This window comes from Variovorax sp. LARHSF232 (genome assembly GCF_052871435.1).
On the sequence record NZ_JBIXJS010000014.1, the window covers coordinates 1 to 111,096 of the forward strand.

The window sequence follows — 111,096 nt, forward strand, 5'->3', positions numbered from 1 at the left end:
CACGACGCCGCGTGTGCGCCGGCACCCGCACGGCGTGCAACGCGGCGTTGGCCGCTTTGGCATGCCTTCCCTCCGGGTTGGCCCGCATTGGGGCCGTCTGCGGCGTTGCCCGCGCTTGCAATGCTTCAGCATTGCTGCGCGCGAGCGCCTTGCATCCAGCCCCAATGCGGGCCAACGCGATCTCCGTATGTAGTGTGAACAGGCCCAAATGCGCGCCCTGCTTCGCCTAGTCGCGTGCCTGCTGCTCGCAGGCTTGTCGCTGCAGCTGTTCTTCATCCTGCGCATCGCCGCGATGGCGGTGATCGATCCGCAGTCCACCGCCTTCCAGCGCTCCGAAGCCTGGCAGATCGCCACCCGCGGGCGCGCCAATGGCGGCAAGGAATGGGCGCAGCGCTGGGTCCCTTACGGGCAGATTTCGGACAACCTCAAGCGCGCCGTGATCGCCAGCGAAGACGGCGAATTCATCCACCACAACGGCGTCGAGTGGGAAGCCGTCGAGAACGCGCGCCGGCGCAATGCCCGCGCAGAAGAAATCGCCGCGCGCCGTGCCGCGCAGGCGGCGCGCACGGGCAAGCCGGTGCGCGCACCCAAGCTGCGCGGCGGCTCCACCATCACCCAGCAACTGGCCAAGAACCTCTTGCTGTCTGGCGAGCGCACCCTGCTGCGCAAAGGCCAGGAGCTGGTGCTGGCCACCGCGCTGGAGTTGCTGCTGGACAAGCGCCGCATCCTGGAGATCTACCTGAACAACGTGGAATGGGGCGAAGGCGTGTTTGGCGCCGAAGCGGCGGCGCAGCACTACTTCAAGAAGCCTGCGTCGCGCCTCGGCGCCTACGAGGCGGCGCGCCTCGCGGTGATGCTGCCCAGCCCCAAGTTCTTCGAAGACCGGCAGGGCTCGGGCTATCTGGCCAGCCGCACCTCGACCATCGCAGCACGCATGAGCGCAGCCGACCTGCCTTGATCGGCCCTGACCCGACAAGTTCGCCCCGTATCATCGCCGCCATGCTTCTTGCCAAGTTCACCGGATGGACCTTGCTGGCTCTGGTCCGCCTGCTGACCGGAGCGCAGGCCCGCTGGTGGGGTTGTCCGCCCAAGGCCGAACAGCGCATCTACTTCGCCAACCATCAAAGTCACATCGACCTGGTGATGATCTGGGCCGCACTGCCGGAAGAACTGCGCTCCATCACCCGCCCGATTGCAGCGCGCGACTACTGGACCAGCTCGCCGCTCAAGCGCTGGATCACCACCGAGGTGTTCAATGCCATCTACGTGGAGCGCGGCGGCAGCGCACCGCTTCCGGCCGATTTCCCGGTGCCTGCCGCGGCGCCAGCGCGTGCGGCACCCTGGGAGCGCGTGGAGCCTTCACTGGATGCCATGCCCGCGCCCGACGCTGCCGCAGTCGTCGTCGATGGCGCCGGCGGCCTGCAGTCCGAGTTGCCCTCGACTGCAGCAGCGACAGCCGATGAAGCGCGCCTGACACCCGGCACGCCGGAAGCACTGCTGCCGCTGCAGCCGCTGATCGATGCGCTGCAAAGCGGCGATTCGATCATCATCTTTCCCGAAGGCACGCGCGGCCACACCGGCGAGCCGCAGAAATTCAAGTCGGGGCTGTACACCCTGGCGCAGATGTTCCCCGAGGTGGTGCTGGTGCCGGCCTGGATCGACAACGTGCAGCGCGTCATGCCCAAGGGCGAAGTGGTGCCGGTGCCGATCCTTTGCTCGGTGACTTTCGGCGCACCGATTAAGGTGGAAGACGGCGAGGAGCGCCGTCCCTTCCTCGACCGCGCACGCGCCGCCGTATTGGCCTTGCGGGACGTTTGATCGCGATGAACCAGTTCCTGCGCCAGCTCACGTCAACGCAACAAGTCGCCGCGCTGTTCCTTTTCGTCTTCGGCGTGCTGACCTTGATCAGCGTCACGACCTTGCTCTTGTCCCTGCGCGAGCGCCGCCATCCCGTGCATGACGAACACTGGCAGCGCGAGCTGGACCATTCGCGCAGTCTCCTGCGCACCACCTGGTTCATGGTGGTGGTGTTCTGGATCGGCTGGGCGCTGGGCGAGACGGTGGCCACCGTGCTCTTTGCCATCCTGTCCTTCTTTGCGCTGCGCGAGTTCATCACCCTGTCGCCGACGCGGCGCGGCGATCATCGCAGCCTGCTGCTGGCTTTCTTCGTGGTGCTGCCGATCCAGTTCTGGCTGGTGGCCACTGCCAAGTTCAACCTCTTCACCGTGTTCATCCCGGTCTATGTGTTCCTCGCCATTCCGGTGGCGAGCGCGCTGGCGGATGACCCGAACCATTTTCTGGAGCGCAACGCCAAGCTGCAGTGGGGCATCATGGTCTGCGTCTACGGCCTGAGCCATGTGCCGGCACTGCTGCTGCTGGAATTTCCGAACTACGAAGGCAAGAGCGCCTTCCTGGTGTTCTTCCTGGTGGGCGTGGTGCAGACCTGCATGGTGGTGCAGCACCTGCTGTCGCGCCGCAGCGAGCGCCAGCCCTTTGCGCCCAACGTCAGCCGCAGCTTCAACTGGACCACCTGGGGCATCGGCCTGGCGGTGGCGGTGGTGCTCGGCGGCCTCTTCACCTTCATCACGCCCTTCAAGTTCGGCCAGTCGCTGGCCATGGCACTGATCGCCTGCGTCGCCGGCTCCATGGGGCACCTGGTGATGAAGGCGCTCAAGCGCGACCGCGGCATTCCCAACTGGGGCCAGCGCGGCGTGGGCGTGACCGGGGCCAACGGCTTGTTGGACCGCATCGATGCGCTGTGCTTCGCGGCGCCGATCTTCTTCCATTCGGTGCGCTGGTATTTCGGGGTCTAGGGCCTGTTAACGCTATGCAAGGGGTCGCGAAGCTCATCACAGCCCGCTCATCAAGGCGCGCGACGCCGCGTGTGCGCGTGCACACGCAAGGAGCGCAACGCCGAGGGGCGGGCTGTGATGAGCTTCCCTCCGGGTTGCCCCGGCAAGGGGCCGTCTGCGGCGTTGCCCGCGCTTGCAAGGCGCTAGCCTTGCTGCGCACGGGCGCCTTGCATCCAGCCCCTTGCCGGGGCAACGCGATCCCCTTGCATAGCGTTAACAGGCCCTAGCATGCGAATTCTCGGCATCGACCCCGGCCTGCAGACCACCGGCTTCGGCGTGATCGACGTCGACGGCCAGCAACTGCGCTATGTGGCCAGCGGCACCATCAGCACCAAGCACATGGTGGGCGAGCCACTGGCGCTGCGGCTGAAGGTGCTGTTCGACGGCATCGGCGAGATCAGCGAGCGCTACCAGCCGGACGCGGCCGCGGTGGAAATCATCTTTGTCAACGTCAACCCGCAGTCCACCCTGATGCTGGGCCAGGCGCGCGGCGCCTGCCTGACGGCGCTGGTGATCAACCGGCTGAGCGTGGCCGAGTACACCGCCCTGCAGATGAAGCAGGCCGTGGCCGGCCATGGCAATGCAGCCAAGGCGCAGGTGCAGGAAATGGTCAAGCGCCTGTTGCACCTGCCCGGCCTGCCGGGCGCTGACGCGGCGGACGCGTTGGGCATTGCCATCACCCACGCGCATGTGGGGCGCTCGCTGGCGCGGCTGGGGGATGCGGTGAAGCGTGGGGCGGGGGCGAGCTATCGGCAGGGACGGACGCGCTGACTGCTGTTTTCTTGCGTTGCGAAAGATCAGCCCACCCGCTCCGCGATCAGCACCGCAAAGAAGCCCAGCGCCGCCAGCAAGGTCCACTTGAGGATGATCCAGCCGACGCGGCGGTACTTGAGCTGGCCGGTGCCGGCATAGAAGGCGAAGCACACGCCGGCCACCAGCAGGAGCAGCAGGAGGGCCCAGCGGAAAACCAGCATGAATGGATTACCAGGCGCGCGCCACTTCGGCGAAGCCGCGCGGCGCGTCGGCCTCGTTGTCGAAGGTCACGATCTCGTACGCGTCGCGCTGGGCCAGAAGTTCGCGCAGCAGCTTGTTGTTGAGCGCGTGTCCGGAACGGAATGCCGTGTAGGCCGCCAGCAAAGGCTTGCCGATGATGTAGAGGTCGCCGATCGCGTCCAGGATCTTGTGCTTGACGAACTCGTCGTCGTAGCGCAGCCCCTCGGTGTTGAGCACCTTGGTGTCGTCCATCACGATGGCATTGTCCAGACCACCGCCCAGGGCCAGGCCCTTGGAGCGCATGTATTCGACTTCCTTGGTGAAGCCGAAGGTACGGGCCCGCGCGATGTCCTTGCTGTAGGAGCCGCTGCCCATGTCGAACTCCACCCGCTGCCCGGTGGAGTTCACCACCCGGTGGTCGAAGTCGATCTCGAAGGCCAGCTTGAAGCCGTGATAAGGCTCCAGGCGCGCCCACTTCTCGTTGGCGCCCTCGCCTTCGCGCACCTCGACCGGCTTGATGACCTTGATGAAGCGGCGCGGCGCCTTTTGCAGCGCGATGCCGGCGCTTTGCAGCAGGAACACGAAGGAGGACGCCGAGCCGTCGAGGATCGGCACCTCGTCGGCCGTGATGTCGATGTACAGGTTGTCCAGCCCGAGGCCGCAACAGGCCGACATGATGTGCTCCACCGTCTGCACCTTGGCACCGCCGCGCGAGATGGTGGACGCGAGGCGCGTGTCGGTGACGAACTCGGCCTCCATCGGGATCTCGACCGGCTCGGGCAGGTCGACTCGCCGGAAGACGATGCCGGTGTCCGGCGGTGCGGGACGCAGGGTGAGTTCCACCCGTTGCCCGCTGTGAAGCCCCACGCCCACGGCGCGGCTGATGGATTTGAGGGTTCGCTGTTGCAGCACAGCATCAATTTTAGTTGGCTGCGCCGCCCATCGCGTCGCGCGCCTCGCTATCAACCCGATAGACGACACGTTGCTCCCCTTTGAAGTCTTTGACTGGCAACGGGGATTGATGGGGCAGAAGGCGTAGCGAGCGGCCCGAGGTCGCATCGAGGACCGGAGCCGTACTCTCGTACGGCGAGGACCGCAGGTGCGAGATCGGGTCGCGCAGTAGCCTTATGCCCCATCAATCAGCTTGGCGGCGGAGGAAAGCGGGGATCTCGAAGTCGTCCATGCCGCCCGACGACAGCGCATCCACCTTGGCCGCGGCCATGGTGCGGTTGGTGCGCCAGACGCTGGGCACCGACATGCCGTCGTAGTTGGGCTGCTGCGCGCCGTGGTGGCCGCTGGCGTTGGCGCCGCCACCCAGGGTGGGCACGTTGAAGGGCACGTTGTCGGTGCCGGTGCGGATCACTTCGAGCTGCGGCTGGCGCACGGCGGCGCGCGACAGGCCGGTGGCCACCACCGTCACGCGCATCTCGTCGCCCAGGCGCTCGTCGTAAGCAGCGCCGTAGATGACGTGTGCGTCCGGCGAGGCATAGGCACGGATGGTGTTCATCGCCAGCTTCGATTCGGACAGCTTCAGCGAAGCCTTCGAAGCGGTGACCAGCACCAGCACGCCCTTGGCGCCCGACAGGTCGATGCCTTCCAGCAGCGGGCAGGCCACGGCCTGCTCGGCCGCGATGCGGGCGCGGTCCGGGCCGCTGGCGGCTGCCGTGCCCATCATGGCCTTGCCGGGCTCCCCCATCACGGTGCGCACGTCTTCGAAGTCGACGTTGACCCCGCCGTACTCGTTGATGATTTCCGAGATGCCGCCCACCGCGTTCTTCAGCACGTCGTTGGCGTGGGCAAAGGCTTCCTCCTGGGTAACTTCCTCGCCCAGCACGTCGAGCAGCTTTTCGTTCAGCACCACGATCAGCGAATCGACATTCGCTTCCAGTTCGGCCAGGCCCTGCTCGGCATTGGTCATGCGGCGTCCGCCTTCCCAGTCGAAGGGCTTGGTCACCACGCCCACGGTGAGGATGCCCATTTCCTTGGCCACGCGCGCGATCACCGGCGCCGCGCCGGTGCCGGTGCCGCCGCCCATGCCGGCGGTGATGAAGAGCATGTGCGCGCCGTCGATGGCCGTGCGAATCTCGTCCACCGCGGCCTCGGCGGCCTCGCGGCCCTTGGGCGGCTTGCTGCCGGCGCCCAGGCCGCTGGTACCCAGCTGGATCACCTTGTGGGCGGGGCTGCGCGTGAGTGCCTGCGCATCGGTGTTGGCGCAGACGAACTGAACGCCCTGCACGCCGTGCTCCATCATGTGCGCCACGGCGTTGCCGCCGCCACCGCCGACCCCGATCACCTTGATCTGCGTGCCTTGGTTGAATTCTTCGACTTCGATCATTTCGATGCTCATGTCTAACTCCTTGAAATTTGCAGTTGCCGTGTGTTTCTTGAGAACAGTTTTTTTCTTGGTTCAGCGCTAGTGCTAGTGCGAGTCAGGAAGGCGGTCCGGTGCGCCGCCATCGCTCGTTGAAGTGGCGCGGCGGGCTGCCGCGCGCGAGCCAGAGTCGGTGAGTGGTGTGGAACATGGGCTAGAAGTTCCCCACGATGAAATCCTTGAAGCGGCCGAAGGCGGTTTTCACCGAGCCGCTTTTCTGCGCCACCTTGTAGCCGCGCATGCGCGCAAAGCGTGCTTCTTCCAGCAAGCCCATCACGGTGGCGGCGCGTGGCTGCGCCACCATGTCCGACAGGGCGCTCGAGTACTTCGGGATGCCGCGGCGCACGGGCTTCAAAAAGATGTCTTCGCCCAGCTCGATCATCCCGGGCATCACCGCGCTGCCGCCGGTCAGCACCACGCCGGAGGACAGCACCTCCTCGTAGCCCGACTCGCGCACCACCTGCTGCACCAGCGAGAAGATTTCCTCGACGCGCGGCTCGATCACGCCGGCCAGCGCCTGCTTGCTTAGCAGGCGCGGTCCGCGGTCACCCAGGCCCGGCACCTCGACCTGCGTGTCGGGATCGGCCAGCAGCTGCTTGGCATAGCCGTTCTCGACCTTGATGTCCTCGGCATCCTTGGTCGGCGTGCGCAGCGCCATCGCGATGTCGCTGGTGATCAGGTCGCCGGCGATCGGGATCACGGCCGTATGGCGAATGGCGCCGTTGGTGAAGATGGCCACGTCGGTGGTGCCCGCGCCGATGTCCACCAGCACCACGCCCAGCTCGCGCTCGTCTTCGGTCAGCACCGCCTGGCTGGAGGCCAGCGGGTTGAGCATCAGCTGGTCCACTTCCAGGCCGCAGCGGCGCACGCACTTGATGATGTTCTCGGCCGCGCTCTGGGCGCCGGTCACGATGTGCACCTTGGCCTCCAGCCGCATGCCGCTCATGCCGATCGGCTCCTTCACGTCCTGGCCGTCGATGACGAACTCCTGCGGCTCCACCAGCAGGAGGCGCTGGTCGCTCGAGATATTGATGGCGCGCGCCGTCTCCACCACGCGGGCGACGTCGGCCGGCGTCACCTCCTTGTCTTTCACCGCCACCATGCCGCTGGAGTTGATGCCGCGGATGTGGCTGCCGGTGATGCCGGTGTAGACACGGCTGATCTTGCAGTCGGCCATCAGCTCGGCCTCTTTCAGCGCCTGCTGGATGCTCTGCACGGTGGCGTCGATGTTCACCACCACCCCGCGCTTGAGGCCGTTGCTGGGCGCGACGCCCAGCCCGGCGAGCTTGAGCTCGCCGCTGGGCAGCACCTCGGCCACCACCGCCATCACTTTTGCGGTGCCGATGTCGAGGCCGACGACCAGGTCTTTGTAGTCTTTGGGCATATGAATGAGGCTTTCTCGTTTCTTCGCTTCGCTATTTCTTCTTGGGATCGCTGGCAACGACCGTGGTGACGCCGCGCAGGCGCAGTGCGTACGCATCCTTGTGGCGCAGGTCCGCACCCTCGAGCGATTCGAGCGTGCGGCCGTACTGGCCGGCCACCTGCCGCACCGATGCCAGGAAGCGCCGCGTGCGCACCGCCATTTCCTCGGCCTGGCCGCGGCCCAGCTCGATCACGGCACCGGTGTCCAGCTTGGCCTCCCAGCTGCCGCGCGCCGAAAGCACCAGCTCGTCGATCGCCAGGTCGTAGGGCGTGAACAGCGGCGCCAGGACCTGGTACATGCCCAGCACCTGGCCGGCCTGGGCAAGCGGACCGGACAGGCGCGGCAGCGGCTGGTCGACCTCTGCGACGTTGGCCTCGAACACCTCGCCATAACCATTGATCAGGCGCGACTCGTCGTCCTCGCCCCAGAAGGCCACCGGCACCTGCTCGGTCAGCGTGGCGCGCAGCTTGTTGGGGAACTCGCGTCGCACCACCGCCTTGCGCACCCAGGGCACCGACTCGAAGGCGCTGCGCGCCTTGGCCAGGTCCACGGTGAAAAAATTGCCCGCCAGCTGCGGCGTGACGTTGGCGCGCAGGGTCACGGCATTGGTGTGCGTGAGCTCGCCGTCGACCTTGATGCCGGCCAGCGGGAAAAAGGGTTGGCGCAGCACCCACCAGGCGCCCGCCGCCAGCAGCATGACGCCGCACAACGCAAAGAGCAGCGTTGCCACGATGTTCATGAGCCTGACGTCGAGGGGGACGGGGATGCTGTCGGCCATATCAATACGCGCCTTCTCCCGGATCGCCGGGCTTGGCCGCATCCAGGGTGGCCGAGGCCAGCACCGTCAGGCACAGGTCCTCGTAGCTGATGCCCGCCGCGCGCGCCGACATCGGCACCAGCGAATGGCTGGTCATGCCCGGCGAGGTGTTCATCTCCAAAAGGAAGGGCTTGTTGTCGCTGGCGCGGATCATCAGATCGGCCCGGCCCCAGCCGCGGCAGCCCAGCGTGCGGTAGGCCGCCAGCGACAGGTGCTGGATCTCGCTTTCCAGTGCGGGCGGCAGCCCGCTCGGGCAGTGATACTTCACGTCGTCAGTGAAGTACTTGTTCTGGTAGTCGTAGGCGCCATCGGGCGCGGCGATGCGCACCACCGGCAGCGCCTGCGCGTACTGGCCGCTGCCCAGCACGGCGCAGGTGACTTCCTGGCCTTCGATGAATTCCTCGCACAGCACGTCGGCGTCGTAGCGGGCGGCCAATTGGACGGCCTCCTGCATTTCCGAGTAGCCCTTGACCTTGGTCACGCCGATGGAGGAACCCTCGCGCGGCGGCTTCACGATGAGCGGCAGGCCCAGCACGTCGGGCACGGCGCGCACCTGCTCCAGGCTTTGCTGGTCGAATGCCAGGCGCGCGTAGCGCGGGGTCGACAGGCCGTCGGCCACCCAGATGCGCTTGGTCATGACCTTGTCCATCGCGACGGCCGAGGCCATTACGCCGGAGCCGGTGTAGGGAATGCCCAAGAGCTCCAGCGCGCCTTGCACCGTGCCGTCTTCGCCGTGCCGTCCGTGCAGGGCAATGAAGCAGCGCGCGAAGCCCTCGCGCTTGAGCTCCTCCAGCGCCCGCTCGCTGGGGTCGAAGGCATGGGCATCGACGCCGCGCGAACGCAGTGCGCCCAGCACACCGTTGCCCGACATGAGCGACACGTCGCGCTCGGCCGAGCTGCCGCCCAGAAGGACAGCGACCTTGCCGAATTCAATGGGGAGGGGGGTGCTCACTGCTTGCTTTCCTTTGTTCCTGCGGTGGCGGCCGGCGTTGCGGCCAGTTCCACCACCTTGGCAGGCACGGCGCCGATCGAGCCGGCGCCCATGCAGATCACGACGTCACCGTCCCTCCCGTTGTCCACAATGGCCTGCGGCATGTCGGCGATGTCGTCGACGAAGACCGGCTCGACCTTGCCCGCCACGCGCAGTGCGCGTGCCAGCGAGCGGCCGTCTGCCGCCACGATGGGCGCCTCGCCGGCGGCATAGACCTCGCCGAGCAGCACCGCATCGGCCTGGCCGATCACCTTGACGAAATCCTCGAAGCAGTCGCGCGTACGGCTGTAGCGGTGCGGCTGGAAGGCCAGCACCAGCCGGCGCCCGGGGAAGGCGCCGCGCGCCGCCGCGATGGTGGCCGCCATCTCCACCGGGTGGTGGCCGTAGTCGTCGATCAGGGTCAACGCGCCGCCGGTCGGCAGGGCCACCTCGCCATAACGCTGGAAGCGCCGCCCCACGCCCTTGAAGTCGGCCAGGCCGCGCTGCACCGCTTCGTCCGGGATGCTCAGCTCCACCGCCATGGCAATCACCGACAGCGCATTGCGCACGTTGTGCTCGCCCGGCAGGTTCAGCGTGATGGATAGGTCCGGCAGGGTGATGCCGTTGCGCCGCTGCACCGTGAAGTGCATCTGTCCGCCAACGGCCTTCACGTCCACCGCGCGCACCTGCGCCTCTTCGTCGAAGCCGTAGCTGGTGACCGGGCAGGACACCTGCGGCACGATCTCGCGCACCGCCGGGTCGTCGATGCACAGGATCGCCACGCCATAGAAGGGCATGCGATGCAGGAAGTCGACGAAGGCGCCCTTGAGCCGCGCGAAATCGTGGCCGTAGGTCTCCATGTGGTCGGCATCGATGTTCGTCACCACCGCCATCACGGGCAGCAGGTTGAGAAAGGATGCGTCCGACTCGTCCGCTTCCACCACGATGTAGTCGCCGCTGCCCAGCCGTGCGTTGGTGCCGGCGCTGTTCAGGCGCCCGCCGATGACGAAGGTCGGGTCCAGCCCCGCGGCCGCGAGCACGCTGGCCGCCAGGCTGGTGGTGGTGGTCTTGCCATGCGTGCCGGCGATCGCGATGCCCTGCTTCAGGCGCATCAGCTCGGCCAGCATCAGGGCACGCGGCACCACCGGGATCTTCTTCTCTCGGGCGGCCAGCACCTCGGGGTTGTCGGCCTTCACCGCGGTCGAGGTGACGACCGCATCCGCCCCCGCGATGTTGGCCGCGTCATGGCCCACGCAGGTGACGATGCCCAGCCCTGCCAGCCGGCGCAAGGTGGCGCTGTCGGCCAGGTCGGAGCCGGAGATCTGGTAGCCCAGGTTGAGCAGCACTTCGGCAATGCCGCTCATGCCGGAGCCGCCCAGGCCGACGAAATGAATATGTCTGACAGCGTGCTTCATGAGCAGACCCCCTTCGCAAGCGAAGTGAAATCCACTCGGGAAACACCGCGGAACCGGCTTTGCCGGGCCGCTGGTGTTGCCCCCTTGAGGGGGGATCCGAAGCGACACGAAGTGCGCGGAGATTCGGGGGTGGGCGTCATTTCACGAGCTCCTCGCAGGCACGGACGACTTCGATGACCGCTTCGGTCTTTTGCAGGCTCTTGGCCCTTGTGGCGCGCTCGAGCAGCGCGGCGCGTGATGTCTTTTGCAGCAAATCGGAAAGCAATTCAGGAGTGAGCTCGGACTGTTGAACGAGCCAGCCGCCGCCCGCGTCGACCAGGAAGCGCGCGTTGGTGGTCTGGTGGTCGTCCACCGCCGATGGAAAGGGAACGAACAGCGCGGCCGCACCTACCGCCGCGATCTCGGTCACGGTGCTGGCGCCGGCGCGCGCGATGACGAGATCGGCTTGTGCAAAAGCCTCGGCCGTCTCATCGATGAAAGGGGTGAGCTCGGCTTCGACGCCGGCGGCCGCGTAGTTGGCGCGCAGCTCGTCGATCTGCTTGGCGCCGCTCTGATGCAGCACGATCGGGCGGTCTTGCTCGGCAATGCGCGCCAGTGCCTGCGGCACGATGGTGTTCAGCGCCTTGGCACCCAGGCTGCCGCCCACCACCAGGAGCTTGAGCGGCCCGCTGCGCCCGGCAAAGCGCGTGGCAGGATCGGGCTGCGAGAGAAAGGCCTCGCGCAGCGGATTGCCCACCCATCGCGCCTTCTTCAGCACGTTGGGAAAAGCGCTGAAGATGCGGTCGGCCACGCCGGCCAACACCTTGTTGGCCATGCCGGCCACCGAGTTCTGCTCGTGCAGCACCAGCGGCTTGCCCAGGAGCACGCTCATCATGCCGCCTGGAAAGGTGATGTAGCCGCCCAGGCCCACCACCACGTCGGGCTTGACCCGGCGCACCACGCCGATGCTCTGCCAGAAGGCACGCAAGAGCTTGAGCGGCAGCAGCGCGAGGGTGATCAAGCCCTTGCCGCGCACGCCGCCGAACGCGACCGGCTCGAAGGCGAAGCCGCGCGGCGGCACCAGTTGCTGCTCCATGCCGGTGGGTGCGCCCAGCCAGTGCACGCGCCAGCCGCGCGCGCGCAGGGCCTCGGCCACTGCCAGGCCGGGGAAGATGTGGCCGCCCGTACCGCCCGCCATGATCAGGGCCGTCTTCATACGCGGCCTCCCCTCATGAGGACTCTGTTCTCGTAATCGATCCGCAGAACGATCGCGAGCGCGATGAGATTCATGATGATGGCCGAGCCGCCATAGCTCATGAGCGGCAAGGTCAGGCCCTTGGTCGGCAGCGCGCCCAGGTTCACGCCCATGTTGATGAAGGTCTGGAAGCCGATCCAGACGCCGATGCCCTGCGCCACCAGGCCCGAGAACACGCGGTCCAGGGCGATCGCCTGGCGGCCGATGTGCATGATGCGGCGCGTCATCCACAGGAACAGCACGATGGCGGCGAGCACGCCCACCAGGCCGAATTCCTCGCCGATCACGGCCAGGAGAAAGTCGGTGTGCGCCTCGGGCAGCCAGTGCAGCTTCTCGACGCTGCCGCCCAGGCCGACGCCGAAGATCTCGCCGCGGCCGATGGCGATCAGCGAGTGCGAGAGCTGATAGCCCTTGCCCAGCGCATTGGTCTCGCTCCAGGGGTCGAGGTAGGCAAAGATGCGCTCGCGCCGCCAGGGCGAGGACGCCACGATCATGCCGAAGGCCACCACCACCAAGGTGGCGATGACGAAGAACATGCGTGCGTTGACGCCGCCCAGGAACAGGATGCCCATCGCGATCACCGCGATCACCATGAAGGCGCCCATGTCCGGCTCGGCCAAGCACAGCATGCCCACCACCACCACCGCGATGCCCATCGGCAGCACGGCGCGAAAGAAGCGCTCCTTGATCTCCATCTTGCGCACCATGTAGCTGGCCGCATACAAGACCATGGCCAGCTTGGCGAGCTCGGAGGGCTGGAAGTTGGTGATGCCCAGCGGGATCCAGCGGCGGGCGCCGTTCACGCTCTTGCCAATGTGCGGAATCAGCACCGCCACCAGCAGCAGCAAGGAAATGATGAAGAGCCAGGGCGCGGCGCGCTCCCAGTTGCGCATCGGCACCTGGAAGGCCAGCAAGGCCGCAATGAACGCCACCGTCAGCGAGATCGCGTGGCGGGTGAGGAAATAGGTTTCCTGGAAATTGGCGCGGGCAAAGCGCGGGTTGTCGCCGATCGCGATGGAGGCCGAATAGACCATCACCAGGCCCCAGGCCAGCAAGGCGACCGTGACCCACAGCAGCGCCTGGTCGAAGCCCAGCACGCGCACCGGCGCAGCGCGCGTCTGCGTGACGCCGGCGCCGCCCAGATGCACCGGCAGGTGCATGGGCAAGGCGTCCACGCCGCTCCGGGCGTGGCCGGTCAAGCGGCGCCACAGGCCGCCCAGGCGGCTGGCCTCGTTGCTGCTGGCGGCGATCGCGGCGCTGTTCACGCGATGTCTCCTTCATCGGCCGCCAGTTGCTGCACGGCCTCGCAGAACACGGCAGCGCGATGCGCGTAGTCCTTGAACATGTCGAAGCTGGCGCAGGCCGGCGACAGCAGCACCGCGTCGCCCGGATTGGCGCGCTGCGCCGCGGCTTGCACCGCCTCCTGCATGGAGGCCGCATGCCGCGGGCTGACGCCGCTGCCGGCCAGGGCCTGCTCGATCAGCGGCGCATCGCGCCCGATCAGGATCACGGCGCGCGCGTAGCGGGACACCGGCTCGGCCAGTGGCGAGAAATCCTGCCCCTTGCCTTCGCCGCCCAGGATCAGCACCACGCGGCGGTCCACGCCCAGGCCGATCAGCGCGGCCACGGTGGCGCCGACGTTGGTGCCTTTGCTGTCGTCGAAGTACTCGACCTCGTCGATGATGGCCACCGGCTCTACCCGGTGTGGCTCGCCGCGGTATTCGCGCAGGCCGAACAGCATGGGCGCCAGCGCACAGCCGGCGGACACGGCCAGGGCCAGCGCCGCCAGCGCGTTGAGCGCGTTGTGCTGGCCGCGGATGCGCAGGGCATCGGCCGGCATCAGGCGCTGCAGGTGGATCTCTTCTTCCTGCAGGGCGGCGCCGCGCTTGCGCTTGATCGTTTCATCCGCTTCATGGGCGCGCACCAGCCAGGCCATGCCGTTGATGCGCTCGATGCCGTAGTCGCCCGGCCGCTGCGGCAGGGCGGCACCAAAGGTGACATGGGCGCGCACTTGCGGACGCTGCAACTTCACTTTCACGGGCGGCGGCAGCATGGCCATCACGGCCGGGTCATCGCGGTTGAGCACCATCAGGCCCTTGCTGCCGAAGATGTGCGCCTTAGCCTGGGCGTAGGCGTCCATGTCGCCATGCCAGTCCAGATGGTCCTGCGTCACGTTGAGCACGGTGGCGGCGGTGGGCTCGAAGCCCTGCACCGAATCGAGCTGGAAGCTGGACAGCTCCAGCACCCAGACCTCGGGCAGGTCCTGGCCGTCGATGCGCGCGGCCAGCGTGTCGAGCAGGGTCGGGCCGATATTGCCGGCCACCGCCACGCGCTTGCCGGCCCGCTCCACCAGCTGGCCGGTGAGCGAAGTGACCGTGGTCTTGCCATTGGTGCCGGTGATGGCGAGCACTGCGGGCGTGTAGCCGCGCGGTTTGGGTGGCTCGACCACAGGCGCGGGCAGCTCGGCCTCGTCGTCCAGGGGTGCAGGCGCGGGCGCTTGCTCATCGTCGTCGGTGTCGGTGTCGGCGTCCGCAAGCTCGACGCTCGGTTCGACTGCGGTCGGCGTCGGCTCCTCCGGCGCGGCGGCTTCCTGATCCTCGGCCGGGGCCGCATCGATCGGCGCCTCGGCCTCGCTCGGCGGCACCGCCAGGTCGGCCAGCGCCAGCGCGAAAAGATCGAGCTCCCCGCCCACCGGCAGCCCGGTGGCGCGCGCGGCCGTCACCACCGGCGCCAGCGCCTGCGGCGACAGCCCGGGGGAGCAGTAGACGGCGCGAATCGGCGTGCCTTCGATCAGCGCCGCACTGAAGGGCCCGCCGGCGAAGACGGCTTGCGGAAGCTCCTGCCGCAGCTGCGCCAGTTGCGGCGGCGCCTCGCGCGTGTCGGCCACGGTCACCACGGCGCCATGGCGGGCGCACCAGCGCGCCATGGCCAGACCCGAGGCGCCCAGGCCCAGGATCAGCACGTGGAGTTGGTTCAGATGCTTCACTGCCTTTGACCCGCTATCTCAACTTGAGCGTCGACAGACCCACGAGGCACAGCAGCATCGTGATGATCCAGAAGCGCACAACCACCTGGGTCTCGCGCCATCCGCTCTTTTCGTAGTGGTGATGCAGCGGCGCCATCTTCAGCACGCGCCGCCCTTCGCCGTAGCGGCGCTTGGTGTATTTGAAGTAGCTGACCTGGGCCATCACCGAGATCGCCTCGACCACGAAGATGCCGCCCATCACGAAGAAGACGATCTCCTGGCGCACGATCACCGCGATGGTGCCCAGCGCGCCGCCCAGCGCCAGTGCGCCGACGTCGCCCATGAAGACCTGCGCCGGATGCGTGTTGAACCACAGAAAAGCCAGGCCCGCGCCAGCCATCGCCGAGCAGAACACCAGCAGCTCGCCCGAGCCGGGGATGTGCGGGAACAAGAGGTATTTGGAATAGACGGCGCTGCCGGTGACGTAGGCGAACACGCCCAGCGCCGAGCCGACCATCACCACCGGCATGATGGCCAGGCCGTCCAATCCGTCGGTGAGGTTCACGGCGTTGCTCGCGCCCACGATCACCAGATAGGTCAGCACGACGAATCCGACGCCGCCCAGCGGGTAGCTCACTTCCTTGAAGAAGGGCACCAGGAGGTCGGTCTTGGGCGGAAAGCTCAGGTCGAAGCCGGAACGCACCCAGGCATAGAACAGCTCCAGCACGCGCCAGTTCGACACCTCGGAAATGCTGAACAAAAGGTAGAAGGCGGCCAGGAGGCCGATCAGCGACTGCCAGAAATACTTCTCGCGCGAGCGCATGCCCTCGGGGTCCTTCTTGACCACCTTGCGCCAGTCGTCCACCCAGCCGATGGCACCAAAGCCCAGGGTCACCCACAGCACGATCCAGACGAAGCGGTTGCTCAGGTCGAACCACAGCAAGGTGGCCAGCGCGATGGAGAACAGCACCAGCACGCCGCCCATGGTGGGCGTGCCGCTCTTCACCAGATGCGTTTCCATCGCGTAGCCGCGCACCGGCTGGCCGATCTTCAATGCCGTCAGGCGCCGGATCACCGCCGGGCCGGCGATGAGGCCGACCAGGAGGGCCGTGAGCGCGGCCATCAGCGCGCGGAAAGTCAGGTACTGGAAAACGCGCAGGAACCCGAACTCGGGTGACAGCGTCTGCAGCCATTGGGCCAGGCTCATGAGCATGGGGACTTGCCTGGAACACTACGCATGCCCGGCCTCCTCTTGATTGTTGTTCTGGATGTGCTGGGCGATCGCCTGCACCACGCGCTCCATCTTCATGAAGCGCGATCCTTTGACGAGCACGCTCGACACGCGCGGCAGCTTGGCTCGCACGGCGTCGTTGAGCGCCTCGATCTGGTCGTTGTCGAAATGCCGGCACTCGCCGGCGCCCATGGCTTCGGCCTCGAAGGCGCCCACGCTGTGTGCCGCCTGCGTGCCCAGCGCGTAGACGCATTCGATGCCGCGGGCGGCCGCCCAGGCGCCGATCTCGGCGTGGAACTGCGGCCCCTGGTCGCCCACCTCGCCCATGTCGCCCAGCACCAGCAGGTGCGGCGCCGGCAGGGCGGCCAGCACGTCGATGGCAGCGCGCATGGAATCGGGGTTGGCGTTGTAGGTGTCGTCCACCACGGTGAGCGCCTGGCCGTTGGCGCGCATCAACACGCGCGCGTTGGAGCGGCCGCTCACGGGCTGGAAGGCACCCAGGCCCTGCGAGATCTTTTCCAGCGAGACGCCGGCAGCCAGCGCGCAGGCGGTGGCCGCCATCGCGTTGACCACGTTGTGCCGGCCCGCGATGTGCAGCTTGCAGTGCACGCTGCCCAGCGGCGTACGCAGCGCCGCATCCCAATAGTCGCCGCGCCACGTCGCCTCGGCCAGCGAAATGTCGGCATCCGCCTGCTCGCCGAAAGTGAGGCAGCGCCGCGGCGCGCCCTGGTGCGCCAGTTCGGTCCACAGTGCCGTGAAGGCATCGCCATGCGGAAACACCGCGGTGCCGTCGGCGGGCAGGGCTTCGAAGACCTGGCCGTTCTCGCGCGCCACCGCTTCCACCGTGGCCATGAACTCCTGGTGCTCGCGCTGCGCATTGTTGACCAGCGCGATGGTGGGCTGGGCAATGGCGGCCAGGCGGGCGATCTCGCCCGGGTGGTTCATGCCCAGTTCGACCACCGCCAGCTGGTGCTGGGCGGCAAGGCGCAGCACGGTGAGCGGCAGGCCGATCTCGTTGTTGAAGTTGCCGCGCGTGGCCAGCGAACGCTCGGGCCCGGCGCCAGCCGCCAGGATGGCGGCGATCATCTGCGTGACCGTGGTCTTGCCGTTGCTGCCGGTGACGGCCACCAGCGGCAGATCGAATTGCACACGCCAGCCGCTGGCCAGGGCGCCGAGCGCGGCCAGGGTGTCGGGCACTTCCAGGCCCGGCAGGCCGGCGGCTTCCAGGCCGCCGTGCGCGATGGCCGCGACGGCACCGGCCGCCTTGGCTTCGGGAAGAAAGTTGTTGGCGTCGAAGTGCTCGCCCTTGAGTGCGACGAACAGGTCGCCGGCGACCAGGCTGCGGGTGTCGGTGTGCACACGCGCCACCGGCGTCGCGCCGCTGCCCACCAGGCGGGCGCCCGGGAGCCATGCCAGGGCCTGCTCCAGCGTCATCATCGTCATGCTGCGCTCCTTCGGGCCGCCAGGGCGTCGGCGGCGTGAACGCGATCGGAAAAGGCGATGCGCTCGCCACCGGCCACTTCCTGCCAGGCCTCGTGGCCGCGGCCGGCCAGGAGCACCACGTCGTGCGGTGCGGCCTGGGCAATGGCCTGGGCGATGGCGCGGGCGCGGTCGGGCTCGACCTGCACGTGCTCCGGACTGGCCAGGCCCAGCAGGATCTGGCTGATGATGGCGTCGGGCTTCTCGCTGCGCGGGTTGTCACTGGTGACAACCACGCGGTCGGCCTGCGCCTCGGCCACCGCGGCCATCATGGGCCTCTTGATCGGATCGCGGTCGCCGCCGCAACCGAACAGGCACCAAAGCCGGCCGCCACGCTGCTGCGTCAAGGGCTTGAGACCGGCCAGGGCCTTGTCCAGCGCGTCCGGCGTGTGGGCGTAGTCGACCACCACCATCGGCGCGTCGGCGCAACCGGCCACGCGCTCCATGCGCCCGGGCACGGGGCTGAGCTGCGCGCAGGCTGCCACGGCCTGCGAAAGGTTGAGGCCCAGCGCACGCAAGGTGCCCAGCACGCCCAGCAGGTTCGCCACGTTGTACTGGCCGATCAGGCCGGTGGCCATCTGCTCGGATGGCACGCCGGCCTCCTGCACGGTGAAGCGCAGGCCCTTGGCGTCGTAGCCAATGTCGCGCGCTTGCAGGCGCGCCGCCGCGCCGGCGGCAGAAACAGTCCAGATGTCCAGGGTCCGGGCCCGGCTGCGGCCGCCCAGGCTGGCCACCAGGCTTGCGCCCTGCACGTCGTCGACGTTCACCACCGCGGCGCGCAACCCGGGCCAGGCAAAGAGCTCAGCCTTGGCCTCCCAGTAGGCGTCCATGCTGCCGTGGTAGTCCAGGTGGTCCTGCGTGAAATTGGTGAACACCGCCACGGAGATGCGGCTGCCGTCCAGGCGCCGTTCGGCGATGCCGATGGAAGAGGCTTCGATGGCGCAGGCCGAATAGCCCTGGCTGACGAAGTCGCGCAAGCACCCTTGCAGCATCACCGGGTCGGGCGTGGTGAGGCCGGTGTAGGTGAGTTCCGGCGGCCGGCCGATGCCCAGCGTGCCGACCAGCGCGCAGGGGCCGCGCCCCGGCAGGCCGGAGATGGCTTCCGACAGCCACCAGGCGGTGGACGTCTTGCCGTTGGTGCCGGTCACTGCCAGCAGATCGAGCTGATCGGATGGTTGGCCGTAGTAGTGCGCCGCGATCGGGCCGGTGGCGGCCTTCAGGCCGGCGTAGCTGGCCACCGCCTCGCCCGCGAAGCCGAAGGCCTCGACGCCCTCGTGCTCCACCAGGCAAGCGGCGGCACCCTGCGCCAGTGCGGCCGCCACATGGCGGCGGCCGTCGGCGGCCGCACCGGGCCAGGCAACGAAGCCGTCGCCCGCGCCGATGCGCCGGCTGTCCGCATGCAACGCGCCGCGCACACGCGCGCGCAGCCACTGTGCGGCTTCCTGGGGGGTGTGCAGTACGGTCACCATGATCAGAAGCTCTCGTCCACGCCGGTGGTCACCACCAGCGGTTTGACTGCCAGATCGGGCGCTACGTTCATCATGCGCAGGGTCTGCTGCACCACCTCGCTGAACACCGGCGCCGCCACCAGGCCGCCGAAGTACTGGCCGTTGCTCGGCTCGTCGATCATCACCGCGACGATGATCCGCGGCTTGTCGATGGGCGCCATGCCGGTGAACCAGGAGCGGTACTTGTTGTGCGCGTAGCCGCGCCCCACCTGCTTGTGCGCCGTGCCCGACTTGCCGCCCACCGAGTAGCCGATGGTCTGCGCGCGCGTGCCGGTGCCGCCCGGTCCGGCGGCCATCTGCAGCATGGTGCGGATCGAGCGCGCGGTCTGGGGCGAGAACACCTTGACGCCGACCGCTGGTTCGCTGTTCTTGAGGATGGTGGCGGGAATGAGCTGGCCGTCGTGTGCCAGCGCGGTGTAGGAATGCGCCATCTGGAACAGCGAGGCCGACAGGCCGTAGCCGTAGGCCATGGTGGCCTGCTCCACCGGCTTCCAGCTCTTCCAGGGGCGCAAGCGGCCGGTGACGGCGCCGGGGAATTGCACCTGGGGCTTTTGCCCGTAGCCCAGCGCCGTGTAGACGGTCCACATCTCCTGGGGCGTCATGCGCTGCGCGATCTTGAGCGCACCGATGTTGCTGGACTTCTGGATCACGCCCTCCACCGTCAGCGCGCCGTAGTTGTGGGTGTCGCTGATGGTGAAGCCGCCCATGCTCATGCGGCCCGGGCTGGTGTCGATCACCGTCTTGGGCGAGATGCGGCCGGCCTCCAGCGCCATCGCCGCGGTGATGGGCTTCATGGTGGAGCCGGGCTCGAAGGTGTCGGTGAGCGCGCGGTTGCGCAGCTGCTCGCCCGACAGGTTGGTGCGCTTGTCGGGCACGTAGCTCGGGTAGTTGGCCAGCGCCAGGATCTCGCCGGTGACGGCGTCCAGCACCACCACGCTGCCGGCCCTTGCCTTGTGGGCGGTCACGGCGTCGCGCAGCTTCTGGTAGGCGAAGAACTGCACCTTGCTGTCGATCGACAGCTGGATGTCCTTGCCGTCCAGCGGCGGCACCGTCTCGCCCACGCCCTCGACCACACGGCCCAGTCGGTCCTTGATGACGCGGCGCGAGCCGGCCTTGCCGGCCAGCGCCTTGTCGAAGGCCAGCTCGATGCCCTCCTGGCCGTTGTCCTCGACATTGGTGAAGCCCACCACGTGCGCGGCCGATTCGCCTTCGGGGTACTCGCGCTTGTATTCGCGGCGCTGGTAGATGCCCTTGACGTCGAGATCGGCGATCTGCTTGGCGATGGGTTCGTCGACCTGCCGCTTGATCCAGACGAAGGTCTTGTCCTCGTCCTGCAGCTTCTTGTCGAAGTCTTTCTGCGGCATCTCCAGGAGCTTGGCCACCTGCCGGAGCTTGGCGCGCACCTGCGGGTCGTCGCGCTCCACGTCCTCGGGAATGGCCCAGATGCTGGGCGCCACCACACTGGAGGCCAGCAAGAGGCCGTTGCGGTCCAGGATGCGGCCGCGGTTGGCCGGCAGCTCCAGGGTGCGCGCATAGCGCACCTCGCCCTGGCGCTGGAAGAAGGAATTGCCGATCACCTGCACGTAGGCGGCCCGCCCCGCCAGCACGATGAAGCCCAGCGCAATGCCCGCCACGATGAGCTTGCTGCGCCAGACCGGCGTCTTGCTCGCCAGCAGCGGGCTGGTGGTGTAGCGGACGCTGCGCCGGCTCACGGGGCGCTCCTCTTCGACGCGGGCGCGGCGGTGCGTGCGCCCGCTGCGGCAGCCGTGGCGGGCGTCGTCGGTGGCGGCGGCGGCGCCACGGCCGGGATCACGCTGCCGTCGGGCCGCACGTACTGCGTGATGGCCGGCGTGGCGGTGCGCATCTTGAGCTGCTCGCGCGCCAGTTTCTCCACCCGCAAGGGCGTGGCCTGGGCGCGCTTTTCCAGCTGCAGGCGCTCGAAGTCGAGCTCGATGCGGCGCGTCTCCTGCTCGGCGCGGTGCATCTGCGTGTACAGCTGGCGCGCCGTGTATTGCACGTGCACCAGGTACAGCGCGGAGCCGATCACGGCCATCAGCAAGAGCAGGTTGAAGCGGGTGATCATGCAGCCCCCGTGCGCTCGGCCACGCGCAGGATGGCGCTGCGTGCGCGCGGATTGCCCTGCACCTCGGCCTCGGAGGGCTTGATGCGGCCGATGGAGCGCAGCTTCATTTCCCGGGGCTCGGCAAAGGGCGCGCGGCGGTCGAACACCTCGCGCGAATGCTTGGCGATGAACTGCTTGACGATGCGGTCTTCCAGCGAGTGGAAGCTGATCACCGCCAACCGACCCTGGGGCTTGAGCACGGACAGGCTGGCTTCTAGCGCCTGTTGCAGCTCTTCAAGCTCGGCATTGATGAAAATCCGAAGAGCCTGAAATGTGCGCGTTGCAGGGTTCTGGCCCGGCTCGCGGGTTTTGACCGTGCCAGCCACGAGCTCGGCCAGCTCGGCGGTGGTTGAAATTGGGCCCCGTTCCTGTCGGCGAGCTGCAATCGCCTTTGCAATCTGAACAGCAAACCGTTCTTCGCCATAGTCACGGATGACCTCCGCAATTTGTTGGGGTTCGGCCGTTGCCAGCCAATCGGCGACGCTCTCCCCGCGCGTGGTGTCCATGCGCATGTCGAGCGGGCCGTCGAAACGAAAAGAAAAACCCCGTGCGGGGTTGTCGATCTGGGGAGAGCTGATGCCGAGGTCCATCAACAGGCCACCGACACTGGCCGGCGCCAACTCTCCCAGATGCCTGAATCCCTGGTGCCGGATGGAAAAACGCGCATCCTCGATGCGCGCTGCTTCGGCCACCGCTTCCGCATCCTTGTCGTAGGCGATGAGCCGGCCCTCCGGCGCCAGCCGCGAAAGGATGGCCCGGGAATGGCCGCCGCGCCCGAAGGTCGCGTCGACGAAGGTGTCGCGCGAGCCTTCCGCCTGGAGCGCGTCGACCGCTTCTTCCAGGAGCACGGTGGTGTGGGTCCATGGGGTTTCCAACGCCGTCTCTCTCGTGATCAGAAGGCCAGGTCCTGCAAGGCTTCGGACGCCAGGCCGGCCGCAATGGCCTCGGCCTCCTTGGCGTCGTGCGTTGCCTTGTCCCACAACTCGAAGTGGCTGCCCATGCCCAGGAGCAGCGTCTCGCGCGAGATGCTGGTGGCAGCGCGCAACTCGGGCGAGATGAGGATACGACCGGTGGAATCCATTTCGACGTCCATGGCATTGCCCAGAAACAGGCGCTTGAGCCATTGGTCCTTGAGCGGCATGGCGGCGATACGCTCGCGGAACTGCTCCCAGGCGGGACGCGGGAAGATCATCAGGCAGCCGTGCGGGTGGCGCGTCACGGTCAGCGCGCCGGCCGCGGTGGCGACCAGGACGTCACGATGCCGGGTCGGCACCGATAGCCGCCCCTTGGCATCCAGACTCAACGATGACGCGCCTTGAAACACGACTTACGAAACCCTTTTACGGCATCGGTACGCACCCAATAGAGGCATGTACGGACACTTTTTCCCACTTAAATGCACTTTTTTGCACTGTAGCAGGAAACAACTAACGCGCAACGGGTGCGAGCTGTATTTTTTGTAATGGAATCAAGGACTTAGCGGTGTTTTCAAGAAACGAAACGGCCGAAAAAGTCCTTTAGAAGTAAGTACTTAGCAAGGGCACTGAATGTTGTTTGTGAAACATTGCGGCGCTTAACAATGAAGCGGCTTGCGCCGAGAAGGTGAAAAGTACCGCTGCAAAGCGCGCAAAAAGCACGCGGCGCCCGAAGGCGCCGCGCACGAGGTCCAAAGCGCCTGGCGCGCTACAGGATGAAGCGCGACAGGTCCTCGTCGTGGCTCAGCGCCTTGAGCCGTTCGTCCACGTAGGCGGCATCGATGTGGATGGTCTGGCCGGAAAAGCGGGTGGCGTCGAAGCTGGCCTCATCCAGCAGCCGCTCCATCACCGTGGACAAACGGCGCGCGCCGATATTCTCGGTGCGCTCGTTGACCTCGAAGGCGATGCTGGCCAGGCGGGTGATGCCGTCGGGGGTGAACTCGAGGGTGACGCCCTCGGTCGCCAGCAGCGCCTGGTACTGCTTGACCAGCGAGGCGCGGGTCTGGGTCAGGATGCTCTCGAAATCCGCCACCGAGAGCGATTGCAGCTCGACCCGGATCGGAAAGCGCCCCTGCAGCTCGGGAATCAGGTCGCTGGGCTTGCTCAGGTGGAAGGCACCGCTGGCCACGAACAGGATGTGATCGGTGCGCACCATGCCGTACTTGGTGCTGACCGAGGTGCCTTCCACCAGCGGCAGCAGGTCGCGCTGCACGCCCTGGCGCGACACGTCGGCGCCCTGCGCATCGCTGCGCGTGGCGACCTTGTCGATCTCGTCGATGAAGACGATGCCGTTCTGCTCGGCATTGGTGATGGCCTGGGCGCGGATCTCGTCCTCGTTGACCAGCTTGGCGGCCTCCTCGTCGATCAAGAGGCCCATGGCCTCCCCGATCTTGAGCTTGCGCGTCTTGCGCTTGGTCTGGCCGAGCTGACCGAACATGCCGCGCAGCTGCTCGGCCATTTCTTCCATGCCGGCCGGGCCCATGATCTCGAAGGGCGCGCGCGCCTCGGCCAAGTCGATCTCGATCTCCTTGTCGTCCAGCTGCTTCTCGCGCAGCTTCTTGCGAAAGGCCTGGCGCGTGGTGCTGCCGCTGTCGGTGAGCAAGGTGCCGTCGGCGCCGCGCGCGGGCGGCAACAGCACGTCGAGGATGCGCTGCTCGGCGGCGTCCTCGGCGCGCATGCGCACCTTGGCGCTTTCGGCTTCGCGAGTCTGCTTGACAGCCACTTCGGCCAGGTCGCGGATGATGGAATCGACGTCCTTGCCCACATAGCCCACCTCGGTGAACTTGGTGGCTTCGACCTTGATGAAGGGCGCATCCGCCAGCCGCGCCAGGCGGCGCGCGATCTCGGTCTTGCCGACACCCGTGGGACCGATCATGAGGATGTTCTTGGGCGTGATTTCGGCGCGCAGCTTGGCGTCCACCTGCTGGCGGCGCCAGCGGTTGCGCAGGGCAATGGCCACCGCGCGCTTGGCATCGACCTGGCCGACGATGTGGTTGTCGAGTTCGGAGACGATCTCTTGGGGGGTCATCGTCATGTTCAGAGCGTCTCTACCGTGTGGTTCATGTTGGTGTAGATGCAAAGCTCGCCGGCAATCGCCAGCGATTTGCGCACGATCTCTTCGGCGCTGAGCTCAGTGTTCTGCAGGAGCGCGATGGCCGCGGACTGCGCGTAGACGCCGCCGGATCCGATCGCCACGATGCCCTGCTCGGGCTCCAGCACGTCGCCGTTGCCGGTGATGATGAGCGAGGTGCTCGCGTCGGCCACCGCCAGCATGGCCTCCAGGCGGCGCAGCACGCGGTCGGTGCGCCAGTCCTTGGTCAGCTCGATGGCCGCGCGGGCCAGTTGGCCCTGGTGCTTCTCGAGCTTGGCTTCGAAGCGCTCGAACAGCGTGAAGGCATCGGCCGTGGCGCCGGCAAAGCCGGCCAGCACCTTGCCGTTGTAGAGGCGCCGCACCTTGCGAGCCGTGCCCTTGATGACGACGTTGCCCAGGGTGACCTGGCCGTCGCCGCCGATGGCGACCTGGTCACCGGCGGGCGTCTTGCGGCGCACGCTGACGATGGTGGTTCCGTGAAATTGTTCCATCGCAGCAATTTGGGGCCGGCCTTGCGGAAATGCAAGGCTGCTTGCTTGATGAAACTATTTGCTGCGAACGATGACGTTGGCGTGGTCGGTGATGCCCACCACGTGGAAGAAGGTAGCCACCAGGCGGTGCACGTCGACGAATTCGACGCGCAGTCCCCGCTCCTCGTGCGCGGCCACCCAGTCGATCAGCGCGCGCGCCGCTTCCAGGTCGACCCGCAGCAGCGCCGCGCAGGAGACGGCGGGCATCAGTGCCTGCGTCAGTTCGGCATCCAGGCGCTGCAGCAGCGGCCGGCAATCGCCGCTGAGCTGGCCCACCAGCGCCGCGCGGCTCGGTGCCGCCGGCGCAACTTCCGCAGCCGCCGCGACGCCATCGTCCAGTTGGGCGTAGCTGCCGCGCGGATCCACCCAGGGCGGCGGCGACACCTCGTAGGTGATGCAGTAGTTGAGCGCAGCCAGCTCATACATATCGGGCTCGTGCACCGCGCGCAGCACCGCCATGCGCAGCTGCCACCAGGCCACGTCGACGTCGCGGTCGCCGGTGGGCGCGGCCTGGCTCAGCACCGCCAGCAGCTGGTCGGTGCCGCCGAAGCGCAGTTGCACCGGCGAATCGGCCCAGTGATTGAAGAGCGCCCGCAGCGGCGGCGCGGCATCGGGCTCGATGGCCGCCAGCGCGCTCCAGTCCATTTCCCAGACCGGGCCGGCTGCCGCCAGGGCGCGGGTGAGTTCACCCAGGCTGGCACGGCTGAGCACTTCGGGGCAGTGCCAGTCGGCTTGTGGCTGCGGCGGCGCAGACACCTCCGGGGCAGCACTGGCCGGCAAAGCGTCGAAGCCGGCCTGTGCGTCGCGCGCCAGGCTGCGCAGCGACACCCATTCCGGACCCGGCCGCTTGAGCCGCTGCGCATAGCGGGTGCTGGCGGCGCCGAACTTCTCGGCGTCGCCGGTGACGCGGTAGAAGTCGAGCAGTGCGCGCCAGACGTCGTTGTGATCGGCCTGCGGACTGGCCGGCGCCGTCATCTGCAGCAGCAGGCCCTCGGTGGCGGCATCGTCGCCCTGGGCGAAGCGGATGGCGGCATCTTCCAGGCCACTGGGCTCGCGCGCTGTCACGGCGGCCATCGGCACCGCGTCAGAAGCAGGCTGCTGCGCCGGCGGCGCCACGCCGGGCTCGGTATCTGCATAGGCGCGGGCGCGGTGCTCGGCCAATGCTTCATCGCTCGGCGCGCCTTCCTGCCCCGGCGCGGCGGTAGGCGCCTCGCCGTTCGGGCCGCGCCCCTTCCACCATTGCTGCGACATCTGCTCTTCGATCTCGTCGATCTTCTTGAGCGTGAGCGCGCGCCCTTCGGACTTGCCCGAAGTGCTCATGTTGAAAGAGGAAATGGCAGCCGCGCCTTCGGGCGCGCCGCCAGCGGCCTCGCGCTGGCGCAGCTTGCGCAGCATGTCGAACTCGCGCCGGCGCACGAAGTCGTTGCGCTGGCGCCGCTCGATCATCTCCTTGAGCATTTCGCGGCTGTAGCCGTTGTCCGACGACACCGACTCCTGCGCGTCCAGCTCGGACCAGTCTTTCAGCGGATTGCGGACGAACTTCGCCACCTTGGACAGGAGGCGGCCCGTATCTTCCTTGCCCATGGAGTGGTGGACCTAGCGCTGCGGAGAACCGGAGCCGGTTCTAGTCGCCGAACATCTTCTGCTTGAGCTCGCGGCGCTGCTGCGCCTCGAGCGAGAGGGTGGCCGTGGGACGGGCCAGCAGGCGGCCGACGCCGATCGGCTCGCCGGTCTCGTCGCAGTAGCCATAGTCGCCGGCATCGATGCGCTGGATCGACTGCTCGATCTTCTTGAGCAGCTTGCGCTCGCGGTCGCGCGTGCGCAGCTCCAGGGCGTGCTCTTCCTCGATGGTGGCGCGGTCGGCCGGGTCGGGCACGACCACGGTGTCTTCGCGCAGGTGCTCGGTGGTCTCGCCGGCGTTCTCCAGGATGCCCTTCTTGAGCTGAACGAGCTTATGGCGGAAGAACGCCATCTGCTTGTCGTTCATGTATTCCGAGTCGGGCATGGCGATGACTTCGTCATCGGAAAGCTCCTCGGCCGACTTGGTCTTCCAGTTGTTGGCGAGCTTCGGATCCTTCTTGATCGCGAGCGGCGGAGGGGGAACGAGGACTGTGGACATGGTCTGCGTAAAACTGGACTTGGCGGCCGTGGAGGCCACCGTGGGGGGCATGGATGGAACCGTCAGCGAGGACAGTCGCGCCGAGACGCGGCCGCTGCGCACCGGCATGCCGGGATCGACAGCCGCGGCGGGCACGGGAACCTCTTTCTTGGCGGCCACCGGCTCGGGGGCCTTGGCGGGGCTCTTGGCTGCCGTCGCCTTCTTCGCGGCCGGCGCAGCCTGCTTCGCTACCGGGGTCTTCTTGACGTCCGGCTTGACAGCAGGCTTGGCCTTAGCGACAGCTTTATTCACGGTGACGGGCTCCTTCATTGAACTCAAGACGCGCTCTCCAGGGGTGACACCACCCGTGGGTTCCGCAACGCTTTTGGTGGCAGGGCGGACCCCACGTTTATAGGGTGCTCGCCGGTGGCAATCCGTGGGGTTATACCCCCGAATGCGGGCCGCAAACGCGCCTTCGTGTGTGCCGAAAGTCACACCCAGCCTCGGCAGAGACAGGGTTCGGCCCCCGAACAGGGGCGCGATTGTATAGAGAACTGAGCCGCCCGGGCGGCAACTTCAGCGCAGGTTTACACCAAGCACTGATCCAGTCCCTGTTCCAGGATGTCACGCGGCAGGTCGATGCCGATGAAGACCATGCGGCTCAGGCGCTCTTCGCCCTCGGCCCAGGCCGGGCCCAGGTCGCTTCCCATCAGCTGGTGCACGCCCTGGAAGATCACCTTGCGCTCGGTGCCCTGCATGTTCAGCACGCCCTTGTAGCGCAGCATGCGCGGGCCATAGATATTGACGATGGCGCCCAGGAAGTCTTCCAGCCGGGCCGGGTCGAACGGCCGCTCGGCCCTGTAGACGAAGCTCTTGACGTCGTCGTCATGGTGGTGATGGTGGCCATGCCCTTCGTGCGCATGCGAGGGGTGGTCGCAGTGCTCGCCATGTTCGTGGTCATGGTCATGTGCGTCTTCCTCTTTCAGGAAGTCCGGGTCGATGTCCAGCTTGGCGTTGAGGTTGAAGCCGCGCAGGTCGAACACCTGGGTGAGCGGCACCTCGCCGAAGTGCACCTTCTGCTGGGGCGCGCGCGGGTTCATGTGCTTCAGGCGATGCATCAGCGCCTCGGTCTCCTCGGCCGCCACCAGGTCGCTCTTGCTGATGAAGATCTGGTCGGCAAAGCCCACCTGGCGGCGCGCTTCCTGGCGATCGTTGAGCTGCTGCGGCGCATGCTTGGCATCGACCAGCGTCAGGATCGAGTCGAGCAGGTAGCTCTCGGCAATCTCGTCGTCCATGAAGAAGGTCTGGGCCACCGGGCCGGGGTCGGCCAGGCCGGTGGTCTCGATCACCACGCGGTCGAAGTCCAACAGGCCCTTGCGCTTCTTGGCGGCCAGCAGCTGCAAGGTCTCGCGCAGGTCTTCGCGGATGGTGCAGCAGATGCAGCCGTTGCTCATCTGCACGATCTGCTCCTTGGATTCGGTCACCAGGATGTCGCTGTCGATGTTCTCCTCGCCGAACTCGTTCTCGATGACGGCGATCTTCTGGCCGTGCGCCTCGGTCAGCACCCGCTTCAGGAGCGTCGTCTTGCCCGAGCCGAGGAAGCCGGTGAGGATGGTGGCGGGGATAAGGGCCATGGAGTGCTCCGGGTGTGTCCGATTTGAAGAAGGGAGAAATCGGGAAAACCCGAAAGTTTAGCCAGCGGGCCATTCACCCGCTGGCGCAGGGAATCAGGGGCTTCAGGACGGCTTGCGCACCACCACCAGCCCCTTGAGGTATTCGCCCTCGGGAAACTCGATGGTCATCGGATGGTCCGGCGCCGCACCCAGGCGCTCGCTGATGTAGCCGTCCACCCCGGCGTCGATGCCGGCCGAGGCCACGATCTTGTGGAACAGCTCGGCGCCGATGCCGCCCGAGCACGAGAAGGTCAGCAGCACCCCGCCCGGCGCCAGCAGCTTGAAGGCAAGCCGGTTGATGTCCTTGTAGGCGCGCGCGGCGCGCTCGGCGTGGGCGATGGTGGGCGCAAACTTCGGCGGGTCGAGCACGATGGCGTCAAAGCTCTGGCCTTCCTCGATGAAGCGGCGCAAGGTGGCGTTGACGTCGGCGTCCAGGTACTGGCACTTGGCGTCGTCGAAGCCGTTGAGTGCCACGTGGGCGCGGGCGCGCTGCAGCGCCGGCAGCGAGGAATCGACCGACACCAGCTCGGCCCCGTCCACCGCGCCGGCCGCGCGCAAGCCCCACAGCGCCGCCACCGTGAAGCCGCCGGTGTAGCAGTAGCAATTGAGCACGCGCCGAAAGCGCCGCTGCTGCGCCAACTCGGCAAAGCGGCGCCGGCTGTCGCGCTGGTCCAGGTAGAAGCCGGTCTTGTGGCCGGTGGCCACGTCCAGGGTCAGGCGCCAGCCGTGCTCCTGGATGCTGAGCTCGGTGCTCCGACCCTCGCCGCCGGCCAGCCAGCCGGTGACGGGCGGCAGGCCTTCGCGCTCGCGCCCGCTGGCGTCGGAGCGCTCGTAGAAATGGACGAGCCCGGTTTCGGCCAGCAGGGCGTCGACCAGCGCCGCCTTCCAGCGCTCCACGCCGGCCGACAGGAACTGCGCCACCAGCACGTCGCCATAGCGGTCGACGATCAGACCTGGCAGGCCGTCGGCTTCGCCGTGCACCAGCCGCACGCCCTCGCTCGGCAGGGCAAAGAGCTGGCGCGCCTGCAGGGCCGTGGCCACGCGCCGGCGAAAGAAGGCGGCGTCGATGCGCTCGTCCTCGCGAAAGCTCCAGGCGCGCGCCCGGATCTTGGAAACCGGGCTGAAGGCAGCCCAGGCCAGAAAGCGGCCGTCGTCGGCCTCGACACGCACCGTCTCGCCGGCATCGCCGCCGCCCTTGGCAATGGCCGAATCGAATATCCAGGGGTGGCGGCGCAGCAGGGAGCGCTCCTTGCCGGCGCGCAGGCGTAAGGTCTTCATTCCTTGATTTTCGCCGCGGGCGCCGCTGATTCCCGGACGCCCGGCTCGGACTTGAGCTTGGCGCGCGGATGGGCCGCGTCGTAGGCGCGGGCCAGGTGCTGGAAATCGAGGCGGGTATAGACCTGGGTGGTGGCGATGCTGGCGTGCCCCAGCAGTTCCTGCACCGCGCGCAGGTCGCTGCTGGACTGCAGCAGGTGGCTGGCAAAGGAATGGCGCAGCATGTGCGGATGCACCGGCGCCACCAGGCCGGCCTTGATCCCGCGCTGGCGCAGCTGCTTCCACACGGCCTGGGCCGTCATGCGCTTGCCGGTGTGGCCGATGAAGAGGGCCGCGGCCGAAGCCGGATCGTTCACGCGCGCCGAGGCCAGCGCAGCGCACTCGTCGCGCAGCGCCAGCCAGGTGCGCAGCGCCTCCATCGCCTTGCTGCCCACCGGCACGCTGCGCCGCTTGCCACCCTTGCCCAGCACATGGGCTTCGGCGCCGTCCAGGTCGACCCAGCCGCGCGATTCCTTGCCGGCGTGTACATCCAGCCCGATCAGCTCGCTCACGCGCAGGCCGCAGCCGTAGAGCAGCTCGACCACGGCGCGGTCGCGCGCCTCGGTCCAGGGGTCGGCCTCGCCGTCATGCCACTCGGCCAGGCGCACCGCGTCGTCTACCGCCAGCGCCTTGGGCAGGGGGCGGCCGGCTTTCGGCGCGTGCACGTCCTGCACCGGGTTGGCGACGATCTGCCCCTGCTGCCCGAGCCAGCGGTAGAAACTGCGCCAGCAGGACAGCACCAGCGCGATGCCGCGCGGCTCGCGGCCGGCGCCATGCAGCTGCGCCATCCAGCGGCGGATATGGGCGCTCTGCACCCGCTCCAGCGCCAGCCCGGCGGCGGCGGCGTTGTCGGCCAGGCTGGCCAGGTGGGTGGCGTACAGCTCGACCGTGCGTGCTGCCAGGCGGCGCTCGACGCGCACATGCTCCAGATACTTGTCGATCCAGGGCGAGGTGGCCGGGCTAGAGGAATCCATTCAACGCATTGTTCACGATGGCCAGAGGCTCGCGCAATGCACTGCGCACGGTCTGCCAGGCGGGGCGGCCGCAGTCGGGCGCGGCGGCAGCGTACTGCACGTCGAAGGCGCCGTCGAAGCCGCTGGCCTTGGCCAGGCGCTCGACCCGCCACAGGTGATAGGCATCCGACACCACGATCACCCGCCGCACGCCGGCGGCTTGCAGCACCGGCCAGGCCATGGCCAGGTTCTCGCGGGTCGTGGAAGACAGGGCCTCCTTCAGCAGCACGCCCTGGTAGCCGATCTGGCGTGCATGGCCGGCCATCACCTCGGCCTCGATGCGCCCATCCTCGCGGTCGACGCCGCCGGAGAGAGCCAGCAGCCGGACCTGGCCGGCGCGCCACAGGTCGACGCCACGGTCGACGCGATGCGTCAGGCAGGGATTGGGACGGCCATCGAGGTAGGCGCGATTGCCCAGCACCAGCGCGGCATCGGCGACCAGCGCGGGCGGGTGGGCGATGCGTTCGAGCGCATGGCGCCAGACCCAGAGCGCCAACACCGCGACCAGGGCCACAAGCGCCAGAAGCGCGAGCGGAAGGCCGCGCGCAAGCAGGTGCTGTTTCAAGGACGCAGGCGCGAGAGAGCCGCGGAGGCCAGGTCGGCGATGCGTTCCAGAAAGTCGGTGCCCATGTCGGCATGGAAGCGCTGGGCGTCCGGCGAGGCCAGGATCAGGAGGCCGAAAGCCGGCTCTTCCGGATCGTTGCGCAAGGGGATCATGGCAACCGACACCGCGGCGCGCGCGTCGCTCAGCCAGTTGACCGAATCGAAGCCCGCGTTCAGGCCGCAATAAGGCGTGGTGAGCGAAGTGGCCAGCGCCCGGACGTCGTCGGCCACGCCCTGCGCATAGCCCTCGTTCGCGTATTCCAGGCTCACGCCCCAGACCTTGATGGCAACCTGCGGCACCAGGAACAGGGTCTGCAGGTCGGCCGCGATCTGCCAGGGCAGGCCGCGCGGCTCGCGCGTGGTCAAGAGGCCGCGCGTCCACCGTTGCAGGCGGTCGGCCGTGATCACGTTCTCGGTGCCGTGGCGCACCATGTCCATCAACCGGTGCTCCAGCGCCTTGATCTTCTCGCGCAGCATCTCGGCCTGGCGCTCCTGCAGGCTGACGGCGCGGTTGCCGTGCGGGCTGGTGAGCTGCACCTGCGCCAGCAGCTGGGCATGGCGCTCGAAGAAGTCCGGCGTGTTCGCCAGGTAGTTGGCGATGTCGTCTTCGGTGATGGGGTTCATGGCGTGTTGTTTTGGAGGAATTGAATTCATAGCACTTCGATCTCGCCTTCGAAGACGGTGACGGCGGGGCCGGTCATCAGCACCGGCTGGCCCAGTCCCTGCCATTCGATGGTGAGCATGCCGCCGCGCGTCTGCACGTCGACCCGCGCATCGAGCAGACCCAGGCGGATACCGGCGACCACGGCCGCGCAGGCGCCGGTGCCGCAAGCCAGGGTTTCGCCGGCGCCGCGCTCGAACACGCGCAGCCGCACATGGCTGCGGTCCTGCACCTGCATGAAACCGGCGTTGACGCGCTGGGCAAAGCGCGGATGGTTTTCGATCAGCGGGCCCTGCTCGCCCACGGGCGCCGTGTCGACGTTGTCGACCAGCTGCACCGCATGCGGATTGCCCATGGACAGCACCGCCACCGACACGATCGCGCTGTCGGCATGGGTGCCCAGCGCCAGGTGCCACTGGTGCCAGCCGCCCATCGACACTGGGCGGAGGCCCGCGGCGTCGAAAGGCACGCGCTCGTTCTCGAAAATGGGGGCGCCCATGTCGACCGTGATCCGGCCGTCAGCGCCCATGCGCGGCTCGATCACGCCCGACAGCGTCTGCACTCGCACCGCGTCCTTGGCGGTGAGGCCATGTTCGCGCACGTAGCGCATGAAGCAGCGCGCGCCGTTGCCGCACTGCTCGACCTCGCCGCCATCGGCGTTGTGGATCACGTACTGGAAGTCGACGCCGATGGCCGGCGAGGGGCGCACGCTCAGGATCTGGTCGGCACCGACGCCGAAATGGCGATTGGCCAGAAAACGGTACTGCTCGGCGGAAAGCCCGAGCGGGGCGGCCGTTTCGTCCAGCACGACGAAATCGTTGCCGGCGCCCTGCATCTTGGTGAAGTGGACACGCATGGAGCCGATTATCCGTGCCCGAGCGTGCGCCCTGCCCTCACAGGCCCTTTTCCACCATCTCCAGCAAGCGCCGGCCCAGCGCCTCGGTTTCCTTGCGCGGCATGCCGGCCAGCGGCCCGTCGATCACCAGCAACGCCAGGCCATGCACCGCCGACCAGGCCAGGTATTCGGCGCCGGCCCGATGGGCGGGGGCCAGCACACCGGCTTCGACCATGCGGTCCAGCGCCGTCCCCAGCATCTGGAAGGGATGGAGACCGGCGGGGCCGGCCTTGGCCGAATCCGCTTGCTCGGTGATTTCCACGGCTTCGGGCGGCGCAAAGCCGGCGCGAAAGAGGCCGGTTTCTTCCTGGGCAAAGCGCAGGTAGGCGGCACCGACCGCGCGCAGGCAGTCGCGCGCATAGGCGGCCGAGTTGCGCGCGCGGCGCACGCCGGCCACTTCGCGCTCCATCGCCTGGGCGAGGGCCGACAGCGCGGCCATGCGCACCGCGTCGAGCAGCGCCTGCCGGCTGGCGAAGTGCCGGTAGGCCGCATTGGGCGCCACGCCGGCACGCCGCGTGGCCTCGCGCAACACCACCGCCTGCGGGCCGCCGGCGCGCGCCAGTTCGATGCCCGCCTCGAGCAAGGCGCGGCGCAGGTCGCCATGCCTGTAGGTGGCGCGCGCGGGCACGCCTTGGTCTTCTGATGGAACTCTCACAAATTTTTCTCCCCGCATGTGGACAGTGTCCATTATTGCTGCTATTGTTTGTGGACGGTGTACACAAATACCCGTGGATTCCAACTTTCATCGTTCATCGTTCATCGTTCATCGTTCATCGTTCATCGTTCATCGTTCATCGTTCATCGTTCATCGTTCATCGTTCATCGTTCATCGTTCATCGTTCATCGTTCATCGTTCATCGTTCATCCAAGGAGTTTTTCATGCTGGTTCAGCCCTATCTGTTCTTCGAAGGCCGCTGCGAGGAAGCGCTCGAGTTCTACAAGAAGGCGCTCGGCGCGCAAGTGACCATGCTCATGCGCAACAAGGACAACCCCGAACCCGAGGGCAACAAGATGCAGATGCCGCCGGGCACCGAGAACAAGGTGATGCACTGCGAGTTCAAGATCGGCGAGACGACCTTGATGTGCTCCGATGGCTTCTGCCGCGGCGCCAGCGCTTTTCAGGGCTTTTCCCTGGCGATCTCGGTGGCCGACGCAGCCCAGGCGCGCAAGGCGTTCGACGCCCTGAGTGAAGGCGGCAAGGTGGACATGCCGCTGGCGAAGACCTTCTTCTCGGAGAGCTTCGGCATGCTGACCGACAAGTTCGGCATCGGCTGGATGCTGCAGACGACGCCCAAGTAACGCGCCTTCCCGGCCGCCGGGCATTGCAAATTCCGGTACGGCGGGGCTCGCACGCGAACCATCGTTTGCGTCCGCCCCCGCCCGCGTTGGGCAATTGCGACGCCTGTGCGCCAAAGCTTTGGGCGCGCGGCCCGGGCGGTATAACCTCCCGCGGTTCGATAATCAACGCATGGTCCGCCCCTCCCAACAGCTTTACCCCGCACGCGAGCCGGTGCCCACGCGCGCTGCAGCCACCGTGCTGCTGCTGCGCGACGGGCCCGAGGGCCTCGAGGTGCTGATGACGCGGCGCTCCGAGAATGCGAACTTCGCCCCTGGCGCCTATGTGTTTCCCGGCGGCACCATCGATGAGGCGGACGCGCACGCGCGCGCCATCTCCACCCGCCGCCGCACCCAGAGCCGGGTGCAGCTCACCCAGGCCATCACCGCGGTGCGCGAAACTTTCGAAGAGCTGGGCGTGCTGCTGGCGCACCGTGCCGACGGCACCCCGGTGAGCGCCGCCGAGGTGGCTGCCATGGACCGCTTCAGCGGCAACGCCTTCTCCTTTGTCGAGCAATGCGCCGCCCGTGGCCTGCGCCTGGCGACGGACCAGGTCTACACCCTGGCGCACTGGATCACCGACCGCGACCTGCCCAAGCGCTTCGACGTGCCTTTCCTGGTGGCGCGCATGCCGGCCGACCAGGTGCCGGCGTCGGACGACGCCGAGCAGTTCGAGCCCTGCTGGGTGCGCCCGGCCGACGCCCTGGCGCGTCATGCAAAGGGGCGCTTCTTCATGATCTTTCCGACCTTGCGCACGCTCAAGCGGCTCACCGTCTTCTCCAGCGTGGAGTCGGTGCTGCAGCTGTGCGCGCAAGAAAAGCCGCTGTGGACCAGCTGTCCGCGCGGCGGCCAGCTGGACGGCCAGGAAGTGCGCTACATGGAGCATGAAGCGCCCTACGGCGAGCTGGCCCTGGTCTGCCCGGACGGCCAGCTCGTGCACGCGCTCGACTGGCAGCACACCGAGCCGGTGCCGCTCTTGAAGAACGTGCAGCGGCTCACCGCAGGCAACCCTTCGGCCATGACCGGCCCGGGCACCAACAGCTACGTGGTGGGCGATGCCAGCACCGGCTACATCGTGATCGATCCCGGCCCGGCCGATTTCGACCATGTGGGGCGCCTGTGGCGTGCGACGAACGGCGACATCCGCATGATCGTGTGCACGCATTCGCATTCCGATCATTCGCCCGGCGCGCAGCCGCTGCAGGCGCTGTGCCCGCACAAGCCGCCGATCCTGGGCCTGCCCTCGGCGCCCACGGCGCGCCCGCCCGCCCGCTTCGTGCCGAATCGCGCCCTGCAGGACGGTGAAAGGCTGGTGCTGAGCGGCATCGATGCGGCGAGCGGCGAGCCCATCATCCACACCCTGCGTGTGATCCACACGCCGGGCCATGCGGCCAACCACCTGTGCCTGCTGCTGGAAGAAGATTCGCTGCTGTTCTCGGGCGACCATGTGCTCAATGGCAGCACCACGGTGGTCGATCCGCCGGACGGCAACATGACCGAGTACCTGGATTCGCTCGACCTGCTGGACGAGACCTGCGCCGAAGCCGGCATCGAATTCATCCTGCCCGCGCACGGCTACGTGCTGGGCGACGCGCGCGGCGCCATCGCCAAGCTCAAGGCGCATCGGCTGCAACGCGAATCCAAGATCGCCCGCGCCATGCGCAAGCTCCCCTCCGGCACGCCGGAAGACTGGCTGGCGATCGCCTACGACGACGTGCCGCAGCAGCTGTGGCCCGTCGCGGCACGCTCGCTGGCGGCGCATGTCGAGCGCATCCTCGAGCTCGCCTCGAGGCCGGGCGCCCTGCCCTCCGCACTGTCGACGCTATGAACGCCGGTGAGACAGAAGGGGTACGCCTCGCCAAGCGCGTGGCGGCCCTGGCGGGATGTTCGCGGCGCGAAGCCGAGCTGCTGATCGAGAACGGTGCGGTGCGCGTGGACGGCGCCGTCACCCTGCTGCCGCAGTCGCGCGTGCTGCCGGCCCAGGAAGTCAGCATCGAACGGGGCGCGCGGCCGGTGGCGGTGCCGCCCGTCACCCTGCTGCTGCACAAGCCGGCCGGCCTGCGCCTGGAAGATGCGGCGGCGCTGCTGGTGCCGGCCAACTTTCGCGCCACCGGCCACGGCGCCGAGAAAACGCCGCTGCCGCGCCACCTGAGCGGCCAGCGCTGCATGACGCCGCTGGATCGCGAAGCCAGCGGCCTGCTGATCTTCACGCAGGAGTGGCGGGTCGAGCGCAAGCTGCAGGAAGACGCCGCCTACATCGAGCACGAGGTGATGGTGGACGTGTCCGGCCCAGTCACGCCGCAGCAGCTGGCGCAGCTCGACCGCACGCCGGCGCGCGTCAGCATCGGCCGGCAAAGCGCGGCCAGCACCGGCCTGCGCTTTGCCATCAAGGGCCTGGTGCCGGGCCAGATCGCGAAGATGTGCGAGCGCGCCGGCCTGGTCATCGAGGCGATGAAGCGCATCCGCGTCGGGCGCGTGCCGCTGGCCGGCTTGCCGGCCGGGCATTGGCGCTACCTGCGCCCCGACGAACGCGTCTAGAAAAAATGTGTGAAGCGCGCCTGTACGCCGGATTCTGTGCACCGGGGTTGCCCCCGGCGTGACCGCCATTACTCTGGGCCGCCGGTCGCCCGGACGGCTCGATGCCACCTACCCGCCAGCTCAGCGGAACCACCTCGAAACTGGCCTACTTGGTGTTGCTGCGCGCAGAGATTGCCCGTTTCACCCGACGGCAGGTTGCCCCGCCGCCGACTCGTCTCTGTTGCTCTGATCCTCACCTCGCGATGGAGAGCCGTTAGCTCCTGCGCCGTCCTGTGCAGTCCGGACGTTCCTCCAGTGCGGCCTTTCGGCCCGACGCAAGCGTCGGCTTTTCAGCTTGCACCAGCGGCGGTCCGGCGTGCTTCACGCTTCGATTATCGCCACAATGCACGCTCTTTGACGGAGAACGCATGAAAGCCCAGAGCATCCTCGAGACCATTGGCGCCACGCCGCACATCCGCTATCAGCGCCTGTTCAAGGGCGCGAGCCAGCAGGTCTGGATCAAGTCCGAGCGCGCCAATCCGGGCGGCTCGATCAAGGACCGCATCGCCCTGTCGATGGTGGAAGATGCCGAGAAGTCCGGCGCGCTGCAGCCCGGCGGCACCATCGTCGAGCCCACCTCGGGCAACACCGGCGTGGGCCTGGCGATGGTGGCGGCCGTCAAGGGCTACAAGCTGGTGCTGGTGATGCCCGACTCGATGTCGGTGGAGCGCCGCCGCCTGATGCTGGCCTATGGCGCCACTTTCGAGCTGACGCCGCGCGAGAAGGGCATGAAGGCATCGATCGCCCGCGCCGAGGAAATCGTGGCCACCACGCCCGGCGCCTGGATGCCCCAGCAGTTCAACAATCCGGCCAATGTCGAGGTGCATGTGCGCACCACGGCCGAGGAAATCGCCGCCGACTTCCCCGAAGGTGTCGACGTGCTGATCACCGGCGTGGGCACCGGCGGCCACATCACCGGTTGCGCCCAGGTGCTGAAGAAGAAGTGGCCCCAACTGCGGGTGTTCGCGGTCGAGCCCACCGCCTCGCCCGTGATTTCCGGCGGCCAGCCCTCGCCGCACCCGATCCAGGGCATCGGCGCCGGCTTCATTCCAAAAAACCTGGACACCCAACTGCTCGACGGCGTGATCCAGGTCGAGGCCGAGGCCGCCCGCGAGATGGCGCGCCGCTGCGCCCGCGAGGAAGGCGTGCTGGTCGGCATCTCCTCCGGCGCCACCCTGCAGGCCATCGCGCAGAAGCTGCCGGAACTGGCGCCCGATGCGGTGGTGCTGGGCTTCAATTACGACACTGGCGAGCGCTACCTCTCGGTCGACGGCTTCCTCCCCACCTGACCCCGGCCAAGTAAAATCGCGGGCTCCTTCCCGAACTGCCCGATAAATACGGGCCGCTTCGCCATGATCCGCGTCTCCGAACTCAAGCTTCCGCTCGACCACCCGCCCGAGGCCCTCACACAGGCCATCGTGGGCGTGCTGCGTCTTTCTTCGCCCTCCGACATCGCCAGCCACAAGGTCTACAAGCGCAGCTTCGATGCTCGCAAGGCCGAGCTGCAGCAGGTTTACATCGTCGATGTACAGCTCGCCGACCCGTCGCGCGAGGCGGGCGTGCTCGAGGCCCTGGCCGGCAAGCCGCATGTGCAGCCCGCGCCCGACATGAGCTACCGGCTGCCCGTGCAGACCGACGACGCGCAGCACCCGCGCCCGGTGGTCGTCGGCTTCGGCCCCTGCGGCATCTTTGCCGCGCTGCTGCTGGCGCAGATGGGCCTGAGGCCCATCGTGCTGGAGCGCGGCAAGACGGTGCGCGAGCGCACCCGGGACACCTGGGGCCTGTGGCGCAAGGGCGTGCTCAACCCCGAGTCGAACGTGCAGTTTGGCGAAGGCGGCGCCGGCACCTTCTCGGACGGCAAGCTCTACAGCCAGATCAAGGACCCGCGCTTCCTCGGCCGCAAGGTGATGGAAGAGTTCGTCAAGGCCGGCGCACCGCCGGAGATTCTGTACGTGGCCCATCCGCACATCGGCACCTTCAAGCTGGTGAAGGTGGTGGAGAACATGCGCGAGCAGATCGAGGCGATGGGCGGCGAGATCCGCTTCCAGCAGCGCGTGACCGACGTGCACATCGACCACGGCCATCTGCGCGGCCTGACCGTGCTCGACCACCGCACTGGCCAGTCGAGCGAGCTGCGCGCCGACCACGTGGTGATGGCGCTGGGCCACAGCTCGCGCGACACCTTCGAGATGCTGCATGCGCGCGGCGTGAGCATCGAGGCCAAGCCCTTTTCCATCGGCTTTCGGGTCGAGCATCCGCAGGGCCTGATCGACCGCGCCCGCTGGGGCCGCCATGCCGGCCACCCGCTGCTGGGCGCGGCCGACTACAAGCTGGTGCACCATGCGAGCAACGGGCGCTCGGTCTACAGCTTCTGCATGTGCCCGGGCGGCACGGTGGTGGCCGCCACCAGCGAGCCGAACCGCGTGGTCACCAACGGCATGAGCCAGTATTCGCGCAACGAGCGCAACGCCAATGCGGGCATCGTGGTGGGCATCGATCCGCGCGACTATCCGGAAGGCCCGCTGGCCGGCATCGCCTTCCAGCGCCAGCTGGAATCCAATGCCTTCGTGCTGGGCGGCGGCGACTATCGCGCGCCGGGGCAACTGGTGGGCGACTTCGTTGCCGGCAAGCCCTCCACCGAATTCGGCGAGGTCCTGCCTTCCTACAAGCCGGGCGTGAAGCTGGGCAACCTGCACGAGGCGCTGCCGGCCTATGCCATCGAGGCGATGCGCGAGGCCTTTCCGGCCTTCGGCCGCAAGGTCAAGGGCTTTGACTGGCACGACGCGGTGCTGACCGGCGTGGAAACGCGCACCTCATCGCCGATCCGCATCGGGCGCGACGAGAGCCTGCAAAGCCTCAACGTGCGCGGCCTCTATCCGGCTGGCGAAGGCGCCAGCTATGCCGGTGGCATCCTGTCGGCCGGCGTGGACGGCATCAAGGTCGCCGAATCGGTGGCGCGCCAGATGATGGGCGCTCGCAGCGCGGAGGTTGCCGAATGAGCAGCCGCGCGATGCATTTCCCACGCCCTACTGCCACGCAGTTCGCGCTGGGCATCGCCGCCATGGTGGTGGTGGTCCTGGCCTCCAACTACCTGGTGCAGTTCCCCATCAACGACTGGCTGACCTGGGGCGCCTTCACCTACCCTGTGGCCTACCTGGTGAGCGACCTGATCAACCGCCGCTTCGGCCCCGGCCTGGCACGCCGCGTGGCCTGGCTGGGCTTCGCGGTGGCGGTGGCGGGCTCGCTGGCGCTGGCGCCGGTGCGCATTGCCGCCGCTTCCGGCCTGGCCTTCATCGCTTCGCAGCGCTTGGACATCGGCATCTTCCATCGCCTGCGCCGCGGCAATTGGTGGCGCGCGCCGCTGGTGGCCACGGTGATCGCCGCCGTGCTCGACAGCATCGTGTTCTGGGGCATCGCCTTTGCCGGCACCGAGCGGCCCTGGCTCACCTGGGCGCTGGGCGACCTGGCCGTGAAGCTGGCCGTCGGCGTGTTCATGCTGCTGCCCTTCCGGCTGCTGATCGGGCGCACGGCGGCCGATCGCAGCAACCCCGCCCAACCCGGCACCGCCTGAGCGGCCCGGCCTTCTCAACAACAAGACATTCCTCACCTCGACTCCCGATGACCGACGTTACCGACACCGCCGCCGAGGCAATCCCCGCTCCCACAACGGACGCTTCGTCCCCGCAGCAACCCGAGCAGGCATCGCGCCGTTCGCGCGGCCGCGGCGGTCGCGGCGGTCGTGGCAAGAGCCGCCCCGAAGACCAGCCAGCCCAAGCCCCGATGGCCGACGCGAAAGCCGACGCCAAGGGCAAGGCGCCCCGCAAGCCGCACCCGGCGCTGGAAAAGCTGTTCGAGCTCTACCCGGGCCTGTTTGGCGCGCGCTTCCTGCCGCTCAAGCGCGGTGTGTACGAAGACTTGATCGCGCGTCACCCCGAGGCGTTCAAGCCCGAAGAGCTGAAGCTGGCCATGGGCCTGCATGCCCGCTCCACCCGTTATCTGGAATGCGTGGCCGCCGGCCATCCGCGCCATGACCTGGACGGCCAGGTGGTGGAACCGGTGGCGCCCGAACACGTGCACCACGCCATCCTGGAGCTGTTCCGCCGGCGCCAGGGCCGCACGAGCGACGACCTGGGCCCGCAGCTGCGCAAGCGCATCGCTGCGGCCATTGAGGACTCCGGCCTGCCGCGCGAGGATTACGCGGCGCTGGTGCGCTCCGCACGCGACGAGGCGGCCAATGCCGCGCTGGACGACGCCGTGGCCGAGCTGGCCACCCAGGCCGCCAAGCGCGAGGCGCTGCTGCGCGCCTTCGATGCCAGCGGCAAGAGCGAGACGGAATTTGCCGAGATGTACGGCATGAGCCACTCGGAAGTGGCGCGCAACCTGAAGCGCGCGCGCCAGGACAAGGCGCCCAAGGCCGACGCGCCGGCGGCCTCGTCTTGAAGGCTACTTGAGCGGCAGCGCCACCGCCCGGTCCACCGGGACGGCCGTGACCGAATTCTTGGGCGAGCCCTCGATCAGCTGGTCCGAGTAGGTCAGGTAGACCAGCGCGTGGCGCTTGGCGTCGACCATGCGCACCACGCGCAGGCGCTTGAACATCACGGACTGGCGCTCGCTGAAGATCTCTTCCTGCTTCGGCAGGGGCTGCGGCACGTTGATCGGACCGACCTGGCGGCAGGCGATGGACGCTTCCGCCTTGTCTTCGGCCAGCCCCAGCGCGCCGGATACGCCGCCGGTGCGGGCCCGCGAGACGTAGCAGGTGACGCCGCTGACCTTGGGGTCGTCATAGGCCTCGACCACCACCTTGTGGTCCGGGCCGATGAACTTGAAGGCCGTGTCGACATCGCCGATCTTCTCGGCCTGGGCCAGCGCGGGGCCCAGCGCGGCGAGGATCAGCCAGTAGGCCCGCCACATCAGCGCGCGTTCTGCAATGCCGCGATGCGCTCTTCGATCGGCGGGTGCGTGGCAAACAGCTTGCCGATGCCGCCGGTGATGCCCATGGCTTCCACCGACTTGGGCAGCTCGCCGGCCGGCAGGCCGCCCAGGCGCGCCAGCGCGTTCATCATCGGCTGCTTCTGGCCCATGAGCTGCGCTGCGCCGGCGTCGGCGCGGAACTCGCGCTGGCGCGAGAACCACGCGACGACGATCGCTGCGGCAAAGCCCAGCACGATGTCGAGCACCACCGTGGTCACGAAGTAGCCAATGCCCGGGCCCGAATTTCCGTTGTCGTTGCGGCGCAGGAAGCTGTCGACCGCATAGCCGATCACGCGCGACAGGAACACCACGAAGGTGTTCATCACGCCCTGGATCAAGGTCATGGTCACCATGTCGCCGTTGGCGATGTGCGCCACCTCGTGGCCGATCACCGCCTCGACTTCATCGCGCGTCATGTTTTGCAGCAGGCCGGTGGAGACCGCCACCAGGGCGTTGTTCTTGAAGGCGCCGGTGGCGAAGGCGTTGGGATCGCCTTCGAAGATGCCGACCTCGGGCATGCCGATGCCGGCCTTGTCGGCAAACTTGCGCACCGTGCCGACGATCCATGCCTCGTCGGGCGTCTGCGGGTTGTCGATCATGTGCAGGCGCGACGTCCACTTGGCCATCCGCTTGCTGATCAGCAGCGAGATGATGGCGCCGCCAAAGCCCATGATCAGTGCGAAGCCGAGCAACGCGCTCAGGTTCAGGCCGTTGGCCGTGAGGTAGCGGTTGACGCCCAACAGGCTGGCGACGACGCCCAGCACGGCGACCACCATGACGTTGGTCAGGACGAACAGAAGAATGCGTTTCAAGTTGATATCTCTTTTTCTCCCACCCTTGCGAGTGAGAACGTGGGTCTAGGGACTCTCAACTCTAGTCAAACCGCTAGAGTGGCCCGGGCGCTAGTTGTTGTCTTCTGGTCCCGCCGCCGAGGGAGAGATGGAGGCAATCGTTAATGTAATCAAGCCCCCTTGACCCAGGCTTAAGGCCCCGAGCGGCCCCAGGGAATCCACCGAGGGCGGAAATAGAAGCGGCGGGCAACCGAGGTCTGCCCGCCGTCATAGAATCCCAGGTAGCCGATCCCAATGTCGGCTACGTGCGGACTACGGTGTTGTGATGGTTCTTTTCAGCATCGCTCCCTTCCGCATGAAATAGCTCACAGGCTGAGCGTCCTCGCCGGACATAGTTGGAAAAGAAGGGCCGGACGGTGGTACGTCCGGCCCTTCGCCGTTTGGGTTCACAGGTCCTGGCCCAACGAGGTGATGAACGAGCAGAGGCGCGCTGCCTCCTCGCGGTTCATGTCCCGAGGGATGACGATTTGGGCCAAGAACGATGGCCGAAGCGGGAACGGCATTACTAAGCTGCCTGCCGAAACTGCGCTTGCGGATTGAGCGGGCTTCGCCTGCACGTCGATGACTTCCAGCGACGAGTTGGAGTTCATCGGCATTGCCGGCTCGTAAGTGTCCGCCTGCTTCTTTTTCGGCTTGTCCTGCGACTTGGCCGAAGGCACCCGGGCCGAAATCCCCTTGTACTTGGTCGGGTCGTCTTGGTATTTCTTGAACTCGTTGAGCGCGATAACGAGGCGCCCCTGATAGGTCTTCAACGAATCGGGCGAGAGCGCGCTCGGATTCCGATTGTTGAACATGCGGACCTCGGTCACCACGTCGATGGCGGACAGGTCGTCCTCCGGACCGTAGGTTTCCAGAATCTTGCTCACGGCAGCTTTCCAGCTATTGCCGGTGGCGGCCTTCACCAAGCCTTTGTCGATGCCAAAGGTGATGAACCGAAGCAGATTGGTCTTGTTAAGGGCTTGCATGGCGCCATTATGCATCCCTTGCCATCTCGTGCAAGTTTTTTCTTCTTGTACCAGAAAATATCGGAATTCCAATAAGCGTTTCCAGATAGACAGCCGCAAAGATAGCCGAAACAACGAACCGCAGTAGATACCGCAACGCTAGATGGTGTGTCTAGCGAAACAGTAGCTCATTGGGATTGCCGAATCTTCCAGCGCGATCTAGTCGGAAAGTCGCCGCCGAATACCCGCGAGCGCATCGAATATCGCTCGTAGAGGCCACTACAAGTTGGCTAATCGCTCCATCCGGGCCAGCATTTCCTCGGTTCGCTTCACCGGGCTTCCAGCCGATTCGATGATTCGTTCCGCCTCGCGGGCAGCTTCGTCAGCGGTTAGGTAGTTGAGCGGCATGGCTAGCCCTCGGCGTCAAGAATCTGCTGGAGCCGTACCCGCTCGGCGGCGTTAAGCGGTTCGTTCAGGCCGGGGGGCACCTCTCCCGCGCCCGGTACTCCATTGAGCCGCGCGTAGGGGAGTACGTGGGCGAGGATCACCTGCCATGAAGTGCTGGAGAAATTGACATATTGAGGTTGGGTCTCGCCGGGCACGTAGGGGCCGCCGTGCCGAGTTCGCCCGATGCGAGGCGGCGCTCATAGTCCGCGAGGTCATCCCGGTAGGGCTTCGCCTCTGCCGCTATCGCCTCGGGGGACGACACTGCCCGCCGCCCTGTAGTTGGAGAGGAAACGTCCATCGCGCCTACGAGCATTCGATTCGTCCCGCCCTTGACGCCTTCCCAAAGGCGCTCGGCCAGGCGCAGGTAAGGCGTCGTGTCGTCGATGTGTTCGCCGGGGGCGGCGGCGAGGATGGAGGTCTTCGTGAGGTGGATCTTGGGGGTCGAGGCGGGCATATAGACGGGCTCTAGAAGCTGTAGAAAGTTGCGGGAATCAAGCGCATCGCCTGATGTACAACTTTCGTGTCCATTCCCCTCAACAGGGGTCGTGATTGAGCAGCTAGAGAAAGCGCCACACCACAGTACTTACTGCTCCAAGTTGGAATCTCCGTGGAGCAATGTGCAGTTCAGATGGGGGCCGGTCGGGCAGCTTCAAGCCGAACGTGAACGCAGGTGCTGGCGGGTTGTTCTTTCTTCTGGCGCCCTGCGGGGACGAAAAACGTCCGAATCATCATAAAAGGAAAAGTTCTCGTTATCGCGGCACCAGCCGGGGATTCCCAGAACAGGCAAGGGGGCGAAGGGCTTGCTGGCAAGCCAGCGGCGGTCGATGGCCTCGGCCCAGGCCCCGTCATGCAAGTCGGCGCTCGCATCGGCGCGGGATGGCAGTCCCGGCGGCGCCAGCAGAACATGCGCCGTCAGCGCCTTGCGCGGCGAAGTCGCCAGCTTTTCCAGGAGGGCATGGCCGAAAACGACGATGCGCGCCCCATGCCACAACTGGCGCTGCGTGACGAAGAGCGATCGCCAATCACGCGCCAGCAGCGCTTCGCAGAGGGGCGCCGGCCCGTCCAGCAAGGCACCGTTCTCGTCGAACAAGGTCAGCGCGTCACGCAGCGGCCCGCGTGAGGCACCGATGCCGGCGCGCGCGATCTCCTCGGCCTGCAGCACGTTGAGCCGCCGCTTGAGGTGCGCAAAGGTGAGCCACACCAGGCCGTTGAGCAGGTCATGCAGGTTGTGGCGGCTGGGCACGCAGGCGCTGCGGGCAATGAAGGCTTCATAAGCTTCGCCGGGCGGCGCGCTGTCGGGCGCCACGAAGCGCAGGGGCCCAGCTGACAGCTCGATCGGCGATGGCCGGCCCGCCAGCGCCTGGTCGACAGCCGCCCCCTGCGCCAGCGCCGCAAACAAGGGTGGCGCCGTGCCGGCATAGGGCGCCCACCAGGGCTGCCGTAGGTCCGGCAGCGCCAGCGGGCTCATTGGATAACCTCCGCCCTGCGGGCTGCGGTATTCGCCTTGGGAGCGGCCCGGCGGCTCATGACAGCACGGGGCCGATGTACTGAACCTTGTTGGGCTGCTTGTCGGGGCTCAGGGCAAAGAAGCCGGGGTGCTTCTTGAACAGCTTTTGCGAGCTGCCGCTCTTGCTCAGCAGCTTGGCGCCACGCAGGCCCTCCACCGCCAGGTTCAGTTCGAGCCGCTGGCCGGCACGAAGCTGCGGCACGACTTCCAGGATGCGCACCACCTCGTCCGGCAAGACCGGCGCAGGCGGCGGAGGCGGCACGGGCGCCACCGCCGCCGCGGCCACCTTGCGGACGCTGCGCTTCTTGGCGGGCGCCTTCTTCGCCGGCGTCACTGTCGCCGCCGCCGCATGGTGCTGCAGATCGGTGAACTGGTCGTAGACGGCCACGGTTTCCTCGCCGGTCTTGCCCTGCTGGCCGATGCCGCAAACGCGGCAGCCCTTTTCGCGCAACCGGATCACCAGCGGCGCAAAGTCGGAATCGGACGACACCAGGTAGACCACTTGCGGACGTTCGGCCACCGCCAGGTCCATGGCGTCCACCGCCAGCGCGATGTCGGTGCTGTTCTTGCCGGCCGCCAGGTTCACCATGGGGCGCACGCCCAGGCGCTTGAACAGGGCCTGCTGCTTGAGTGCCGTCTCGGCATTGCAGTAGGCGCGGCGCACGTGCAACTGGCCATGCTCGGCCAGCACCTTGTGCACCGCCTGCTCGATGACGTCGGCCGAGACGTTGTCGGCGTCGATCAGCAGCATCACGCGGTGGGCGCTGTTCATGCCACCAGCTTCCAGGCCAGTTGCTCGCCGCCGCACAGCGGCTTGAGCGTGGCCTCGCCGTAGGGCACCGTCTCGGGCACGGTCCAGGCCTCGCGCTTCAGTGTGATGGTGCCGCTGTTGCGCGGCAGGCCATAGAAATCGGCGCCGTGGAAACTGGCAAAGCCTTCCAGCTTGTCGAGCGCACCCGAATTGTCGAAAGCCTGGGCGTAAAGCTCCATGGCGCTGAGGGCGGTGTAGCAGCCGGCGCAGCCAAAGGCGTGTTCCTTCAGATGTGCCGGGTGTGGTGCGCTGTCAGTGCCCAGGAAAAAGCGCGGGCTGCCGCTGGTGGCGGCCTCGACCAGCGCCAGGCGATGCGTTTCGCGCTTGAGCACCGGCAGGCAGTAGAAGTGCGGGCGGATGCCGCCGGTGAAGATGGCGTTGCGGTTGTAGAGCAGGTGATGCGCCGTGATGGTCGCGCCGGTGAAGCGATCCGCATCGCGCACGTACTGGGCGCCTTCCTGGGTCGTGAGGTGCTCGAACACCACTTTGAGCTCCGGAAAGTCGCGGCGCAGCGGAATCATCACGCGCTCGATGAACACCGCTTCGCGGTCGAACAGATCCACCGCCGGGTCGGTCACCTCGCCGTGCACCAGCAGCAGGAGGCCGAGCTTCTGCATGGCTTCCAGCGTGGCGTAGGTCTTGCGGATGTCGGTCACGCCGGCATCGCTGTTGGTGGTGGCGCCGGCCGGGTAGAGCTTGAGCGCCTTCACGCCGGCCGCCGCGGCGCGTTCGATTTCCTCGGGTGGCAACTTGTCGGTGAGGTAGAGCGACATCACGGGCTCGAAGGCGGTGCCCGCGGGCACCGCGTCCAGGATGCGCTGGCGGTAGTCGACGGCCTGCTGCGCGGTCGTCACCGGCGGGCGCAGGTTCGGCATGATGAGCGCGCGACCAAACTGGGCGGCACTGTGCGGCACCACGGCCTGCAAGGCGGCCCCGTCGCGCACATGCAGGTGCCAGTCGTCGGGGCGGGTGATGGTGAGGGTGTCGGTCATGGCCGGAATTGTCTCACCGGGGCCATGACCGATTGGGCGCCTAAGGAGCCCGCGGCGCGCCTGGCATGGCAGGCAGGCACAGCCCGGCCAGCGCGCCCATCAGCGACAGGCCGGCGCCCACCGACAAGGCGGCCGAGAAGCCGGCCGCGAACGCAGCGCCGCCGAGGTAGCGAAACACGTTGAACAGGCCCGAGACCTTGCCCATTTCAGGTGGCGCCACGGCGCTGAGCACGGCGTTCTGCGCTTCCGGCGTCAACGAGCGTCCATGGAGTTCCTGATGCGCGCCTCCTCTTCGGCGCGGTATTCGCCGATCCGGCTACGCTGCGCCTCGTCGAATGCGCGCCGGAGCGCAGCGGCGTCGAGATCCTTGCAATAGGCCGGTGTCCCGGTCTGCTGCCGCCAGGAGTTGTCCAAGTCACCCGCGTCGACCGGATCGAAGCCGAGATCGTCGACGAGGCGCAGCGCCATGGCCCTGGCGCTTGGTGAATCGCCGGCGACCGGCAAGGCGACGCGCCCTTTGGCTCCCTTCGGAGCGCCCTTTTCCAGAAGGCTGGCCGCGAAGATGTTGTTGAAGGCCTTGACGACCGGACGGCCGATCTGCCGGGCGACCCACTGGCTGTCGAGCATCCCGCGGTCGATGGCGTCGATGCGGCCATCGCGAAGCTCCGGGTGGTAGTTGCCGAGATCGACCACGACGGGCGCGTTGTCTGAAAACAGCCCCGGTGGCAGGTCGGCGACAGCCTTGGTCGGGATCGCCAGGAAGACGATCTCACTGGCGCGGACGGCGTCGACCACGGATGCGGGCGTCGCGCCGGCTTCGGCAGCCAATGCATCGAGGCCTGGCCCGGGGCCACTCGAGTTTGCGATCGAGACGTGATGGCCGAGTTTTTGGGCGAGGCTGCGCGCCAGTGTCCGGCCCATGCTGCCGGCTCCGAGGACTGCGATGTTCATTGGGACTCTCTTTCTGCGTTGGGCGAAGGAGAGACTACCCATCTGGCCGCGGACCTGGGAGTAACAGCTGCGTCGCGAATCTACCTTGGCGCTGCCGCCTGATCGTGAAAGGTCTCGACCTCAGGTGGGCGTGGCGTTCTCGCCTTCGGCGAAGGCGACCTGCGCGATCCAGTTGCGCTTGCGCCGGGCCAGGCGCGCCTGTTCGTATTCCCCGTCGAAAGACGCCGATGCGGGCTTGAGCAACGAGCGATCGATACCCTCGAACGCATTGACGCTGACCACAGCGTACAGGTGCCCGTCGATCTGACTGGTGACGACGGGGACGATGCCGCACCTGGAACAGATGTGGAACTGGGCGGTCTTGGTTCCGAAGGCGTACTTGGTGACCAGCTCCGGCTCCGAGACTGTCACGTTGAGGGTGCCGGTTGGACACGAGGTCCACACGCCGCCGTGCTTGACGCAGAACGAACACGTGCAGGCGCGCGCGGGGATCTCTACCGGCTCGGGTTCCCACAAGAGTTCGAAGCGGATGTTTCCGCAATGACAGCTTCCGGAGATCAGCATTTGGATGTCTCTTCGAAGGATCGGCGGCGACCACGACTACGCATTCTTGCCCTTGGCCGGCTGGCCCGACAGACGCCGCCTTGCAATACTGAACCACTTGGTTAAATATGTAGGGCGCTCCAACGTCATCACCACAACCACGAGGAAATGACGCAATGAAAAGTATCCAGCAACTCACAGGGGACCGGTCATGAAATACCAAGGAAGCTGCCACTGCGGCCGGGTGAAGTTCGAAGTCGAGGGCGACCTCACCTCAGCAATGTCCTGCAATTGCTCCATCTGCCAACGCAAGGGTTCGCTGCTGTGGTTCGTGCCGCGCGGCGCCATGCGCTTGCTGACGCCCGAAGAAGACACCAGCGCCTACCTGTTCAACAAGCACCAGATCACCCACCGCTTCTGTCCCGTCTGCGGCATCCATCCTTACGGCGAAGGCACGGCCCCGTCGGGCGAAGCGATGGCAGCCGTCAACATCCGCTGCATCGAGGGCATCGATTTGCAGGGCATTCCTGTCACGCACTACGACGGCCGGTCGATCTGAGCCAAGCAACCGCCCACTCCTAGTAAAGACCCGAGGCCGCCAACTGGTTACCTGTCATTACCATCTGGCGTGCCTGCAAAGGCTCGGTGCGTTGCCTCGGCCGTACCCGAAATCCATGGCGCAAACCGCGCCATGGCTTCCATCGTTTCTCCCTGCGCTCCTATGTCCCAACCTGATCCCGGTGCACTGCTGGACAACGCGAGTCCGGTGCCCGCCGCCCTGCCCGTCGCCGACGAATCCACCCGCGTCCCCCTCGCCATCGAAGACTGGGCCACGGTGCTGATCATGGGCCTGCTGGCCTGCATCACCTTCGCCAACGTGCTGGTGCGTTACTTCACCGACAGTTCCTTCGCCTGGACCGAAGAGTTCTCGGTCTTTCTCATGATCCTGCTGGCCATGGTGGCGGGCTCGGCCGCGGTGGCGCGCGACCGCCACATCCGCATCGAGTACTTCGCCGAAAGCGGCTCCATGGCCCGGCGCAAGTGGCTGGCACGTTTCGGTTCACTGATGGTGGCGCTGCTCTTCCTCTTGATCGGGGGCTTGAGCCTGCGCATCGTGTGGGACGACTACCGCTTCGAAGAAACCTCGCCCGGCATCGGCGTGCCGCAGTGGTGGTATTCGATCTGGCTGCCGATCTGCTCGCTCGGCATCGCGCTGCGGGCGCTGGGCCTGTTCATCCGGCGCGGACGCCAAGCCGAATGATCCCCACGCTCCTGTTCGTCGCCTTCCTGGCGATGATGCTGGTCGGCGTGCCGATCGGCGCCGCGCTCGGCCTGGCCGGCGCCGCCTGCATTGCGCTGGCCAACATGGACACCCAGTGGTTCGGCCTCTTGGCCGTGCCGCAGAACTTCTACGCGGGCCTGGGCAAATACCCGCTTCTGGCCATCCCGATGTTCGTGCTGGTCGGCTCCATCTTCGACCGCTCCGGCGTGGCGCTGCGGCTGGTGAACTTCGCCATTGCCATCGTCGGCCGTGGCTCCGGCATGCTGCCGCTGGTGGCGATCCTGGTCGCCATGTTCCTGGGCGGCATCTCCGGCTCGGGCCCGGCCAACGCCGCGGCCGTCGGGGCGGTGATGATCGCCGCCATGTCGCGCGCCGGTTATCCCGATGCGTATTCGGCCAGCGTGGTCGGCGCGGCCGCCGCCACCGACATCCTGATTCCGCCTTCCGTCGCCTTCATCGTCTATTCGGTGCTGGTGCCCGGCGCCTCGGTGCCGGCCCTTTTTGCCGCCGGCATGGTGCCCGGCGTGCTGGCCGGGGTGGCGCTGATCGTGCCGGCCGTCTGGTTGGCACGCAAACACAAGATGGGCGCTCTGGAAGCCAGCCTGCCGCGACCGCCCTTCTGGAAGAGCCTGCGCGAAGCCGTGTGGGGCCTGGCAGCGCCGGTGCTGATCCTGGGCGGCATGCGCGCCGGCTGGTTCACCCCGACCGAGGCCGCGGTGGTGGCGGTGTTCTACGGCCTGTTCGTCGGCATGGTGATCCACCGCACGATCCGCGTCAAAGACCTCTTCGTCATCCTGCGCGAATCGGGCGAGCTGTCGGCGGTGATCCTGCTGGTGGTGTCGCTGGCCGGCATCTTTGCCTACTCGCTCTCGACATTGGGCGTGATCGACCCGGTGACCACGGCCATCGTCAATTCGGGCCTGGGCGAATACGGCGTGCTGTCGCTCTTGATCGTGCTGCTCATCACGGTGGGCATGTTCCTGGACGGCGTGTCGATCTTCCTGATCTTCGTGCCGCTCCTGTGGCCCATCGTGCAGCACTACAAGTGGGACCCGGTGTGGTTCGGCGTGATCCTCACGCTGAAGGTGGCGCTGGGCCAGTTCACGCCGCCGCTGGCGGTCAACCTGATGGTGTCCTGCCGCATTGCCGGCGTGCGCATGGAAGAGACGGTGCGCTGGGTCGGCTGGATGCTCTTTGCCATGTTCCTCGTGATGGTGGCGGTGATCGCGTGGCCGCCATTGGCCTTGTGGCTGCCGGCCAAGCTCGGTTATTGATTCCAATTTTTCCAACAGGAGACAGACCCATGAAACTTCGTCGCTCACTGCTCGCCCTTTGCACCGCCGCCGCCGCGGCGGCCGCCTTGACCGCCCTGCCCTTCGCCGCCAGCGCGCAGGCCAACTACAAGCCCGAATACAAGATGTCGCTGGTGGTGGGCACCGCCTTCCCCTGGGGCAAGGGCGGCGAGATCTGGGCCAACCTGGTGAAGGAACGCACCCAGGGGCGCATCAACATCAAGCTGTACCCCGGCGTGTCGCTGATCCAGGGCGACCAGACGCGCGAGTTCAGCGCGCTGCGCCAGGGCGTGATCGACATGGCGATCGGCTCCACCATCAACTGGTCGCCGCAGGTCAAGCAGCTCAACCTGTTCTCCATGCCCTTCCTGATGCCCGACTACGCCGCCATCGACGCGCTGACGCAGGGCGAGGTGGGCAAGGACATCTTCAAGACGCTCGAGAAAGCCGGCGTGGTGCCGCTGGCCTGGGGCGAGAACGGCTACCGCGAAATCACCAACTCCAAGCGACCCATCAGGACGCCGGATGACCTGAAGGGCCTGAAGATCCGCGTGGTGGGCTCGCCCTTGTTCGCCGACACCTTCACCGCCCTGGGCGCCAACCCCACGCAGATGAGCTGGGCCGACGCGCAGCCGGCCTTCGCCAGCGGCGCGGTGGACGGCCAGGAGAACCCGATGTCGATCTTCACCGCCGCCAAGCTGCAGAACGTGGGCCAGAAGAACGTGACCATGTGGGGCTACGTGGCCGACCCGCTGGTCTTCGTGGTGAACAAGGAAGTGTGGGAATCGTGGACCCCGGCCGATCAAGCCATCGTGCGCCAGGCCGCCATCGATGCCGGCAAGCAGGAGATCGTCATTGCCCGCAAGGGCCTGGTCGAACCCGGCCAGCCGCTGCTCAAGGACATCGAGGCGCTGGGCGTGAACGTGGTCAAGCTCAGCCCGGAGCAGCGCGAGGCCTTCGTGAAGGCCACGCGCCCGGTCTACAACAAGTGGAAGCCGACGGTCGGCGCCGACCTGGTGGCCAAGGCCGAAAAGGCCATCGCCGCGCGAGCGAAGTAGCAAGCCGCTTCGCGGATCGCCTTTTTGATCAGCGCCGAACTGTTCTGAATCGCCGCCGGCTCCAACCCCGCGCGGGGCCTGCCCGCGGTCTTTGGGGCCGGTGCGTGGCCTGCAGGTTGGCCGTGGCCGCCATCAAGACGGACAGCAGGGTCGTGAACGCGAGGCTTCCGGCGACCTGAGGCAGGCGCTCTTTCTTGGCGCGTTACATGGAACTTTTTGTAAGCGTTGCAAGTGAAGTCAGTGGCCGACAACTTTGCGATAGGCAGCGCGTGTGTCCGGCGAGACCGAGTCCAGCACCAAGGCGTACGAGATCTTGTGCCGCGCCATCAGGCGCGCGGAGGCGACCGCCTTCGACCGGCAGTACCAATGGCAAGTGTGCTGCATCAGGAACAGTTCAGCCGACATGGTGAAGGCCTTGTCCCTGGCCGACAGTGCACGGCCGTTCGCCGCCACTGCGGCGATTCCCAATGCATGGATCTGGAAGACCTTGCGCACGTCGAAGCACGTCCTGGGGGAGAGCCTGTCCGCATAGGGAACGGCCAATGGGAGCTTGCTCACTTGCGCCTGACCTTCGGCAACCTCGGAGAAGTCGGCTGCAAATCGCTTGAATTGATCGGCCAGTGTCGCCTCGGTCGCGTCCAGCATGCGCCAGATCTGCTCGCGCCGCGTCGCGTCGCCCTCGTCGAGGCAGCGCAGATACCCATCCGTGAGTTGCGCCATCAGCTTCTCGACCTGATAGGGGTGGAAGCGGTTCCCCAACAGGGCAACGCGGCGACGTTGCAGGTTGGCGTTGAGCATGTAGGCGCCAAAAGCGATCAGGGCGATCGGGACAAGAAATTCCATTGAGATGTTGTGAAGGAGCGGGAGGCGAGCGATGGTAAAGAAAAAGGCTCCCGAAGGAGCCTTTCTGGATGATGCTTAAGAGCGATCAGTATCCGCCGCGGCCACCGCCGCCGCTGCGATTGCCGCCGCCGTAGCCGCCACCGCCGCCGCCGTAGCCGCCACCACCGCCACCGCCGCCGTAGCCGCCACCACCGCTGCGGCCACCGCCGTAGCCGCCGCCTGCAGGACGGGGCTCCATCGGCCGGGCTTCATTGACGGTCAGGGCGCGACCGCCCAGCGAATGGCCGTTCAGGCCTTCGATGGCTGCCAGCGCTTCCGCATCGGTGCCCATTTCGACGAAGCCAAAGCCTTTGGAGCGGTCGGTATCACGCTCCATCATGACCTTGGCGCTGGCGACTGAGCCGTACTGGCTGAAAGCCTGCTCAAGATCGTTGTCGCGCACGGAGTAGGCGAGGTTGCCCACGTAAAGTTTCTTGCCCATTGAGGAACTCCTATTCAAACCAAAAAAAACGAAGCGGTGGAGTTCAGAGTCACAACAAACAAAAAATGCGCTGTGGCGCGAAGCCGATCACCGGATCACCGAACCTGGCCGTGAATGGCCAGGAACGACCCGTATTGTCCTCCAACATGAAAGACTTGGGGAAGACACGCCCAAATGACGCTGTTTCAGGCACTCCAGCCGCCGCCCAGCGCGCGCACCAGGGCCACCGTGGCCTGGTACTGCAGCGCCTTCACCAGGAGCGCCTGGCGCCGGTTGCGCAGCTCGCTGCGGCGGGCATCCAGCAGGTCGAGCTGGCTGATCGCGCCGTTGCGATAACGCACGTCGGACAGCGATGAGGCACGCCGTGCCGAAGACACCGCCAGATCCTGCACCGCCGATTGCTCGGACAAGAGGCGCAGGGCCGACAGCTGGTCTTCCACTTCCTTGAAGGCCACCAGCACCTGCTGGCGGTAGCCGGCCATCTGTTCGTCGAACTGCGCGTTGGCGCCCTGCACGCCGGCCTCGCGCCGGCCGCCGTCGATCAGCGGCAGCGACAAGAGCGCACCCACGCCCCAGGAACGGGCCGACCACTTGAGCAGGTCGCTCAGGTCCGGCGAGGCATAGCCGCCGGAGGCGGTGAGCGAGATGCTGGGGAACCAGGCAGTCTGCGCCACGCCCACGCGCTCCTGCGCCGCCTGCACGCCCATCTGCGCCGCCAGCACGTCGGGGCGGCGCGCCAGCATGGTCGAAGGCAGGCCGGCGGGGATCGCCGGCAGCGCGGTCGTCCAGTCCTGCGCCGCCAGGCTGAAGTTGGAAGCCACCTCGCCCAGCACCACGGCCAGCGCATGCTCGACCTGGGTGCGCTGGCGCTCCACCGCCAGCGCTTCCGCTTCGGTGGCGGCCAGTTCGGTGCGCACGCGCGCCAGGTCCAGCTCGCCGACGTCGCCGGCGCGGTAGCGCCGCTCGGTGATGTCCAGCGTGTTGCGGTAGGCCGCCACCGTGTCGCGCATGATCTCGCGCTCGGCGTCCAGCGCGCGCACCGCCAGGTAGAGTTGGGCCACGTCCGACTGCACCACCAGGCGCGCGCTTTGCAGCAAGGCCGCGCGCGCATCCGCATCCAGCGAGGCCGCCTTGCTGACGCCGGAGAGCCGGCCCCACAGGTCCAGCTCGTAGGAGGCTCCGAGGCCGGCGGTGAAGATGTTGGAGGGCTTTTGCCCCTGCGCCCGGTCGAAGCCGGCGCCGCGGTTGGCCGAGGCCCCCAGCCCCACCTGCGGCGAGCGGTCGGCATCGACCTCGCGCGCCAGTGCACGGGCCTGCGCCAGGCGAGCCACCGCCTGCTGCACGTCGGTGTTGTTGTTGGCGGCGCGTTCGATCAGGCCGTCGAGCACCGGGTCGTTGAAGGCAGCCCACCAGCGGGCATCGGCTTGTACCGGCGCCTGCGCCGGCGTTGCGGCGGCGGCCTGCGCGGCGGGCTTCTGCTCCTTGAACTGCGCCGGCGTGTCCAGCTTCAGCTCGATCGGCGGCGGCGTCGCGCAGCCGGCCAGTACCAGGGCTGCCACCAGCGGCAGCCAGGTCCAGGAGATTTTCTTGTTCATGATCTGCACTCCTCGTTGTCGTGTCTTATTCGTTCATGCCGCGCGGCGCGGCCGGCTGCGGCTGGACACCGCCACCCGAGCCGTGCGCACCCGCCTGGTCGGCGGCTACGCCGAAGTCCTGCGCGTCGTGCACTTCCTGGCCATGCAGCTTGAGCGGCCGGTTGCCCGTCAGCTTGCGCAGCAGCACATAGAACACCGGCGTGAGGAAGATGCCGAAAGCCGTCACGCCGATCATTCCGGCGAACACCGCCACGCCCATCGCACTGCGCATCTCGGAGCCGGCGCCGGTGGCCAGCACCAGGGGCAGCACGCCCATGACGAAGGCCATCGAGGTCATCAGGATCGGGCGCAGGCGCAGCCGGCTGGCTTCGATCGCAGCCTGCACCGGCGTGCGGCCGGCAAACTCCAGCTCGCGGGCGAACTCCACGATCAGGATGGCGTTCTTCGCCGACAGCCCCACCAGCACAATGAGCCCGATCTGGGTGAACACGTTGTTGTCGCCCCCCGAGAGCCAGACGCCGGTCATGGCGGCCAGGAGGCCCATGGGCACGATCAGGATGATCGCGATCGGCAGGGTCAGACTCTCGTACTGCGCCGCCAGCACCAGGAACACCAGCAGGATGGCCAGCGGAAACACGATCACCGCGGAATTGCCGGCCAGGATCTCCTGGTAGGTCAGCTCGGTCCATTCGTAGCTCACGCCCTTGGGCAGCGTCTCGGCGGCGATGCGCTCGACCGCATCGCGCGCCTGGCCGGACGAGAAGCCCGGGGCCGGGCCGCCGTTGATGTCGGCCGACAGGTAGCCGTTGTAGCGCATGGCGCGTTCCGGCCCGAAGCTGGAATCGACCTTCATCAGCGCCGACAGCGGCACCATCTCGCCCGAGTTGGAGCGCACCTTCAGCAAGCCCACGTCTTCGGCCCGCGCACGGTAGGGCGCATCGGCCTGCACCCGCACGCTGTAGGTGCGGCCGAACTTGTTGAAGTCGTTCGCGTAGAGGCTGCCCAGGTAGATCTGCATGGTGTCGAAGATCTCCGTCACCGGCACGCCGAGCTGGCGCGCCTTGGTGCGGTCGATGTCGGCATACAGCTGCGGCACGTTGACCTGCCAGCTGGTGAACATGCCGGCCAGTTCGGGCGTCTGGTAGGCCTTGGCCATGAAGGCCTTCACCGCCGCGTCCATCGCCTCGTAGCCGACCGAGCCGCGGTCTTCCAGCTGCATCTTGAAGCCGCCCGTGGTGCCCAGGCCGGCCACCGGGGGCGGCGGGAACATCACGATGAAGGCGTCCTGGATGCCGGCGAACTCCTGGTTCAACTGCATCGCCACCGCACCGCCGCTCTGGTCGGCGCGCGTGCGCTGATCGAAAGGCTTGAGCGTGGCAAAGGCGATTCCCGAGTTGGAGCTGTTGGTGAAGCCGTTGATCGACAGGCCGGGGAAGGAGACCGCGTCCTCGATGTTCGGGTTCTTCTTCATGATCTCGCCCATGCGCTGGATCACGTCTTCGGTGCGGTCCAGCGTGGCGCCGTCGGGCAGCTGGGCAAAGCCGATCAGGTATTGCTTGTCCTGCGCCGGCACGAAGCCGTCCGGCACCGCCTTGAACAGGCCGAAGGTGACGCCCACCAGCGCCAGGTAGATCGCCATCATCAAGGTCTTGCGCGAGATCACGCTGCGCACGCCGCCGCTGTAGGCCTCGGCGCCGCGGTGGAAGACCTTGTTGAAGCCGCGGAACAGCCAGCCGAAGGCGCGGTCCATGCCGCGCGAGAGCGCGTCCTTGGGTTCGTCGTGGCCCTTGAGCAGCAGCGCGGCCAGGGCCGGCGACAAGGTCAGCGAGTTGATGGCCGAGATCACCGTGGAAATGGCGATGGTCACCGCGAACTGCCGGTAGAACTGCCCGGTCAGGCCGGTGATGAAGGCCAGCGGCAGGAACACCGCCACCAGCACCAGCGCGATGGCGACGATCGGGCCCGACACCTCGCGCATGGCGCGGTAGGTGGCCTCGCGTGGCGTCAAGCCCGAGGCGATGTTGCGCTCGACGTTCTCCACCACCACGATGGCGTCGTCCACCACGATGCCGATCGCCAGCACCAGGCCGAAGAGCGACAGCGCGTTGATCGAGAAGCCCAGCAGGTAGAGCACGGCAAAGGTGCCCACCACCGACACCGGCACGGCCAGGAGCGGAATGATGGAAGCGCGCCAGGTCTGCAGGAACAGGATCACCACCAGCACCACCAGCAGGATGGCTTCCAGGAGGGTGTGCAGCACCGACTGGATGGAGGCGCGCACGAACTGCGTGGGGTCGTAGGCGATGCGGTATTCCACGCCCTCGGGCATGTTCTTGGCCAGCTCGTCCATCGTCTTGCGCACGTTGGCCGAGATGTCCAGTGCATTGGAGGCCGGTGCCTGGAACACGCCCATGCCCACGGCCTGGTCGTTGTTGAGCAGCGAGCGCAGCGAATAGTCGGCCGCGCCCAGCTCCAGGCGGGCGATGTCGCGCAGCCGGGTGACGGCACCGTCGGCGCCGGTCTTGACGATGATGTCGCCGAACTCCTCTTCGCTGGTCAGGCGGCCCTGGGCGTTGATGGACAACTGCATGTCCACGCCCGGCAGGCCGGGCGAAGCGCCGACCACGCCGGCGGCTGCCTGGATGTTCTGGCCGCGGATGGCCGTGACCACGTCGCTGGCCGAGAGGCCGCGCTGCGCCACCTTCTGGGGATCGAGCCAGACGCGCATGGAATAGTCGCCGCCGCCGAAGATCTGCACCTGGCCCACGCCCTTGATGCGCGCCAGCTGGTCCTTGACGTTGAGCACCGCGTAGTTGCGCAGGTAGGTGATGTCGTAGCGGTCGTTGGGCGAGACCAGGTGCACCACCATGGTCAGGTCGGGCGCGCTCTTCACCGTGGTGATGCCCAGGCGGCGCACCTCTTCCGGCAGGCGCGGCTCGGCCTGCGAGACGCGGTTTTGCACCAGCTGCTGGGCCTTGTCCGGGTCGGTGCCGAGCTGGAAGGTCACCGTGAGCGTCATCACGCCGTCGGTGGTGGCCTGGCTGCCCATGTAGAGCATGCCTTCCACCCCGTTGATCGACTCTTCCAGCGGCGCCGCCACCGTCTCGGCGATCACCTTCGGATTGGCGCCCGGGTACTGGGCGCGCACCACCACCGAGGGCGGCGCGACTTCAGGGTATTCGGAGATCGGCAGCCCGCGCAGCGCGATCAGGCCCGACAGGAATATCAGCACAGACAGCACGCCGGCGAAGATCGGCCGGTCGATGAAGAATTTCGACAGATTCATTCTGATTTCCTTCGCGCAAAGCGAATCGAAGAAGGAGGCGCGCTCGCGCGCCTTATCCCCTTAGTTTTTGGCGACCTTGGGCGCGGCGGCAGCAGCAGCGGCTGCCTGCGCGCCATCCATCGGCACGTCCTTGGGCGCCACCGCGGCGCCGGGGCGCACGTGCTGCAGGCCATTGACCACCACGCGCTCGCCGGCCTGCAGGCCCGAGGCCACCACGCGCAGCCCCTTGGCCGGACCACCCAGCGTGACTTCGCGGTACTCGGTCTTGTTGTCGCCGTTCACCACCATCACGAACTTCTTGTTCTGGTCGGTGCCGATGGCGCGCTCGCTGACCAGCATCACCTTGCTGCTCTTGGCCTGGCCCATGCGGATGCGGGCGAACTGGCCGGGGATCAGCGAGCCGTCCTTGTTGTCAAAGGAAGCGCGCACGCGCACCGTGCCGCTCCTGGCGTCGACCTGGTTGTCGATCAGTTGCAGCTTGCCTTCGAAGGGCGTGCCGTTGCTGGCCACTGTGCCCATCTGCACCGGGATCTGGTCGAGCTGGCTGCGCGAGCCGTTGCCGGGCAGTTCCTTCAGCGCCTTGCCGATGATCTGCTCGTCCACGTCGAAGCTGGCGTAGATCGGGCTCACCGAAACCAGCGTGGTCAGCACCGGTGCACCGGCGCCGGCCGCCACCAGGTTGCCCACCGTGACCTCCAGCTTGCCGATGCGGCCGGCCACCGGCGCCCGCACCTGGGTGTAGCCCAGGTTCAGGCGCGCGCTCTGCAGCGCGGCCTGGGCGGCGCGCAGGTTGGCCTCTGCTTCACGCTTGGCGTTGCTGCGCTCGTCCAGCTCGCGCTGGGCGATGGCCTGCTCGTCCCACAGGCGGCTGGCACGCACGTGCTCGCTCGATGTGTACGACAGGCGGGCCTGGGCGGCAGCCACCTGCGCGGCGGCGCGGTCCACCTCGGCGGCATAGGGCGCCGGGTCGAGCGTCACCAGCAGCTCGCCCTGCTTGACCAGCGCGCCTTCCTGGAAGTGCGCGGCCTGCACGGCGCCGGGAACGCGCGGACGCACGTCGACGCGTTGCACCGCTTCCAGCCGGCCGGAGAACTCGTCCCAGGCGGTGATATCGGTGGCTTCGACCGTGGCGACCGACACCGGCACGGCGGGCGGCGCAGCAGGCGGGGCGCTGGCTTCGGCGCGCTGGCTGTTCAGGCCGAACACGGCCGAGGCGAGGGCCAGGGCGGCCGTCAATGCCGTCAGCGTGGGCCACAGGCCCTTGCGTGCGGCAGAGCGAATTTGTTGCTTTGTCATGGCGTTTCTCTTCCTTTTGGGTCCATTCGGGATGCAACGAGCCAGCCGGCGCGTTTGGCGCCGGAAGGCGGGGTGTTCTTCTTGATGCGTGAGTTGCCGGTCCTGCCGGCTGTCGGTGTCTCCGCCGACGGGGACTTAGCTGGCCGGTGGCGGCGCCGCGCTGAAGAACGCGCGGATGTGCTGCTTCACCGTCAGTTCACAAGGACATTCGCCGCTTGCGCCCTGTCCTTCGGCCAGGCCGCCGGTATCCGGCAGCACGATGCTGGTGACCGCATTGCCCGCCTCGCGCAGCCGTGCTGCGTAGGACAGGCCTTCATCGCGCATCGCGTCGTCCGACCCGACCAGCACCAGGGTGGGTGCCAGCTGGCCGAGGCGCAGCGACGAGCCGGGCACGGCGTAGGGATGCAGCGCATCCTTGGGGCGGCCCAGGTATTTGGCCCAGCCCGTCGCCCACTTGCACATGCCGTCGTCGCTCGTGGCCTTGCGCAGCGAGGCGGTGCCGGCGCAGGGGTCGAGCATGGGCGAAAGCAGCACCTGCCCGGCCAGCGGCGGATGGCCGCGGTCGCGGGCGATCAATGCCACGGCGGCCGCCAGGTTGCCGCCGGCCTCTTCGCCGGCCAGGTAGATGCGGGCCCCCTTGCCGGCCAGCTTGACGCGCTGCTTGAACAGCCACTCCAGCACGTCGAAGCCGACTTCGATGGCGCCCGGGAAGGGGTTCTGCGGCGCCAGCGGATATTCGAGCGACACCACCACGGCCCCGCCGCCGGCCAGCATGCGCGCCACCAGGCGGCCGTCGTCCAGGCCGCCGCAGACAAAGGTGCCGCCATGAAAGTGCAGCACCAGCGGCCCGCCGCCCGCCACCCGCTCGCCGTAGATGCGCGCCTGCACCGGCTCGCGCTTGGGCAGCTCGATGCGGATGTCCTGCTCGACAACGCCCGCCGCAGCCTGGTCTGGCGCGTTCTGGGCGGCGGCGGTGGAGGGACGGGGCAACATGGGCAAACCTGTGAAGGGATATAGGGAAAGTGCGATGGTGTGAATATTAGGACGCTTCGTTGTGTAGAAAACACCCAATGCACATATCACTCTGTTTCCGCGATAGGAACAATCAGAGCCCTTTGCGCATGTGAGAATCCCGCTCCCCTGGGGGAAACCCCAAAGACACAGGGCTTGAGGAGATCAAGAAGAAATGGACCCCATCCTCGCCATGCGCGCCTTCGTGCGCGTTGTCGAATCCGGCAATTTCACCCGCGCGGCCGAATCGCTGGCCTTGCCCAAGGGCACGGTGACCAAGCAGATCCAGTCGCTGGAAGAGCGCGTGCAGTCCAAGCTGCTCAACCGTACCACCCGGCGCGTGACTGTCACGCCGGACGGCGCCGCCTATTACGAGCGCGCGGCCCGCCTGCTGAACGACTTCGACGACCTGGAGTCGAGCATGACCAATGCCCAGGCCAGCCCGCAGGGGCGGCTGCGCATCGACGTCGGCACCTCCACGGCGCAGCTCCTGATCATTCCCAACCTGCAGTCCTTTTGCGACAAGTACCCCGACATCCAGGTCGACCTGGGCGTGACCGACCGGCCGGTGGACCTGCTGGGCGAGAACGTGGACTGCGTGATCCGCGCCGGCCAGCTGACGGACCAGTCGCTGGTGGCGCGGCGCATCGCCATGCTGCCCTTCATCACCGTGGCGTCGCCCGCCTACATCAAGCGCTACGGCACGCCTGCCCACCCGAGCGAGCTGGAGCGGCGCCACCACGTGGTGGGCTATTTCTCGCAGCGCTCGCGCCGCAACTTTCCGCACGAGTTCAGGAAGGGCGACGAGTACTACGAGCTCACCCTGCCCTACCGCGTCTCGGTGAACGAGGCCAATGCGCACTTCGCCTCGGTGCTGGCGGGCTTCGGCATCTCGCAATGCGTGACCTTCCAGGCCGAGCCCTACCTGGCAAGCGGCGAGCTGGTGCATGTGCTGGCCGACTGGAGCGTGGAGCCGCTGCCGATGTACGTGGTGTACCCGCCCAACCGCCACCTCAGCCCCAAGGTGCGCGCCTTTGTCGATTGGGCGGCCGAGCTGTTTGCGAACCACCCGCAGCTGGGCGGCAGCCTGGGCGTTGGCCTGGCTGCCTAGGGCCTGTTAACACTATGCAAGGGGATCGCGTTGCCCCGGCATGGGGCTGGATGCAAGGCGCCCGCGCGCAGCAAGGCTGATGCCTTGCAAGCGCGGGCAACGCCGCAGACGGCCCCATGCCGGGGCAACCCGGAGGGAAGCTCAGCGCAGCCCGCCCCTCGGCGTTGCGCTCCTTGTGCGTGCGCATGCACGCACGGCGTCCCGCGCCTTGATGGGCGGGCTGCGCTGAGCTTCGCGACCCCTTGCATAGTGTTAACAGGCCCTAATCGCTTCCCGATCGATCACGCGGCCGTGATCACCACCTCCAGGTACTCGCCGGGCACCACCAGCGAGTCGCTCCCGGCGGTGTTGAACTCTTCCAGAAGCGCAGTGATGTCGCGCTCGAGCCGGGCCTGGTCTTCGGTGTCCAACGCGGCAAAAGCCTTGTGCGTGGGACCGTACCAGTCGCGGAACACCTGCAGCCAGTGGGCGGCATTGCGGTAGCGGAAGTTGAAGATCCGGCGCTCGATCTGCATCGCCGCCGAGCGCGGCCCGAACAATTCGACCAGGTGCGATTCGGTGCCCCACAAGGCCGGCGACTGCAGCCCTGCCGGTGGCGGCACATGGGCACCGATCACCTTGAACAGGCGGCCGATGAAGCCGGCGGGCGTCCAGTTCGCCATGCCCAGCCGGCCACCGGGGCGCAGCACGCGCATCATCTCGCCGGCCACGCGCGAATGCTCGGGCGTGAACATGCAGCCGAAGGTGGAAAGCACCACGTCGAAGCTGGCGTCGGGGAAGGGCAACGCTTCCGCATCCGCCACCTGGAAGTGCACGTCCAGCCCCTCGGCCTGGGCCCGGCCGCGGCCCTTGTCCAGCAGGGCCGGCACGTAGTCGGTCGAGGTCACGTCGGCAAAGCGGCGCGCCGCTGCCAGGGTGGCGTTGCCGTTGCCGGCCGCGACGTCGAGCACCTTCTCGCCGGCACGTACGTCCGCCGCCTCGGCCAGCAGTTCGCCGACCAATTGCAAGGTGGTGCCGACGACGGCGAAGTCCCCGCTGGCCCAGGTGGCCTGCTGGCGAGTCTTGATCGCGGCGAAGTCGGGGCTGGCGGCCGGGGCGGCCGAGGCGGCGGTCTGCATGGCATGGCTCCTTGGGTTGGGTGGCCGCCATTGTTCGAAGACGCCGCCGTTGACGCTTCACCGCAAGTCGGGCAGATTTGATCGCCCCTCCGCCCTTACCTCCTCCTTTCTGATGAGCGCCCCGTCCGACCCTCTGTCCGACGTGCTTCGCAGCGTGCGGCTGCGCGGCGCGGTGTTCTTCTACGTGAGCTGCGGGCCGGAGTGGGTTTCGGTGGCGCCGCCGTCGGGCCAGATGGGGCCGGTGGTGATGCCGGGCGCCGAGCATGTCATCGCCTACCACCTGATGGTCAAGGGCAATGGCTGGATCGGCCTGGACGGCGAGCCGCCGCTGCGCTTCACGGCCGGCGACGTGGTGCTGATGCCGCATGGCGACGGGCACGTCATCTCCAGCGCCCCCGGCCTCAAGCCCAAGGCCGGAGACGACGCCTGGGTCTTTCACAGGCGCAACGATGCAAAGCCGATCCCGGTGACCTATCACCACGGCGTGGTGCAGCCGGGCGCCGAGTTGCCGGCCGAGGACGCAACGGCGGTGCTGCTGTGCGGCTTCATCGGCTGCGACGTGAAGCCCTTCAACCCCTTGATCGCCGCCCTGCCGCGCCTGTTGCACCTGCCGGCCGGCGGCGTCGGCGCCTGGGTGGTGCCGGCACTGCAGCAGGCGGTGGCCGAATCGCGCGAACAGCGTTCGGGCAGCAGCGCCATCCTGGAGCGGCTGAGCGAAATGATGTTCGTGGACGCGGCGCGGCGCTTCCTGGCCTCGCTCGACGACAACGCATCGGGCTGGCTCGCGGCGCTGCGCGACCGGCATGTCGGGCGCGCACTGGCGCTGATGCACGAGCGGCCCTCGGTGCCGTGGACGGTGGACGAACTGGGGCAGCAGGTCGGCCTGTCGCGCTCGGCCCTGCATGAGCGCTTTGTCGCCCTGACCGGCCAGCCGCCCATGCAGTACCTGGCCGACTGGCGCATCCAGCGCGGCGCGCGACTGCTGCGCGATACGGATGCGCCGGTGCTGTCGGTGGCGCTGGACGTGGGCTACGACTCGGAGGCTGCCTTCTCGCGCGCCTTCAAGCGCCTGGTCGGCGTGCCGCCAGCGGCCTGGCGGCGTGCGCAGCGCAGCAGCCAGGCGCCTGAGCCGCCGCCAACCCGATGAAGAAAAAAGCCCCGCATCGCGGGGCTTTGGGGGCATATGTACGGCCGCTTCTTCTTGCTCAGTGCGACAGGATCTTGTTGAGGAAATCCTTGGTGCGCGGCTGGCGGTTTTCCGGATGGGCGAAGAACTCCTCCTTCGAGCAGTCTTCCAGGATGCGGCCACCCACGTCGATGAAGATCACGCGGCTGGCCACCTTGCGGGCAAAACCCATTTCGTGCGTGACCACCATCATGGTCATGCCTTCCTTGGCCAGCGCCACCATCACGTCGAGCACTTCGCCCACCATTTCGGGATCGAGCGCCGAGGTGGGTTCGTCGAACAGCATCACGATCGGGTCCATCGACAGGGCGCGGGCAATCGCCACGCGCTGCTGCTGGCCGCCCGACAACTGACCGGGGAACTTGTCCTTGTGCGCCATCAGGCCCACCCGGTCGAGCATCTTCAGGCCACGCACCTTGGCTTCGTCCTGGCTGCGGCCCAGCACCTTGATCTGCGCGATGGTGAGGTTCTCGGTCACCGACAGGTGCGGGAACAGTTCGAAGTGCTGGAACACCATGCCGACCTTGGAGCGCAGTTGCGGCAGGTTGGTCTTGGGATCATGCAGCGCGATGCCGTTGACGGTGATCTCGCCCTTCTGGAAAGGCTCCAGCGCGTTCACCGTCTTGATGAGGGTGGACTTGCCCGAGCCCGAGGGGCCGCACACCACCACCACGTCGCCCTTGGCGATGCTCACCGAACACTCGTTGAGCACCTGCACCGGGCCATACCACTTGGATACGCTCTTGATTTCGATCATTTTGTCGGCCATTTGATTTGTTCCTCCAGGGTGACTCAGCGGATGATTGCGATTTTCTTGTGCAGGCGCTTGACCACCCAGGACAGCGCGTAGCAGATGATGAAGTAGACCACCGCGGCGAGCAGGTACGACTCGACCGGCCGGCCGAAGTTCTTGCCCGCGGTCTCGAAGCCCTTGAGCAGGTCGTAGGCGCCGATGGCGTAGACCAGCGAGGTGTCCTGGAACAGGATGATGGTCTGCGTCAGCAGCACCGGCAGCATGTTGCGAAAGGCCTGCGGCAGGATCACCAGCTTCATCTGCTGGCCGTAGCTCATGCCCACCGCCTGCGCGGCATGCACCTGCCCGCGCGGGATCGACTGGATGCCCGCGCGCATGATCTCGCTGAAGTAGGCCGCCTCGAAGGCGATGAAGGTGATGACGGCCGAGTACTCGGCGCCGATCGGCCGGCCGATGACGAAGGGCACCAGCAGGAAAAAGCCCAGGATCACCATCACCAGCGGAACGCTGCGCATGCCGTTGACATAAAAGGCGGCCGGCATGTCCAGCCACTTCTTGCCCGACAGGCGCATCAGCGCCAGCAAGGTGCCGAAGACGACGCCACCCAGCGTTGCCACCGAGGTCAGGAACACGCTGAAGTAGAAGCCCTTCAGGATGAAGCTGGTGATGACGTCCCAGTTGTAGAAGCCGAAGTCGAGATTCGTCATGTCAGTGTCCTCCCGCGCCGCCAGCGGCCACGAAGCCGGGCACCCGCGACCTCTTCTCGATGTAGGCCATGATGCGGTTGATCACGAGCGCCGAGAACACGTAGAGCAGCACCACGCCGATATAGATTTCCATGTTGCGCGCCGTTTCCTCGCCGGCCTGCAGGTAGAACTGGGTCAGCTCGGCGATCGACACCGCGAAAGCCACCGACGAGTTCTTGAAGATGTTCATCGATTCGCTGGTGAGCGGCGGCAGGATGATCCGGTAGGCCATCGGCAGGATGACGTAGCGGTAGTACTGCACCGTGGTGAAGCCCACTGCCATGCCGGCATAGCGCTGGCCCTTGGGCAGCGCCTGGATGCCAGAGCGCACCTGCTCGGCGATACGCGCCGAGGTGAAAAGCCCCAGCGCGATCACCACCAGCACGAAGGGCGGGAAGTCGCGCATCACGGGGAACAGGGCCGGCACCACGTGGTACCAGAGAAAGATTTGAACCAGCAGCGGGATGTTGCGGAACAGCTCCACCCAGACATTGCCCAGGCGCACCAGCCACGGGCTGTCGGGCAGCGTGCGGATGATGCCGATGAGCGAGCCGACGATCAGCGCCAGCGCCAGCGCGCACAGCGAAACCGATACCGTCCAGCCCCAGGCGGACATCATCCAGTTGAGATAGGTGTAGGCGCCGCCGCTGCCGAAGCAGCCGGGCACCAGTTCCCCATCAATCGTGTCTTTGCAGAAAACTTGCCAGTCCCATGCCATGGGGAACTCCTCGCCGTTATTGTTTCTTCATCAATAAACAAACGCCCGCCTCGAGGGGCGGGCGTTTGTCATTCACGCATGCCGATCACTTCTTGGCGTAGTCTTCCATCGGCTTGTTGTTCGGCGTGGCCCAGGCGGCCTTGGTGGCGTCCGACAACGGCAGGTTCAGCGCGGTGTTGGTCGGCGGGATCGGCTGCATGAACCACTTGTCATACAGCTTGGCCAGCGAGCCGTCCTTGATCTGGCGCACGATCGAGGCGTCGACCGCCTTCTTGAATTCCTCGTCGCCCTTGCGCACCATGCAGGCGATCGGCTCGACCGACAGCTCGGGGCCGACAATGGCGAAGTCCTTCGGATTCTTGGACTTGGCGACGTTGGCGGCCAGGATCGAGCCGTCCATCACGAAGGCGTCGGCACGGCCGGACTCGAGCAGCAGGAAGCTGTCGGCGTGGTCCTTGCCCATGACTTCCTTGAAGTCGATGCCCTGGGCGCGCTCGTTCTTGCGCAGGTGCTGCACGGAAGTGGTGCCGGTGGTGACGGCCACGGTCTTGCCGTTCAGGTCCTTCAGGTCCTTGATGCCCGAGTTGGCCTTGACGGCGATGCGCACCACTTCCACGTAGGTGGTGTAGGCGAAGTCGACGTCCTTCTGGCGGGTGGCGTTGTTGGTGGTGGACCCGCACTCCAGGTCGACGGTGCCGTTCTGCACCAGGGGGATGCGGTTTTGCGAGGTGACCGGCACATAGTTGACGGTGAGCTTCTTGCCCGCGCCCTTGCCCAGGTCGTCGATGATGCGCTCGGCCATTTCGGTGTGGAAACCGGCGTACTTGCCGTTGCCCAGCGTGAACGAAAGCGCGGACGAATCCCGCACGCCGAGGCTGATGGCGCCGCTGGACTTGATCTTGGCCAGCGTGTCGTTCGCCTGCGCGAAGGCGCTGCCCATGGCAAGCGCGGCAACGGCCAGCGCGACTACTTGTTTCTTCATGCGGATCACTCCTCAGTTAACGGATGGATACGAAAAGCCGAATTCTAGACAACGGCGTTGTGGGGCGTACAGGGGCCAACCCGGTGCACCCCGCGCACTGCCTTCGAAATCGTCTCGCCGGCTGCGCGCTGCCTTGGTGCAAAGCCGCGGCGCGCGGCTCGCTTGTAACCGAATCTAAGCAGTCTTTGTGCCCGAAGGCATGGCGGCCGGATGGACCGGGGCCACCAGGCGCACCGGCTGCGTCAATTTCTCGGGCACCAGGAGCGCCTCCATTTCGGCGCGCGTCATGATGCCCAGCGATTCGGCCACCTCGTCGATGGCCCCGCCGCTGGCCAGCGCGGTCTTGGCGATCAGGGCCGCCTTTTCGTAGCCGATCAGCGGGTTGAGCGCCGTGACCAGGGTGACCGATTCGCGCACCCGCTTGGCCAGGAATTCGCGATTGGCCTCGATGCCTTCCACGCAATTCTTCTGCAGGGTGTGGCAGGCACGGCTCAAGTGCTGGATGCTCTTGAACAGGCTCCAGCCCATGATCGGCTCGAAGGCATTGAGCTGCAGCTGGCCGGCCTCGGAGGCCATGGTCACCGTCACGTCGTTGCCGATCACCTCGAAGGCCACCTGGTTCATCACTTCCGGGATCACCGGGTTGACCTTGCCCGGCATGATGGACGAGCCGGCCTGGCGCGCCGGCAGGCGGATTTCGCCGAAGCCGGCCTGCGGTCCACTGGACAAGAGGCGCAGGTCGTTGCAGGTCTTGCTGAGCTTGGTCGCCACGCGTTTGAGTACGCCCGACAGCTGCACGAAGGCGCCGGTGTCCTGCGTGGCCTCGATCAGGTTGGCCGCCTGCTTGAGCGGCACGCCGGTCTGCTCGGCCAGGTACTGGCAAGCCAGGTTGGCGTAGCCATGCGGCGCGTTGATGCCGGTGCCGATGGCGGTGGCGCCGAGGTTGATTTCCTCGATGAGGGCACGCGCCTCGGCCAGGCGCAACTCGTCTTCGCCGATCATCACGGCGTAGGTCAGGAACTCCTGGCCCAGGGTCATCGGCACCGCGTCCTGCAGCTGGGTGCGGCCGATCTTGAGGATGTCGCGAAACTCCAGCGCCTTGGCTTCGAAGCTGCCGCGCAGCTGAGCCATGGCTTCGATCAGGCGGCCGATGGCAAACCACAGGGCCAGCCGCACCGCCGTCGGGTAGACGTCGTTGGTGCTCTGCGAGGCGTTCACGTGGTCGTTGGGATGCAGCAGCTCGTAGCTGGCCTTGGGGTGGCCCATCTTCTCGAGCGCCAGGTTGCAGATCACCTCGTTGGCATTCATGTTGGTCGAGGTGCCGGCGCCGCCCTGGATCACGTCGACCACGAATTCGTCCTGCAGCTTGCCGTCGATGATGTCGTCGCAGGCGGCCATGATGGCGTCTGCCCGCTCGCGGCTGATGGCGCCCAGGTCGGCGTTGGCGCGGGTCGCCGCCTTCTTCACATGGGCCAGGGCGCGCACCAGGTCCGGCATGGCGGAGATGCGGGTGCCCGAGATGGGGAAGTTCTCGACCGCACGCGCGGTGTGCACGCCCCAGTAGGCGGCGGAGGGGATCTTCCGCTCGCCAAGAAAATCGTGTTCGATCCTGAATCGGGATTCCATGATGGGCGCGCCCTCCGGCTGATGGATAAAAAAATGCACGCCATGCGGCGTGCACCAAATAAAAGGCAAAAGTTGCGTGACAGCGAAACTGTCGCGACTGTATGCCTGCCGCCCAATCCGCGCCAATGCTCTTTGTGAGCCAAGGTTATGCATGCACCGCATAGTTGATGCAGTGCACAAAAATCAGCCGGCAGCCGCCGTCTTCTTGACGAGGTAATCCCAAAGGGCAGCCGCCGAGCCCTTGGGCTGGGCGCCGGCTGCCGCCCTGCTCCCCGCGTTCGCAGGCGGCAGGGGCCGCGGGCGGTAGGCCCGGATTTCCATGTTGGCTTCGAGCCGATCGATCTCGGGCGGCAGCGCGCTCACCAGCTTGCGCGAGCGCACCTCCTTGCGCACCGCGCTCTGCGGCAGGAAGGCGATGCCGTGACCTTCCAGCGCCATGGCCTTCAAGCCTTCGGCCATGTCGGTTTCGTAGACCCGATCCAGGTGCATGGCCACCGGCGAATCCTTGAGCAGCTGGTCGACGATGCGGCCCAGATAGGCGCCGGGCGCATAGCCCAGATAGGGCAGCGGCTGGCCGGCACGGCCGGGCAGGCAATAGCGCGGCGCGCCCTGCGCATCCGGACGCACCCAGGGCGCCACTGCCTCCTGGCCCAGGCTCACCATCTCGTAGCGGTTGGCGTCCAGCTCGAGCGGCAGCGCGGGGTGGTGGTAGGCGATCAGCAGGTCGCAGCCACCTTCCACCAGGCGGTGCACCGCGTCATGCACGTTGAGTGCGATGAGGCGGCTCTTCATGGTGCCGAAGCCCTCTTCGCGCAATTGCGTGAGCCAGGCCGGGAAGAAGGTGAAAGCCAGCGTGTGCGGCACGGCAAACTCGATCACGTCCTGCCCGGCGGTCGAGTGGCCGCGCAGCATGGCGCGCGTGCTTTGCAGGCCTTGCAGGATCTCGATGGCCTGGGCGTACAGGGTCTGGCCGGCGGGCGTCAGGCGCGTGGGGTAGGAGCTGCGGTCCACCAGGTCCGCCCCGGCCCACACCTCCAGCGCCTGGATGCGCCGCGAGAAGGCCGGCTGGGTCACATGGCGCAGCTGCGCTGAGCGGCTGAAGCTGCGGGTCTCGGCCAGGCTGACGAAGTCTTCAAGCCACTTGGTTTCCATGGCGGCGGATTATGGCCAGGGCTCGGCTCAGCGGCCGGATGGCCTGGCCGCCTTGGCGTCGAGCTCCACCTTGAGCGTCAGCGCCGCCAGACATTCCTCGAAGATCGCCGTCTGCTCGGCAGTCAGCACGGACAGCATCGAGCGCTCCATCCGGCGCCCCAGCTTGTTGCACTGCTTCACGACTTCCGTGCCCTCCTCGGTCAGGAAGAGCTGCACCCAGCGCGCATCCTCTTCGTCGATGCGGCGCACCAGGAGCCCGCGGCGCGCCAGCGCAGTCACCAGCTTCGACACCAGGGTCTTCTCGAGATGGGCGCCGGCGGCCACCGCGCTTTGCGTGATGCCGGGCCGGTGATGCGCCTGGCGCAGGATGCGCAGCTCGCGCAGGCTGACGCCGCAAGCCTTTTCGTAGGCGTCGGACGCCATCTGCTTGGCCTGATCGCTCAGCACGTCCAGCCTGAAGGTCAGAAAGTCGATGGCCGGACGCGGCATGGATGCCCCTTCTAGATCGGCGAGACGACGCCGCGGCCGGCGAAATGGCCTTCCGCGTTGGCCAGGAAGCGGTCCACGCTGGCCTGGGTCGCTTCCGGCGACCAGCCGGCCATGTGCGGCGTGAGCAGCACGTTGTCCAGGCCGATCAGCGCCTCGGGGCGACGCGGTTCGCTTTCGTAGACATCGAGCCCGGCGCCGGCGATGCGCTTGTCGCGCAGCGCCGCGGCCAGCGCCTCGGTGTCGACCACGCTGCCGCGCGAGATATTGATGAGATAGCCATGCGGCCCCAGCGCATCCAGCACCTGTGCATCGATCACGTGGCGCGTCGCCGGGCCGCCCGGAGTGGCGCAGACCAGCACGTCGCACCAGTGGGCCAGTGCCAACAGACGGTCGAAGTAGCGGTGATCGACGGCCTCGCGCGGCTTGCGGTTGTGATAGCCCACCGGCATGTCGAAGCCATAGGCGCGCTTGGCGATCTTCTGGCCGATGGTGCCCAGGCCGAAGATGCCCAGCTTCTTGCCGGACACGTTGGGCGGCTGCGGAATCTCTTCGCGCCAGACGCCGGCGCGGCACTGGATGTCGAGCTGGCGCATGCCGCGCACGATGCCGATCAGCAGGCCGAAGGCATGGTCGGCCACGCAATCGTCGTTGGTGCCGGCGCCGTTGGCGGTGGCGATGCCGCGTGCGCGCAGCACGTCCAGCGGCAGGCCTTCGTAGCCGGCGCCCATGCAGCACACCAGCTCCAGCGCCGGCATCGCCGCGACCTCCTCGGGCGTGATGCCGATCACGCCGATGGTGAGCACGGCGCGAAAGCGTGCGCCCTGCGCCGCAACGGCGGCGGCGCGCTCCCCGTGCGTGGGTGCGTAGACGATGTCGAAATGCTGGCCGATCAGCGCCTGGTGGTCGGATGAGAGGCTGTTGAGGATGAGCAGGGCGATCTTGTCGTTCATGTTCAGAGTATCTGCGGCGCTTCGATCTTCTGCAGCGCCCACATCTGCGCATAGCGGCCCTGGCGGGCCAACAGCTCGGCATGCGTGCCGCGCTCGACGATCTCGCCGGCTTCGAGCACCAGGATCTCGTGCGCGTCCACCACGGTGGACAGGCGGTGCGCAATCACCAGCGTGGTCTTGTTGCGCGCTGCGCTCTTCAGTTCGCTCTGGATGGCGCGCTCGTTGGCCGAGTCCAGCGCCGAGGTGGCCTCGTCGAAGATCAGCACCGGCGGGTTCTTCAACAGGGTGCGGGCAATGGCCACGCGCTGCTTCTCGCCGCCCGACAGCTTGAGCCCGCGCTCGCCGACGGTGGTCTCGTAGCCCTTGGGCGTGGCCATGATGAAGTCGTGGATGCGCGCCGCCTTGGCGGCCGCCACCACCTCGTCATGCGTGGCGCCGGGGCGGCCGTAGGCGATGTTGTATTCGACCGTGTCGTTGAACAGCACCGTGTCCTGCGGCACGATACCGATCGCCTGGCGCACGCTGGACTGCGTCACTTCGCGGATGTTCTCGCCGCCGATGCGAATTTCGCCTTGCTGCACGTCATAGAAGCGGTACAAGAGGCGCGCCAGGGTCGACTTGCCCGAGCCAGACGGCCCGACCACCGCCACCGTCTTGCCGGCCGGGATCTCGAAGCTCACGTGCTTGAGGATGGGCCGCGCCGGCTCGTAGGCAAAGCTCACGTCTTCGAAGCGCACCGTGGCGTCGCCGCTGTCATGCGCGGCCAGGTTCTTGGCGCCCGCCGCGTCGGCCACCTCGCGCTCGCGCTCGAGCAGGCCGAACATCTTGTCCAGGTCGGTCAGGTTCTGCTTGATCTCGCGATAGATCACGCCCAGGAAGTTGAGCGGGATATACAGCTGGATCATGAAGGCGTTGACCATCACCAGGTCGCCCAGGGTCATGTGGCCCTCCACCACGCCCTGGGTGGCGCGCCACAGCATCGCCACCAGGCTGATCGCGATCAGGAGCTGCTGGCCGGTGTTGAGCATGGACAGCGTGGCCTGGCTCTTCACGGCCGCGCGGCGGTAGCGCTCCAGGTTCTCGTCGTAGCGCTTTGCCTCGAAGTCCTCGTTGTTGAAGTACTTGACGGTCTCGTAGTTCAGGAGCGAATCGATGGCCCGCGTCTGCGCCTTCGAGCCCAGCTCGTTCATGGTGCGCCGATAGTGAGTGCGCCACTCGGTCACCTTCACGGTGAAGAAGATGTAGAACACCAGCGCGACGCCGGTAATCACCGCAAACCAGGCGTCGAAGCGCACCGACAGGATGCTGAGCACCAGCACCAGCTCGATCAGCGTCGGCACGATGCTGTAGAGCGAGTACGAGATGAGCGAATGCACCGCCTGCGTGCCGCGCTCGATGTCGCGCGTCATGCCGCCGGTCTGGCGCTCCAGGTGAAAGCGCAGCGACAGCGCATGCAGATGGCGGAACACTTCCAGCGAGATGCGGCGCGAGGCGCCCTCGGTGGCCTTGGCGAAGATCAGCTCGCGCAGCTCGGTGAACAGCGAGGTGGAAAAGCGCAGCAAGCCGTAGGCGAGCAACAGCGCCGCCGGCACCACCAGCAGCGCACGCGGGTCGCCCGGCTTGATCGTCATGGCGTCCACCAGGTGCTTGAGCAGCACCGGCACGCCCACGTTGGCGACCTTGGCGCCCACCATGAACAAGAGCGCAAAGATCACGCGCCACTTGTAGTGCCAAAGGTAGGGAAAGAGCCGCGCCAGGGTGGCGGCATCGGAGCGCTCGCTGGCGGGCGCGCCCGCCTGGGCACCGGTGGCCGAGGCGTTGTGAGGGGATGGAAGGACTTCGCCGCTTCGACGCATGAGAGACAATCGTGAGAATTCGTTTGCTTCAGATTGTGCCCATGTCCACCATTTCCAGCGCCAAGCTGTCTCCTATCCTCAAGAGCCTGCCGGCCGACATGGAACTGGTGCTGAAGGTGATCCCGATGCCGGCCGATTGCAATGCCAACGGCGACATCTTCGGCGGCTGGGTGATGGCACAGGTCGACCTGGCCGGCTCGGTGATTCCGGCGCGCTATGCCAAGGGTCGCCAGGCGACGGTGGCGGTCAACGAATTCGTGTTCAAGCAACCGGTGCGGCTGGGCGACATCCTGTCGTTCTATTCGTCGCTGGTGCGCGTGGGCCGCACCTCGATCACGGTGAAGGTCGAGGTCTTTGCCGAGCGCTTCAAGGCCCAGGGCGAGTACATCAAGGTGACGGAGGCCACGCTGACCTACGTGGCCATCGACGAGAACGGCCGGCCGCGGGCGATCGAGCAGGACGCGGCGGCCTGACCAGCGATCAGCAGGAGGCGGTCAGCGTGCACCGGTCGCCGATGCCTTCGCGCCAGATCGAGACGCGGCAGGCGTCGATCTGCGCGGACTTCAAGGCGTTCATCACGTAGACGCACAGGTTCTCCAGGGTCGGCGCTCCCAGCTCAGGAATGTCGTCGAGAAACTGATGGTCCAGGCGCTGGCGTACCTGATCGAGGGCGGCCCGCAGCAGCCCCAGATCCATGACCATGCCGGACGCCGGGTCGCGCGCCCCGCCGACGGCGACTTCGCCGCTGTAGGTATGGCCATGAATACGCGCGCTGGACGCGGTCTCGATCTTCCGGTCCAAGGTATGCGCCGCGTCGAAAAAGAAGCGTTGGGAGAGCTCGAACTTCATCGGATGCCCGTGTACTTGTGGGTTTGCAGGCTGAGCTTCCAGGCCGGACGCGCCAGGCAGGTAGCGATGACCTCCTGGACGTTCCTGTCGCGCAGCGGCCCGTCCATGGGCTGCAGGTAGCGGTGCTCGAAATCGGCCGCCTCGAGTGCCGCCATGTCGAGTCCTTCCTGCGGCCAGACGACCTTGAGCTCCGATCCCTGGCGTTGCAGCCAGGGCGCGCCGGCCTTCGGGCTGACGCAGAGCCAATCGATGCCGGGCGGCGCGAGAACGGTGCCGTTGGTCTCCACCGCGATTTCGAAGCCGCGCTGATGCAGCTCGCCGATGAGTTCGGCATCGACTTGCAGCAGCGGCTCGCCGCCGGTCAGCACCACGAAACGGTGATCACGCGCCTCGCACGGCCAGAAGGCATCGATGGCCAGTGCCAGCTCGCGCGCCGTAGCAAACTTGCCGCCATGCGTGCCGTCGACACCGACAAAGTCGGTGTCGCAGAACTTGCAGATGGCCCGAGCCCGGTCTTCCTCGCGGCCGGTCCAGAGGTTGCAGCCGGCGAACCGGCAAAACACGGCCGGGCGGCCGGCATTCGCGCCCTCGCCCTGCAATGTGTAAAAGATCTCCTTGACGGAGTAAGTCATGACAGCGCCTCGCACATGGATGCTTTCGCGACCCACCTGTCATGCCGGCGCACAGACCGGTTCTTTTTTAAGCGCAGCTTTTGGCAGGCGCTGGCGCAAGCACGCCCTAAGACAGGTGGTATTCACAGGATGGCGGCTCGGGCCATGCTGCCCGGCCCATCCGTGGATGACGTTTCGACCGCAAGTGGCGCGTGCCATGCGCCGTTGCCGAACGTCTTGCCGCCGAAAGCGGTGTGCGGCAAGAGCTCTATTGTAGTTGCGCCCCCGCCCTGCCCAACGCCGGGGGTGGCGAAGCCCCTTTGCGCACTCAGACCTTGGAGAAATCCGGCTTGCGCTTCTCCATGAAGGCCGTGAAGGCCTCGCGCGCTGCCGGCTCGCGCAGCATGCGGCCGAAGCTCTGGCCTTCCTCGCCGATGCGCTCGACGAGCGCAGGCTGCAGCCCCTTCTTCATCAGCCGCTTGGTCTCGACCAGCGCCGACAACGGCTTGGCCGCCAGCTTGCGGGCCTGCGTCTGGGCAATGGCGTTGCATTCGGTGGGCGGCACCACGCGATTCACCAGGCCGATTTCGAGCGCCGCTTCGGCCATGAAGGGCTCGCCCAGCAGCAGCGCCTCCGCCGCGCGGTGGTAGCCGAACATCTGCGGCACCAGCATGCTGGAGCCGAACTCGGGGCACAGGCCCAGGTTCACGAAGGGCATCGAGAAGGCTGCGTTGTCGCCGGCATAGACCAGGTCGCAATGCAACAGCAAGGTGGTGCCGATGCCCACCGCCGGGCCGCAGACGGCCGCCACGATCGGCTTCGGGAACGCTGCCATGGCGCGCATGAAGCGGAACACCGGCGAGCTCTCGTTGGACGGCGGCGCGTTGAGGAAGTCGCTGATGTCGTTGCCGGCGCTGAAGATGGTGGCATCGCCCTGGATCAGCACGGTGCGCACCGCGTTGTCCGCGGCGGCCTGCTCGATGGCATCGGCCATCTGGGCGTACATCGCGGCGGTGATCGAATTCTTCTTGTCGACGCGGTTGAAGGTGATGGTGGAGACACCGGCTTCGGTGTGCACGAGGATGTCGCTCATGGTGGTCTCTTGCTACTTGGTTGAAGTGAGGGCTTCTTTGACGAAATCCAGACGGTCCTGGCCCCAGAACATCTGGTCGCCGACGAACATGGTGGGTGCGCCGAACACGCCGCGCGCCACGGCTTCCTGCGTGACCGCCTTGAGGCGGTCCTTGACGGCCTGCTCCTGCGTCAGAGCCAGGATTGTCGGCGCATCGAAGCCGGCCTGCTGCAGCACGGCACCGACCGTGGCGGGGTCGTTCATGTTGCGGCCATCGACCCAGATGGCGCGAAACACCGCCGCCACATAGTCGCCAAAACGGCCCGGCTCACGCAGCTGCAGCGCCGTGGCGCCGCGCATCAGAAGCAGCGTGTTGATCGGGAAATGCGGGTTGTGCTCGAAGGCGATGCCCAGGCGCCGGGCACAGCGCTGGAGGTCCGCCATCACATAGGGCCCCTTGGCCGGAATCTCCACCGGCGAGCGGTTGCCGGTGGCCTGGAACACGCCGCCCAGCAGCATCGGCTTCCACACCAGGGCGGCGCCGGCCTCGGCGGCGATGCGCGGCAGCTGGGTATAGGCAATGTAGGCCGCGGGGCTGCCGAAGTCGAAATAGAACTCGACGGATCTGCTCATCGACAAGTCTCCTCTTGTTTTCAGAATTTCTCGGACCACGGGCGCAGGTCCAGCTCGTGCGTCCAGGCGTCGCGCGGCTGGCGGTGCAGCATGGCGTAGGTGTCGGCGATGTGCTCGGGGTTCAGCATGCCGCCCTCGTCCTTCAGCGCATAGCGCTCGGGGAAGTTGCTGCGGATGAACTCGGTGTCGATGGCGCCGTCGACCACCACGTGCGCCACGTGAATGCCCTGCGATCCCAGCTCGCGCGCCATGCTCTGGGCCAGCGCGCGCAGCGCCATCTTGGCGCCGGAGAAGGCGGCGAAGTTGGCGCCGCCGCGCAGCGAGGCGGTGGCGCCGGTGAAGAGGATGGTGCCGCGGTGGCCGCTGGCCGCCATCGGCCGCGCCACCATGCGCTTGGCGACTTCGCGGGCATTGAGAAAACCGCCGAAGCAGGCCATCTCCCACACCTTGAAGTACTTGCGGGCGCTCTCCGTCAGGATGCTTTCGGGAACGTTGGCGCCGATGTTGAACACCAGCACCTCGATCGGCCCGACCTCGGCCTCGATCTTCTCGACTAAAGCCACCACCTCTTCTTCCTTGCGCGCGTCACTGGCGAATGCATGGGCAATGCCGCCTTCAGCCTCGATTTGCGCCACCAGCGGCAGCAACTTGTCGAGGCTGCGCCGGGTGACGCAGGTCGCGTAGCCCTCGCGCGCGAAGCGACGAGCAATGGCGCCGCCGGTGGCGTCGCCCGCACCGACGATCAGTGCAGCATTAGGCATGGAAAGCTCCCCGGCCCGAGCGCAGCGCCGGGCCGCCCCAAGCAAGCGAGCGCCCCCTCGGGGGGCAGCGAGGACACGAAGTGCCGAGCGTGGGGGTCATGTTCATTCCTTGTAGTAGACGATCTGGTTGCTGGTGGCCAGCAAGTCGCCCGCCTCGCTCCACAGGTGCGCGCTCTGGTCGAAGTAGCCGTTGTTGAAGCGCTGGCCATGGGCCTGACCCAGCAGGTAGCCACTTCCGACCTTGGCGATCTGCGCCGCGTCGGCATGGAAGTAGGTGGTGATCGACACCGTGCCGGCCGGCACCACCGTGGCGCGGCGCAGCCAGACGCGTGGGTAGAACATGTCGCTCATCGCCATCAGCGAGGTGTAGTCGAGCGGGCGCGCTTGCGCATCGCGCAGCCACAGCCGGCTTTCGCTGTGGCTGCCGCTACCGTCCCAGACGCTGGGGATGCTGCCGCTGATGGGCCGCATCTCGTACTGCGCCAACCAGGCCACGCCGTGCGGGCCGATGGACATGCGTTCCACGTCGCTCGGACGCGGCGCCTGCGGCATCGGCGCGTCGCTCGCGCCCCAGGTTTCGCGCCGTGCAGCGGTGAAGGCGGTGGCCGTCGTGTTGATGGCGCCGTTCTGCGTGATGTGCACCGTCCAGTGCTGCGTGGAGCGATTGGTGCGCACAGGCGTGGCCTGCACCTCGAACTCGCCGGCCTCCAAAGCCGCCGCGAAGTTGACGGTGAGCGCGACGGGAACGCCCAGCAGGTCGGGATGCTGCAGCACCGACTGCAGCACGATGGCCGCAGTGGCGCCGCCGAAAGGTCCGACCATGTTCCAGTAGTCGGAGCTGGTCTGGCCGCTGAACTGCCCGACCCGCAGGTCGCTGTGTTGCAGGCGCAGGGCTTGGTCGAAGGGGTGTGAGTTCATGGGCCGCAGTGTGCGTCGGGCCTTGGCCTCAGACAGTCGTGTGCGCGACGCCGCTTTGCTGCACCGCAGTGAGAGACGTCAGGCGCTGCAATTTGTCGAGCAGGGCCGGCCACAGGCTCTGGCTGAACTGCTCGCGGAAGAAGCCGAAGTGGCCGATGCGCTTGGCCTGCACGTCGGCCGGCGCGATGCGCTCCACCGCGCTGGGCGCTGCCGCGTAGAAGCTCAGCAGGCTGCGGGTGCCGGCCAGGGTCATCAGCTCGTCGTCGGTCATCGACAGGGCCAATACCGGAAAGCGCACGCGCTCGTAGCTGCGCGCGGCCAGCTCGCCCTCGGCGCCCACGCTGTAGCGCGGGTTGAGGCACCAGCGTCGCCATTGCAGCATCACACCGCGCGGCAGATCGCCCACCTTGCGCAGCTTGCGCCCCGGGAAGTAGCCCCACAGGCGCGTGGCCAGCGGCACCACGAAGAACCAGAAGTACAGGATGCTGCGCTTGAGTTGGGGCGCGTTCTCGCGCCAGTAGCCGCTGCCGGCTGCGATGCTGATCAGGCCGTCGACCTGCTCCGGCTTTTGCAGGAAGCCCGGCAATTGCGCGCCCAGGCTATGGCCCAGGAGATAGAGCGGCTGCTGCGGCAGCGCGGCCTTGGCGGCATCGATCACCGCCTCGTAGTCGCGCGCCCAGTCGAACAGGTCGGCTTCGAAGCCGCGCAGCGGCGCATCGCCCAGCGAATCGCCGCTGCCCCGGTAGTCGAAGGTCCAGACCTGCAGGCCCTGCTGGGCCAGCCAGTGGGCGAAGGGCTCGTAGAAAGATTGGCGCACGCCCATGGCACCGCCGATGACGATGCTGGCGCGTGCCTCGCCGTGGCTCTGATATCGGCGGACGGCGAGCGTCGTGCCGCCGTCCACCTGAAGTTGCTGCTGTTGCGTCTGCATGTCTGTCTCCGCGTTGTTGCTCATCACGCGCCGCAATCAGCAAGCGGCTACACGCGCTCGAAGATTCCAGCGGCGCCCTGCCCCATGCCGACGCACATGGTGACCATGCCGTACTTCAGGTTCTTGCGACGCAGCGCATGCACCACGGTGGCCGAGCGGATCGCGCCGGTGGCACCCAGCGGGTGGCCCAGGGCGATCGCGCCGCCCATCGGGTTGACCTTGGACGGGTCCAGGCCCAGCGTGTTGAGGACGGCCAGCGATTGCGCGGCAAACGCTTCGTTGAGCTCGTACCAGTCGATGTCGTCCTGCGTGAGGCCGGCGTAGCGCAGCGCGGCCGGGATCGCCTCGATCGGGCCGATGCCCATGATCGACGGCGGCACGCCCTTGCTGGCGAAGCTGACGAAGCGCGCCAGCGGCGTCAGGCCGAACTGCTTCACGGCCTTCTCACTGGCGATGATCAGCGCGCCGGCGCCGTCCGAAGTCTGCGAGCTGTTGCCGGCGGTGACCGAGCCGCGCGCGGCGAATACCGTGCGCAGCTTGGCCAAGCCTTCCAGGCTGGTGTCGGGGCGCGCGCCTTCGTCCAGCGTGACGATGCGGCTCTTGGCGATGGCTTCGCCCGTTTCCAGGTTGGCCGTGCGGTCGGTCACCTCGATCGGCGTGATCTCGTCCTTGAACTCGCCGGCCTGCTGGGCGGCAATGGCGCGCTGGTGCGACTGCAGCGCAAAGGCGTCTTGCGCCTCGCGGCTGACCTTCCACTGCTGCGCCACCTTCTCGGCCGTCAGGCCCATGCCGTAGGCGATGCCCACGTCGCCGTCGCGCTCGAAGATCGCCGGCGACAGCGAGGGCGAGTTGCCCATCATCGGCACCATGCTCATGCTTTCCACGCCGGCGGCGATCATCACCTCGGCTTCGCCGACGCGGATGCGGTCGGCCGCCATCTGCACCGCCGACAAGCCGGAGGCGCAGAAGCGGTTCACCGTGATGCCGCCGATGCTGGTGGGCAGTCCGGCCAGCACCGCGCCGATGCGCGCCACGTTCAGGCCTTGCTGGCCCTCGGGAATCGCGCAGCCGCAGATGATGTCTTCGATCGCCTTCGGGTCCAGGCCGGGTGCCTGGGCCAGGGCGGCCTTCAGCGTCGTGGCCAGCAGATCGTCCGGACGGGTGTTGCGGAAGAAGCCGCGGTGCGAACGGCCGATCGGCGTGCGGGTGGCGGCGACGATGTAGGCGTCTTGAACTTGTTTGCTCATTTGAATTTCCTCGCGTGCGGCGCTCAGTTGCGGACCGGCTTGCCGGTGCTGAGCATGCCCATGATTCGCTCTTGGGTCTTGGGGTTCAGGATCAGCGAGCAAAAGGCCTTGCGCTCCAGCGCCATCAGGTATTCCTCGGTCACCAGGGTGCCCGCGTCGACGTCGCCGCCGGTCAGCACGCCGGCGATCAGGCCGGCGATGTGGAAGTCGTGCTCGCTGATAAAGCCGCCATCGCGCATGTTGACCAATTGGCCCTTGATGGTGGCGGCGCCGCTGCGGCCGGCGACCTTGAACTTGCGCTTCATCGGCGCGCGCCAGCCGGTCTCGCTCATGGCCTTGACCTGCTGGTGGGCCACGTAGAGCAGCTCGTCCTTGTTCGGCACGATCACGTCGCTGTCCAGCAGGTAGCCGAGCTGGCGCGATTCCAGCGCGCTGGTGCCGACCTTGGCCATGGCCGCGGCCGTGAAGCCTTCGGTGAGGAAGGGCAGCAGGTCGTTGCCGGTCGAGGCTTCGGCACGCTCGGCCGCACGGCGGGCGATGTAGGTCAGGCCGCCGGCGCCGGGGATCAGGCCCACGCCCACTTCCACCAGGCCGATGTAGCTTTCCATCGCGGCCACGCGGGCCGCCGAGTGGATGGCCAGCTCGCAACCGCCACCCAGGGCCATGCCCCGAATGGCCGAGACCACCGGCACGCCGGCATAGCGGATGCGCAGCATCACGTCCTGCAGCGCCTGCTCCGCGCCTTCCACCGCGCCGATGCCGGCGACCACGAAGGCCGGCAGCATGGCTTGCAGGTCGGCGCCGACGGAGAACTTGTCGTCCGGCGACCAGATCACCAGGCCCTTGTATTCTTTTTCGGCCAGCGCCACGGCTTCGGCCAGCGCCTCGGCCACGTCGGGGCTGATGGCGTTCATCTTGGAGTGGATGCTGGCGATCAGCACTTCGCCGTCCAGCGTCCAGACGCGCACATCGCCTTCATCGCTGATGGTGGTGCCGGCTTCCTCGGCCTGCGGCGCGTTGGCGCCAAGCACGCTCTCGGGGAACAGCTGGCGCGCATGCACCGGCAGGCGGCGCAGCGGCACGAAGCGGCTTTCGGCGGCGCTCCACGAACCTTCGGGCGTGTGCACGCCACCGGCGCGGGCCACCGGGCCTTCGAACACCCAGGCGGGCAACGGGGCCTTGGACAGCGCCTTGCCGGCGTCGATGTCTTCCTGGATCCAGGTGGCGACCTGCGTCCAGCCGGCCTGCTGCCACAGCTCGAAAGGGCCTTGCTGCATGCCGAAGCCCCAGCGCATGGCAAAGTCGATGTCGCGCGCGCTCTCGGCGATTTCGCCCAAGTGCACGGCAGCGTAGTGGAAGCTGTCGCGCAAGATCGCCCAGAGGAACTGGCCTTGCGGGCCTTCGCTCTCGCGCAGGAGCTTCAGGCGCTGCGCAGCCGGCTTCTTGAGCATGCGGCCATAGACCTCGTCGGCCTTGGCGCCGCTGGGCACGTATTCGCCCTTGGCCAGGTCGAAGCGCAGGATGTCGCGACCGGCCTTCTTGAAGAAACCGGCCTTGGTCTTCTGGCCCAGGTTGCCCATCTCGATCAGCTTGGCCAGCACCGGCGGCGTGGCGAAGTTGGGATAGAAAGGGTCGGTCTTCTCGTCCAGGTTGTCCTGCAGCGTCTTGACCACGTGGGCCATGGTGTCCAGGCCCACCACGTCGGCGGTGCGGAAGGTGCCCGAGCTGGCGCGGCCCAGCTTCTTGCCCGTCAGGTCATCCACCACGTCGGGGGTCAGGCCGAACTTCTCGACCTCTTTCATGGTCGCCAGCATGCCGGCGATGCCGACACGGTTGGCGATGAAGTTGGGCGTGTCCTTGGCGCGCACCACGCCCTTGCCCAGGGCGCTGGTGACGAAGGCTTCGAGCTGGTCGAGCACGTCGGGCTGCGTGGTCGGCGTATTGATCAGCTCGACCAGGAACATGTAGCGCGGCGGGTTGAAGAAGTGGATGCCGCAAAAGCGCGGCTTCAACGCTTCAGGCAGCGCTTCGCCCAGCTTGGTGATCGACAGGCCCGAGGTGTTGGACGCCAGGATGGCGTGCTTGGCCACGTGGGGCGCGATCTTCTTGTAGAGATCGAGCTTCCAGTCCATGCGCTCGGCGATCGCCTCGATCACCAGGTCGCATTCACCCAGCTTGGCGAGGTCGTCCTCGTAGTTGGCCTGCTCGATCAGCTCGGCATCCTTCGCCACGCCCAGGGGCGAGGGTTTGAGCTTCTTCAGGTTGTCGATGGCGCGGGTAACGATGCCGTTCTTCGGGCCTTCTTTGGCCGGCAGGTCGAACAGCACGACCGGCACGCGAACATTCACGAGGTGGGCCGCAATCTGCGCGCCCATCACGCCGGCGCCGAGCACGGCGACTTTTTTCACTTGGAATCTGGACATGGTGTGTATGTGTTGCGTGGGTTACTGGGCGACGCGATTCCAGGTCTGCGTGCGCCAGAAAGGGCCGAGGTAGCCGCGCACTTCCAGCTTCGTTCCGCTTTCGATGGGCGTGAAGCTGGCGCGGTATTCCTTGCCGTTTTCCGGATCGAGGATCTTTCCGTTCTCCCAGACATCCTTGCCGTCGGCCTTCTTGCCGCCGCGGATGATGTCCAGGCCGACGATGGGCTTGCCCTTGCGTTCGTCGGTGCATTCGTCGCAGACGGGCTTGGCGTCCTTGCGCAAGGTCTTCTCGATGCGGCCTTCGAGTGCACCGCCCTTTTCGACGATGCGGATCTCGGCCTTGGCCTCGCCACTCTTGTCGTCGATGCTGCGCCAGAGTCCGACCGGGCTCATGTACGTCGCCGTTTGCGCGAAGGCGCCGCCGGCGGCCAGAAGGATTGCGATGGCGAGCGCGCGCTTCATGGGATGTCCCGGCTTCATCAAGCCAGCGCCGCGTCGGTGTCCATCAGCGGCTTGGCGCCGGCGCGGGCCGTGCGCATCAGGGTCGCGGTCTCGGGGAAGAGCTTGGCGAAGTAGAAGCGCGCGGTCTGCAGCTTGGCGACGTAGAACGGGTCGTCGTTGCCGGCGGCGATTTCGCGCAGGGCGACCTGGGCCATGCGGGCGAACAGGTAGCCGAACACGAAGTGGCCGGCCACGCGCAGGTAGTCCACCGCGGCGGCACCCACCTCGTCGGGGTTCTGGAAGCCCTTGAAGCCGATCTCGGTGGTGAACTTGGTCAGCTGGTCACCCAGCACGGCCACCGGCGTGATGAACTCGCTCATCTTCTCGTTGACGCCCTCTTCCTCGACCAGCTTGCCCACCAGCTTGCCGAACTTCTTGAGCGAAGCGCCGTTGTTGCCCAGCACCTTGCGGCCCAGCAGGTCCAGCGACTGCACGGTGTTCGTGCCTTCGTAGATCATGTTGATGCGGTTGTCGCGTACGAACTGCTCCATGCCCCATTCTTTGATGAAGCCATGGCCGCCGAACACCTGCATCGCCGCGTTGGTGGCGATGTGGCCGTTGTCGGTGATGAAGGCCTTGACGATGGGGGTCAAGAGGGCGACCAGCTCGCCCGAGTCCTTGCGCACCTTCTCGTCGGGATGGTTGTGCTCCTTGTCCAGGAGCAGCGTGCAGAAGATCTGCAGCGCGCGGCCGCCTTCGGCGTACGCCTTGGCCGTCATCAGCATCTTGCGCACGTCGGGGTGCACGATGATCGGGTCGGCTTCCTTGTCCTTGGCCTTCACGCCCGACAGCGAGCGCATCTGGATGCGGTCCTTGGCATAGGCCAGCGCGTTCTGGAAGGCCACTTCGGTCAGGCCCAGCGACTGGTTGCCCACGCCCAGGCGGGCCGCGTTCATCATCACGAACATGGCTTGCAGGCCCTTGTTGGGTTCGCCCACCATGGTGCCGATGGCGCCTTCGATCACGATCTGCGCGGTGGCGTTTCCGTGGATGCCCATCTTGTGCTCCAGGCCGGCGCAGAAGATGGGGTTGCGGTCACCCAGCGAACCGTCGGCCTTCACATGGAACTTGGGCACGGCAAACAGGCTGATGCCCTTGCTGCCCTTGGGCGCGTCCGGCAGGCGGGCCAGCACCAGGTGGATGATGTTCTCGGCCATGTCGTGCTCGCCGGCCGAGATGAAGATCTTGCTGCCGCTGATCTTGTAGCTGCCGTCGGCTTGCGGCTCCGCCTTGGTGCGCAAGAGGCCCAGGTCGGTGCCGCAGTGCGGCTCGGTCAGGCACATGGTGCCGGTCCACTCGCCGCTGGTCAGCTTGGGCAGGTAGGTTTTCTTCTGCTCGGGCGTGCCGTGTGCATGCATGGCTTCATAGGCGCCGTGCGACAGGCCGGGGTACATGGTCCAGGCCTGGTTGGCGCTGTTGAGCATTTCGTACAGGCACTGGTTCACCACGTAGGGCAGGCCCTGGCCGCCGTACTCGGGGTCGCAGGAAAGGGCCGGCCAGCCGCCTTCGACGAACTTCTCGTAAGCCTGCTTGAAGCCCTTGGGCGCCTTCACCTCGTGGGTGGTCTTGTCGAGCGTGCAACCTTCTTCGTCGCCCGAGATGTTCAGCGGGAAGGTCACTTCGGCAGCGAACTTGCCGGCCTCTTCGATCACCGCGTTGATGGTCTCCGCGTCCGTCTCGGCATGCTTGGGCATGGCCTTGAGTTCTTCGGTGACGTTGAGCATCTCATGCAGAACGAATTGCATGTCGCGAAGGGGCGGGTTATAGGCTGGCATGCTGGAGACTCCCAGTTGATAAGTTGAGTTGAGCGAACGGAAGGAAAGAAAGCGAAAAGGACTCAAGCGGGCGCAGTGCTGCGCGCGATGATGTTGGCGAAGCCCGCATTGGCGCGCTTCATCGATGCCGGGTTGCGCAGGAAGCGCGCCTCGTAGTGCAAGGCCAGGATCAGGGCGTGGATCTCGAAGGCGATCTGCTGGGCGTCGGCATCGGCGCGCAGATGGCCTTCTTCCTTGGCCTGCTCCACGGCGCGCAGCATGGCGGCCAGCCAGATGTTGACCGACTCGGCCAGCGTGTCGCGCACCGGGCCGGGCCGGTCGTCGAACTCCACGGCGCCGCTGATGTAGATGCAGCCCGAGTCGATCTCGGTGGAGGTGCGCTTCATCCAGTTGTCGAACAGCGCTCGCAGGCGCGGCAGGCCGCGTGGCGCCGTCAACGCCGGATAGAACACTTCCTGCTCGAAGCGCGCGTGATATTCGCGCACCACCGAAATCTGAAGCTCCTCGCGCGAGCCGAAATGGGCGAACACGCCCGACTTGCTCATTTGCGTGACCTCGGCGATGGCGCCGATGGACAAGCCCTCCAGGCCGATCTGCGCGGCCAGGTTCAGGGCCGCATCGATGATGACGGCCTTGGTCTGCTGGCCCTTTTGCGGAGCGCGAGACGCCTTGGCGGGAGCGATGGTGGCGGACATGGGCTGGATTGAAAATAAAACGAACGGTCGTTCTATTTTGCAGAAATTCGTGGCCGAAAGGAAGCGCAAAGACCCGCCGGGTTGCGGGTCTTTGCGAAAAATGCGCGTCCTGGCCCGGCCGGACGGTGTTCAGAACTCCTGCGACAACGGCCGCAGCACCACCTCGTTAATGTCCACATCGGCCGGCTGCTCCACCGCGTAGACCACGGCCCGGGCGACCGAGTCGGCCGGAATCTGGTTGGCGTCGTAGAAGGCTTGCACGCCGGCAGCACTCTCGGCGTCGCTGGAGCCGAACTTCAGCTCCGATTCCACCGCGCCGGGCGAGACGATGGTGACGCGCACGCCGCTGTTGCCCACCTCCACCCGCAGGCCCTCGGAGATGGCGCGCACCGCATGCTTGGTCGCGCTGTAGACGGTGCCGATGGGCGTGAACACCTTCAGGCCCGCGATGGAGGCGATGTTGACGATGTGACCGCTCCCCTGCGCCTTCATGCGCGGCAGCACCGCGGCAATGCCGTAGAGCACGCCCTTGATGTTGACGTCGATGGTGCGGTCCCACTCGTCGACCTTGAGCTTCTCGAGCGGCGACAGGGGCATCACGCCGGCGTTGTTGACCAGCACGTCGATGCGGCCGAAGGCCTGCACCGCGGCGGCGGCAAGCTTCTCGAGGTCTTCGCGCCTGGACACGTCGGTGGCGACGGCAATCGCCTGGCCGTCGGCCTCGCGGATCTCGGCGACCAGTTGGTCGAGCCGGTCGGTACGGCGCGCGGCCAGCACTACCTTGGCGCCGCGTGCGGCCAGGTGGCGGGCCGTCGATTCGCCCAGGCCGCTGCTCGCGCCGGTGACGATGGCGACCTTGCCGCGGATGTTGTCTTGAACCTGGTTCATGGTGAGCTCCTTTTGGGGGTTGCGTTGAAGGGATGGCTGCAGTGTGGAAAATCCATGCATTCCCGTAAATGAAGCTCTGTCGCCTTCAGAATTCCTGAACCAGGAACGCTTCAAGAGAAGAACGACCCCATGTCCAACCGACTCGATGCCCTGCGCGTCTTCTGTGCCGCCGCCGACGCGGTCAACTTCCGCGACGCGGCCGTGCGGCTGTCGGTGTCGCCCCAGGTCGTTACCCGCGCGGTGCGCGAACTGGAGGAGGAACTGGGCGAGCCGCTGTTCCACCGCAGCACGCGCGGGGTGCAGCTCACCGACTTCGGGCGCCAGCTCGCCAGCCGGGCGCGAGAGGCCGTCGGCGTCGTCGATGCGCTGTTCCACCGGGCGGACCGCCGATCGCTTTCTCAGCATGCGGGCACGGTCCGCGTGACGGCGCCGAACGTGTTCGGCCGGCGGCTCATTCCGCAGGCGCTCGCGCCGGTGCTGGCCTCGCATCCGGGCCTGGTGCTGGATCTGCGGCTGTCGGAAGAGCATGCCGACGTGGTCGACCAGCAGATCGACATCGGCGTGCGCGCGGGGCCGGTGCGCGACGCCCGCTTCGTGGCGCGCACCGTGGGGAAGATGGCGCTCCACGTGGTGGGCGCGTCGGCGCTGATCGAGCGCGTTGGCCAGCCCAAGGCCGTGCAAGACCTGGCCGCCCTGCCGCTCACGGCGCTGATGGACCGCAGCTCGGGCCGGCCCTGGCCGTGGTTCTTCGGCAAGGGACGCCAGTACGTGCCCAGCGCACCGGCCTTCGTCACGGACGACGTCGATGCCGAGTGCGCTGCCGTGGTGGCCGGGCTGGGCTTCGGCCAGCTGGTGGGCCCGCTGGCCGAGCCGCTGCTGCGCTCGGGCGAGCTGGTGGCGGTGCTGGCGGCCGAGGCGCCGGAGCCCTGGCCGATCCACGTCTACCGCTCGCAGCGCTCGCCGGTGCCGGCGCGCGTGCGGCTGGTGTATGACGAGCTGCTGCGCGCGCTGCGCTGAAGACGCAGCGCGCCCCCCGGCTCAGAGCTTGAAGGGCACCACTTCCTGCCGCTGCTCGCCCAGTCCCTCGATGCCCAGCGTCATCACGTCGCCCTTCTTCAGGTACAGCGGCGGCTTCATGCCAAGCCCCACGCCGGGCGGGGTGCCGGTGGTGATGACATCGCCGGGCATCAGGGTCATGAACTGGCTCAGATAGCTCACCAGCTTGGCCACGTTGAAGATCATGGTCTTGGTGTTGCCTGTCTGCATGCGCTGGCCATTCACGTCCAGCCACATGGCAAGCTTCTGCGGATTCGCAATCTCGTCGCGCGTGACCAGCCAAGGACCGATGGGGCCGAAGGTGTCGCAACCCTTGCCCTTGTCCCAGGTGCCGCCGCGCTCCAGCTGGTATTCGCGCTCGCTCACGTCGTTGATGGTGCAGTAGCCGGCCACGTAGTCGAGCGCCTCTTTCTGCGAGACGTAGCGCGCGCGCGTGCCGATCACCACGCCCAGTTCGACCTCCCAGTCGGTCTTCTTCGAGCCCTTGGGCAGCATCACCGCATCATTGGGCCCCTGCACGCAGGAGTTGGCCTTCATGAACACCACCGGCTCGGCCGGAATCGGCAGGCCCGATTCGGCCGCATGGTCCGCGTAGTTGAGGCCGATGGCGATGAACTTGCCGACATTGGCCACGGGGCAGCCATAGCGCGGCTTGCCCTTCACCAGCGGCAACTTCTCGGTCTTCAGTTTGGCGATCTTCGCCAGCGCGGCATCGCCCAGTTGCTCTGGGCCGATGTCCTTGACCACTGCGCTCAGGTCGCGCAGCAGGCCGTTGGCATCGACGAGGCCGGGCTTTTCCTTGCCGGGGTTGCCGAATCGAACCAGTTTCATGTTCTTCCTTCTTTGGAGTTAATAGGTGCTGCGTCCACCGGACAGGTCAAAGGTGGCGCCTGTGGAAAAAGCGCAATCTTCGGTGCAAAGCCAGGCCACCATGGCGGCGACCTCCTCCACCGCGCCGAAGCGCCCCATTGGGATCTTCGACAACATGTAGGCGATGTGCTGCGCCGACATCTGGTCGAAGATGGCCGTCTTCACCGCCGCCGGCGTGACGCAATTCACGCGGATGCCGGTGTCGGCCAGCTCCTTGCCCAGCGACTTGGTGAGTGCGATCACGCCGGCCTTGCTGGCACTGTAGGCGCTGGCGTTGGGATTGCCTTCCTTGCCGGCCACCGAGGCGATGTTGACGATGCGGCCCCAGCCCTGGCTGCGCATCTGCGGCACCACCTCGCGGCAGCAGATGAACAGGCCCGTGAGGTTGACATCCATCACCTGGCGCCAGGCATCCACCGGGTATTCCCAGACGGTGGTGTTGGGCCCGGTGATGCCGGCGCTGTTGACCAGCGCATCGATGCGCTTGCCGTGGCTCAGCGTGGCCGTCACCGCCTTGGCCACCGAGGGCTGCTGCGACACGTCGACCTGCTGCGCAAAGGCCTTGGCGCCCAACGACCAGGCCGCCTTGTTGGCCGCCTCGCCGTCGCGGTCCCAGAGGGTGACGCTGCCGCCCGATGCCAGCAGGCGCTTGGCAATGCCGTAGCCCAGGCCGGTGGCGCCGCCGGTGACCACCGCATGGCGACCGGCAAAGTCGAGCTGGTTCATATGGTGATGCCACCGTCGGCGGCGTAGGCCTGGCCGGTGACGAACTGCGACTCGTCGCTGGCCAGAAAGACGATGAGCGGTGCGATCTCTTCCGGCTGTGCGAGGCGCCCCATGGGCTGGCGTGCGATGAAATCCTTGCGCGCCTGCACCGGATCGGCGTTGGCGTTGATGCGCTCGCCCAGCGAGGGCGTGTCCACCGTGCCCGGGCAGACCGCGTTGCAGCGCACGCCGCGCGTCACGTAGTCGGCCGCCACGCTCTTGGTGAGGCCCAGCACCGCCGCCTTGGTGGTGCCGTAGACGCAGCGGTTGGGCAGCCCCTTGATGCTGGAACACACGCTGGCCATGTTGATGATGCTGCCGCGCCCCTGCGCCAGCATGCCGGGCAGCACCGCCTGGATGGCCCAGAACTGCGCGCGCACATTGAGGTGGAAGGCAAACTCGAGCTGTTCGTCGCTGGCCTGGTCGATGGCGCCGTTGTGCACCACGCCTGCGCAGTTGAACAGCACGTCCACCGCGGGCATGCGCGCCACCAGCGCCGCGATGGCCGCCTTGTCGAGCACGTCCAGGCGCGCGGCGGTGAGGTTGGCAACGCCCGCAAAACGATCGAGCAGCTTCTCGTTGACGTCGGTGGCCCAGACCTGCGCGCCTTCGGCCGCAAGCGCCAATGCGCTGGCGTAGCCGATGCCCTGGCCAGCCGCAGTGACGAGCGCGGTCTTTCCCTTGAGTCTCATGCTTGGGGTCTCCTTGATTTTCGAATCCGGGTTAGGCCCGATGGGTCTCGGGCCCGACGCGGCGTATTCTGAATTGGCCTGACCACTTGTCCAATTCAGGACAACCCCTAACCAGTCTCCCGCCTCATTCAGCAGCACGTGCCCATCCAGACCGTCGAACCGAAGCGCCTGTATCGCCAGATTGCCGAACAGCTGCGCGCACTGATCGTCAAGGGCGAATTCGCCGTGGGCGCGCGCTTGCCGGCCGAGCGCGACCTGTCCAAGCAGCTCGGCGTGAGCCGGCCTTCGGTGCGCGAGGCGCTGATTGCGCTGGAGGTGGAAGGCTATGTCGAGGTGCGCACCGGCTCCGGCGTGTACGTGCTGGATCGCAAGCAACGCGCCAGCGCCCCGGCGGCAACGCCAAGCAGCAGCAGCACCGAATGGGGGCCGCTCGAGCTGATCCGGGCGCGCCGCGTGGTGGAAGGCGAAACGGCCGCCATCGCTGCCCTGCAGCGCAAACGGCGGCACGTGGATGCCATGACAAGCGCCATCGAGTCGATGCGCGACATGGCCGACCGCAGCGTGATGCCGCTGGAAGGCGACCGCGCCTTTCACCTGGCCATCGTCGACGCCTGCGACAACGTCGTGCTGCTCGAGACCGTGCAGGGATTCTGGGATTCGCGCAAAGGTCCGATCTTCACCCGCCTGGGCGGCTACTTCGAAACCGTGAAGTCCTGGCGCAGCGCGATTGCCGAGCACGAGGCGATCCGCGACGCCATCGCGGCACGCGACGCCGAGGCCGCGCGCGCGGCCATGCACATCCACATGGACAAGTCGCACCAGCGCTTTTCCGCGAGCTGGCGCCGCGCCAAGCCGGGCTAGGGCCGCAACTCTCGCATTCACCTCAACCCAAGTAAAGGAGACACAGCATGAGAAAACGCCTTGCCATCAAGACCCTCGCCGCCTGCGCCCTGGCCGCTGCCGCCCTTGGCGCACTGGGCACTGCCCAGGCCCAGACCAAGCTCAAGTGGGCCCACGTGTACGAGACCTCGGAGCCCTTCCACAAGTACTCGGTGTGGGCCGCCGAAGAGATCAAGAAGCGCACCAACGGCAAGTACGAGATCCAGGTGTTTCCAGCCTCCAGCCTCGGCAAGGAAGCCGACATCAACCAGGGCCTGACCCTGGGCACGGTGGACATCATCCTCACGGGTGCGAGCTTTGCAGGCCGCAGCCATCCGCCGCTGGCCGTGTCCTACTTTCCCTTCATCTTCCGCGACGCCGAGCACCAGCTGAAGTACGCCAAGAGCGACGTCTTCAAGGAACTGGCCAAGGGCTACGACGACAAGACGGGCAACCACATCACCGCCCTGAACTACTACGGCGCGCGCCACGTCACCTCCAGCGCGGCCCGCCCGGTGGCCAAGCCGGAGGACATGAAAGGGCTGAAGATCCGCGTGCCCGATGCGCCGGCCTACCTGGCCTTCCCCAAGTCGTTGGGCGCCAATGCCACGCCGATCGCCTTTGCCGAGGTGTACCTGGCGCTGCAGAACAACACGGTCGATGCGCAGGAGAACCCGCTGCCCACCATCGAGGCCAAGAAGTTCTACGAGGTGCAGAAGAACATCTCGCTCACGGGCCACATCGTCGACTCGCTCCTGACCATCGTGTCGGGCCAGCTGTGGGCCAAGCTGTCGGCGGAGGAGAAAAAAATCTTCACCGACGTGATGCAGGAAGCCGCCGAGAAGACCGGCCGCGAAATCATCGCCTCTGAGGTCCGGCTGGTCGAGGAATTCAAGACCAAGGGCAACAACGTCATCACGGTCGACAAGAACGCCTTCCGCGAGGCGGTGCTGAAGAACACCAAGCCGACGGACCACGGCTACCGCCAGCAGGACTACGACCGCATTACAGCCATCAAGTAAGCCCCCACCCTGGCCCTCCCCCGGCGGGGGAGGGAAACAAGACCATGACTGACGAAAAAATCATTGACGACGAAGGCCACTTCCACGCCCACGACGAAGCGGTCGACCTGAAGGGAACCATTGCCGAGGGCTGGATTGCGCTGGCGATCTTCTGGGCCCTGGGGCTCACGGTCTTCTACCAGTTCGTCACCCGCTACGTGATGAACGACTCGGCCGCCTGGACCGAGGAGGTGGCGCGCTATCAATTGATCGGCGTGGTGTTCATTGGCGCGGCCATCGGGGTGGCCAAGAACAACCAGATCCAGGTCGACTTCTTCTACCGCCACATGCCGCCGGCCCTGGGGCGCTGGATGTCGCGCGGCGTCGATGTGCTGCGCATCCTCTTTTTCGTGGCTGCCGTGGTGATGACCGTCCAGATGATGGCCAAGATCGGCAACAACTCGCGCATGACCATCGTCGATGCGCCAATGAATCTCGTCTACGGCCTGTGCCTGTTCGGTTTTGCCGCCATGACCTGGCGCTCGATCCAGGTGGCGCGCGTGCACTGGCGGCGCGGCTACAGCGTGCTCGAGCGCCCCGAGTCTTCCCTGGCCGACCACTGAACGATTGCGCTCCAAATGCTGAAGATCTTCTTTCTCGTTTTCATGATGGGCGGCATCCCGGTCGCCATCGCGATGGCCGGCGCCTCGCTGGCCTACATCCTGAGTTCCGGCAACCTGCCGCCCTTCGTGGTGATCCACCGCATGGTGGGCGGCATCGACAGCTTTCCGCTGCTGGCGGTGCCCTTCTTCATTCTGGCCGGCAACCTGATGAACAACGCCGGCATCACCACCCGCATCTACAACTTCGCGCTGTCGCTGGTGGGCTGGATGAAGGGGGGCCTGGGCCACGTCAACGTGCTGGGCTCGGTGATCTTCGCCGGCATGAGCGGCACCGCCATCGCCGACGCCGCCGGCCTGGGCACCATCGAAATCAAGGCCATGAAGGAGCATGGCTACTCGGCCGAGTTCGCGGTGGGCGTGACGGCGGCATCCGCCACGCTCGGGCCGATCATTCCGCCCAGCCTGCCCTTCGTGATCTACGGGATGATGGCCAACGTGTCCATCGGCGCGCTCTTCCTGGCGGGCGTCCTGCCGGGGGCGATGCTGGCGCTCTTGATGATGATCACGGTGGCCTACTTCGCGCACAAGAACAAGTGGGGCGCCGACTTCAAGTTCTCCAGTTCGCGCCTGGCCAAGGCGCTGGCCGAACTGGGCGTGGTGATCGTCTGGCCTCTGCTCTTGTGGGTGGTGGTCGCGCGCTTCGGCGCGCCGGCCCAGCTGTCGGTCTTCGCCGGCCTCGCCCTGCTGTTCGTGATCGACCGCATCTTCAAGTTCGAGGCGCTGCTGCCCATCATGACCCCAGTGCTGCTGATCGGCGGCATGACCACCGGCCTGTTCACGCCCACTGAAGGCGCCATCGCCGCCTGCGTGTGGGCCATGATCCTGGGCTTCGCCTGGTACGGCACCTTGAGCTGGAAGATGTTCGTCAAGGTCTGCCTGGACACCATCGAGACCACCTCCACCGTGCTCTTCATCGTGGCCGCGGCGTCCATCTTCGGCTGGATGCTGACGGCCACCGGCGTCACCACCGACATCGCCAACTGGGTGCTGGGCTTCACCCAAAGCGCCTGGGTCTTCCTGCTGCTGGCCAACCTCTTGATGCTCTTCGTCGGCTGCTTCCTGGAGCCAACCGCCGCCATCACGATCCTGGTGCCGATCCTGCTGCCCATCGCCACCCAACTGGGCGTGGACCCGGTGCACTTCGGCCTGGTGATGGTGCTGAACCTGATGATCGGCCTCTTGCACCCGCCGATGGGCCTGGTTCTGTTCGTGCTGGCCCGCGTGGCCAACCTGAGCTTCGAGCGCACCACCATGGCCATCCTGCCCTGGCTGGTACCTCTGCTGCTGAGCCTGGCCGTCATCACCTACGTGCCTTCGATCGTGCTGTGGCTGCCCAAGATGTTCTTCTAGACCATGAACCCCTTCATCCGACTCCATCCCGCCGATGACGTCGTCATCGCGCGCAGCCAACTGGTCGGCGGCACGCCGATCGAGGGCGTCACCGCCCGCGGCCTGATTCCGCCCGGCCACAAGATCGCGGTTCGCGCCATCGCCCCGGGCGCACCGGTGCGCCGCTACAACCAGATCATCGGTTTTGCCAGCCGCGCCATCGAGCCCGGCGAGCACGTGCACACGCACAACCTCGACATGGGGCCGGACAAGGGCGACTTCGAACGCGACTACGCCTTCGGCGCCGACGTGAAACCGGCGCCGCCCCTGCGCGAGGCGACGTTCATGGGCATCCAGCGCGCCGACGGCCGAGTGGCCACGCGCAACTACATCGGCGTGCTGACCAGCGTGAACTGCTCGGCCACCGCGGCCCGGGCCATTGCCGACCACTTCTCGCGCAAGACGAATCCGGCAGCGCTGGCACCCTTCCCCAACGTCGACGGCGTGGTGGCCCTCACGCACGGCACCGGCTGCGGCATGGACACCCAGGGCATGGGCATGCAGATCCTGGAGCGCACCCTGACCGGCTACGCCACCCATGCCAACTTCGCGGCGGTGCTGGTGGTGGGGCTGGGCTGCGAGGCCAACCAGATCAACGCCTGGCTGGCCACCGGCAACCTCAGCGAGGGCGAGAACTTTCGCGTGTTCAACATCCAGGACACCGGCGGCACGCGCAAGACGGTGGAAAAGGGCGTGGCGCTCATCAACGAGATGCTGCCGCGGGCCAATGCGGTGAAGCGCGAGCCCTGCAGCGCGAAGCACATCACCATCGGGCTGCAGTGCGGCGGCTCGGACGGCTATTCCGGCATCAGCGCCAACCCGGCACTGGGCCATGCGGTGGACCTGCTGGTGGCGCATGGCGGCACCGCCATCCTGTCGGAGACGCCCGAGATCTACGGCGCCGAGCACCTGCTGACGCGGCGCGCGGTGAAGCGCGAAGTGGGCGAGAAGCTGGTGTCGCGCATCAAGTGGTGGGAGCACTACACCGAGATCAACGAAGGCGAGATGAACAACAACCCCTCGCCGGGCAACAAGGCCGGCGGGCTGACCACCATTCTCGAAAAGTCGCTGGGCGCCGTGGCCAAGGGCGGCACCAGCAATCTCGAGGCCGTGTACGAGTACGCCGAGCCGGTGGCGGCGCACGGCTTCGTCTACATGGACACGCCCGGCTACGACCCCGTCAGCGCCACCGGTCAGGTGGCAGGCGGAGCCAACCTGATCTGCTTTACCACCGGGCGCGGCTCGGCCTACGGCTGTGCGCCCTCGCCCTCGCTCAAGCTGGCCACCAACAGCACCCTGTGGCGGCGCCAGGAAGAAGACATGGACATCAACTGCGGCGAGATCGTGGACGGCACGGCGTCGATCCAGGAGATGGGACAGCGCATTTTCGAACTGGTGCTGGCGACGGCCTCCGGTGAGCACAGCAAGAGCGAGCAGCACGGCTACGGCCAGAACGAATTCGTGCCCTGGCAAGTGGGCGCCGTGATGTAGGCCCCCCGGCTTTGCACTGCGCTTCGCTTCGTGTCATTCGCCACCCCCCGAGGGGGAGGCTCGGCCGCCTTGGGGCGGCCCGGCGCCGTCCTCGGTCCCAAGTAAGGAGTTTCTCGTGTCGCTGACCCTTCAAGCCTTCCAACTGCGCACTCAGGTCGCCGCCGTCATCGCCGCCGCCGGCAGCATGCCGGCCGAAGCGCAGCAGGTGGCCGACAACCTGGTGCTGGCCAACCTCAGCGGCCACGATTCGCACGGCGTGGGCATGACGCCCCGCTACGTCGACGCGGTACTCGAGGGGGGACTTAAGCCCAACACCGGCATCGCGGTGCGCGTGGACATTGGCACGATGCTCGCCCTGGACGGCCAACGCGGCTATGGCCAGATCGTCGGGGTGCAGGCCATGCAGCTGGGCATCGCGCGTGCGAAGCAGCATGGCAGCTGCATCATGACGCTGGGCAATTCGCACCACCTGGGCCGCATCGGCCATTTCGCCGAGATGGCAACGGCGCAAGGCCTCGTCTCGATGCACTTCGTCAACGTGCTGTCGCGCCCGGTGGTCGCGCCCTGGGGCGGCGGCGATGGGCGCTTCGGCACCAACCCCTGCTGCATCGGCATTCCGCTGGCGGGGGGCGATCCTTTCCTGCTCGACTTCGCTACCAGCCGTGTGGCGCAAGGCAAGATGCGCGTGGCCCACAACAAGGGCGAACGCGTGCCGCCGGGCCACCTGATCGACGAGCACGGCGCGCCCACCGACGACCCGGGCGTGGTGGTGGTGCCGCAGTCCAACGGCCTCTTTGGCGCACTCATGACCTTCGGCGAGCACAAGGGCTACGGCATGGCGGTGGCTTGCGAACTGCTGGGCGGCGCGCTCACCGGCGGCGGCACCTGGCACCGGCCAGCGGACACCGCACGCACCGTGCTGAACGGCATGCTCACCGTGCTGATCGACCCGGCCAAGCTGGGCACGCAGGCCAGCTTCGAGGTCGAGGCACGCGCCTTCGTCGACTGGCTGCGCCAGAGCCCGCCGGGCGCCGGCTTCGAGGCGGTGCAGATCGCCGGCGAGCCGGAGCGCAAGGCGCGCGCCACGCGCGAGCGCAACGGCATCTGGATCGACGACGCGACCTGGGGCGAGATCGTCGCGGCCGGGGCGAAGGTGGGCGTGGCCGTCAGCGCCGACGGGTTGTGAGCCAACACTGGACGCGCCATGCCAAGCTCGGCTTCGAGAGCGGTGCTACCATGGTGTCACCAATCGACCCTATGCCATGTCCACCACTTCACTGAAGCTTCCAGAGGAAATCAAGCAACTTGCAGTCGAAGCTGCCAAGCACCAGGGCGTCACGCCCCATGCGTTCATGGTCGACGCAATTCGCGCGGCGGCCTCGGCGGCGCAAAAGCGCGCAGCCTTCGTCTCTGATGCGGTCGCGGCCCGGGACGAGTCGGTCAAATCGGGCAAGGGCTATGCCGCTTCCGACGTGCACGCCTACCTGCAAGGTCGGGCGCAGGGCAAGTCGCCTCCCAAACCCAGGGCCAAGTCTTGGCGCAGCTGATCTACTCTTCGCGCGCCTTCATCGACCTTGAGCGGCTGACCGACTTTCTCATCGAGACAGACCCTGTTGCAGCCCTTGCGACAGTGGACCTCATCACCGAAGCCGTACAGATACTGGAGAACCACCCCTTGATCGGCCGACCCGCCGAGAACGGCTTGAGAGAACTCGTCATCTCGCGCGGCAGGTCAGGCTATCTGGCTTTGTACAGCCATGAGCAGGAACACGACACGGTTCTCGTCCTGGCTGTTCGGCACCAACGCGAAGCCGGCTTCAGCTCGGAGTAGCCGGCCTTCAGCCCGGCTCAGCCCGGCCCCTCGCGGCGCAGGCTGTTGCCCAGCGCAATCTTGCGCAGGATCACCGCGAACGACTGCACCTGCGCCGGCTGCGCTTCGCCCAGCCGCCACAGGATGCCCGGCGTGCGCACGGGCGTGGGGCTTTCCAGCGGGATCAGCTTCAGGCCGGCCATGGTTTCGGGCACCGCGTTGATGGCCACGATCGAACCGATCCTCGTGCGCGCCACCAGTCCCAACATCGGCGCCACGGTGGACATCTCGGCGACCACGACAGGCTCTGCGCCGCTCGCCCTGAAGCATTCGTCCAGCATGGTTCGCGTCGAGAAGCTGGAAGAGAGCAGCACCAGCTCCTGCCGATGCAGCTCGACCATGCGGATGCGCTTGCGCCGGGCCAGCGGGTGGTCCTTGGACACCACCAGCACCATCTCTTCGTTGTAGAGCGGCTCGAACCACAGGCCCGTGGGATCGTTGGGACGGTAGGCAATGCCCAGGTCCAGCTCGCCCGCCTTCAGCCGCCCGACGATGACCTCGGCCGACAGTTCCTCGACGCTGATGCGCACCGTCGGATGGCGCGCCAGCGACTGCGCCACGCATTCCGGAATCAGCCCGATGTTGAAGGTGTGCGTGGCGCCCACGCGCACCGCGCCGCCCAGCCGGTCGGTGCCGGGCTTGAGCAGCGCCACGCCCTGGTCGACCTCGCGCAGCGCCCGAGCCGCGTAGCCGCGCAGCAGCTCGCCGGCCTCGGTCGTCACCACCTTCTTGCCGATGCGCTCGAACAGGGGCTGGCCCAGCTCGTCCTCCAGCTGGCGGATCTGGTGCGAGAGCGTCGACTGGGTGACATGCACCCGCTCGGCGGCCCGGGTGAAGCTCAGGCAATCGGACAGCGCAACAAAGTAGCGCAGGTGCCGCATCTCCATGGAAACCCCCGCGAATGATCGATGCCGTCAATGATATGCATGGTTATTCATCATTTGCGACTGAATGTGTCGCGTCCTATCGTGGGCCCAGCAGAAGGCCCTGGCCGCCCAGGGCCGGCAGGAGACAAGTGCCATGAGCCCCGCCCGGCCGCCCGAAGGGGCTCGCACCGCAGTGCGTAGCACGGAGGTTACCGAATGAGCGATTACAACCAGGACGCCATCACGAAGGACGTTCTTGCGGCCTTTGCCAGCACGCCCGATCCCCGGCTGCGCGAGCTGATGACGGCGTTGGCCCGCCACATCCACGCCTTCGCGCGCGAGGTCGACCTGAGGCCCGATGAATGGCTGGCGGGCCTCAAGTTCCTGGAAGCCACCGGACAGATCTCGACCGACAAGCGCCCGGAATTCATCCTGCTGTCCGACACCCTGGGCCTGTCGATGATGGTGGTGGCGCTGGCGCAGGCACGCGCCAGCGGCCAGGTCAAGGGCGCGATCGAAGCGACCGAGGCCACCGTGGAAGGCCCCTTCTACTGGCCCGGCGCGCCCGAGCTGCCGCTGGGCAGCGACATCGGCGAAGGCGTGCCGGGGGAGCCGGCCTTCTACATGGGTCGCGTCACCGACCTGGATGGCGCGCCCCTGGCCGGCGCCTTGCTCGACGTCTGGTCCGGCGACGGCGACGGCAAGTACGACGTGCAGCTTTCCGCCACCCCGACCATGCGTGCGCGCGGGCGCTTTCGCACCGACGCCCAGGGCCGCTACTGGTTCTGGTCGATCCGCCCGACCTACTACCCGGTGCCCGACGACGGCCCGGTGGGCGACATGCTGCGCGCCACGGGCCGAAGCATCTACCGCCCCGGCCACATCCACATGCAGATCTCGGCGCCGGGCCACGTGACGCTGACCACGCACCTGTTCGTCGCCGGCAGCCCCTATCTGGAGCAGGACGCGGTGTTCGGCAAGCGCGACAGCCTGGTGGTCGATTTCGAGCAGCACCCGCCGGGCAAGGCAGTGGACGGCCGCGAGATGCAAGCGCCGTACTACTCGGCCAGCTACGACTTCCGGCTGGCCCCGGCGGCGGCATCATGAAGATCGGCAAGACTACGGTGCCGCGCACCGCCATCTGCACCTCGGACGCGGACACCATCGTCGTGCGCGGCAAGGACCTGTCGCGCGAGCTGATCGGCAAGCTGTCCTTCGTCGAGCACTTCTTCCTGCTGCTCACGGGACGCATGCCCAGCGCCGGCGAGACCGCCGTGCTCAACGCGACCCTGGTCGCGATCGCCGAACACGGGCTGGTGCCGAGCGTGCAGGCGGCGCGCATGACCTTCGCCGCGGCGCCCGATGCACTGCAGGGCGCGGTGGCGGCCGGCATCCTGGGCTGCGGCTCGGTGGTGCTGGGCTCCTCGGAAACGGCCGGGCGCTTCTACGCCGAGATCGACGCGCGGATCGCGGCGGGCACCCCCGTGGCCGACGCCGCGCTGGGTGTGACAACGGATTGGTTCGAGGCCGGCCGCGCCGTTCCGGGCTACGGCCATCCGCAGCACAAGGCGCGCGATGCGCGCGTGGGCGCGCTGTTCGACGTGGCCGTGCGGGCCGGCACCGACCTGCGGTTCGTGGCGATCGCCGAGGCGGTGGAGTCGATCCTGCCCAGGGTGCTGGGCAAGCCGCTGCGGCTCAACGTGTCGGGCGCCATTCCGGCGGTGCTGCTGGGCGCGGGCTTTCCGGTGGAAGCGCTCAAGGGCGTGCCGATCCTGGCGCGCACCGCCGGGCTGATCGCGCACCTGGTCGAGGAGATGCACCAGTCCATCGGCTTCGCCCTGTCCTACCAGGCCACGCGCGAGATGCAGTACGACGGCGCGCTGCCGGCCCACTTCGGGAGCGACGCCACATGATCCCCGTGCTGCAAGGCATCCGGGTGGTGGAGCAAGGCACCTTCATCACCGGCCCGGCCGCCGGCATGCTGCTGGGCGACCTGGGCGCCGACGTCGTCAAGGTGGAGCAGCCGAAGACCGGCGATCCGTTTCGCGCCTTCAGGAACGGCCTGTACAGCCCGCACTACCAGACCTACAACCGCAACAAGCGCAGCATCGAGCTGGACACCACCCATGCCGCCGACCTCGAGGTGCTGGACGCGCTGGTGGCGAACGCCGACGTCTACATCCAGAACTTCCGGCCCGGCGTGGCCGAAAAGCTCGGCGTGGGCGCCCAGCGGCTGCAGGCGTTGAACCCGCGGCTCGTCTATTGCGCCATCAGCGGCTTCGGCAGCAGTGGCCCCTCTGCCCACCGGCCGGCCTACGACACGGTGGCGCAGGCCGCGAGCGGTTTCCTGAACCTGCTCATCAACCCGCAGAACCCGCGCGTGGTGGGCCCGGCCATCGCGGATTCGCTGACCGGCTTCTATGCCGCCTACGGCGTGCTCGGCGCGCTGCTCGAGCGCGTGCGCACCGGCATCGGGCGCAAGGTCGAGGTGTCGATGCTGGAGGCCATGGCGCATTTCAACCTCGACGCCTTTACCCACTTCTTTCAGGCCGGCGAAGTGATGGGCCCCTACAGCCGACCCAGCGTCTCTCAGTCCTACGTGCTGCGCTGCGCCGACGACAAGTGGATTGCGCTGCACATGTCTTCGCCCGAGAAGTTCTGGCGCGGGCTGGCGCTGGCCATCGAGCAGCCGCGCCTGTTCGAAGACCAGCGCTTCGCCACGCGCGACGCGCGCATCGACCACCAGGAAGAGCTGATCGAGTTGCTGGGCCAGTGCTTTCGCACGCTGCCGCGCGACGAATGGTGCCGCCGCCTGCAGCGCGAGGACGTGCCGCATGCGCCGATGTACGACACCAGCGAAGCCCTTGAAGACCCGCAGGCCCGGCACCTGCAGCTGATGACCTCGGCCCGGCATCCGGTGATGGGCCTGTTTCGCACGGTGCGCTCGCCGGTCAGCTTCGACGGCGAGCGCGCACTCGAGGTGCGCCCGCCGCCGACGCTCGGCGAGCACAACGAAGAGATCCGCGCCGAAGTGCGGGGTTTGCTCGAAGCCGACAACGAAACAACGAGGAGACAAGGACCATGATGAAGACGCTGAACATCGGGCGGCGCGCCGCCGTCGCCGCCATGGCCCTGGCCGCGGCCGTGGCCGGCATGGCCATGGCACAGCAGCAGCCGACGGGCACGCCGGTTCGCATCGGCAGCACCCTGGCGCTGACCGGGCCGCTCTCGTCCACGGCGCAGATCCACAAGCTGGTGGGCGAGATCTACGTGGAGCAACTCAACAAGCGCGGCGGCCTGCTGGGCCGGCCGGTGGAATGGGTGGTGAAGGACGACCAGTCCAAGCCCGATCTGGCGCGCACGCTCTACGAGCAGCTGGTCACCTCGGACAAGGTCGACCTGTTGATGGGGCCCTACGCCACCGGCGCGATCCTCTCGGCCATGGGCGTGGCGCAGCGCTACAACAAGCTGCTGGTGCACCACACCATGGGCATCCCCTCGCTGGCCAAGTACGACATGTCGTTCCCGGCCTGGTCGCTCGGCTCGGACCCGGCGAACACGGTGCCCAGCACGCTGTTCGACGCGCTGGCCGCCGGCCCCAGGCCGCCCAAGACGGTGGCGGTGGTGACCAGCAAATTCCCATCGATCCAGTTCATGAGCGCGGGCGCGCGCGAGGTGCTGAAGAAGCGCGGCCTCACCGAGGTGCTGTTTCTCGAATGGGATTTCGGCAACCGCGACTTCGGCCCGATCGCCAACCGCGTGAAGGACGCCAAGCCCGACTTCGTCTGGGTCGGCGCGATCGGCCTGGACGGCAACCTGCTCTTGGAAGCGATGAAGAAGATCGACTACACGCCGCCCCAGCACTTCTATCTGTACCCGGCACCGGGGCCGCTGCTGGCATCGCCGGACGCCAAGGGCGCGCTGTCGGCCACCATCTTCGAGGCGCAGCCGCCCTTCACCTCGAACTTCGGCGCCGCCGAGTTCGTGAAGATCTACAGCGAGCGCGCCGCCAAGGCGGGCTTCCCGGACACCGCGGTCGAGACGCAGGCCGCCGCCTCCTACACGGCTTGGCAGATCCTGGAGGCCGGCGTGGTGGGCACCAAGAGCCTGGACGACAAGAAGATTGCCGACTACCTGAAGACGCACAAGGTCGACACCCTGCAGGGCAAGCTGCGCTTCGACGGCGTGGGCAACTTCGGCGACGACCTGATGCGCATCAAGCAGATCCAGGACGGCAAGTGGGTGGTGGTGTGGCCCAAGGAGGTCACGGCGGGCGGCGCCAAACTGCTGGCGCCCTGAACCCGACATGCCCAGCCTCTCGCTGCTGTCCCAATCCATCCTCTCGGGCATCTTCGTCGGCGCGCTGTACGGGCTGATGGGCCTGGGCCTCAGCCTCAGCTGGGGCCTGCTGCGGCTGATCAACCTGGCGCACTTCGCCTTCGCCTTCCTGGCGGCCTACCTGTGCTACCAGCTGGCAAGCAAGGGCATGGACCCGTTGCTGACCTTGGGATTGATCGTGCCCGTCTTCTTCCTGCTGGGCGCGGGCCTGCACTGGGTGATGGCGCGCTTCGCGGTGTCGCCCTTCAATTCCCTCTTGCTGTCCTTCGGGCTGATGGGCATCGTCGAGAGCCTGATCCAGTCGATCTGGACGGCCGACTTTCGCAAGCTCGAGTCGAGCTACGCGCACATGAAGTTCAGGCTCGGCCATCTGTACGTACCCGTGCCCGAGCTCATCACGCTGCTGCTGGCGGCCCTGCTGTGCCTGGCGGTGTGGGCCGTGCTGCGCTACACCGACCTGGGCAAGGCGATGCGCGCCGCCGCGCAGGATGCGCCGGTGGCGGCCGCCTTCGGCGTCAACGAGAAGGCGCTGGGCCTTCTGCTGGCCGGCGTTTGCTCGGCGCTGGCGAGCGTGGCCGGCGTCTGCGTGGCCCTCAGTTTCACGCTTGCACCTTCGCAGATGTATGCCTGGGTCGGCGTGGTCTTCGCCGCGGTGATGCTGGGCGGCCTGGGCAGCGCGCTCGGCCCGCTGGCCGCCGGCCTGCTGATCGGGGTGAGCGAGGCCATCACGATGGCGGTGACGGCGCCTTCCTGGGCGCCCATTGTCTCGTTCACCTTGCTGATCCTGATCCTTTTGCTGCGGCCGGGGAAGAGCACGTGACGATGCAGCGCACGCCCTTCGCCATCGTGCTGGGCGGCGCCGCGCTGGCCCTGCTGCCCCTCGCCGGCCTGCCGGCCTTCTACGACTCGCTGTTCTACCTGGCGCTGCACTGGGTGGTGCTGGCGACTTCGTGGAACATCCTGTCGGGCTATTCGGGCTATTTCTCCTTCGGCCACGGCGCCTTCTTCGGCACCGGCATCTACACCAGCGCGACCCTGATGGCGCGCTTCGATTGGCCCTTCTTGTGGACCCTGCCGGCAGCGGCGCTGCTCGCGGCGCTGCTCGGTGTGGCGCTGGGCGCCGTGGTGTTCCGCCTGAAGGGCGTGCGCGGCGAGGTGTTCGCGCTCTTGACCCTCGCGATCACCTTCGTGATCGGCACCATCGTGGTCAACACGCCGCTGGACGGCGGCAACGGCGTCTCGCTGGCCGCCGTGGCAGTGCCGAAGATCGGGCCCACGCCCTCGTCGACCTTCTACCTGCTGGCGCTCGCCGCCGCGACGGCGACCTTGCTGATCGCCTGGGGCATCCAGCGCTCGAAGTTCGGCGCCGGCCTGTTCGCGATCCACGATGACGAGGATGCCGCCGAGGTGATGGGCGTGCCGACCTTTCGCTACAAGCTGTATGCGCTGGCCCTGTCCTGCGCGCTGGCCGGGCTGGCGGGCGGCATTCATTCGCTGTTTCTGTCCTACGTGACGGCCGGCGACGTCTTCACCATCACGGTGCCGCTGACGGTGGTGCTGATGAGCGTGCTGGGCGGCACGCGGCATTGGGCCGGGCCGGCCATCGGCGCGCTGGCCATCACCGGCCTGCTCTACAGCTTCACGGCGTCGGACCTGGCGGTGGCGGGCAAGGCCGCGATCGGCGCGATATTGATCGCGGCCATCCTCTTCATGCCGGAGGGCATTCTGGAACGGATCCGGCGCTTTCAGCGCGCCTTGCATGCCAAGCCGGGCAGCGCAGCGCCGGCCGCGGCGCCGGTGCCAGCCGACCCGCCGCCGGCGCGCAAGGCCGCCAGCGTGTCGAGCAGCGGCGGCCAGGGCGAGGTGCTGCTGCGCGCGCAGGGCCTTTGCAAGTCCTTCAAGGGCGTGCGCGCGCTGGCCGGGGTGGACGTCGAGGTGCGGCGCGGCGAGATTCTGGGCTTGCTGGGGCCCAATGGCTCCGGCAAGTCGACCTTCATCAACGTCGTCAGCGGCCACTACGCCGCCAGCGGCGGCGCCATCTGGTTCGAGGGCCGCTGCCTGAACGGCCTGCCGGCGCACCGCGTGGCGGGCAGCGGCATCGCGCGCACCTACCAGATCCCGCGCCCCTTCGGGCACTTGAGCGTGCTGAAGAACGTCGAGATCGCAGCCCTCTTCGGCGGCGCCATCCGCGAGCCGGGCGCGGCGAGCCGGCAGGCCATGAAGTGGCTCGAGTTCACCGGCCTGGCCGACAAGCGCGATGCGCGGCCCGATGACCTGAACCTGCACCAACGCAAGTTTCTCGAACTGGCGCGGGCGCTGGCCTCGCGACCGCGCCTGGTGCTGCTGGACGAAGTGCTGTGCGGCCTGACACCCAGCGAGATCGACGATGCGGTGGCGCTGATCCGCCGCATCCGCGACCAGGGCGCGAGCATCGTCTTCGTCGAGCACGTGATGCGCGCGGTGATGGCGCTCACGGACCGCATCGTGGTGTTCGACCACGGCGAGCTGCTGGCCGAGGGCGCGGCCAACGACGTGATGCAGCGCCCCGAAGTGATGAGCGCCTACCTGGGGGTGGCGGCCCATGCTTGAAGTGCGCGATCTGCAGGTGGCGTACGGCGCGGCGCGCGCGCTGTGGGGCGTATCGCTCGAGGTGCGCTCGGGCGAGCTGTTGTGCGTGGTCGGCCCCAACGGCGCCGGCAAGACGACCCTGATCAACGCGCTGGCCGGCATCCTGCCATCCAGCAGCGGCCGCATCGTGCTCGATGGCCAGGACCTGACGGCGCTGGCGCCGCACCGCTATTGCGAAGCGGGCATCGCGCTGGTGCCGGAGGGCCGGCGCCTGTTCACCGGCATGACGGTGCTGGAAAACCTGGAGCTGGGCAGCTACCTGCCGCGGCCCAGGGCCCAGCGGCGCGAGACCCTGGCGCAAGTGATGGAGATGTTCCCGGTGATCCGGGAGAAGCTCGCCAGCCCCGCGGGCGAACTCTCGGGCGGCCAGCAGCAGATGGTGGCGATCGCCCGGGCGCTGATGGCGCGCCCCCGGCTGCTGCTGCTGGACGAGCCCTCGCTGGGCCTGTCGCCGCTGATCGTGCGCGACCTGTTTGCCGCCATCCGGCGCATCAATGCCGCCGGCATGTCGGTGCTGCTGGTCGAGCAGAACGTGGCGATGGCGATGCAGATCTCGCAGCGCGCCTATGTGCTGGAAGAAGGCCGCGTGGTGAGCGAGGGCGTTCCGCAGGATCTGCTGGCGCGGCCGGAAATCGTCCGGGCGTATCTGGGCCTATGAGCGTGCGCAGAGCGGCACCACCGACTGATTCAAACTCGTCGGCCAAGGGTCTTGGGCCTGCGTTAATGTTCTTGCGACCCCAATTCTTTTCCAGTTCATTTTTAGTTCGTGAGGATCCGCAGATGCGCATTTTTTCGACAACTTTCGCCAACGCGGCGCGCGCCATGCTTGTTGCCGCCCTGCTGGGCAGCATGGGCTTGACCGGCGCGCAGGCGCAGGGTCTGGACCTGTTCATGAAAGGCTTGAACACCGGCGCCATGGACACCAGCGGCTTGAGCTCGCTCGGCTCGCTTGCGACCGGCAGCATGGGCAGCGCCGCCGGCGTCATCGAGTACTGCCTGAAGAACAAGTACCTGAGCGGCACCGGCGTGTCGCAAGTGAAGGACGGTCTGATGGGCAAGATGCCCGGCGGCCAAGCCGCCGCCACCCTGGACAGCGGCTATCTGGACGGCACCCGGGGCCTGCTCACCACCAGCGACGGCAAGAAGACCGACCTGACCAGCGGCATGACCGACTCCATCAAGAAGCAGGCCTGCGACTTCGTGCTCATCCAGGGCCAGTCGATGCTCTGAAGCACCGGCCGGCCCACGCTTTCATCATTCGCCGTCAGCGGGCGATGTCGTAGCGGCCGAGGTCCATCACCTTGGTCCACGCCGCCACGAAGTCATCCACGAACTTCTGCTGCGCGTCGGCGCTTCCATAGACTTCGGACAGGGCGCGCAGCACCGAGTTGGAACCGAAGGCCAGGTCGACCCGCGTGGCGCTGCCCTTGGGCTCGCCCGTGTTGCGGTCGACACCCTCGTACAGGTTGTTCTCGCCGGGCACGGCCTTCCAGGTCGTGTTCAGGTCGAGCAGGCGAACGAAGAACTCGTTGTTCAAGGCCTGCTCCTTCTGGCTGAAGATGCCGTGCTTGGTGCCGCCGACGTTGGCGCCCAGCGCGCGCATGCCGCCCACCAGCACCGTCATCTGCGGCGCCGTCAGGGTCAGCAATTGCGCCTTGTCGATCAGCAGGGCGTCGGCGGGGACGGCGTAGTCCTTCATGAGGTAGTTGCGGAAGCCATCGGCCACGGGTTCGAGCACCTTCATGGCTTCCACATCGGTCTGCGCCTGCGACGCGTCCATTCGGCCCGGAGTGAAAGGCACCGTCACCTTGTGACCGGCGTTCTTGGCCCCCTGCTCGACACCGGCACAGCCGGCCAGGACGATCAGGTCGGCCATCGACACCTTCTTGCCGCCCGATTGCGCCTTGTTGAACTCGCCCTGGATGCCTTCCAGCGTCTTGAGCACCTTGGCCAGCTTGGCCGGCTCGTTGACGTCCCAGTCCTTTTGCGGGGCGAGGCGGATGCGACCGCCGTCGGCGCCGCCCCGCATGTCGGAGCCGCGGAAGGTAGAGGCCGAGGCCCAGGCCGTCAGCACCAGGTCCGTCACCGACAGGCCCGAGGCCAGCACCTTGGCCTTGAGCGCCGCGACGTCCTTGTCGTCGATCAGCGGATGGTCGACCTTCGGAATCGGGTCTTGCCAGATCAGCTCTTCGGCCGGCACTTCCGGGCCGAGGTAGCGCGAGCGCGGGCCCATGTCGCGGTGCGTCAGCTTGAACCAGGCACGCGCAAAGGCGTCGGCGAACTGGTCGGGGTGCTCGAGGAAGCGCCGCGAGATCTTTTCGTAGACCGGGTCGAGGCGCAGCGAGAGGTCGGTGGTCAGCATGGTCGGCAGGCGCTTCTTCGACTTGTCGTGCGCATCCGGAATGACTGCATCAGCCCCCTTGGCCTGCCACTGCCCCGCACCGGCCGGGCTCTTGACCGGCTCCCACTCGTACTTGAACAGGTTCTCGAAGAAATGGTTGCTCCACTTGGTCGGCTCCTGGCTCCAGATGACTTCCAGGCCGCTGCTGATCGCGTCGCCGGCGACGCCGCTGGCGTGGGTGCTCTTCCAGCCCATGCCCATTTCCTCCAGGTCGGCCGCTTCCGGGGCCGAGCCGACCAGGTCTGCCGGGCCGGCGCCGTGGGTCTTGCCGAAGGTGTGGCCACCGGCGATCAGGGCGACGGTTTCCTCGTCGTTCATGGCCATGCGGGCGAAGGTTTCGCGGATGTCCCTGGCCGCCGAGACCGGGTCGGCGTTGCCGTTCGGGCCTTCGGGGTTGACGTAGATCAGGCCCATCTGCACCGCCCCGAGCGGGTTTTCCAGGTCGCGGTCGCCGGTGTAGCGCTTGTCTTCCAGCCAGGTCGTTTCCTTGCCCCAGTAGACGTCCTGGTCGGGTTCCCAGGTGTCCGGGCGGCCGCCACCGAAGCCGAAGGTCTTGAAGCCCATCGACTCCAGGGCCACGTTGCCGGTCAGGATCATCAGGTCGGCCCAGGAGATCTTGCGGCCGTACTTCTGCTTGATCGGCCACAACAGGCGCCGCGCCTTGTCGAGGTTGACGTTGTCGGGCCAGCTGTTGAGCGGCGCGAAGCGCTGCTGGCCACGGCCACCGCCGCCACGGCCGTCGCCGGTGCGGTAGGTGCCCGCGCTGTGCCAGGCCATGCGGATGAACAACGGGCCGTAGTGGCCGAAGTCCGCCGGCCACCAGGGCTGCGAATCGGTCATCAGCGCATGCAGGTCTTTCTTCAGGGCCTTGTAGTCGAGGCTCTTGAATTCCTTGGTGTAGTCGAAGTCCTCGCCCATCGGATCGGACTTGGAGGAATGCTGGTGAAGCAGGTCCACCCGCAGCTGGTTCGGCCACCAGTCACGATTGACGGGCCCGCGAGCCACGGCGTGGTGGAAGGGACACTTGGCTTCGGTCTGTTCGTTGCTCATGGGGCGGCTCCGTTCTTTGGTTGGATCGGGAACCATCCATTTTGCGAGCACACGCACCCAATGTCATGACGTTTGTCTATGCGGGGGATAGACGTCGTCTTGCGGCCGTGGCCCGGCCGGCTCCGAGGGCTCAGAGCATCAGCGCGACCGAGGCTTCCAGGTGCTCGGAAGGCAGGCGCTTGAAGCCCGAGCGGGCAAAGCGCTGCAGGCGCCCGACCGCAAAGGCGGTGAGGGCCGAGGCGCGCACCTGCGCGTCGACCGTGGGCGTGGCGGAGCCGTCGGCCGCCGCCACTTCGCGCAGGGCCTGGCGCAGGGTGGATTCGATCTTGTCGAAGAAGTGGTTCATGCGCTGCTGCAGGCGCTCGTTCTCGAACACCAGCGCATCGCCCACCATCACGCGGGTCATGCCCGGGTTCTTTTCGGCGAACTGCAGCAGCATGGCGATGATGCGCGCTGCCTGGCCGGCGCCCACGGCGCGGGCATCGCCGTTCGAATCGGCGGGGGTCTGCTCCAGGATCTGGTTGATCAGGCTGAAGACGCTCTGCTCGATGAAGTCGATCAGGCCCTCGAACATCTGCGCCTTGCTGGCGAAGTGGCGGTACAGCGCGGCTTCGCTCACCTCCAGCCGCGCCGCCAGCGCCGCGGTGGTGACGCGCTCGGCGCCGGGCTGCTCGAGCATGGCGGCCAGCGCCTGCAGGATCTGCACACGGCGCTCGCCTGGCTTGGGTCGCTTGCGAGTGACGGGTGCGGCGTCTTCCACGGCAAAAGACAATCCGGAGGCGCTAGTCTGATCGTTCATGGGCGACCGCAAAAATGTAATTAAATGATTCTCGCATGGCGCAGTAAGTGCGCGCCTTCCGGGTCAACCCCGTGACTTCGCGCAGAATCATCTTCTTTTTTGGCGGGCCCGCCAGGTCGAAAGATGAAAAATTGCGTTTTGGTCACCGGTGGCGCCGGCTACATCGGCAGCCATACCTGCGTGGCGCTGGCGGCGGCGGGCTTCGAGCCGTTGATCCTCGACAACTACTGCAACGCGAGCCCCAAGGTGCTGGAGCGGCTGGCTCGCATCAGCGGGGGCCCGGCGCCTCGCGCGATCGACGGCGACGTGCGTGATCGAGCGCTGCTGGACCGGGTGTTTGCCGAGCATTCCGTGGCGGCCGTGATCCACTTTGCCGGGCTGAAGGCAGTGGGCGATTCGGTGGCCGATCCGTTGTCTTATTACGACACCAATGTGCACGGCAGCCTGGTGCTGGCCGCCGCCATGCGGGCTGCCGGCGTGCGCACGCTGATCTTTTCGTCCTCCGCCACGGTGTATGGCGAGCCAGACCATTCCCCCATTCCGGAAAGCGCCCCGACCCGCCCGGCCAACCCCTATGGCCGCTCCAAGCTGATGGTGGAAGAGACGCTGGGCGACCTCTGCCGCTCCGAAGCCGGCTGGCGCATCGCGCTGCTCCGCTACTTCAACCCGGTGGGCGCGCACGAAAGCGGGCTGATCGGCGAGCACCCGCAGGGCAAGCCCAACAACCTGATGCCCTTCGTGAGCCAGGTGGCGGTGGGCCAGCGCACGCAGCTGACGGTGCATGGCGGCGACTACCCCACGCCGGATGGCACCGGGGTGCGCGACTACGTGCACGTGATGGACCTGGCCGAGGGCCACGTGGCGGCCCTGCGCCATGCCTTGGCGCACGAAGGCCTCTTGACGCTCAACCTGGGCACCGGCCGCGGCGCCTCGGTGCTGGAGGTGGTGACCGCCTTCGAGCGCGCCAGCGGCAAGCCGGTGCCGCGCACCATCGGCCCACGCCGGCCGGGCGACGTGCCG

110 protein-coding genes and 1 other RNA gene (1 of these 111 only partly in view) are annotated in these 111,096 nt (G+C 67.1%); 36 read left to right on the plus strand and 75 right to left on the minus strand.

Annotated elements, in window-relative coordinates:
• Positions 1-208 precede the first annotated feature (208 nt).
• The 4 genes from mtgA (at position 209) to ruvC (ending at position 3,623) form a co-directional block, all read left to right on the plus strand.
• A complete protein-coding gene (gene mtgA / locus ACIPRI_RS24550) occupies positions 209-958 on the plus strand; it encodes a monofunctional biosynthetic peptidoglycan transglycosylase (protein WP_446624123.1) in 750 nt (249 codons plus the stop codon).
• Positions 959-999: 41 nt separating this feature from the next.
• Positions 1,000-1,818: a lysophospholipid acyltransferase family protein gene (locus tag ACIPRI_RS24555; protein ID WP_446624124.1), complete on the plus strand. Its 819-nt coding sequence runs from the start codon at positions 1,000-1,002 to the stop codon at positions 1,816-1,818.
• A 5-nt stretch (positions 1,819-1,823) separates the two neighbouring features.
• Positions 1,824-2,813, plus strand: a complete 990-nt coding sequence (locus tag ACIPRI_RS24560; RefSeq protein WP_446624125.1) for a phosphatidate cytidylyltransferase — start codon at positions 1,824-1,826, stop codon at positions 2,811-2,813.
• Between the two features lie 267 nt (positions 2,814-3,080).
• Positions 3,081-3,623 (plus strand): crossover junction endodeoxyribonuclease RuvC, encoded by a 543-nt coding sequence (gene ruvC / locus ACIPRI_RS24565; RefSeq protein WP_446624126.1) that lies wholly within the window; start codon positions 3,081-3,083, stop codon positions 3,621-3,623.
• Positions 3,624-3,649: 26 nt separating this feature from the next.
• On the opposite strand, the gene ACIPRI_RS24570 is transcribed toward ruvC, so the two are convergent.
• The 28 genes from ACIPRI_RS24570 to ACIPRI_RS24705 all read right to left on the minus strand — a co-directional run bounded on the left by ACIPRI_RS24570 (position 3,650) and on the right by ACIPRI_RS24705 (position 33,906).
• Positions 3,650-3,826 (minus strand): hypothetical protein, encoded by a 177-nt coding sequence (locus tag ACIPRI_RS24570; RefSeq protein WP_446624127.1) that lies wholly within the window; start codon positions 3,824-3,826, stop codon positions 3,650-3,652.
• A 7-nt stretch (positions 3,827-3,833) separates the two neighbouring features.
• Positions 3,834-4,757 carry a UDP-3-O-acyl-N-acetylglucosamine deacetylase gene (lpxC, locus tag ACIPRI_RS24575; RefSeq protein WP_446624128.1) on the minus strand — a complete coding sequence of 308 codons (924 nt, stop codon included), beginning with the start codon at positions 4,755-4,757 and terminating at the stop codon, positions 3,834-3,836.
• Between the two features lie 223 nt (positions 4,758-4,980).
• Positions 4,981-6,192, minus strand: a complete 1,212-nt coding sequence (gene ftsZ, locus ACIPRI_RS24580; protein WP_446624129.1) for a cell division protein FtsZ — start codon at positions 6,190-6,192, stop codon at positions 4,981-4,983.
• A gap of 178 nt (positions 6,193-6,370) precedes the next feature.
• The gene (ftsA, locus tag ACIPRI_RS24585) at positions 6,371-7,600 is read right to left on the minus strand and encodes a cell division protein FtsA (protein WP_446624130.1); all 1,230 of its coding nucleotides are present in this window, start codon (positions 7,598-7,600) and stop codon (positions 6,371-6,373) included.
• A gap of 31 nt (positions 7,601-7,631) precedes the next feature.
• A complete protein-coding gene (locus ACIPRI_RS24590; RefSeq protein WP_446624131.1) occupies positions 7,632-8,417 on the minus strand; it encodes a cell division protein FtsQ/DivIB in 786 nt (261 codons plus the stop codon).
• Position 8,418: 1 nt separating this feature from the next.
• Positions 8,419-9,408: a D-alanine--D-alanine ligase gene (locus ACIPRI_RS24595; RefSeq protein WP_446624132.1), complete on the minus strand. Its 990-nt coding sequence runs from the start codon at positions 9,406-9,408 to the stop codon at positions 8,419-8,421.
• The gene (gene murC, locus ACIPRI_RS24600; protein WP_446624133.1) at positions 9,405-10,841 is read right to left on the minus strand and encodes a UDP-N-acetylmuramate--L-alanine ligase; all 1,437 of its coding nucleotides are present in this window, start codon (positions 10,839-10,841) and stop codon (positions 9,405-9,407) included. Before murC ends, ACIPRI_RS24595 begins: the two co-directional genes overlap by 4 nt.
• Positions 10,842-10,977: 136 nt before the next feature.
• Positions 10,978-12,036, minus strand: coding sequence for an undecaprenyldiphospho-muramoylpentapeptide beta-N-acetylglucosaminyltransferase (murG, locus tag ACIPRI_RS24605; protein WP_446624134.1), 1,059 nt, complete (start codon positions 12,034-12,036; stop codon positions 10,978-10,980).
• Entirely contained in the window at positions 12,033-13,340 is a 1,308-nt protein-coding gene (gene ftsW / locus ACIPRI_RS24610) for a putative lipid II flippase FtsW (RefSeq protein WP_446624135.1), read from the minus strand. Before ftsW ends, murG begins: the two co-directional genes overlap by 4 nt.
• On the minus strand, positions 13,337-15,061 hold the full coding sequence (gene murD / locus ACIPRI_RS24615; protein ID WP_446624136.1) for a UDP-N-acetylmuramoyl-L-alanine--D-glutamate ligase: 1,725 nt from the start codon (positions 15,059-15,061) through the stop codon (positions 13,337-13,339). The genes ftsW and murD overlap by 4 nt, the downstream gene beginning before the upstream one ends.
• A gap of 13 nt (positions 15,062-15,074) precedes the next feature.
• On the minus strand, positions 15,075-16,253 hold the full coding sequence (mraY, locus tag ACIPRI_RS24620; RefSeq protein ID WP_446624137.1) for a phospho-N-acetylmuramoyl-pentapeptide-transferase: 1,179 nt from the start codon (positions 16,251-16,253) through the stop codon (positions 15,075-15,077).
• Between the two features lie 18 nt (positions 16,254-16,271).
• On the minus strand, positions 16,272-17,714 hold the full coding sequence (locus tag ACIPRI_RS24625; RefSeq protein WP_446624138.1) for a UDP-N-acetylmuramoyl-tripeptide--D-alanyl-D-alanine ligase: 1,443 nt from the start codon (positions 17,712-17,714) through the stop codon (positions 16,272-16,274).
• Positions 17,711-19,219 carry a UDP-N-acetylmuramoyl-L-alanyl-D-glutamate--2,6-diaminopimelate ligase gene (locus ACIPRI_RS24630; RefSeq protein WP_446624139.1) on the minus strand — a complete coding sequence of 503 codons (1,509 nt, stop codon included), beginning with the start codon at positions 19,217-19,219 and terminating at the stop codon, positions 17,711-17,713. Before ACIPRI_RS24630 ends, ACIPRI_RS24625 begins: the two co-directional genes overlap by 4 nt.
• Positions 19,220-19,221: 2 nt before the next feature.
• Complete coding sequence (locus tag ACIPRI_RS24635) at positions 19,222-20,970, minus strand: peptidoglycan D,D-transpeptidase FtsI family protein (protein WP_446624140.1); 1,749 nt, start codon at positions 20,968-20,970, stop codon at positions 19,222-19,224.
• Positions 20,967-21,338: a cell division protein FtsL gene (gene ftsL, locus ACIPRI_RS24640; RefSeq protein WP_446624240.1), complete on the minus strand. Its 372-nt coding sequence runs from the start codon at positions 21,336-21,338 to the stop codon at positions 20,967-20,969. Before ftsL ends, ACIPRI_RS24635 begins: the two co-directional genes overlap by 4 nt.
• Positions 21,338-22,255, minus strand: a complete 918-nt coding sequence (gene rsmH, locus ACIPRI_RS24645; RefSeq protein ID WP_446624141.1) for a 16S rRNA (cytosine(1402)-N(4))-methyltransferase RsmH — start codon at positions 22,253-22,255, stop codon at positions 21,338-21,340. The genes ftsL and rsmH overlap by 1 nt, the downstream gene beginning before the upstream one ends.
• A 17-nt stretch (positions 22,256-22,272) precedes the next feature.
• Complete coding sequence (gene mraZ, locus ACIPRI_RS24650) at positions 22,273-22,704, minus strand: division/cell wall cluster transcriptional repressor MraZ (protein WP_446624142.1); 432 nt, start codon at positions 22,702-22,704, stop codon at positions 22,273-22,275.
• A 359-nt stretch (positions 22,705-23,063) separates the two neighbouring features.
• A complete protein-coding gene (gene hslU, locus ACIPRI_RS24655) occupies positions 23,064-24,389 on the minus strand; it encodes an ATP-dependent protease ATPase subunit HslU (RefSeq protein WP_446624143.1) in 1,326 nt (441 codons plus the stop codon).
• A 2-nt stretch (positions 24,390-24,391) separates the two neighbouring features.
• The gene (gene hslV / locus ACIPRI_RS24660) at positions 24,392-24,937 is read right to left on the minus strand and encodes an ATP-dependent protease subunit HslV (protein ID WP_446624144.1); all 546 of its coding nucleotides are present in this window, start codon (positions 24,935-24,937) and stop codon (positions 24,392-24,394) included.
• 54 nt (positions 24,938-24,991) lie between these two features.
• A complete protein-coding gene (locus ACIPRI_RS24665) occupies positions 24,992-26,560 on the minus strand; it encodes an STAS domain-containing protein (protein WP_446624145.1) in 1,569 nt (522 codons plus the stop codon).
• Between the two features lie 40 nt (positions 26,561-26,600).
• Positions 26,601-27,404 carry an RNA polymerase-binding protein DksA gene (gene dksA, locus ACIPRI_RS24670; RefSeq protein WP_446624241.1) on the minus strand — a complete coding sequence of 268 codons (804 nt, stop codon included), beginning with the start codon at positions 27,402-27,404 and terminating at the stop codon, positions 26,601-26,603.
• Positions 27,405-27,661: 257 nt separating this feature from the next.
• Positions 27,662-28,708, minus strand: coding sequence for a CobW family GTP-binding protein (locus ACIPRI_RS24675; RefSeq protein WP_446624146.1), 1,047 nt, complete (start codon positions 28,706-28,708; stop codon positions 27,662-27,664).
• A 102-nt stretch (positions 28,709-28,810) separates the two neighbouring features.
• Entirely contained in the window at positions 28,811-30,025 is a 1,215-nt protein-coding gene (locus ACIPRI_RS24680) for a class I SAM-dependent rRNA methyltransferase (protein WP_446624147.1), read from the minus strand.
• A complete protein-coding gene (locus tag ACIPRI_RS24685) occupies positions 30,022-31,035 on the minus strand; it encodes a tyrosine recombinase XerC (protein WP_446624148.1) in 1,014 nt (337 codons plus the stop codon). Before ACIPRI_RS24685 ends, ACIPRI_RS24680 begins: the two co-directional genes overlap by 4 nt.
• Entirely contained in the window at positions 31,022-31,639 is a 618-nt protein-coding gene (locus tag ACIPRI_RS24690; RefSeq protein ID WP_446624149.1) for a YdcF family protein, read from the minus strand. The genes ACIPRI_RS24685 and ACIPRI_RS24690 overlap by 14 nt, the downstream gene beginning before the upstream one ends.
• On the minus strand, positions 31,636-32,301 hold the full coding sequence (locus ACIPRI_RS24695; protein ID WP_446624150.1) for a DUF484 family protein: 666 nt from the start codon (positions 32,299-32,301) through the stop codon (positions 31,636-31,638). Before ACIPRI_RS24695 ends, ACIPRI_RS24690 begins: the two co-directional genes overlap by 4 nt.
• Before the next feature lie 26 nt (positions 32,302-32,327).
• Complete coding sequence (gene dapF, locus ACIPRI_RS24700) at positions 32,328-33,194, minus strand: diaminopimelate epimerase (RefSeq protein WP_446624151.1); 867 nt, start codon at positions 33,192-33,194, stop codon at positions 32,328-32,330.
• Positions 33,195-33,231: 37 nt separating this feature from the next.
• Positions 33,232-33,906, minus strand: coding sequence for a TetR/AcrR family transcriptional regulator (locus tag ACIPRI_RS24705; protein ID WP_446624152.1), 675 nt, complete (start codon positions 33,904-33,906; stop codon positions 33,232-33,234).
• 206 nt (positions 33,907-34,112) lie between these two features.
• Between ACIPRI_RS24705 and ACIPRI_RS24710 the strand changes: the two genes are divergently transcribed.
• The 3 genes from ACIPRI_RS24710 to ACIPRI_RS24720 all read left to right on the plus strand — a co-directional run bounded on the left by ACIPRI_RS24710 (position 34,113) and on the right by ACIPRI_RS24720 (position 37,106).
• Positions 34,113-34,532: a VOC family protein gene (locus ACIPRI_RS24710; protein WP_446624153.1), complete on the plus strand. Its 420-nt coding sequence runs from the start codon at positions 34,113-34,115 to the stop codon at positions 34,530-34,532.
• Positions 34,533-34,701: 169 nt separating this feature from the next.
• Complete coding sequence (locus ACIPRI_RS24715) at positions 34,702-36,396, plus strand: MBL fold metallo-hydrolase (protein WP_446624154.1); 1,695 nt, start codon at positions 34,702-34,704, stop codon at positions 36,394-36,396.
• Positions 36,393-37,106 carry an RNA pseudouridine synthase gene (locus tag ACIPRI_RS24720; RefSeq protein WP_446624155.1) on the plus strand — a complete coding sequence of 238 codons (714 nt, stop codon included), beginning with the start codon at positions 36,393-36,395 and terminating at the stop codon, positions 37,104-37,106. Before ACIPRI_RS24715 ends, ACIPRI_RS24720 begins: the two co-directional genes overlap by 4 nt.
• A 7-nt stretch (positions 37,107-37,113) precedes the next feature.
• On the opposite strand, the gene rnpB is transcribed toward ACIPRI_RS24720, so the two are convergent.
• Positions 37,114-37,468: RNase P RNA component class A (rnpB, locus tag ACIPRI_RS24725), an RNA gene on the minus strand.
• Positions 37,469-37,513: 45 nt separating this feature from the next.
• Between rnpB and cysK the strand changes: the two genes are divergently transcribed.
• From cysK to ACIPRI_RS24745, 4 genes are all read left to right on the plus strand, one after another.
• Entirely contained in the window at positions 37,514-38,434 is a 921-nt protein-coding gene (cysK, locus tag ACIPRI_RS24730; RefSeq protein ID WP_446624156.1) for a cysteine synthase A, read from the plus strand.
• 63 nt (positions 38,435-38,497) lie between these two features.
• Entirely contained in the window at positions 38,498-40,144 is a 1,647-nt protein-coding gene (locus tag ACIPRI_RS24735; RefSeq protein WP_446624157.1) for an NAD(P)/FAD-dependent oxidoreductase, read from the plus strand.
• Complete coding sequence (locus ACIPRI_RS24740) at positions 40,141-40,716, plus strand: VUT family protein (RefSeq protein WP_446624158.1); 576 nt, start codon at positions 40,141-40,143, stop codon at positions 40,714-40,716. The genes ACIPRI_RS24735 and ACIPRI_RS24740 overlap by 4 nt, the downstream gene beginning before the upstream one ends.
• Positions 40,717-40,925: 209 nt before the next feature.
• Complete coding sequence (locus ACIPRI_RS24745; protein WP_446624159.1) at positions 40,926-41,585, plus strand: ProQ/FINO family protein; 660 nt, start codon at positions 40,926-40,928, stop codon at positions 41,583-41,585.
• Between the two features lie 3 nt (positions 41,586-41,588).
• Here ACIPRI_RS24745 and ACIPRI_RS24750 read toward each other — a convergent pair whose 3' ends face one another.
• The 11 genes from ACIPRI_RS24750 to ACIPRI_RS24800 form a co-directional block, all read right to left on the minus strand.
• Entirely contained in the window at positions 41,589-42,056 is a 468-nt protein-coding gene (locus ACIPRI_RS24750; protein ID WP_446624160.1) for a CreA family protein, read from the minus strand.
• A complete protein-coding gene (htpX, locus tag ACIPRI_RS24755) occupies positions 42,056-42,928 on the minus strand; it encodes a protease HtpX (RefSeq protein ID WP_446624161.1) in 873 nt (290 codons plus the stop codon). The genes ACIPRI_RS24750 and htpX overlap by 1 nt, the downstream gene beginning before the upstream one ends.
• Positions 42,929-43,353: 425 nt before the next feature.
• A complete protein-coding gene (locus ACIPRI_RS24760; RefSeq protein ID WP_446624162.1) occupies positions 43,354-43,932 on the minus strand; it encodes a hypothetical protein in 579 nt (192 codons plus the stop codon).
• 258 nt (positions 43,933-44,190) lie between these two features.
• A complete protein-coding gene (locus ACIPRI_RS24765; RefSeq protein ID WP_446624163.1) occupies positions 44,191-44,319 on the minus strand; it encodes a hypothetical protein in 129 nt (42 codons plus the stop codon).
• A gap of 136 nt (positions 44,320-44,455) precedes the next feature.
• Complete coding sequence (locus ACIPRI_RS24770) at positions 44,456-44,812, minus strand: hypothetical protein (protein ID WP_446624164.1); 357 nt, start codon at positions 44,810-44,812, stop codon at positions 44,456-44,458.
• Positions 44,813-45,007: 195 nt separating this feature from the next.
• Positions 45,008-45,826 carry a DUF3025 domain-containing protein gene (locus ACIPRI_RS24775; protein WP_446624165.1) on the minus strand — a complete coding sequence of 273 codons (819 nt, stop codon included), beginning with the start codon at positions 45,824-45,826 and terminating at the stop codon, positions 45,008-45,010.
• A gap of 55 nt (positions 45,827-45,881) precedes the next feature.
• Positions 45,882-46,637 (minus strand): NYN domain-containing protein, encoded by a 756-nt coding sequence (locus ACIPRI_RS24780; RefSeq protein ID WP_446624166.1) that lies wholly within the window; start codon positions 46,635-46,637, stop codon positions 45,882-45,884.
• A complete protein-coding gene (pyrC, locus tag ACIPRI_RS24785) occupies positions 46,634-47,668 on the minus strand; it encodes a dihydroorotase (protein ID WP_446624167.1) in 1,035 nt (344 codons plus the stop codon). The genes ACIPRI_RS24780 and pyrC overlap by 4 nt, the downstream gene beginning before the upstream one ends.
• A gap of 40 nt (positions 47,669-47,708) precedes the next feature.
• Positions 47,709-47,924, minus strand: a complete 216-nt coding sequence (locus tag ACIPRI_RS24790) for a hypothetical protein (RefSeq protein ID WP_446624168.1) — start codon at positions 47,922-47,924, stop codon at positions 47,709-47,711.
• Positions 47,921-48,619 carry an NADPH-dependent F420 reductase gene (locus tag ACIPRI_RS24795; protein ID WP_446624169.1) on the minus strand — a complete coding sequence of 233 codons (699 nt, stop codon included), beginning with the start codon at positions 48,617-48,619 and terminating at the stop codon, positions 47,921-47,923. Before ACIPRI_RS24795 ends, ACIPRI_RS24790 begins: the two co-directional genes overlap by 4 nt.
• Positions 48,620-48,739: 120 nt before the next feature.
• Positions 48,740-49,183, minus strand: coding sequence for a GFA family protein (locus tag ACIPRI_RS24800; RefSeq protein ID WP_446624170.1), 444 nt, complete (start codon positions 49,181-49,183; stop codon positions 48,740-48,742).
• A 190-nt stretch (positions 49,184-49,373) separates the two neighbouring features.
• Here ACIPRI_RS24800 and ACIPRI_RS24805 point away from each other — a divergent pair, with 190 nt between their 5' ends.
• The 4 genes from ACIPRI_RS24805 to ACIPRI_RS24820 all read left to right on the plus strand — a co-directional run bounded on the left by ACIPRI_RS24805 (position 49,374) and on the right by ACIPRI_RS24820 (position 52,794).
• On the plus strand, positions 49,374-49,721 hold the full coding sequence (locus tag ACIPRI_RS24805) for a GFA family protein (RefSeq protein WP_446624171.1): 348 nt from the start codon (positions 49,374-49,376) through the stop codon (positions 49,719-49,721).
• Between the two features lie 162 nt (positions 49,722-49,883).
• Complete coding sequence (locus ACIPRI_RS24810; protein WP_446624172.1) at positions 49,884-50,423, plus strand: TRAP transporter small permease; 540 nt, start codon at positions 49,884-49,886, stop codon at positions 50,421-50,423.
• Complete coding sequence (locus ACIPRI_RS24815) at positions 50,420-51,718, plus strand: TRAP transporter large permease (RefSeq protein WP_446624173.1); 1,299 nt, start codon at positions 50,420-50,422, stop codon at positions 51,716-51,718. The genes ACIPRI_RS24810 and ACIPRI_RS24815 overlap by 4 nt, the downstream gene beginning before the upstream one ends.
• Positions 51,719-51,747: 29 nt before the next feature.
• Complete coding sequence (locus tag ACIPRI_RS24820) at positions 51,748-52,794, plus strand: DctP family TRAP transporter solute-binding subunit (protein ID WP_446624174.1); 1,047 nt, start codon at positions 51,748-51,750, stop codon at positions 52,792-52,794.
• A gap of 237 nt (positions 52,795-53,031) precedes the next feature.
• Here ACIPRI_RS24820 and ACIPRI_RS24825 read toward each other — a convergent pair whose 3' ends face one another.
• From ACIPRI_RS24825 to ACIPRI_RS24850, 6 genes are all read right to left on the minus strand, one after another.
• Entirely contained in the window at positions 53,032-53,592 is a 561-nt protein-coding gene (locus ACIPRI_RS24825; protein WP_446624175.1) for a hypothetical protein, read from the minus strand.
• 130 nt (positions 53,593-53,722) lie between these two features.
• Positions 53,723-54,118, minus strand: a complete 396-nt coding sequence (locus ACIPRI_RS24830; RefSeq protein ID WP_446624176.1) for an RNA recognition motif domain-containing protein — start codon at positions 54,116-54,118, stop codon at positions 53,723-53,725.
• Positions 54,119-54,303: 185 nt separating this feature from the next.
• Complete coding sequence (locus tag ACIPRI_RS24835; protein ID WP_446624177.1) at positions 54,304-55,713, minus strand: efflux transporter outer membrane subunit; 1,410 nt, start codon at positions 55,711-55,713, stop codon at positions 54,304-54,306.
• Positions 55,714-55,738: 25 nt separating this feature from the next.
• Positions 55,739-58,999 carry an efflux RND transporter permease subunit gene (locus ACIPRI_RS24840; RefSeq protein WP_446624178.1) on the minus strand — a complete coding sequence of 1,087 codons (3,261 nt, stop codon included), beginning with the start codon at positions 58,997-58,999 and terminating at the stop codon, positions 55,739-55,741.
• 60 nt (positions 59,000-59,059) lie between these two features.
• Complete coding sequence (locus ACIPRI_RS24845) at positions 59,060-60,295, minus strand: efflux RND transporter periplasmic adaptor subunit (RefSeq protein ID WP_446624179.1); 1,236 nt, start codon at positions 60,293-60,295, stop codon at positions 59,060-59,062.
• Between the two features lie 135 nt (positions 60,296-60,430).
• On the minus strand, positions 60,431-61,288 hold the full coding sequence (locus tag ACIPRI_RS24850) for an alpha/beta hydrolase (RefSeq protein WP_446624180.1): 858 nt from the start codon (positions 61,286-61,288) through the stop codon (positions 60,431-60,433).
• Positions 61,289-61,481: 193 nt separating this feature from the next.
• Here ACIPRI_RS24850 and ACIPRI_RS24855 point away from each other — a divergent pair, with 193 nt between their 5' ends.
• Entirely contained in the window at positions 61,482-62,417 is a 936-nt protein-coding gene (locus ACIPRI_RS24855) for a LysR family transcriptional regulator (RefSeq protein ID WP_446624181.1), read from the plus strand.
• A 281-nt stretch (positions 62,418-62,698) separates the two neighbouring features.
• Here the strand turns inward: ACIPRI_RS24855 and ACIPRI_RS24860 are convergent, their stop codons facing one another.
• Positions 62,699-63,535 (minus strand): class I SAM-dependent methyltransferase, encoded by an 837-nt coding sequence (locus ACIPRI_RS24860; RefSeq protein WP_446624182.1) that lies wholly within the window; start codon positions 63,533-63,535, stop codon positions 62,699-62,701.
• Positions 63,536-63,647: 112 nt separating this feature from the next.
• Between ACIPRI_RS24860 and ACIPRI_RS24865 the strand changes: the two genes are divergently transcribed.
• Positions 63,648-64,682, plus strand: a complete 1,035-nt coding sequence (locus tag ACIPRI_RS24865; RefSeq protein ID WP_446624183.1) for an AraC family transcriptional regulator — start codon at positions 63,648-63,650, stop codon at positions 64,680-64,682.
• Positions 64,683-64,740: 58 nt separating this feature from the next.
• On the opposite strand, the gene ACIPRI_RS24870 is transcribed toward ACIPRI_RS24865, so the two are convergent.
• From ACIPRI_RS24870 to ACIPRI_RS24910, 9 genes are all read right to left on the minus strand, one after another.
• Complete coding sequence (locus ACIPRI_RS24870) at positions 64,741-65,478, minus strand: amino acid ABC transporter ATP-binding protein (RefSeq protein ID WP_446624242.1); 738 nt, start codon at positions 65,476-65,478, stop codon at positions 64,741-64,743.
• 35 nt (positions 65,479-65,513) lie between these two features.
• A complete protein-coding gene (locus ACIPRI_RS24875; protein WP_446624184.1) occupies positions 65,514-66,182 on the minus strand; it encodes an amino acid ABC transporter permease in 669 nt (222 codons plus the stop codon).
• Between the two features lies 1 nt (position 66,183).
• The gene (locus ACIPRI_RS24880; RefSeq protein WP_446624185.1) at positions 66,184-66,939 is read right to left on the minus strand and encodes an amino acid ABC transporter permease; all 756 of its coding nucleotides are present in this window, start codon (positions 66,937-66,939) and stop codon (positions 66,184-66,186) included.
• An 85-nt stretch (positions 66,940-67,024) separates the two neighbouring features.
• A complete protein-coding gene (locus ACIPRI_RS24885; RefSeq protein WP_446624186.1) occupies positions 67,025-67,921 on the minus strand; it encodes an amino acid ABC transporter substrate-binding protein in 897 nt (298 codons plus the stop codon).
• A gap of 174 nt (positions 67,922-68,095) precedes the next feature.
• A complete protein-coding gene (locus ACIPRI_RS24890; protein ID WP_446624187.1) occupies positions 68,096-69,547 on the minus strand; it encodes an aspartate ammonia-lyase in 1,452 nt (483 codons plus the stop codon).
• Positions 69,548-69,730: 183 nt separating this feature from the next.
• A complete protein-coding gene (locus tag ACIPRI_RS24895) occupies positions 69,731-70,699 on the minus strand; it encodes a LysR substrate-binding domain-containing protein (protein WP_446624188.1) in 969 nt (322 codons plus the stop codon).
• A gap of 27 nt (positions 70,700-70,726) precedes the next feature.
• Positions 70,727-71,188 carry a MarR family winged helix-turn-helix transcriptional regulator gene (locus tag ACIPRI_RS24900; protein WP_446624189.1) on the minus strand — a complete coding sequence of 154 codons (462 nt, stop codon included), beginning with the start codon at positions 71,186-71,188 and terminating at the stop codon, positions 70,727-70,729.
• An 11-nt stretch (positions 71,189-71,199) separates the two neighbouring features.
• Positions 71,200-72,138 carry a 2-hydroxyacid dehydrogenase gene (locus ACIPRI_RS24905; RefSeq protein WP_446624190.1) on the minus strand — a complete coding sequence of 313 codons (939 nt, stop codon included), beginning with the start codon at positions 72,136-72,138 and terminating at the stop codon, positions 71,200-71,202.
• A 2-nt stretch (positions 72,139-72,140) separates the two neighbouring features.
• Positions 72,141-73,994 (minus strand): ABCB family ABC transporter ATP-binding protein/permease, encoded by a 1,854-nt coding sequence (locus ACIPRI_RS24910; protein ID WP_446624191.1) that lies wholly within the window; start codon positions 73,992-73,994, stop codon positions 72,141-72,143.
• Positions 73,995-74,035: 41 nt separating this feature from the next.
• Between ACIPRI_RS24910 and ACIPRI_RS24915 the strand changes: the two genes are divergently transcribed.
• The gene (locus ACIPRI_RS24915; RefSeq protein WP_446624192.1) at positions 74,036-74,467 is read left to right on the plus strand and encodes an acyl-CoA thioesterase; all 432 of its coding nucleotides are present in this window, start codon (positions 74,036-74,038) and stop codon (positions 74,465-74,467) included.
• Between the two features lie 7 nt (positions 74,468-74,474).
• Here the strand turns inward: ACIPRI_RS24915 and ACIPRI_RS24920 are convergent, their stop codons facing one another.
• The 13 genes from ACIPRI_RS24920 to ACIPRI_RS24980 all read right to left on the minus strand — a co-directional run bounded on the left by ACIPRI_RS24920 (position 74,475) and on the right by ACIPRI_RS24980 (position 87,298).
• Positions 74,475-74,843 (minus strand): 6-pyruvoyl trahydropterin synthase family protein, encoded by a 369-nt coding sequence (locus tag ACIPRI_RS24920; protein ID WP_446624193.1) that lies wholly within the window; start codon positions 74,841-74,843, stop codon positions 74,475-74,477.
• The gene (gene queE, locus ACIPRI_RS24925; protein WP_446624194.1) at positions 74,840-75,475 is read right to left on the minus strand and encodes a 7-carboxy-7-deazaguanine synthase; all 636 of its coding nucleotides are present in this window, start codon (positions 75,473-75,475) and stop codon (positions 74,840-74,842) included. Before queE ends, ACIPRI_RS24920 begins: the two co-directional genes overlap by 4 nt.
• 307 nt (positions 75,476-75,782) lie before the next feature.
• Positions 75,783-76,547, minus strand: a complete 765-nt coding sequence (locus tag ACIPRI_RS24930; RefSeq protein ID WP_446624195.1) for an enoyl-CoA hydratase — start codon at positions 76,545-76,547, stop codon at positions 75,783-75,785.
• A gap of 12 nt (positions 76,548-76,559) precedes the next feature.
• Positions 76,560-77,159 carry a DsbA family protein gene (locus ACIPRI_RS24935; protein ID WP_446624196.1) on the minus strand — a complete coding sequence of 200 codons (600 nt, stop codon included), beginning with the start codon at positions 77,157-77,159 and terminating at the stop codon, positions 76,560-76,562.
• A gap of 20 nt (positions 77,160-77,179) precedes the next feature.
• Positions 77,180-77,920, minus strand: a complete 741-nt coding sequence (locus ACIPRI_RS24940; RefSeq protein WP_446624197.1) for an SDR family oxidoreductase — start codon at positions 77,918-77,920, stop codon at positions 77,180-77,182.
• Positions 77,921-78,022: 102 nt separating this feature from the next.
• On the minus strand, positions 78,023-78,838 hold the full coding sequence (locus tag ACIPRI_RS24945; RefSeq protein ID WP_446624198.1) for an acyl-CoA thioesterase: 816 nt from the start codon (positions 78,836-78,838) through the stop codon (positions 78,023-78,025).
• A 28-nt stretch (positions 78,839-78,866) separates the two neighbouring features.
• Positions 78,867-79,769 carry an alpha/beta hydrolase family protein gene (locus ACIPRI_RS24950; protein WP_446624199.1) on the minus strand — a complete coding sequence of 301 codons (903 nt, stop codon included), beginning with the start codon at positions 79,767-79,769 and terminating at the stop codon, positions 78,867-78,869.
• Between the two features lie 47 nt (positions 79,770-79,816).
• The gene (locus tag ACIPRI_RS24955) at positions 79,817-81,016 is read right to left on the minus strand and encodes an acetyl-CoA C-acyltransferase (protein WP_446624200.1); all 1,200 of its coding nucleotides are present in this window, start codon (positions 81,014-81,016) and stop codon (positions 79,817-79,819) included.
• 23 nt (positions 81,017-81,039) lie between these two features.
• On the minus strand, positions 81,040-83,439 hold the full coding sequence (locus tag ACIPRI_RS24960; RefSeq protein ID WP_446624201.1) for a 3-hydroxyacyl-CoA dehydrogenase/enoyl-CoA hydratase family protein: 2,400 nt from the start codon (positions 83,437-83,439) through the stop codon (positions 81,040-81,042).
• 21 nt (positions 83,440-83,460) lie between these two features.
• Entirely contained in the window at positions 83,461-83,901 is a 441-nt protein-coding gene (locus tag ACIPRI_RS24965) for a DUF2147 domain-containing protein (protein ID WP_446624202.1), read from the minus strand.
• Between the two features lie 17 nt (positions 83,902-83,918).
• Positions 83,919-85,715: an acyl-CoA dehydrogenase C-terminal domain-containing protein gene (locus ACIPRI_RS24970; protein ID WP_446624203.1), complete on the minus strand. Its 1,797-nt coding sequence runs from the start codon at positions 85,713-85,715 to the stop codon at positions 83,919-83,921.
• 62 nt (positions 85,716-85,777) lie between these two features.
• Positions 85,778-86,410 carry a TetR/AcrR family transcriptional regulator gene (locus ACIPRI_RS24975; RefSeq protein WP_446624204.1) on the minus strand — a complete coding sequence of 211 codons (633 nt, stop codon included), beginning with the start codon at positions 86,408-86,410 and terminating at the stop codon, positions 85,778-85,780.
• Positions 86,411-86,539: 129 nt separating this feature from the next.
• On the minus strand, positions 86,540-87,298 hold the full coding sequence (locus tag ACIPRI_RS24980) for an SDR family oxidoreductase (protein ID WP_446624205.1): 759 nt from the start codon (positions 87,296-87,298) through the stop codon (positions 86,540-86,542).
• A gap of 129 nt (positions 87,299-87,427) precedes the next feature.
• Between ACIPRI_RS24980 and ACIPRI_RS24985 the strand changes: the two genes are divergently transcribed.
• Positions 87,428-88,315, plus strand: coding sequence for a LysR family transcriptional regulator (locus ACIPRI_RS24985; protein WP_446624206.1), 888 nt, complete (start codon positions 87,428-87,430; stop codon positions 88,313-88,315).
• 21 nt (positions 88,316-88,336) lie between these two features.
• On the opposite strand, the gene ACIPRI_RS24990 is transcribed toward ACIPRI_RS24985, so the two are convergent.
• From ACIPRI_RS24990 to ACIPRI_RS25000, 3 genes are read right to left on the minus strand one after another with little or no spacing between them, the layout of a single operon-like run.
• Positions 88,337-89,185, minus strand: a complete 849-nt coding sequence (locus ACIPRI_RS24990) for a fumarylacetoacetate hydrolase family protein (RefSeq protein WP_446624207.1) — start codon at positions 89,183-89,185, stop codon at positions 88,337-88,339.
• Between the two features lie 18 nt (positions 89,186-89,203).
• The gene (locus tag ACIPRI_RS24995) at positions 89,204-89,950 is read right to left on the minus strand and encodes an SDR family NAD(P)-dependent oxidoreductase (RefSeq protein WP_446624208.1); all 747 of its coding nucleotides are present in this window, start codon (positions 89,948-89,950) and stop codon (positions 89,204-89,206) included.
• Positions 89,947-90,681, minus strand: coding sequence for an SDR family oxidoreductase (locus tag ACIPRI_RS25000; RefSeq protein WP_446624209.1), 735 nt, complete (start codon positions 90,679-90,681; stop codon positions 89,947-89,949). Before ACIPRI_RS25000 ends, ACIPRI_RS24995 begins: the two co-directional genes overlap by 4 nt.
• A 138-nt stretch (positions 90,682-90,819) precedes the next feature.
• On the opposite strand from ACIPRI_RS25000, the gene ACIPRI_RS25005 reads away from it, so the two are divergent.
• From ACIPRI_RS25005 to ACIPRI_RS25040, 8 genes are all read left to right on the plus strand, one after another.
• Positions 90,820-91,542 carry a FadR/GntR family transcriptional regulator gene (locus tag ACIPRI_RS25005; protein ID WP_446624210.1) on the plus strand — a complete coding sequence of 241 codons (723 nt, stop codon included), beginning with the start codon at positions 90,820-90,822 and terminating at the stop codon, positions 91,540-91,542.
• A gap of 47 nt (positions 91,543-91,589) precedes the next feature.
• The gene (locus ACIPRI_RS25010) at positions 91,590-92,582 is read left to right on the plus strand and encodes a sialic acid TRAP transporter substrate-binding protein SiaP (RefSeq protein ID WP_446624211.1); all 993 of its coding nucleotides are present in this window, start codon (positions 91,590-91,592) and stop codon (positions 92,580-92,582) included.
• A 44-nt stretch (positions 92,583-92,626) separates the two neighbouring features.
• On the plus strand, positions 92,627-93,184 hold the full coding sequence (locus tag ACIPRI_RS25015; protein WP_446624212.1) for a TRAP transporter small permease: 558 nt from the start codon (positions 92,627-92,629) through the stop codon (positions 93,182-93,184).
• 15 nt (positions 93,185-93,199) lie between these two features.
• Positions 93,200-94,594, plus strand: a complete 1,395-nt coding sequence (locus ACIPRI_RS25020; protein WP_446624213.1) for a TRAP transporter large permease — start codon at positions 93,200-93,202, stop codon at positions 94,592-94,594.
• Positions 94,595-94,597: 3 nt separating this feature from the next.
• The gene (locus tag ACIPRI_RS25025; protein ID WP_446624214.1) at positions 94,598-96,124 is read left to right on the plus strand and encodes a UxaA family hydrolase; all 1,527 of its coding nucleotides are present in this window, start codon (positions 94,598-94,600) and stop codon (positions 96,122-96,124) included.
• A gap of 115 nt (positions 96,125-96,239) precedes the next feature.
• The gene (locus tag ACIPRI_RS25030) at positions 96,240-97,310 is read left to right on the plus strand and encodes a malate/lactate/ureidoglycolate dehydrogenase (RefSeq protein WP_446624215.1); all 1,071 of its coding nucleotides are present in this window, start codon (positions 96,240-96,242) and stop codon (positions 97,308-97,310) included.
• A 76-nt stretch (positions 97,311-97,386) separates the two neighbouring features.
• Positions 97,387-97,671: a hypothetical protein gene (locus ACIPRI_RS25035; protein WP_446624216.1), complete on the plus strand. Its 285-nt coding sequence runs from the start codon at positions 97,387-97,389 to the stop codon at positions 97,669-97,671.
• Positions 97,659-97,955, plus strand: coding sequence for a type II toxin-antitoxin system RelE/ParE family toxin (locus tag ACIPRI_RS25040; RefSeq protein ID WP_446624217.1), 297 nt, complete (start codon positions 97,659-97,661; stop codon positions 97,953-97,955). Before ACIPRI_RS25035 ends, ACIPRI_RS25040 begins: the two co-directional genes overlap by 13 nt.
• 17 nt (positions 97,956-97,972) lie before the next feature.
• On the opposite strand, the gene ACIPRI_RS25045 is transcribed toward ACIPRI_RS25040, so the two are convergent.
• Entirely contained in the window at positions 97,973-98,881 is a 909-nt protein-coding gene (locus ACIPRI_RS25045) for a LysR substrate-binding domain-containing protein (protein WP_446624218.1), read from the minus strand.
• Between the two features lie 195 nt (positions 98,882-99,076).
• Here ACIPRI_RS25045 and ACIPRI_RS25050 point away from each other — a divergent pair, with 195 nt between their 5' ends.
• The 8 genes from ACIPRI_RS25050 to ACIPRI_RS25085 all read left to right on the plus strand — a co-directional run bounded on the left by ACIPRI_RS25050 (position 99,077) and on the right by ACIPRI_RS25085 (position 107,056).
• Positions 99,077-99,967 carry a dioxygenase family protein gene (locus ACIPRI_RS25050; RefSeq protein ID WP_446624219.1) on the plus strand — a complete coding sequence of 297 codons (891 nt, stop codon included), beginning with the start codon at positions 99,077-99,079 and terminating at the stop codon, positions 99,965-99,967.
• On the plus strand, positions 99,964-100,773 hold the full coding sequence (locus ACIPRI_RS25055) for a citryl-CoA lyase (RefSeq protein WP_446624220.1): 810 nt from the start codon (positions 99,964-99,966) through the stop codon (positions 100,771-100,773). Before ACIPRI_RS25050 ends, ACIPRI_RS25055 begins: the two co-directional genes overlap by 4 nt.
• Positions 100,770-101,945, plus strand: coding sequence for a CaiB/BaiF CoA transferase family protein (locus tag ACIPRI_RS25060; protein WP_446624221.1), 1,176 nt, complete (start codon positions 100,770-100,772; stop codon positions 101,943-101,945). The genes ACIPRI_RS25055 and ACIPRI_RS25060 overlap by 4 nt, the downstream gene beginning before the upstream one ends.
• A complete protein-coding gene (locus ACIPRI_RS25065) occupies positions 101,942-103,159 on the plus strand; it encodes an amino acid ABC transporter substrate-binding protein (RefSeq protein WP_446624222.1) in 1,218 nt (405 codons plus the stop codon). The genes ACIPRI_RS25060 and ACIPRI_RS25065 overlap by 4 nt, the downstream gene beginning before the upstream one ends.
• A 7-nt stretch (positions 103,160-103,166) precedes the next feature.
• Positions 103,167-104,018: a branched-chain amino acid ABC transporter permease gene (locus ACIPRI_RS25070; protein WP_446624223.1), complete on the plus strand. Its 852-nt coding sequence runs from the start codon at positions 103,167-103,169 to the stop codon at positions 104,016-104,018.
• Between the two features lie 2 nt (positions 104,019-104,020).
• A complete protein-coding gene (locus ACIPRI_RS25075; RefSeq protein ID WP_446624243.1) occupies positions 104,021-105,787 on the plus strand; it encodes a branched-chain amino acid ABC transporter ATP-binding protein/permease in 1,767 nt (588 codons plus the stop codon).
• The gene (locus ACIPRI_RS25080; RefSeq protein ID WP_446624224.1) at positions 105,780-106,484 is read left to right on the plus strand and encodes an ABC transporter ATP-binding protein; all 705 of its coding nucleotides are present in this window, start codon (positions 105,780-105,782) and stop codon (positions 106,482-106,484) included. Before ACIPRI_RS25075 ends, ACIPRI_RS25080 begins: the two co-directional genes overlap by 8 nt.
• Before the next feature lie 122 nt (positions 106,485-106,606).
• The gene (locus ACIPRI_RS25085; RefSeq protein WP_446624225.1) at positions 106,607-107,056 is read left to right on the plus strand and encodes a DUF2501 domain-containing protein; all 450 of its coding nucleotides are present in this window, start codon (positions 106,607-106,609) and stop codon (positions 107,054-107,056) included.
• A 34-nt stretch (positions 107,057-107,090) separates the two neighbouring features.
• Here the strand turns inward: ACIPRI_RS25085 and katG are convergent, their stop codons facing one another.
• Positions 107,091-109,277 (minus strand): catalase/peroxidase HPI, encoded by a 2,187-nt coding sequence (gene katG, locus ACIPRI_RS25090; protein ID WP_446624226.1) that lies wholly within the window; start codon positions 109,275-109,277, stop codon positions 107,091-107,093.
• A gap of 130 nt (positions 109,278-109,407) precedes the next feature.
• Complete coding sequence (gene slmA, locus ACIPRI_RS25095; RefSeq protein WP_446624227.1) at positions 109,408-110,076, minus strand: nucleoid occlusion factor SlmA; 669 nt, start codon at positions 110,074-110,076, stop codon at positions 109,408-109,410.
• 123 nt (positions 110,077-110,199) lie between these two features.
• On the opposite strand from slmA, the gene galE reads away from it, so the two are divergent.
• Positions 110,200-111,096, plus strand: partial view of a UDP-glucose 4-epimerase GalE gene (gene galE, locus ACIPRI_RS25100; RefSeq protein ID WP_446624228.1) — the 5' portion only. The gene runs 123 nt beyond the window's last position; the window shows 897 of its 1,020 coding nt (coding positions 1-897); its start codon is at positions 110,200-110,202; the stop codon falls past the right edge of the window.

Bases quoted from the DNA above. Each gene is read 5' to 3' on its own strand.
- ACIPRI_RS24895 (WP_446624188.1), bottom strand. From the start codon at position 70,699: ATGGAAACCAAGTGGCTTGAAGACTTCGTCAGCCTGGCCGAGACCCGC.
- ACIPRI_RS24760 (WP_446624162.1), bottom strand. From the start codon at position 43,932: ATGCAAGCCCTTAACAAGACCAATCTGCTTCGGTTCATCACCTTTGGC.
- ACIPRI_RS24965 (WP_446624202.1), bottom strand. From the start codon at position 83,901: ATGAAGCGCGCGCTCGCCATCGCAATCCTTCTGGCCGCCGGCGGCGCC.
- ACIPRI_RS24715 (WP_446624154.1), top strand. From the start codon at position 34,702: ATGGTCCGCCCCTCCCAACAGCTTTACCCCGCACGCGAGCCGGTGCCC.
- pyrC (WP_446624167.1), bottom strand. From the start codon at position 47,668: ATGACCGACACCCTCACCATCACCCGCCCCGACGACTGGCACCTGCAT.
- ACIPRI_RS25020 (WP_446624213.1), top strand. From the start codon at position 93,200: ATGCTGAAGATCTTCTTTCTCGTTTTCATGATGGGCGGCATCCCGGTC.
- ACIPRI_RS24705 (WP_446624152.1), bottom strand. From the start codon at position 33,906: ATGCGGGGAGAAAAATTTGTGAGAGTTCCATCAGAAGACCAAGGCGTG.
- ACIPRI_RS24665 (WP_446624145.1), bottom strand. From the start codon at position 26,560: ATGGGCAAGGAAGATACGGGCCGCCTCCTGTCCAAGGTGGCGAAGTTC.
- ACIPRI_RS24850 (WP_446624180.1), bottom strand. From the start codon at position 61,288: ATGTTGCCCCGTCCCTCCACCGCCGCCGCCCAGAACGCGCCAGACCAG.
- murC (WP_446624133.1), bottom strand. From the start codon at position 10,841: ATGAAGCACGCTGTCAGACATATTCATTTCGTCGGCCTGGGCGGCTCC.
- ACIPRI_RS24955 (WP_446624200.1), bottom strand. From the start codon at position 81,016: ATGAGCAAACAAGTTCAAGACGCCTACATCGTCGCCGCCACCCGCACG.
- ACIPRI_RS25000 (WP_446624209.1), bottom strand. From the start codon at position 90,681: ATGAGACTCAAGGGAAAGACCGCGCTCGTCACTGCGGCTGGCCAGGGC.
- ACIPRI_RS24710 (WP_446624153.1), top strand. From the start codon at position 34,113: ATGCTGGTTCAGCCCTATCTGTTCTTCGAAGGCCGCTGCGAGGAAGCG.
- ACIPRI_RS24740 (WP_446624158.1), top strand. From the start codon at position 40,141: ATGAGCAGCCGCGCGATGCATTTCCCACGCCCTACTGCCACGCAGTTC.
- ACIPRI_RS24765 (WP_446624163.1), bottom strand. From the start codon at position 44,319: ATGCCGCTCAACTACCTAACCGCTGACGAAGCTGCCCGCGAGGCGGAA.
- ACIPRI_RS24750 (WP_446624160.1), bottom strand. From the start codon at position 42,056: ATGTGGCGGGCCTACTGGCTGATCCTCGCCGCGCTGGGCCCCGCGCTG.
- ACIPRI_RS24685 (WP_446624148.1), bottom strand. From the start codon at position 31,035: ATGGATTCCTCTAGCCCGGCCACCTCGCCCTGGATCGACAAGTATCTG.
- dksA (WP_446624241.1), bottom strand. From the start codon at position 27,404: ATGAAGGAGCCCGTCACCGTGAATAAAGCTGTCGCTAAGGCCAAGCCT.
- ACIPRI_RS24970 (WP_446624203.1), bottom strand. From the start codon at position 85,715: ATGCCAGCCTATAACCCGCCCCTTCGCGACATGCAATTCGTTCTGCAT.
- ACIPRI_RS24720 (WP_446624155.1), top strand. From the start codon at position 36,393: ATGAACGCCGGTGAGACAGAAGGGGTACGCCTCGCCAAGCGCGTGGCG.
- ACIPRI_RS24845 (WP_446624179.1), bottom strand. From the start codon at position 60,295: ATGACAAAGCAACAAATTCGCTCTGCCGCACGCAAGGGCCTGTGGCCC.
- ACIPRI_RS25055 (WP_446624220.1), top strand. From the start codon at position 99,964: ATGAAGATCGGCAAGACTACGGTGCCGCGCACCGCCATCTGCACCTCG.
- ACIPRI_RS24555 (WP_446624124.1), top strand. From the start codon at position 1,000: ATGCTTCTTGCCAAGTTCACCGGATGGACCTTGCTGGCTCTGGTCCGC.
- katG (WP_446624226.1), bottom strand. From the start codon at position 109,277: ATGAGCAACGAACAGACCGAAGCCAAGTGTCCCTTCCACCACGCCGTG.
- ACIPRI_RS24815 (WP_446624173.1), top strand. From the start codon at position 50,420: ATGATCCCCACGCTCCTGTTCGTCGCCTTCCTGGCGATGATGCTGGTC.
- ACIPRI_RS24830 (WP_446624176.1), bottom strand. From the start codon at position 54,118: ATGGGCAAGAAACTTTACGTGGGCAACCTCGCCTACTCCGTGCGCGAC.
- ACIPRI_RS24940 (WP_446624197.1), bottom strand. From the start codon at position 77,920: ATGCCTAATGCTGCACTGATCGTCGGTGCGGGCGACGCCACCGGCGGC.
- ACIPRI_RS24880 (WP_446624185.1), bottom strand. From the start codon at position 66,939: ATGGCATGGGACTGGCAAGTTTTCTGCAAAGACACGATTGATGGGGAA.
- ACIPRI_RS24735 (WP_446624157.1), top strand. From the start codon at position 38,498: ATGATCCGCGTCTCCGAACTCAAGCTTCCGCTCGACCACCCGCCCGAG.
- mraY (WP_446624137.1), bottom strand. From the start codon at position 16,253: ATGCTCATGAGCCTGGCCCAATGGCTGCAGACGCTGTCACCCGAGTTC.
- ACIPRI_RS24630 (WP_446624139.1), bottom strand. From the start codon at position 19,219: ATGGTGACCGTACTGCACACCCCCCAGGAAGCCGCACAGTGGCTGCGC.
- ACIPRI_RS24570 (WP_446624127.1), bottom strand. From the start codon at position 3,826: ATGCTGGTTTTCCGCTGGGCCCTCCTGCTGCTCCTGCTGGTGGCCGGC.
- ACIPRI_RS24675 (WP_446624146.1), bottom strand. From the start codon at position 28,708: ATGGCCCTTATCCCCGCCACCATCCTCACCGGCTTCCTCGGCTCGGGC.
- hslU (WP_446624143.1), bottom strand. From the start codon at position 24,389: ATGACGATGACCCCCCAAGAGATCGTCTCCGAACTCGACAACCACATC.
- ACIPRI_RS24945 (WP_446624198.1), bottom strand. From the start codon at position 78,838: ATGAACTCACACCCCTTCGACCAAGCCCTGCGCCTGCAACACAGCGAC.
- ACIPRI_RS25070 (WP_446624223.1), top strand. From the start codon at position 103,167: ATGCCCAGCCTCTCGCTGCTGTCCCAATCCATCCTCTCGGGCATCTTC.
- ACIPRI_RS24780 (WP_446624166.1), bottom strand. From the start codon at position 46,637: ATGAACAGCGCCCACCGCGTGATGCTGCTGATCGACGCCGACAACGTC.
- ACIPRI_RS24950 (WP_446624199.1), bottom strand. From the start codon at position 79,769: ATGCAGACGCAACAGCAGCAACTTCAGGTGGACGGCGGCACGACGCTC.
- ACIPRI_RS24860 (WP_446624182.1), bottom strand. From the start codon at position 63,535: ATGCAGACCGCCGCCTCGGCCGCCCCGGCCGCCAGCCCCGACTTCGCC.
- ACIPRI_RS25050 (WP_446624219.1), top strand. From the start codon at position 99,077: ATGAGCGATTACAACCAGGACGCCATCACGAAGGACGTTCTTGCGGCC.
- ACIPRI_RS24855 (WP_446624181.1), top strand. From the start codon at position 61,482: ATGGACCCCATCCTCGCCATGCGCGCCTTCGTGCGCGTTGTCGAATCC.
- ACIPRI_RS24930 (WP_446624195.1), bottom strand. From the start codon at position 76,547: ATGAGCGACATCCTCGTGCACACCGAAGCCGGTGTCTCCACCATCACC.
- ACIPRI_RS24805 (WP_446624171.1), top strand. From the start codon at position 49,374: ATGAAATACCAAGGAAGCTGCCACTGCGGCCGGGTGAAGTTCGAAGTC.
- ACIPRI_RS24995 (WP_446624208.1), bottom strand. From the start codon at position 89,950: ATGAACCAGCTCGACTTTGCCGGTCGCCATGCGGTGGTCACCGGCGGC.
- ACIPRI_RS25035 (WP_446624216.1), top strand. From the start codon at position 97,387: ATGTCCACCACTTCACTGAAGCTTCCAGAGGAAATCAAGCAACTTGCA.
- hslV (WP_446624144.1), bottom strand. From the start codon at position 24,937: ATGGAACAATTTCACGGAACCACCATCGTCAGCGTGCGCCGCAAGACG.
- ACIPRI_RS24975 (WP_446624204.1), bottom strand. From the start codon at position 86,410: ATGTCCGCCACCATCGCTCCCGCCAAGGCGTCTCGCGCTCCGCAAAAG.
- ACIPRI_RS24775 (WP_446624165.1), bottom strand. From the start codon at position 45,826: ATGAGCCCGCTGGCGCTGCCGGACCTACGGCAGCCCTGGTGGGCGCCC.
- cysK (WP_446624156.1), top strand. From the start codon at position 37,514: ATGAAAGCCCAGAGCATCCTCGAGACCATTGGCGCCACGCCGCACATC.
- ftsZ (WP_446624129.1), bottom strand. From the start codon at position 6,192: ATGAGCATCGAAATGATCGAAGTCGAAGAATTCAACCAAGGCACGCAG.
- ACIPRI_RS24625 (WP_446624138.1), bottom strand. From the start codon at position 17,714: ATGACGATGATGACGCTGGAGCAGGCCCTGGCATGGCTCCCGGGCGCC.
- ACIPRI_RS25060 (WP_446624221.1), top strand. From the start codon at position 100,770: ATGATCCCCGTGCTGCAAGGCATCCGGGTGGTGGAGCAAGGCACCTTC.
- ACIPRI_RS24935 (WP_446624196.1), bottom strand. From the start codon at position 77,159: ATGAGCAGATCCGTCGAGTTCTATTTCGACTTCGGCAGCCCCGCGGCC.
- ACIPRI_RS24770 (WP_446624164.1), bottom strand. From the start codon at position 44,812: ATGCCCGCCTCGACCCCCAAGATCCACCTCACGAAGACCTCCATCCTC.
- ACIPRI_RS25065 (WP_446624222.1), top strand. From the start codon at position 101,942: ATGATGAAGACGCTGAACATCGGGCGGCGCGCCGCCGTCGCCGCCATG.
- ACIPRI_RS24890 (WP_446624187.1), bottom strand. From the start codon at position 69,547: ATGGAATCCCGATTCAGGATCGAACACGATTTTCTTGGCGAGCGGAAG.
- ACIPRI_RS24980 (WP_446624205.1), bottom strand. From the start codon at position 87,298: ATGAACCAGGTTCAAGACAACATCCGCGGCAAGGTCGCCATCGTCACC.
- mtgA (WP_446624123.1), top strand. From the start codon at position 209: ATGCGCGCCCTGCTTCGCCTAGTCGCGTGCCTGCTGCTCGCAGGCTTG.
- ACIPRI_RS24870 (WP_446624242.1), bottom strand. From the start codon at position 65,478: ATGATCGAAATCAAGAGCGTATCCAAGTGGTATGGCCCGGTGCAGGTG.
- dapF (WP_446624151.1), bottom strand. From the start codon at position 33,194: ATGCGTGTCCACTTCACCAAGATGCAGGGCGCCGGCAACGATTTCGTC.
- ACIPRI_RS24910 (WP_446624191.1), bottom strand. From the start codon at position 73,994: ATGCGTCGAAGCGGCGAAGTCCTTCCATCCCCTCACAACGCCTCGGCC.
- ACIPRI_RS24820 (WP_446624174.1), top strand. From the start codon at position 51,748: ATGAAACTTCGTCGCTCACTGCTCGCCCTTTGCACCGCCGCCGCCGCG.
- ACIPRI_RS24590 (WP_446624131.1), bottom strand. From the start codon at position 8,417: ATGGCCGACAGCATCCCCGTCCCCCTCGACGTCAGGCTCATGAACATC.
- ACIPRI_RS24810 (WP_446624172.1), top strand. From the start codon at position 49,884: ATGTCCCAACCTGATCCCGGTGCACTGCTGGACAACGCGAGTCCGGTG.
- ACIPRI_RS24900 (WP_446624189.1), bottom strand. From the start codon at position 71,188: ATGCCGCGTCCGGCCATCGACTTTCTGACCTTCAGGCTGGACGTGCTG.
- ACIPRI_RS24915 (WP_446624192.1), top strand. From the start codon at position 74,036: ATGTCCACCATTTCCAGCGCCAAGCTGTCTCCTATCCTCAAGAGCCTG.
- ACIPRI_RS24920 (WP_446624193.1), bottom strand. From the start codon at position 74,843: ATGAAGTTCGAGCTCTCCCAACGCTTCTTTTTCGACGCGGCGCATACC.
- ACIPRI_RS24825 (WP_446624175.1), bottom strand. From the start codon at position 53,592: ATGCTCAACGCCAACCTGCAACGTCGCCGCGTTGCCCTGTTGGGGAAC.
- ACIPRI_RS25085 (WP_446624225.1), top strand. From the start codon at position 106,607: ATGCGCATTTTTTCGACAACTTTCGCCAACGCGGCGCGCGCCATGCTT.
- ftsA (WP_446624130.1), bottom strand. From the start codon at position 7,600: ATGCCCAAAGACTACAAAGACCTGGTCGTCGGCCTCGACATCGGCACC.
- ACIPRI_RS25080 (WP_446624224.1), top strand. From the start codon at position 105,780: ATGCTTGAAGTGCGCGATCTGCAGGTGGCGTACGGCGCGGCGCGCGCG.
- ACIPRI_RS24795 (WP_446624169.1), bottom strand. From the start codon at position 48,619: ATGAACATCGCAGTCCTCGGAGCCGGCAGCATGGGCCGGACACTGGCG.
- ACIPRI_RS24680 (WP_446624147.1), bottom strand. From the start codon at position 30,025: ATGAAGACCTTACGCCTGCGCGCCGGCAAGGAGCGCTCCCTGCTGCGC.
- ACIPRI_RS25025 (WP_446624214.1), top strand. From the start codon at position 94,598: ATGAACCCCTTCATCCGACTCCATCCCGCCGATGACGTCGTCATCGCG.
- ACIPRI_RS25045 (WP_446624218.1), bottom strand. From the start codon at position 98,881: ATGGAGATGCGGCACCTGCGCTACTTTGTTGCGCTGTCCGATTGCCTG.
- ACIPRI_RS24840 (WP_446624178.1), bottom strand. From the start codon at position 58,999: ATGAATCTGTCGAAATTCTTCATCGACCGGCCGATCTTCGCCGGCGTG.
- queE (WP_446624194.1), bottom strand. From the start codon at position 75,475: ATGACTTACTCCGTCAAGGAGATCTTTTACACATTGCAGGGCGAGGGC.
- ACIPRI_RS25015 (WP_446624212.1), top strand. From the start codon at position 92,627: ATGACTGACGAAAAAATCATTGACGACGAAGGCCACTTCCACGCCCAC.
- ACIPRI_RS25010 (WP_446624211.1), top strand. From the start codon at position 91,590: ATGAGAAAACGCCTTGCCATCAAGACCCTCGCCGCCTGCGCCCTGGCC.
- ACIPRI_RS24905 (WP_446624190.1), bottom strand. From the start codon at position 72,138: ATGAACGACAAGATCGCCCTGCTCATCCTCAACAGCCTCTCATCCGAC.
- ACIPRI_RS24745 (WP_446624159.1), top strand. From the start codon at position 40,926: ATGGCCGACGCGAAAGCCGACGCCAAGGGCAAGGCGCCCCGCAAGCCG.
- ACIPRI_RS24875 (WP_446624184.1), bottom strand. From the start codon at position 66,182: ATGACGAATCTCGACTTCGGCTTCTACAACTGGGACGTCATCACCAGC.
- ACIPRI_RS24960 (WP_446624201.1), bottom strand. From the start codon at position 83,439: ATGTCCAGATTCCAAGTGAAAAAAGTCGCCGTGCTCGGCGCCGGCGTG.
- slmA (WP_446624227.1), bottom strand. From the start codon at position 110,076: ATGAACGATCAGACTAGCGCCTCCGGATTGTCTTTTGCCGTGGAAGAC.
- ACIPRI_RS24695 (WP_446624150.1), bottom strand. From the start codon at position 32,301: ATGAACCCCATCACCGAAGACGACATCGCCAACTACCTGGCGAACACG.
- ACIPRI_RS24560 (WP_446624125.1), top strand. From the start codon at position 1,824: ATGAACCAGTTCCTGCGCCAGCTCACGTCAACGCAACAAGTCGCCGCG.
- ACIPRI_RS24865 (WP_446624183.1), top strand. From the start codon at position 63,648: ATGAGCGCCCCGTCCGACCCTCTGTCCGACGTGCTTCGCAGCGTGCGG.
- ACIPRI_RS24800 (WP_446624170.1), bottom strand. From the start codon at position 49,183: ATGCTGATCTCCGGAAGCTGTCATTGCGGAAACATCCGCTTCGAACTC.
- ACIPRI_RS24835 (WP_446624177.1), bottom strand. From the start codon at position 55,713: ATGAACAAGAAAATCTCCTGGACCTGGCTGCCGCTGGTGGCAGCCCTG.
- ACIPRI_RS24885 (WP_446624186.1), bottom strand. From the start codon at position 67,921: ATGAAGAAACAAGTAGTCGCGCTGGCCGTTGCCGCGCTTGCCATGGGC.
- murG (WP_446624134.1), bottom strand. From the start codon at position 12,036: ATGAAGACGGCCCTGATCATGGCGGGCGGTACGGGCGGCCACATCTTC.
- ACIPRI_RS25075 (WP_446624243.1), top strand. From the start codon at position 104,021: ATGCAGCGCACGCCCTTCGCCATCGTGCTGGGCGGCGCCGCGCTGGCC.
- ACIPRI_RS24985 (WP_446624206.1), top strand. From the start codon at position 87,428: ATGTCCAACCGACTCGATGCCCTGCGCGTCTTCTGTGCCGCCGCCGAC.
- ruvC (WP_446624126.1), top strand. From the start codon at position 3,081: ATGCGAATTCTCGGCATCGACCCCGGCCTGCAGACCACCGGCTTCGGC.
- ACIPRI_RS24990 (WP_446624207.1), bottom strand. From the start codon at position 89,185: ATGAAACTGGTTCGATTCGGCAACCCCGGCAAGGAAAAGCCCGGCCTC.